112 protein-coding genes, 1 tRNA gene and 1 pseudogene (2 of these 114 cut by a window edge) are annotated in these 111,020 nt (G+C 74.6%); 58 read left to right on the forward strand and 56 right to left on the reverse strand.

Annotated elements, in window-relative coordinates:
* On the reverse strand, positions 1–361 hold the beginning of the coding sequence (locus tag KDL28_RS09355; RefSeq protein ID WP_252437149.1) for an aldose 1-epimerase family protein. 533 nt of this gene lie to the left of the window's left edge; 361 of the gene's 894 nt are visible here — the first part of the coding sequence; its start codon is at positions 359–361; its stop codon lies off the left edge, out of view.
* A gap of 135 nt (positions 362–496) precedes the next feature.
* Between KDL28_RS09355 and surE the strand changes: the two genes are divergently transcribed.
* Complete coding sequence (gene surE, locus KDL28_RS09360) at positions 497–1,279, forward strand: 5'/3'-nucleotidase SurE (protein WP_252437013.1); 783 nt, start codon at positions 497–499, stop codon at positions 1,277–1,279.
* A gap of 70 nt (positions 1,280–1,349) precedes the next feature.
* Here the strand turns inward: surE and KDL28_RS09365 are convergent, their stop codons facing one another.
* From KDL28_RS09365 to KDL28_RS09385, 5 genes are all read right to left on the reverse strand, one after another.
* Complete coding sequence (locus tag KDL28_RS09365; RefSeq protein ID WP_252437014.1) at positions 1,350–1,739, reverse strand: hypothetical protein; 390 nt, start codon at positions 1,737–1,739, stop codon at positions 1,350–1,352.
* A 102-nt stretch (positions 1,740–1,841) separates the two neighbouring features.
* Positions 1,842–2,990 carry an acyl-CoA dehydrogenase family protein gene (locus tag KDL28_RS09370; RefSeq protein WP_252437015.1) on the reverse strand — a complete coding sequence of 383 codons (1,149 nt, stop codon included), beginning with the start codon at positions 2,988–2,990 and terminating at the stop codon, positions 1,842–1,844.
* Between the two features lie 2 nt (positions 2,991–2,992).
* Positions 2,993–4,972 carry an acetyl/propionyl/methylcrotonyl-CoA carboxylase subunit alpha gene (locus KDL28_RS09375; RefSeq protein ID WP_252437016.1) on the reverse strand — a complete coding sequence of 660 codons (1,980 nt, stop codon included), beginning with the start codon at positions 4,970–4,972 and terminating at the stop codon, positions 2,993–2,995.
* Positions 4,973–5,089: 117 nt separating this feature from the next.
* The gene (locus KDL28_RS09380) at positions 5,090–6,631 is read right to left on the reverse strand and encodes a carboxyl transferase domain-containing protein (RefSeq protein ID WP_252437017.1); all 1,542 of its coding nucleotides are present in this window, start codon (positions 6,629–6,631) and stop codon (positions 5,090–5,092) included.
* An 80-nt stretch (positions 6,632–6,711) separates the two neighbouring features.
* Entirely contained in the window at positions 6,712–7,815 is a 1,104-nt protein-coding gene (locus KDL28_RS09385; protein ID WP_252437018.1) for a HAMP domain-containing protein, read from the reverse strand.
* A 90-nt stretch (positions 7,816–7,905) separates the two neighbouring features.
* Here KDL28_RS09385 and KDL28_RS09390 point away from each other — a divergent pair, with 90 nt between their 5' ends.
* From KDL28_RS09390 to KDL28_RS09420, 7 genes are all read left to right on the forward strand, one after another.
* Positions 7,906–8,493 (forward strand): SACE_7040 family transcriptional regulator, encoded by a 588-nt coding sequence (locus KDL28_RS09390; RefSeq protein ID WP_252437019.1) that lies wholly within the window; start codon positions 7,906–7,908, stop codon positions 8,491–8,493.
* 124 nt (positions 8,494–8,617) lie between these two features.
* Positions 8,618–11,398 (forward strand): phosphoenolpyruvate carboxylase, encoded by a 2,781-nt coding sequence (ppc, locus tag KDL28_RS09395; protein ID WP_252437020.1) that lies wholly within the window; start codon positions 8,618–8,620, stop codon positions 11,396–11,398.
* A gap of 129 nt (positions 11,399–11,527) precedes the next feature.
* Positions 11,528–12,355, forward strand: a complete 828-nt coding sequence (locus KDL28_RS41405; RefSeq protein WP_252437021.1) for a toll/interleukin-1 receptor domain-containing protein — start codon at positions 11,528–11,530, stop codon at positions 12,353–12,355.
* 281 nt (positions 12,356–12,636) lie between these two features.
* Entirely contained in the window at positions 12,637–13,398 is a 762-nt protein-coding gene (locus KDL28_RS09405; protein ID WP_252437022.1) for a LamB/YcsF family protein, read from the forward strand.
* Positions 13,395–14,000, forward strand: coding sequence for a 5-oxoprolinase subunit B family protein (locus KDL28_RS09410; protein ID WP_252437023.1), 606 nt, complete (start codon positions 13,395–13,397; stop codon positions 13,998–14,000). The genes KDL28_RS09405 and KDL28_RS09410 overlap by 4 nt, the downstream gene beginning before the upstream one ends.
* Positions 13,997–14,890 (forward strand): 5-oxoprolinase subunit C family protein, encoded by an 894-nt coding sequence (locus KDL28_RS09415; RefSeq protein WP_252437024.1) that lies wholly within the window; start codon positions 13,997–13,999, stop codon positions 14,888–14,890. Before KDL28_RS09410 ends, KDL28_RS09415 begins: the two co-directional genes overlap by 4 nt.
* A 14-nt stretch (positions 14,891–14,904) precedes the next feature.
* Positions 14,905–15,675, forward strand: coding sequence for a putative hydro-lyase (locus KDL28_RS09420; protein ID WP_372496937.1), 771 nt, complete (start codon positions 14,905–14,907; stop codon positions 15,673–15,675).
* Between the two features lie 49 nt (positions 15,676–15,724).
* Here the strand turns inward: KDL28_RS09420 and KDL28_RS09425 are convergent, their stop codons facing one another.
* Positions 15,725–16,666: a DMT family transporter gene (locus KDL28_RS09425; protein ID WP_252437026.1), complete on the reverse strand. Its 942-nt coding sequence runs from the start codon at positions 16,664–16,666 to the stop codon at positions 15,725–15,727.
* A gap of 409 nt (positions 16,667–17,075) precedes the next feature.
* Positions 17,076–18,008 carry a TetR/AcrR family transcriptional regulator C-terminal domain-containing protein gene (locus KDL28_RS09430; RefSeq protein WP_252437027.1) on the reverse strand — a complete coding sequence of 311 codons (933 nt, stop codon included), beginning with the start codon at positions 18,006–18,008 and terminating at the stop codon, positions 17,076–17,078.
* A gap of 166 nt (positions 18,009–18,174) precedes the next feature.
* Between KDL28_RS09430 and KDL28_RS09435 the strand changes: the two genes are divergently transcribed.
* The gene (locus KDL28_RS09435) at positions 18,175–19,419 is read left to right on the forward strand and encodes an FAD-dependent monooxygenase (protein ID WP_252437028.1); all 1,245 of its coding nucleotides are present in this window, start codon (positions 18,175–18,177) and stop codon (positions 19,417–19,419) included.
* Between the two features lie 94 nt (positions 19,420–19,513).
* On the opposite strand, the gene map is transcribed toward KDL28_RS09435, so the two are convergent.
* Positions 19,514–20,335 (reverse strand): type I methionyl aminopeptidase, encoded by an 822-nt coding sequence (gene map / locus KDL28_RS09440; protein WP_252437029.1) that lies wholly within the window; start codon positions 20,333–20,335, stop codon positions 19,514–19,516.
* A 32-nt stretch (positions 20,336–20,367) separates the two neighbouring features.
* Between map and KDL28_RS09445 the strand changes: the two genes are divergently transcribed.
* Positions 20,368–20,640, forward strand: a complete 273-nt coding sequence (locus tag KDL28_RS09445) for a helix-turn-helix domain-containing protein (protein ID WP_252437030.1) — start codon at positions 20,368–20,370, stop codon at positions 20,638–20,640.
* 419 nt (positions 20,641–21,059) lie between these two features.
* Here the strand turns inward: KDL28_RS09445 and KDL28_RS09450 are convergent, their stop codons facing one another.
* Together KDL28_RS09450 and KDL28_RS09455 are read right to left on the reverse strand one after the other, a co-directional pair.
* Entirely contained in the window at positions 21,060–22,220 is a 1,161-nt protein-coding gene (locus KDL28_RS09450; protein ID WP_252437031.1) for a pyridoxal phosphate-dependent aminotransferase, read from the reverse strand.
* A gap of 148 nt (positions 22,221–22,368) precedes the next feature.
* Complete coding sequence (locus tag KDL28_RS09455) at positions 22,369–23,331, reverse strand: hypothetical protein (RefSeq protein ID WP_252437032.1); 963 nt, start codon at positions 23,329–23,331, stop codon at positions 22,369–22,371.
* Between the two features lie 89 nt (positions 23,332–23,420).
* Here KDL28_RS09455 and KDL28_RS09460 point away from each other — a divergent pair, with 89 nt between their 5' ends.
* A complete protein-coding gene (locus KDL28_RS09460; RefSeq protein ID WP_252437033.1) occupies positions 23,421–24,644 on the forward strand; it encodes a Bcr/CflA family efflux MFS transporter in 1,224 nt (407 codons plus the stop codon).
* 161 nt (positions 24,645–24,805) lie between these two features.
* On the forward strand, positions 24,806–26,743 hold the full coding sequence (locus tag KDL28_RS09465) for a TPM domain-containing protein (RefSeq protein ID WP_252437034.1): 1,938 nt from the start codon (positions 24,806–24,808) through the stop codon (positions 26,741–26,743).
* A gap of 199 nt (positions 26,744–26,942) precedes the next feature.
* Here the strand turns inward: KDL28_RS09465 and KDL28_RS09470 are convergent, their stop codons facing one another.
* Positions 26,943–27,722: a helix-turn-helix domain-containing protein gene (locus KDL28_RS09470; protein ID WP_252437035.1), complete on the reverse strand. Its 780-nt coding sequence runs from the start codon at positions 27,720–27,722 to the stop codon at positions 26,943–26,945.
* 131 nt (positions 27,723–27,853) lie between these two features.
* Here KDL28_RS09470 and KDL28_RS09475 point away from each other — a divergent pair, with 131 nt between their 5' ends.
* The 3 genes from KDL28_RS09475 (at position 27,854) to KDL28_RS09485 (ending at position 30,061) form a co-directional block, all read left to right on the forward strand.
* Positions 27,854–28,225 carry a nuclear transport factor 2 family protein gene (locus tag KDL28_RS09475; RefSeq protein ID WP_252437036.1) on the forward strand — a complete coding sequence of 124 codons (372 nt, stop codon included), beginning with the start codon at positions 27,854–27,856 and terminating at the stop codon, positions 28,223–28,225.
* Between the two features lie 103 nt (positions 28,226–28,328).
* Entirely contained in the window at positions 28,329–28,772 is a 444-nt protein-coding gene (locus KDL28_RS09480; protein ID WP_252437037.1) for a MarR family winged helix-turn-helix transcriptional regulator, read from the forward strand.
* Entirely contained in the window at positions 28,769–30,061 is a 1,293-nt protein-coding gene (locus KDL28_RS09485) for an MFS transporter (RefSeq protein WP_252437038.1), read from the forward strand. Before KDL28_RS09480 ends, KDL28_RS09485 begins: the two co-directional genes overlap by 4 nt.
* Positions 30,062–30,133: 72 nt before the next feature.
* Here KDL28_RS09485 and KDL28_RS09490 read toward each other — a convergent pair whose 3' ends face one another.
* Positions 30,134–31,126, reverse strand: a complete 993-nt coding sequence (locus KDL28_RS09490; protein ID WP_252437039.1) for a Gfo/Idh/MocA family protein — start codon at positions 31,124–31,126, stop codon at positions 30,134–30,136.
* A gap of 189 nt (positions 31,127–31,315) precedes the next feature.
* On the opposite strand from KDL28_RS09490, the gene KDL28_RS09495 reads away from it, so the two are divergent.
* Positions 31,316–31,546 (forward strand): hypothetical protein, encoded by a 231-nt coding sequence (locus tag KDL28_RS09495; RefSeq protein WP_252437040.1) that lies wholly within the window; start codon positions 31,316–31,318, stop codon positions 31,544–31,546.
* Positions 31,547–31,552: 6 nt separating this feature from the next.
* Here KDL28_RS09495 and KDL28_RS09500 read toward each other — a convergent pair whose 3' ends face one another.
* The 4 genes from KDL28_RS09500 to KDL28_RS09515 form a co-directional block, all read right to left on the reverse strand.
* A complete protein-coding gene (locus tag KDL28_RS09500) occupies positions 31,553–32,896 on the reverse strand; it encodes a hypothetical protein (protein WP_252437041.1) in 1,344 nt (447 codons plus the stop codon).
* Positions 32,893–34,176, reverse strand: coding sequence for a hypothetical protein (locus KDL28_RS09505; RefSeq protein ID WP_252437042.1), 1,284 nt, complete (start codon positions 34,174–34,176; stop codon positions 32,893–32,895). Before KDL28_RS09505 ends, KDL28_RS09500 begins: the two co-directional genes overlap by 4 nt.
* 198 nt (positions 34,177–34,374) lie before the next feature.
* Complete coding sequence (gene ligD / locus KDL28_RS09510) at positions 34,375–35,349, reverse strand: non-homologous end-joining DNA ligase (RefSeq protein ID WP_252437043.1); 975 nt, start codon at positions 35,347–35,349, stop codon at positions 34,375–34,377.
* Between the two features lie 80 nt (positions 35,350–35,429).
* Complete coding sequence (locus tag KDL28_RS09515; protein ID WP_252437044.1) at positions 35,430–36,335, reverse strand: hypothetical protein; 906 nt, start codon at positions 36,333–36,335, stop codon at positions 35,430–35,432.
* A 464-nt stretch (positions 36,336–36,799) separates the two neighbouring features.
* On the opposite strand from KDL28_RS09515, the gene KDL28_RS09520 reads away from it, so the two are divergent.
* Positions 36,800–37,945, forward strand: coding sequence for a glycosyltransferase family 4 protein (locus tag KDL28_RS09520; protein WP_252437045.1), 1,146 nt, complete (start codon positions 36,800–36,802; stop codon positions 37,943–37,945).
* Here KDL28_RS09520 and KDL28_RS09525 read toward each other — a convergent pair.
* Complete coding sequence (locus KDL28_RS09525; RefSeq protein WP_252437046.1) at positions 37,906–38,760, reverse strand: phytanoyl-CoA dioxygenase family protein; 855 nt, start codon at positions 38,758–38,760, stop codon at positions 37,906–37,908. The two genes, KDL28_RS09520 and KDL28_RS09525, sit on opposite strands and share 40 nt — an antisense overlap.
* A gap of 157 nt (positions 38,761–38,917) precedes the next feature.
* Here KDL28_RS09525 and KDL28_RS41410 point away from each other — a divergent pair, with 157 nt between their 5' ends.
* A complete protein-coding gene (locus KDL28_RS41410; protein WP_252437047.1) occupies positions 38,918–39,685 on the forward strand; it encodes a glycoside hydrolase family 16 protein in 768 nt (255 codons plus the stop codon).
* Positions 39,686–39,688: 3 nt separating this feature from the next.
* Here the strand turns inward: KDL28_RS41410 and KDL28_RS09535 are convergent, their stop codons facing one another.
* Positions 39,689–40,834, reverse strand: coding sequence for an epoxide hydrolase family protein (locus tag KDL28_RS09535; protein ID WP_252437048.1), 1,146 nt, complete (start codon positions 40,832–40,834; stop codon positions 39,689–39,691).
* A gap of 91 nt (positions 40,835–40,925) precedes the next feature.
* Between KDL28_RS09535 and KDL28_RS09540 the strand changes: the two genes are divergently transcribed.
* Positions 40,926–41,558 (forward strand): TetR/AcrR family transcriptional regulator, encoded by a 633-nt coding sequence (locus KDL28_RS09540; protein ID WP_252437049.1) that lies wholly within the window; start codon positions 40,926–40,928, stop codon positions 41,556–41,558.
* Positions 41,559–41,756: 198 nt separating this feature from the next.
* A complete protein-coding gene (locus tag KDL28_RS09545; RefSeq protein WP_252437050.1) occupies positions 41,757–43,958 on the forward strand; it encodes a glycoside hydrolase family 15 protein in 2,202 nt (733 codons plus the stop codon).
* A gap of 15 nt (positions 43,959–43,973) precedes the next feature.
* On the opposite strand, the gene KDL28_RS09550 is transcribed toward KDL28_RS09545, so the two are convergent.
* Positions 43,974–45,212, reverse strand: a complete 1,239-nt coding sequence (locus KDL28_RS09550) for an RNA polymerase sigma factor (RefSeq protein WP_256501171.1) — start codon at positions 45,210–45,212, stop codon at positions 43,974–43,976.
* Positions 45,209–45,601, reverse strand: a complete 393-nt coding sequence (locus tag KDL28_RS09555) for a YciI family protein (protein WP_252437151.1) — start codon at positions 45,599–45,601, stop codon at positions 45,209–45,211. The genes KDL28_RS09550 and KDL28_RS09555 overlap by 4 nt, the downstream gene beginning before the upstream one ends.
* A gap of 431 nt (positions 45,602–46,032) precedes the next feature.
* On the opposite strand from KDL28_RS09555, the gene KDL28_RS09560 reads away from it, so the two are divergent.
* Positions 46,033–46,392, forward strand: a complete 360-nt coding sequence (locus KDL28_RS09560) for a hypothetical protein (RefSeq protein ID WP_252437051.1) — start codon at positions 46,033–46,035, stop codon at positions 46,390–46,392.
* On the opposite strand, the gene fdhD is transcribed toward KDL28_RS09560, so the two are convergent.
* The 3 genes from fdhD to KDL28_RS09575 are packed head-to-tail and all read right to left on the reverse strand — an operon-like array spanning position 46,389 to position 47,686.
* On the reverse strand, positions 46,389–47,234 hold the full coding sequence (fdhD, locus tag KDL28_RS09565; RefSeq protein ID WP_252437052.1) for a formate dehydrogenase accessory sulfurtransferase FdhD: 846 nt from the start codon (positions 47,232–47,234) through the stop codon (positions 46,389–46,391). The genes KDL28_RS09560 and fdhD overlap by 4 nt on opposite strands.
* Positions 47,222–47,476 carry a hypothetical protein gene (locus tag KDL28_RS09570; RefSeq protein WP_252437053.1) on the reverse strand — a complete coding sequence of 85 codons (255 nt, stop codon included), beginning with the start codon at positions 47,474–47,476 and terminating at the stop codon, positions 47,222–47,224. The genes fdhD and KDL28_RS09570 overlap by 13 nt, the downstream gene beginning before the upstream one ends.
* A gap of 15 nt (positions 47,477–47,491) precedes the next feature.
* A complete protein-coding gene (locus KDL28_RS09575) occupies positions 47,492–47,686 on the reverse strand; it encodes a hypothetical protein (RefSeq protein ID WP_252437054.1) in 195 nt (64 codons plus the stop codon).
* 186 nt (positions 47,687–47,872) lie between these two features.
* Between KDL28_RS09575 and KDL28_RS09580 the strand changes: the two genes are divergently transcribed.
* Positions 47,873–49,021: a C45 family autoproteolytic acyltransferase/hydrolase gene (locus tag KDL28_RS09580; RefSeq protein ID WP_252437055.1), complete on the forward strand. Its 1,149-nt coding sequence runs from the start codon at positions 47,873–47,875 to the stop codon at positions 49,019–49,021.
* Here KDL28_RS09580 and KDL28_RS09585 read toward each other — a convergent pair.
* Entirely contained in the window at positions 48,979–49,605 is a 627-nt protein-coding gene (locus tag KDL28_RS09585) for a methyltransferase family protein (RefSeq protein ID WP_252437056.1), read from the reverse strand. The genes KDL28_RS09580 and KDL28_RS09585 overlap by 43 nt on opposite strands.
* On the opposite strand from KDL28_RS09585, the gene KDL28_RS09590 reads away from it, so the two are divergent.
* Positions 49,604–50,260, forward strand: coding sequence for a TetR/AcrR family transcriptional regulator (locus KDL28_RS09590; protein WP_252437057.1), 657 nt, complete (start codon positions 49,604–49,606; stop codon positions 50,258–50,260). The genes KDL28_RS09585 and KDL28_RS09590 overlap by 2 nt on opposite strands.
* 9 nt (positions 50,261–50,269) lie before the next feature.
* A complete protein-coding gene (locus KDL28_RS09595) occupies positions 50,270–51,019 on the forward strand; it encodes an FkbM family methyltransferase (protein ID WP_252437058.1) in 750 nt (249 codons plus the stop codon).
* Here the strand turns inward: KDL28_RS09595 and KDL28_RS09600 are convergent.
* A complete protein-coding gene (locus KDL28_RS09600) occupies positions 51,009–51,494 on the reverse strand; it encodes a hypothetical protein (protein ID WP_252437059.1) in 486 nt (161 codons plus the stop codon). The two genes, KDL28_RS09595 and KDL28_RS09600, sit on opposite strands and share 11 nt — an antisense overlap.
* Before the next feature lie 101 nt (positions 51,495–51,595).
* Here KDL28_RS09600 and KDL28_RS09605 point away from each other — a divergent pair, with 101 nt between their 5' ends.
* The 5 genes from KDL28_RS09605 to KDL28_RS09625 all read left to right on the forward strand — a co-directional run bounded on the left by KDL28_RS09605 (position 51,596) and on the right by KDL28_RS09625 (position 55,575).
* The gene (locus KDL28_RS09605; RefSeq protein ID WP_252437060.1) at positions 51,596–52,288 is read left to right on the forward strand and encodes a response regulator transcription factor; all 693 of its coding nucleotides are present in this window, start codon (positions 51,596–51,598) and stop codon (positions 52,286–52,288) included.
* On the forward strand, positions 52,288–53,577 hold the full coding sequence (locus tag KDL28_RS09610) for a sensor histidine kinase (protein ID WP_252437061.1): 1,290 nt from the start codon (positions 52,288–52,290) through the stop codon (positions 53,575–53,577). The genes KDL28_RS09605 and KDL28_RS09610 overlap by 1 nt, the downstream gene beginning before the upstream one ends.
* 87 nt (positions 53,578–53,664) lie before the next feature.
* Complete coding sequence (locus KDL28_RS09615; RefSeq protein WP_252437062.1) at positions 53,665–54,303, forward strand: PepSY domain-containing protein; 639 nt, start codon at positions 53,665–53,667, stop codon at positions 54,301–54,303.
* Between the two features lie 194 nt (positions 54,304–54,497).
* Positions 54,498–55,211 carry a M24 family metallopeptidase gene (locus KDL28_RS09620; protein ID WP_252437063.1) on the forward strand — a complete coding sequence of 238 codons (714 nt, stop codon included), beginning with the start codon at positions 54,498–54,500 and terminating at the stop codon, positions 55,209–55,211.
* 31 nt (positions 55,212–55,242) lie between these two features.
* Positions 55,243–55,575, forward strand: coding sequence for a histidine phosphatase family protein (locus KDL28_RS09625; RefSeq protein ID WP_252437064.1), 333 nt, complete (start codon positions 55,243–55,245; stop codon positions 55,573–55,575).
* A 13-nt stretch (positions 55,576–55,588) separates the two neighbouring features.
* Here KDL28_RS09625 and KDL28_RS09630 read toward each other — a convergent pair whose 3' ends face one another.
* Positions 55,589–56,182 carry an LURP-one-related family protein gene (locus KDL28_RS09630; protein ID WP_252437065.1) on the reverse strand — a complete coding sequence of 198 codons (594 nt, stop codon included), beginning with the start codon at positions 56,180–56,182 and terminating at the stop codon, positions 55,589–55,591.
* Between the two features lie 132 nt (positions 56,183–56,314).
* Between KDL28_RS09630 and KDL28_RS09635 the strand changes: the two genes are divergently transcribed.
* On the forward strand, positions 56,315–56,674 hold the full coding sequence (locus KDL28_RS09635; RefSeq protein WP_252437066.1) for a hypothetical protein: 360 nt from the start codon (positions 56,315–56,317) through the stop codon (positions 56,672–56,674).
* 30 nt (positions 56,675–56,704) lie between these two features.
* Here KDL28_RS09635 and KDL28_RS09640 read toward each other — a convergent pair whose 3' ends face one another.
* Positions 56,705–57,913 carry an RtcB family protein gene (locus KDL28_RS09640; RefSeq protein WP_372496929.1) on the reverse strand — a complete coding sequence of 403 codons (1,209 nt, stop codon included), beginning with the start codon at positions 57,911–57,913 and terminating at the stop codon, positions 56,705–56,707.
* Between the two features lie 132 nt (positions 57,914–58,045).
* Here KDL28_RS09640 and KDL28_RS09645 point away from each other — a divergent pair, with 132 nt between their 5' ends.
* The 3 genes from KDL28_RS09645 to KDL28_RS09655 all read left to right on the forward strand — a co-directional run bounded on the left by KDL28_RS09645 (position 58,046) and on the right by KDL28_RS09655 (position 59,238).
* Positions 58,046–58,327: an ArsR/SmtB family transcription factor gene (locus KDL28_RS09645; protein ID WP_252437067.1), complete on the forward strand. Its 282-nt coding sequence runs from the start codon at positions 58,046–58,048 to the stop codon at positions 58,325–58,327.
* 10 nt (positions 58,328–58,337) lie between these two features.
* Entirely contained in the window at positions 58,338–58,727 is a 390-nt protein-coding gene (locus KDL28_RS09650; protein WP_308215975.1) for a VOC family protein, read from the forward strand.
* Between the two features lie 193 nt (positions 58,728–58,920).
* Positions 58,921–59,238 carry a hypothetical protein gene (locus KDL28_RS09655; RefSeq protein ID WP_372496938.1) on the forward strand — a complete coding sequence of 106 codons (318 nt, stop codon included), beginning with the start codon at positions 58,921–58,923 and terminating at the stop codon, positions 59,236–59,238.
* A gap of 21 nt (positions 59,239–59,259) precedes the next feature.
* Here KDL28_RS09655 and KDL28_RS09660 read toward each other — a convergent pair whose 3' ends face one another.
* Positions 59,260–59,688, reverse strand: a complete 429-nt coding sequence (locus tag KDL28_RS09660) for an SRPBCC family protein (RefSeq protein WP_252437068.1) — start codon at positions 59,686–59,688, stop codon at positions 59,260–59,262.
* Positions 59,689–60,051: 363 nt separating this feature from the next.
* Here KDL28_RS09660 and KDL28_RS09665 point away from each other — a divergent pair, with 363 nt between their 5' ends.
* The 3 genes from KDL28_RS09665 (at position 60,052) to KDL28_RS09675 (ending at position 62,193) form a co-directional block, all read left to right on the forward strand.
* On the forward strand, positions 60,052–60,894 hold the full coding sequence (locus tag KDL28_RS09665) for a nitroreductase/quinone reductase family protein (protein WP_252437069.1): 843 nt from the start codon (positions 60,052–60,054) through the stop codon (positions 60,892–60,894).
* A 66-nt stretch (positions 60,895–60,960) separates the two neighbouring features.
* A complete protein-coding gene (locus tag KDL28_RS41415) occupies positions 60,961–61,692 on the forward strand; it encodes an SUKH-4 family immunity protein (protein WP_252437070.1) in 732 nt (243 codons plus the stop codon).
* A 39-nt stretch (positions 61,693–61,731) separates the two neighbouring features.
* Entirely contained in the window at positions 61,732–62,193 is a 462-nt protein-coding gene (locus tag KDL28_RS09675; protein ID WP_252437071.1) for a VOC family protein, read from the forward strand.
* Positions 62,194–62,196: 3 nt separating this feature from the next.
* Here the strand turns inward: KDL28_RS09675 and KDL28_RS09680 are convergent, their stop codons facing one another.
* Complete coding sequence (locus KDL28_RS09680; RefSeq protein ID WP_252437072.1) at positions 62,197–63,153, reverse strand: asparaginase; 957 nt, start codon at positions 63,151–63,153, stop codon at positions 62,197–62,199.
* Between the two features lie 156 nt (positions 63,154–63,309).
* Here KDL28_RS09680 and KDL28_RS09685 point away from each other — a divergent pair, with 156 nt between their 5' ends.
* The 6 genes from KDL28_RS09685 (at position 63,310) to KDL28_RS09710 (ending at position 71,414) form a co-directional block, all read left to right on the forward strand.
* Complete coding sequence (locus tag KDL28_RS09685; protein WP_252437073.1) at positions 63,310–64,161, forward strand: SGNH/GDSL hydrolase family protein; 852 nt, start codon at positions 63,310–63,312, stop codon at positions 64,159–64,161.
* Positions 64,162–64,283: 122 nt separating this feature from the next.
* Positions 64,284–66,875 (forward strand): Z1 domain-containing protein, encoded by a 2,592-nt coding sequence (locus tag KDL28_RS41420; RefSeq protein WP_252437074.1) that lies wholly within the window; start codon positions 64,284–64,286, stop codon positions 66,873–66,875.
* Positions 66,872–67,864, forward strand: coding sequence for a PD-(D/E)XK motif protein (locus tag KDL28_RS09695; protein ID WP_252437075.1), 993 nt, complete (start codon positions 66,872–66,874; stop codon positions 67,862–67,864). The genes KDL28_RS41420 and KDL28_RS09695 overlap by 4 nt, the downstream gene beginning before the upstream one ends.
* Complete coding sequence (locus tag KDL28_RS09700; RefSeq protein WP_252437076.1) at positions 67,861–69,735, forward strand: hypothetical protein; 1,875 nt, start codon at positions 67,861–67,863, stop codon at positions 69,733–69,735. Before KDL28_RS09695 ends, KDL28_RS09700 begins: the two co-directional genes overlap by 4 nt.
* Positions 69,732–70,628, forward strand: coding sequence for a hypothetical protein (locus KDL28_RS09705; protein WP_252437077.1), 897 nt, complete (start codon positions 69,732–69,734; stop codon positions 70,626–70,628). The genes KDL28_RS09700 and KDL28_RS09705 overlap by 4 nt, the downstream gene beginning before the upstream one ends.
* 174 nt (positions 70,629–70,802) lie before the next feature.
* Positions 70,803–71,414 carry a DUF6339 family protein gene (locus KDL28_RS09710; RefSeq protein ID WP_252437078.1) on the forward strand — a complete coding sequence of 204 codons (612 nt, stop codon included), beginning with the start codon at positions 70,803–70,805 and terminating at the stop codon, positions 71,412–71,414.
* Positions 71,415–71,437: 23 nt separating this feature from the next.
* On the opposite strand, the gene KDL28_RS09715 is transcribed toward KDL28_RS09710, so the two are convergent.
* Positions 71,438–72,307: an NgoMIV family type II restriction endonuclease gene (locus KDL28_RS09715; RefSeq protein ID WP_252437079.1), complete on the reverse strand. Its 870-nt coding sequence runs from the start codon at positions 72,305–72,307 to the stop codon at positions 71,438–71,440.
* Between the two features lie 194 nt (positions 72,308–72,501).
* Positions 72,502–72,957, reverse strand: coding sequence for a very short patch repair endonuclease (locus KDL28_RS09720; RefSeq protein ID WP_372496931.1), 456 nt, complete (start codon positions 72,955–72,957; stop codon positions 72,502–72,504).
* Positions 72,958–73,039: 82 nt separating this feature from the next.
* On the opposite strand from KDL28_RS09720, the gene KDL28_RS09725 reads away from it, so the two are divergent.
* Positions 73,040–74,167, forward strand: coding sequence for a DNA cytosine methyltransferase (locus KDL28_RS09725; RefSeq protein ID WP_252437080.1), 1,128 nt, complete (start codon positions 73,040–73,042; stop codon positions 74,165–74,167).
* A 76-nt stretch (positions 74,168–74,243) separates the two neighbouring features.
* Here KDL28_RS09725 and KDL28_RS09730 read toward each other — a convergent pair whose 3' ends face one another.
* The 6 genes and pseudogenes from KDL28_RS09730 to KDL28_RS09750 form a co-directional block, all read right to left on the reverse strand.
* The gene (locus KDL28_RS09730) at positions 74,244–74,693 is read right to left on the reverse strand and encodes a nitroreductase family deazaflavin-dependent oxidoreductase (protein ID WP_252437081.1); all 450 of its coding nucleotides are present in this window, start codon (positions 74,691–74,693) and stop codon (positions 74,244–74,246) included.
* Between the two features lie 111 nt (positions 74,694–74,804).
* Positions 74,805–75,770, reverse strand: a complete 966-nt coding sequence (locus KDL28_RS09735; RefSeq protein ID WP_252437082.1) for an RNA polymerase subunit sigma-70 — start codon at positions 75,768–75,770, stop codon at positions 74,805–74,807.
* 10 nt (positions 75,771–75,780) lie between these two features.
* On the reverse strand, positions 75,781–75,969 hold the full coding sequence (locus KDL28_RS41425; protein ID WP_308215976.1) for a hypothetical protein: 189 nt from the start codon (positions 75,967–75,969) through the stop codon (positions 75,781–75,783).
* A pseudogene (locus tag KDL28_RS42095) lies at positions 75,923–76,450 on the reverse strand (maleylpyruvate isomerase family mycothiol-dependent enzyme); the annotation flags it as partial. The gene KDL28_RS41425 and the pseudogene KDL28_RS42095, both read right to left, overlap by 47 nt.
* Before the next feature lie 75 nt (positions 76,451–76,525).
* Positions 76,526–77,446 (reverse strand): RNA polymerase sigma-70 factor, encoded by a 921-nt coding sequence (locus KDL28_RS09745; protein WP_252437083.1) that lies wholly within the window; start codon positions 77,444–77,446, stop codon positions 76,526–76,528.
* A gap of 4 nt (positions 77,447–77,450) precedes the next feature.
* Entirely contained in the window at positions 77,451–78,674 is a 1,224-nt protein-coding gene (locus tag KDL28_RS09750) for an NAD(P)/FAD-dependent oxidoreductase (protein ID WP_252437084.1), read from the reverse strand.
* A 119-nt stretch (positions 78,675–78,793) separates the two neighbouring features.
* On the opposite strand from KDL28_RS09750, the gene KDL28_RS09755 reads away from it, so the two are divergent.
* Positions 78,794–80,194, forward strand: coding sequence for an Nramp family divalent metal transporter (locus tag KDL28_RS09755; RefSeq protein WP_252437085.1), 1,401 nt, complete (start codon positions 78,794–78,796; stop codon positions 80,192–80,194).
* Positions 80,195–80,214: 20 nt separating this feature from the next.
* On the opposite strand, the gene KDL28_RS09760 is transcribed toward KDL28_RS09755, so the two are convergent.
* The 3 genes from KDL28_RS09760 to KDL28_RS09770 form a co-directional block, all read right to left on the reverse strand.
* Positions 80,215–80,619, reverse strand: coding sequence for a DUF6223 family protein (locus KDL28_RS09760; RefSeq protein ID WP_252437086.1), 405 nt, complete (start codon positions 80,617–80,619; stop codon positions 80,215–80,217).
* Positions 80,620–80,675: 56 nt separating this feature from the next.
* Positions 80,676–81,362 carry a DUF998 domain-containing protein gene (locus KDL28_RS09765; RefSeq protein ID WP_252437087.1) on the reverse strand — a complete coding sequence of 229 codons (687 nt, stop codon included), beginning with the start codon at positions 81,360–81,362 and terminating at the stop codon, positions 80,676–80,678.
* Positions 81,363–81,565: 203 nt separating this feature from the next.
* Positions 81,566–82,210, reverse strand: a complete 645-nt coding sequence (locus KDL28_RS09770; RefSeq protein WP_252437088.1) for a TetR/AcrR family transcriptional regulator — start codon at positions 82,208–82,210, stop codon at positions 81,566–81,568.
* 87 nt (positions 82,211–82,297) lie between these two features.
* Between KDL28_RS09770 and KDL28_RS09775 the strand changes: the two genes are divergently transcribed.
* Positions 82,298–83,776 carry an MFS transporter gene (locus KDL28_RS09775; protein WP_252437089.1) on the forward strand — a complete coding sequence of 493 codons (1,479 nt, stop codon included), beginning with the start codon at positions 82,298–82,300 and terminating at the stop codon, positions 83,774–83,776.
* A 21-nt stretch (positions 83,777–83,797) separates the two neighbouring features.
* Here the strand turns inward: KDL28_RS09775 and KDL28_RS09780 are convergent, their stop codons facing one another.
* Both KDL28_RS09780 and KDL28_RS09785 read right to left on the reverse strand, forming a co-directional pair.
* Positions 83,798–84,130 (reverse strand): YkvA family protein, encoded by a 333-nt coding sequence (locus tag KDL28_RS09780; protein ID WP_252437090.1) that lies wholly within the window; start codon positions 84,128–84,130, stop codon positions 83,798–83,800.
* 57 nt (positions 84,131–84,187) lie between these two features.
* The gene (locus KDL28_RS09785) at positions 84,188–85,162 is read right to left on the reverse strand and encodes a helix-turn-helix transcriptional regulator (RefSeq protein ID WP_252437091.1); all 975 of its coding nucleotides are present in this window, start codon (positions 85,160–85,162) and stop codon (positions 84,188–84,190) included.
* A 78-nt stretch (positions 85,163–85,240) separates the two neighbouring features.
* Here KDL28_RS09785 and KDL28_RS09790 point away from each other — a divergent pair, with 78 nt between their 5' ends.
* The 3 genes from KDL28_RS09790 (at position 85,241) to KDL28_RS09800 (ending at position 87,032) form a co-directional block, all read left to right on the forward strand.
* Positions 85,241–85,579: a YybH family protein gene (locus tag KDL28_RS09790; RefSeq protein WP_308215981.1), complete on the forward strand. Its 339-nt coding sequence runs from the start codon at positions 85,241–85,243 to the stop codon at positions 85,577–85,579.
* Positions 85,580–85,596: 17 nt separating this feature from the next.
* Positions 85,597–86,082: a DUF488 domain-containing protein gene (locus KDL28_RS09795; protein ID WP_252437093.1), complete on the forward strand. Its 486-nt coding sequence runs from the start codon at positions 85,597–85,599 to the stop codon at positions 86,080–86,082.
* Between the two features lie 125 nt (positions 86,083–86,207).
* On the forward strand, positions 86,208–87,032 hold the full coding sequence (locus KDL28_RS09800; RefSeq protein ID WP_252437094.1) for an alpha/beta fold hydrolase: 825 nt from the start codon (positions 86,208–86,210) through the stop codon (positions 87,030–87,032).
* Between the two features lie 143 nt (positions 87,033–87,175).
* Here KDL28_RS09800 and KDL28_RS09805 read toward each other — a convergent pair whose 3' ends face one another.
* The 5 genes from KDL28_RS09805 to KDL28_RS09825 all read right to left on the reverse strand — a co-directional run bounded on the left by KDL28_RS09805 (position 87,176) and on the right by KDL28_RS09825 (position 92,955).
* Positions 87,176–88,111 (reverse strand): endonuclease/exonuclease/phosphatase family protein, encoded by a 936-nt coding sequence (locus tag KDL28_RS09805; protein WP_252437095.1) that lies wholly within the window; start codon positions 88,109–88,111, stop codon positions 87,176–87,178.
* 410 nt (positions 88,112–88,521) lie between these two features.
* The gene (locus tag KDL28_RS09810; RefSeq protein WP_308215977.1) at positions 88,522–90,147 is read right to left on the reverse strand and encodes a multidrug effflux MFS transporter; all 1,626 of its coding nucleotides are present in this window, start codon (positions 90,145–90,147) and stop codon (positions 88,522–88,524) included.
* A 272-nt stretch (positions 90,148–90,419) separates the two neighbouring features.
* Positions 90,420–91,640: a tryptophan synthase subunit beta gene (gene trpB / locus KDL28_RS09815; RefSeq protein ID WP_252437097.1), complete on the reverse strand. Its 1,221-nt coding sequence runs from the start codon at positions 91,638–91,640 to the stop codon at positions 90,420–90,422.
* A gap of 107 nt (positions 91,641–91,747) precedes the next feature.
* Positions 91,748–92,539 (reverse strand): helix-turn-helix domain-containing protein, encoded by a 792-nt coding sequence (locus KDL28_RS09820; protein ID WP_252437098.1) that lies wholly within the window; start codon positions 92,537–92,539, stop codon positions 91,748–91,750.
* Between the two features lie 339 nt (positions 92,540–92,878).
* Positions 92,879–92,955: transfer RNA gene (locus KDL28_RS09825), tRNA-Thr, on the reverse strand.
* 121 nt (positions 92,956–93,076) lie between these two features.
* Between KDL28_RS09825 and KDL28_RS09830 the strand changes: the two genes are divergently transcribed.
* Both KDL28_RS09830 and KDL28_RS09835 read left to right on the forward strand, forming a co-directional pair.
* Entirely contained in the window at positions 93,077–93,418 is a 342-nt protein-coding gene (locus KDL28_RS09830; protein ID WP_252437099.1) for a hypothetical protein, read from the forward strand.
* A 55-nt stretch (positions 93,419–93,473) separates the two neighbouring features.
* Positions 93,474–94,187: a class I SAM-dependent methyltransferase gene (locus tag KDL28_RS09835; protein ID WP_252437100.1), complete on the forward strand. Its 714-nt coding sequence runs from the start codon at positions 93,474–93,476 to the stop codon at positions 94,185–94,187.
* A gap of 10 nt (positions 94,188–94,197) precedes the next feature.
* On the opposite strand, the gene KDL28_RS09840 is transcribed toward KDL28_RS09835, so the two are convergent.
* The 5 genes from KDL28_RS09840 to KDL28_RS09860 form a co-directional block, all read right to left on the reverse strand.
* The gene (locus tag KDL28_RS09840) at positions 94,198–94,560 is read right to left on the reverse strand and encodes a WHG domain-containing protein (protein ID WP_252437101.1); all 363 of its coding nucleotides are present in this window, start codon (positions 94,558–94,560) and stop codon (positions 94,198–94,200) included.
* 104 nt (positions 94,561–94,664) lie between these two features.
* Positions 94,665–95,825 carry a DNA polymerase III subunit delta' gene (locus KDL28_RS09845; protein ID WP_252437102.1) on the reverse strand — a complete coding sequence of 387 codons (1,161 nt, stop codon included), beginning with the start codon at positions 95,823–95,825 and terminating at the stop codon, positions 94,665–94,667.
* Entirely contained in the window at positions 95,822–97,828 is a 2,007-nt protein-coding gene (locus KDL28_RS09850; protein ID WP_252437103.1) for a bifunctional MFS transporter/dTMP kinase, read from the reverse strand. The genes KDL28_RS09845 and KDL28_RS09850 overlap by 4 nt, the downstream gene beginning before the upstream one ends.
* 251 nt (positions 97,829–98,079) lie before the next feature.
* The gene (locus KDL28_RS09855) at positions 98,080–99,009 is read right to left on the reverse strand and encodes a hypothetical protein (RefSeq protein WP_252437104.1); all 930 of its coding nucleotides are present in this window, start codon (positions 99,007–99,009) and stop codon (positions 98,080–98,082) included.
* 89 nt (positions 99,010–99,098) lie between these two features.
* A complete protein-coding gene (locus tag KDL28_RS09860) occupies positions 99,099–101,549 on the reverse strand; it encodes a penicillin-binding protein (RefSeq protein ID WP_308215978.1) in 2,451 nt (816 codons plus the stop codon).
* A 185-nt stretch (positions 101,550–101,734) separates the two neighbouring features.
* Here KDL28_RS09860 and KDL28_RS09865 point away from each other — a divergent pair, with 185 nt between their 5' ends.
* Positions 101,735–102,040, forward strand: a complete 306-nt coding sequence (locus KDL28_RS09865) for a WhiB family transcriptional regulator (protein WP_252437105.1) — start codon at positions 101,735–101,737, stop codon at positions 102,038–102,040.
* Between the two features lie 10 nt (positions 102,041–102,050).
* On the opposite strand, the gene bagB is transcribed toward KDL28_RS09865, so the two are convergent.
* Both bagB and bagA read right to left on the reverse strand, forming a co-directional pair.
* Positions 102,051–103,211, reverse strand: coding sequence for an ATPase BagB (gene bagB, locus KDL28_RS09870; protein ID WP_252437106.1), 1,161 nt, complete (start codon positions 103,209–103,211; stop codon positions 102,051–102,053).
* The gene (bagA, locus tag KDL28_RS09875) at positions 103,208–104,239 is read right to left on the reverse strand and encodes an ATPase BagA (RefSeq protein ID WP_252437158.1); all 1,032 of its coding nucleotides are present in this window, start codon (positions 104,237–104,239) and stop codon (positions 103,208–103,210) included. Before bagA ends, bagB begins: the two co-directional genes overlap by 4 nt.
* 69 nt (positions 104,240–104,308) lie before the next feature.
* On the opposite strand from bagA, the gene sp36 reads away from it, so the two are divergent.
* From sp36 to KDL28_RS09910, 7 genes are read left to right on the forward strand one after another with little or no spacing between them, the layout of a single operon-like run.
* On the forward strand, positions 104,309–104,482 hold the full coding sequence (sp36, locus tag KDL28_RS09880) for a Sp36 family protein (protein WP_252437107.1): 174 nt from the start codon (positions 104,309–104,311) through the stop codon (positions 104,480–104,482).
* Positions 104,482–104,946, forward strand: coding sequence for a RidA family protein (locus KDL28_RS09885; RefSeq protein WP_252437108.1), 465 nt, complete (start codon positions 104,482–104,484; stop codon positions 104,944–104,946). The genes sp36 and KDL28_RS09885 overlap by 1 nt, the downstream gene beginning before the upstream one ends.
* The gene (locus tag KDL28_RS09890; RefSeq protein WP_252437109.1) at positions 104,943–105,539 is read left to right on the forward strand and encodes a hypothetical protein; all 597 of its coding nucleotides are present in this window, start codon (positions 104,943–104,945) and stop codon (positions 105,537–105,539) included. Before KDL28_RS09885 ends, KDL28_RS09890 begins: the two co-directional genes overlap by 4 nt.
* An 18-nt stretch (positions 105,540–105,557) precedes the next feature.
* Positions 105,558–107,963, forward strand: a complete 2,406-nt coding sequence (locus tag KDL28_RS09895; RefSeq protein ID WP_252437110.1) for a hypothetical protein — start codon at positions 105,558–105,560, stop codon at positions 107,961–107,963.
* Positions 107,964–108,019: 56 nt separating this feature from the next.
* Positions 108,020–108,853, forward strand: a complete 834-nt coding sequence (locus KDL28_RS09900) for an NUDIX hydrolase (RefSeq protein ID WP_252437111.1) — start codon at positions 108,020–108,022, stop codon at positions 108,851–108,853.
* Positions 108,850–109,638, forward strand: coding sequence for an MBL fold metallo-hydrolase (locus KDL28_RS09905; protein WP_252437112.1), 789 nt, complete (start codon positions 108,850–108,852; stop codon positions 109,636–109,638). The genes KDL28_RS09900 and KDL28_RS09905 overlap by 4 nt, the downstream gene beginning before the upstream one ends.
* 43 nt (positions 109,639–109,681) lie before the next feature.
* Complete coding sequence (locus KDL28_RS09910) at positions 109,682–110,284, forward strand: MBL fold metallo-hydrolase (protein WP_252437113.1); 603 nt, start codon at positions 109,682–109,684, stop codon at positions 110,282–110,284.
* 15 nt (positions 110,285–110,299) lie between these two features.
* Here the strand turns inward: KDL28_RS09910 and KDL28_RS09915 are convergent, their stop codons facing one another.
* Positions 110,300–111,020, reverse strand: the 3' portion of a protein-coding gene (locus KDL28_RS09915; protein ID WP_252437114.1) for an MFS transporter. It continues 518 nt past the right edge of the window; 721 of the gene's 1,239 nt are visible here — the last part of the coding sequence; its start codon lies beyond the right edge, outside the window — the gene reads right to left on this strand; it ends in the stop codon at positions 110,300–110,302.

Raw genomic sequence — 111,020 nt, forward strand, 5'->3', positions numbered from 1 at the left:
GCGGCACCGGCCAGCCGGGCTGCACCGTCACGATGGCGCCGAGCGTGATCGAGCCCTCGGTGCGCTCACGGATCTCGTAGACGGTGTGGCGGAGCAGGCCGTGGATGGCGTTGCCGCCGGCGGGCTCGGTCAGCGCGAGCTGCTGGGGCTCGCCCCGCCAGGTCCAGCGGCCCTTCGCCACCCGGTTGGGCCACGGCACCAGGATCGTGCCCGCGCCGCGGGGCGGGCGGCGGTCCTCGGCGAACGTCTCGACGTAGGGCCGGCCGCCGGAGGAGAAGGCGCGCAGCCCGGCGCCGACCTGGGTGAGCACGGCTCGCGCCGGGCCGGCGGAGATCTCGAGCTGCTGGCCGGTCGGGAGCATCGGTGTCACCACGCCCGGCAGCCTAGGACGCCGCCCCGTGCCGCGTCGGTCGAGACCCGCCCGGCGCGGCACGTCGTCGGGTGAGCGTCGTCGCGTGGACGCCGAACGGCCACCGGGCTCGCTTACCGTGGCGGGGTGGCTTCCTCCCGCAGGCTCCGGGCCCTGATCACCAACGACGACGGAATCGACTCGCCGGGGCTGTGGACCCTGGCCGCCGGGGCCCGCGCGGCCGGGCTGGACGTCGTGGTCGCCGCACCGCACGTCGACTCCAGCGGGGTGGGCGCCTCGGTGTGGTCGGTGCGCGACGGCGGGCGCACCCGGCTGCACGCCAGGGAGCTCCCCGAGCTGGTCGGCGTGCCGGCGTTCGCGGTGGAGGGCCACCCGGCGTTCATCGTGCACTCCGCCGGGCGGGGGTGGCTCGACCCCCAGCCCGACCTGGTGCTCTCCGGGGTCAACTACGGCGCCAACACCGGCCACTCGGTCCTGCACTCGGGCACGGTGGGGGCGGCGCTGGCCGGGTCGCTGCACGGGTGGCGGGGGCTGGCGGTGTCGCTGGACAGCGGCCCGCAGATCCCGGACGTCGCGCACTGGGAGGCGGTGCACGCGGTGCTGCCGCAGGTCGTCGACCTGCTGCTGGGCTCGGTCGAGGGCACGGTGCTGTCGCTGAACGTGCCCAACCGACCGGCCGCGGAGCTGGGCGAGCTGCGGGAGGCGCGGCTGGCCCGGTTCGGTTCGGTGCAGATCCGGGTCGACCGCAAGAGCGGCGACGACGGCGACGCCCTGCACGCCACCTACGTGGAGAACAGCTCCCCCGAACCGGGCACCGACATCGCCCTGCTCGCCGAGGGCCACCCCACGCTCACCCGGCTGGTCTCGGTCGGCGAGCTGCCCGGCGTCCTGAACCCCGTCCCCGCCTAACCGTCGAGAACGAAGTTGTCGTCAGTTTGGACCGGTCCAAACGACGACAGCTTCGTTCTCGACGGGGGGGTCAGTGCTCGTCGGCGCCCGTGAGCTCCAGCTCCAGGCGGTCGGCCACGTCGACCACGACCCGGAAGGCGCGCTCGAAGCCGGTCAGCTCGGTGTCGCCGAGCGGGATGGAGTGCCGGAACAGGGCCAGGCCCTTCTCGTCGATGACCCCGCCGACGACCGACTCCCCGGCCCGTTGCAGCAGCGCGACCAGGTCGATCTCGGCGGTGCGCCCGACCGGGGAGGTGATCTGCGCCCACGGGTGGCCGTCCTCGCCGGTCACCAGCCGGACCGCGACGATCTGGCTGCGCTCGCCGACGGTCGGCAGGTTGAACCACAGCTCGCCGTCGGCCGACTTCATGATCTCGTAGCGGACCCGCACGAAGACACCCAGGTCGTCCCAGCTGGCCACGATGTCGCCCTCCGTCTCGTCGTTCGCCGGGAGCAGCCTGCGTCTCGCCGTCGGCCGGACGGTACCGCTCCCACCCCGACGTGGGGCAACCGCGGGCGATCCTCAGCCGAGGCCGAGCTGGCGGGCGATCAGCATCCGCTGCACCTCCGAGGTGCCCTCGCCGATCTCCAGGATCTTGGCGTCGCGGTAGAACCGCCCGACCGGGTACTCGTTCATGAAGCCGTAGCCGCCGAAGACCTGGGTGGCGTCGCGGGCGTTGTCCATCGCCGCGTTGGAGGCCACCAGCTTGGCGATCGCCGCCTCCTTCTTGAACGGCTCGCCGCGCAGCATCTTCGACGCCGCCGCGTAGTAGGCCAGCCGGGCGGTGTGCGCCCGCACCTCCATGTCGGCGATCTTGAACTGGATGGCCTGGTAGCTGCCGATGGCGTTGCCGAACGCGTGCCGCTCGTGGGCGTAGCGCACCGACTCGTCGACGCAGCCCTGGGCCAGCCCGACCGACAGCGCGGCGATCGCGACCCGGCCCTCGTCGAGGATGGACAGGAACTGGGCGTATCCGCGGCCGAGCTCGCCCACCAGGTTCGCGGCCGGCACCCGGACGTCGTCGAAGAACAGCTCCCGGGTGTCCGACGCGCTCCACCCGACCTTCGAGTACTTCTCCGAGACCGTGAACCCCGGCGTGCCGGCCGGGACCAGGATCGCCGAGATCTCCTTGCGGCCGTTCGAGGTGCCCGTGACCGCCGTGACGGTCACCAGGCTGGTGATGTCGGTGCCGGAGTTGGTGATGAACGCCTTCGAGCCGTTGACCACCCACTCGTCGCCGTCCGGGGTGGCGGTGGTGCGGGTGGCGCCCGCGTCGGAGCCGCCGCCGGACTCGGTGAGCCCGAACGCGCCCAGCCGCTCGCCCGCGGCCAGCGCGGGCAGCCACTCGCGCTTCTGCTCCTCGGTGCCGAACCGGTAGATCGGCATCGCGCCCAGCGACACCCCGGCCTCCAGGGTGATCGCCACCGACGAGTCGACCCTGGCCAGCTCCTCCAGGGCCAGGCAGAGGGCGAAGTAGTCGCCGCCCATGCCGCCGTACTCCTCGGAGATGGGCAGCCCGAACAGGCCCATCGCGCCCATCTTCGCGACCAGGTCGTACGGGAACTCGCCGCGCTCGTAGAGCTCGCCGATGACCGGCGCGACCTCCTTGCGCGCGAACTCCTCGACGGTCGCCCGCAGGGCCGCGTGCTCCTCGCTCAGGGTCAGGTCCATGGTCACTCCTCTCCCGCTGCGGGCTCGACGACCGCCAGCACCTCGTCCTTCGCGACGGTCGCGCCGACGGCCGCGGTCACCTCGCGGACCGTCCCGTCGACCGGGGCGGTGAGCACGTGCTCCATCTTCATCGCCTCCACCACGACCAGCCGGTCGCCCGCCGCGACCACCTGCCCCGCGACCACCTCCACGACGGTGACGGTGCCGGGCATCGGTGAGCGCACCGGCCCGCCCGCGCCCTGCTCGGCAGCGGCCGCCGCCTCCAGCGGAGGGCGCTCGCGCACGGCCCACGCCGCGCCGTCGCGACCGAGCCAGAGCACCTCGCCGTCGCGGGCGACCGTGTAGGCGCGGGTGAGGCCGTCGACGGTGACGGTGAGCCGGTCGCCCGACAGCGCGCCCGAGCACCGCCGCTCCGGCCCGTCGCCGACCCGGCAGGCCGCGTCGGCGGCCCGCCCGCGCACCCGCACGGCCACCGGCTCGCGCCCCGCCACCGCCATCTGCCAGCTCACCCAGGCCGGCTCGCCGACCCGCCAGCCACCCGGCACGTCGAACGGGTCGACCACCGCCCCGGTGGGCTCCAGCTCCAGCAGGGCGTGCACGGCCGCGGCGACCAGCACGTCGTCCGAGGGGCCCGCGGCGGTCCAGTCGTCGACCCGGCGGCCGACCAGACCGGTGTCGAGCCGCCCGGCCCGCACGTCCGGGTCGGCCAGCAGCGCGCGCAGGAAGGCGATGTTGGTGCCGACGCCGAGCAGGACGGTCTCGCGCAGCGCCGCGTCCAGCCTGCCCAGCGCGTCGGCGCGGTCGTGCCCCCAGGCGACGACCTTGGCCAGCATCGGGTCGTAGTCGCTGCCGACGACGGTGCCGGTCTCGACGCCGGAGTCGACGCGCACCCCGGCCGGGGTGCGCAGGGCGAGGATGCGCCCGCCGGTGGGCAGGAAGCCGGCCGCCGGGTCCTCGGCGTACACGCGGGCCTCGACGGCGTGCCCGCGGGCCCGCACGTTCAGCGGCCACGGCCGCACCTCGCCCGCCGCCACGCGCAGCTGCGCCTCGACCAGGTCGATGTCGTGGACCTCCTCGGTCACCGGGTGCTCGACCTGCAGCCGGGTGTTCATCTCCAGGAAGTAGAACTGGTCGGGCCGGTCGGCCCCGACGATGAACTCGACGGTCCCGGCCCCGGTGTAGCCCACGGCGCGGGCGGCCTCGACCGCGGCCGCGCCCATCCGCTCCCGCTGCTCGACGGTCAGCAGCGCCGACGGCGCCTCCTCGACGATCTTCTGGTGCCTGCGCTGCAGGCTGCACTCGCGCTCGCCGAGGTGGATGACGTTGCCGTGGGTGTCGGCCAGCACCTGCACCTCGATGTGGCGCGGGGTGGTGATGAGGCGCTCGACCAGCAGCGTGTCGTCGCCGAAGGAGGCGCGGGCCTCCCGGCGGGCCGAGGTGATGGCCTCGGCCAGCCCGGCGGCGTCGTGCACCTCGCGCATGCCCTTGCCGCCGCCGCCCGCGGAGGGCTTGAGCAGCACCGGGTAGCCGACCTGCTCGACGGCCAGCGCCAGCTCCTGGTCGGAGAGCCCGGCGCCGTCCGAGCCGGGCACGACCGGCACCCCGGCCTTGGCCACGGTGGCCTTCGCCGCGATCTTGTCGCCCATCGCCTCGATGGCCGCGGTCGGCGGCCCGACGAACACGACGCCCGCCTCCGCGCAGGCCGCGGCGAACGCGGTGTTCTCCGACAGGAACCCGTAGCCGGGGTGGACGGCCTGGGCCCCGGTGGCGCGCGCCGCCTCGACGATCCGCTCGATCGACAGGTAGCTCTGCGCGGCCGGGGGCGGCCCGATCCGCACGGCCAGGTCGGCCGCCGCGACGTGCGGGGCCCCCGCGTCGGCGTCGGAGTACACGGCGACGCTGCGGATCCCCATCCGCCGCAGCGTCCGGATCACCCGCACCGCGATCTCGCCGCGGTTGGCGACCAGCACGGTCTCAAACATGCGTCGTCCCCCTCTCCCCCGTGTCAGGAAAGCCACCATCAGGACGTGTGGCGTCCTGATGGTGGCTTTCCTGACATTCGGAGCGGGCGGGCAGCGGGGGGTTCAGCAGCACGGCGATCACATCCGGAAGACGCCGAAGGCCGGGTCGGCCAGCGGGGCGTTGGCGGCGGCGGAGAGGGACAGGCCCAGCACCGTGCGGGTGTCGGCGGGGTCGATGACGCCGTCGTCCCAGAGGCGGGCGGTGGAGTAGTACGGGTGGCCCTGGGTCTCGTACTGGGCGCGGATGGCGTCCGGATCGGCGCCGGAGCCGACCGTGGAGAGCACGGTGGCGGCCTGCTCGCCGCCCATCACCGAGATCCGCGCGTTCGGCCACATGAACAGGAACCGCGGCGAGTACGCCCGCCCGCACATCGAGTAGTTCCCGGCGCCGAACGAGCCGCCGATGATGACCGTCAGCTTCGGGACCCGGGTGGAGGCCACGGCGGTGACCATCTTGGCGCCGTTCTTGGCGATCCCGCCGGCCTCGTACTCGCGCCCGACCATGAACCCGGAGATGTTCTGCAGGAACACCAGCGGGATGGCGCGCTGGTCGCACAGCTCGATGAAGTGGGCGCCCTTGAGCGCCGACTCGGAGAACAGGATGCCGTTGTTGGCCACGATCCCGACCGGGTGGCCGTGGATGCGGGCGAACGCGGTGACCAGCGTCGTGCCGTACTCGGACTTGAACTCCTGGAACCGCGACCCGTCGACGACCCGGCGGATCACCTCGCGCACGTCGTAGGGGGTGCGGGAGTCGGTCGGGACGACGTCGTAGACCGAGGCCGGGTCCTCCAGCGGCGCCTCGGTGGGCGCGACGTCCCAGGGCCGCGGCGCGCGCGGGCCCAGCGTGGCGACGATGCCGCGGATGATCCGCAGGGCGTGCGCGTCGTCGGTGGCGAGGTGGTCGGTGACGCCGGAGACCCGCGAGTGCAGCTCGCCGCCGCCCAGTTCCTCGGCCGTGACGACCTCGCCGGTGGCCGCCTTCACCAGCGGCGGGCCGCCCAGGAAGATCGTGCCCTGGTCGCGGACGATGACCGCCTCGTCGCTCATCGCCGGCACGTAGGCCCCACCCGCCGTGCACGAGCCCATGACCGCGGCGATCTGCGGGATGCCCCGCCCGGACATCTGCGCCTGGTTGTAGAAGATGCGGCCGAAGTGCTCGCGGTCGGGGAAGACGCTGTCCTGCTCGGGGAGGTAGGCGCCGCCGGAGTCGACCAGGTAGATGCAGGGCAGCCGGTTGTGCAGGGCCACCTCCTGCGCGCGCAGGTGCTTCTTGACCGTCATCGGGTAGTAGGTGCCGCCCTTGACGGTGGCGTCGTTGGCCACGACCACGCACTCGCGCCCGGCGACCCGGCCGACCCCCGTGATCATCCCGGCGCCCGGGGCGTCGCCGCCGTAGAGGCCGTGCGCGGCCAGCGGCGACAGCTCCAGGAACGGCGACGACGGGTCGACCAGGGAGTCGACGCGGTCGCGCGGGAGCAGCTTGCCCCGCTCGACGTGGCGGGTGCGGGCCCGCTCGGGGCCGCCGAGCCGGGCGGCGGCGAGCTTGTCCCGCAGGTCGGCGACGAGCTCCCGGTGGGCGGCGGCGTGGCCGGTCGCGGTGGGGCTGGTGGTCGTCACGCCCGACTCCCTCGGTTAGCGGTCGTTAACCACGTTAGCGACCATTAACCGGAGGCGCCATGGGCCACCCCGGGGAAGGGTCAGCGGGACTGACCGCGGGTGGGGGTGCCGCGCGGGTCGGTGGGGACGTGCCCGCCGCGGCGGTCGGGGCCCCCACCGCGCGGCCCGCCCTGCTGGTTCGGCGGGTTCGGCTGGTTCTGCTGCCCCGGACCGGGGGGCGGCAGGTTGGGATCGATCGGCTTGATGACGCCGGTGGTCGGGCCGGGCGGGCCCTGCGGGTGGAACCGCTGCCGCGGACCGGTGGTCTCGCTCGGGCGCACGATCGGGATCCCGCGCGGCGCGGTGACCGGGTCCTCGCGGGCGTCCTCGTCGCGGACGGGGCGGACGTCCTGCGGGCCGCGGGGCAGCGGGTTGATCACCGTGGTGGCCTCGCCGGTGTCCGACTGGTCCGGCTGGCCGTGGACCGGCTGGTTCGGCTTGCCCTGCGGCCCCTGCTGGCCCGGGGCGGCGGCGCGCGGGCGGACCGCGGGCATGCCGCCGGACGCCGTGGTGGAGACGGGCGCGGTGTGGTGCTCCGGGCCGTGGCCGGTGTCGTCGCGGCGCAGCTGCGGAGCCGTCCCGGACAGCAGCGCGTCGACGACCTTGCCGAGCCGGTCGACCTCGCTGCGCAGCGCGCCCGCGGCGGACCGGTCGAGCTGGCCGCGCTGGATCTGGTCGAGCCCGTTGCCCAGCGCGGAGAGCGGGGCGCGCAGCTCGTGGCCGGTCGCGGCGAGGCGGTGCTGCACGGCGCGGGCCTCCTCGAGCCTGCCCAGCAGCGCGTTCATCGTCTCGGCCAGCCGGGCCACCTCGTCCTGGCCCGCGGGCTCCGGCAGCGGCCGGTCGGGGTCGACCGCCGAGGCGGCCCGCGCCCGCAGCGACTCCACCGCGCCGAGCGGCTGCCCGGCGAACAGGTAGAACACCAGGCCGGAGACCACGATGAGGACCGGGACCGCGATCAGCACGTCGAACACCAGCGTGTCCGACACCGCCTGCTGGGCCGTCTCGTCGAGCCGGTCCTCGAGGGACGTGCCCACCAGGAAGATCAGTCCGACGCCCGAGAGCACCAGGACGACCGCCATCACCACTGCAGCGGTGAGCGCCGCTGTGACGCGCGCGCCGATCCGTGCACCGAGCCCGCCCACCATGGCAAGAGCGTAACGACAAGGCGCGCGACCCTGAATACCGCGCGGACGTCAGTCGGTTAGGAACCGTTAACCCCGCGCTACGCTGCGACGATGGCCACCGCCGGGGCCGCCGGCCCGAGCCGGCGCCAGCAGATCCTCACCGTGGCCGCGCAGCTGTTCGCCCGGCGCGGCTTCCACGGGGTCAGCATCGCCGACCTGGGGGCCGCCGTGGGGATCAGCGGACCGGCCCTCTACCGGCACTTCCCGGGCAAGGAGGCGCTGCTCACCGAGCTGTTGGTGGGCATAAGCGAGCACCTGCTGGCCGGCGGTCGGGGGATCGCGGCCGGCTCGGGCGACCCGTCCGAGGTGCTCGCCGCGCTGGTCCGCTTCCACGCCGACTTCGCGCTGCGCGAGCCGGAGCTGATCGTGGTGCAGGACCGCGACCTGGCCAGCCTGCCCCCCGCCGAGCAGCACCGGGTGCGCCAGCTGCAGCGCACGTACGTCGAGATCTGGGTGAGGACGCTGCGCCGGGTGCACCCCGCCCTCGCCGCCGAGGCGGCCCGCACGGCGGCGCACGGCGCGTTCGGGCTGCTCAACTCCACCCCGCACGCGGGCTCGCGCGAGCCGGAGGTCGCCGCGCTGCTCGGCCGGATGGCGCTCGCCGCGCTGACCGGCCTCACCCCGACCGCAGCGGGCTGACCCGCCGGTACGGGTGACGGGCCGCGCGCCGGTCTTGGCGGACGTGAACGATTCAGGGACCATCGTGGGCGAACTGTCGTTCCCACCGGCGCGGGCGGCCCCACCGCACCGCCGGGAGGCGCACGTGAGCATCCAGGACCCCGCCGTCGACGCCGCGCCCGACCTGCTGGCGCCCGACTCGCTCGCCGCGCACGCCGGCGTGGTCTCCGAACGGACCCACGAGGCCCTGCGCGCCGACATCCGCAGGCTCTCCACGATGCTCGGCCAGACGCTGGCCCACCACGGCGGTCCGGAGCTGCTGGAGCTGGTCGAGCAGGTCCGCGTGCTGTCGCGGGCGGCCGTGCGGTCCGGGGACGACGCCGGGATCACCGCCCTGCTGCGCGGCCTGGACGCGGGCGCGGCGGTCTCGCTGACCAGGGCGTTCTCCCAGTACTTCCAGCTGGCCAACATCGCAGAGCAGCGGCACCGGGCGCGCGAGCTGGCCGCGTCACGCCCGGAGGGGCGCGGCAGGCTGCACCGGCTCATGCAGCGCCTCGCGGTCACGGCCGACCGCGCCGAGGTGCAGGACGCGCTGAGCCGCACCGAGCTGCGTCCGGTATTCACCGCGCACCCCACCGAGTCGTCGCGGCAGTCGGTGCTGGCGATCCTGCGCCGGGTGGCCGACGCCCTCGACCGCGGCGCGCCCGACGAGTCGCTGGCCGCGCTGGTCGACCTGCTCTGGCAGACCGACGAGCTGCGCCCGGGCAGGCCGACGGTGGCCGACGAGGCCAGGGCGATCGGCTGGTACATGGAGCAGCTGGGCGGCCACGCCGTGCCCGACCTGCTCGGCGAGTTCGAGCGGGAGGTGCGGGCGGCCGGGTTCGACGTGCCGGACGGGCCCAGCCCGCTGGTGCTGGGCTGCTGGGTCGGCGGCGACCGCGACGGCAACCCCAACGTCACCCCGGCGGTCACCCGCGAGGTGCTGGAGCTGTACTCGGACCGGGCCGTGCGCATCCAGGAGGGGCTGGTCGAGGAGCTGATCAGCGAGCTGTCGCTGTCGACGCGGGTGATCGGGGTGTCCGAGGAGCTGCGCTCGTCGCTGGCCCGGGACCGGCGCGCGCTGCCCGACGTGCACGACCGGTTCATCCGGCTCAACGCCCACGAGCCCTACCGGTTGAAGCTGTCCTACGTGCTGGCCCGGCTGGCCAACACCCGCACGCGGCTGCGGGAGCGCACCGCCCACGTGCCCGGGCACGACTACCTCGGCCCGCACGGCTACATCGCCGACCTGGCCCTGCTCGACCGCTCGCTGCGCGCGCACCTCGGCGGCCGGATCGCCGACGGCACCCTGGCCAGGGCGCTGCGCAGCGCCCGGGCGATCGGGCTGCACCTGGCCGAGCTGGACGTGCGCGAGCACAGCGCGCGCCACCACGCCGCGCTCGGGGCCGTCTACGACGCGCTCGGCGAGCTGGACAGGCCCTACGCCGAGCTGACCAGGGCCGAGCGCACCGCGCTGCTGGCCGCCGAGCTGGACAGCGGCCGCCCGCTGGTCCGGCGCCACTACGGGCTGCCCGACGGCGCCGCCGACGTGCTGGCGATCTTCGACATGCTGCACGACGTCCAGCACGAGTTCGGCCGCGAGGTCGCGCAGACCTACATCGTGTCGATGTGCCAGGGCGTGGACGACCTGCTGGCGGTGACGGTGCTGGCCCGCGAGGCGTTCATGGTGGAGCTGCGCAACGACCCGCGCAGCTCGGTCGACCTGGTGCCGCTGTTCGAGACGGTCGAGGAGCTGAGCCAGGCCGGTCCCCTGCTCGACGAGCTGCTGTCCGTGCCCGGCTACCGCCAGCAGGTGCGCAACCGCGGCGACCTGCAGGAGGTCATGCTCGGCTACTCCGACTCCAACAAGGGCGCCGGGATCACCACCTCCCAGTGGGAGATCCACCGCGCGCAGCGCCAGCTGCGCGACATCGCGGCCAAGCACGGCGTGCGGCTGCGGCTGTTCCACGGCCGGGGCGGATCGGTGGGGCGCGGCGGCGGCCCGTCGGCGGAGGCGGTGGCCTCGGCGCCGTTCGGCACCGTGGACGCCACCATGAAGACCACCGAGCAGGGCGAGGTGGTCTCGGACAAGTACTCGCTGCCCGCGCTGGCCCACGACAACCTGGAGATCATGCTGTCGGCGGTGCTGGAGGCGACGCTGCTGCACCAGTCCTCGCGCTGGGACGGCGCCACCCTCGACCGCTGGGACGAGGCGATGACCGTGGTGTCCGACGCCGCCCGGGCCGCCTACCGCGGGCTGGTCGAGCAGCCGGGGCTGGCGGAGTTCTTCGCCGCCGCGACCCCGGTCGACGAACTGGGCGAGCTCAACTTCGGCTCGCGGCCGTCACGGCGCCCCGGCGCGGGCACCCCCACCCTGGAGGACCTGCGGGCCATCCCGTGGGTGTTCGGCTGGACGCAGACCCGGATGGTGGTGCCCGGCTGGTACGGCCTGGGCAGCGGGCTGCTCGCGGCCCGCGAGGCGGGCTACGGCGAGGTGCTCGACGAGATGCGCCGCTGGGCGTTCTTCACGAACCTGCTGGGCAACGTGGAGATGACGCTGGCCAAGACCGACCTGCGGATCGCCGGGTTCTACGTGGCCGAGCTGGTCGATCCGGCGCTGCACCCGGTCTTCGACGACATCACCGCCGAGCACGCCCGCACCCTGCGCGAGGTGCTGCGGCTGACCGGCAGCCCCACGCTGCTGGCCCGGCACCCGGTGCTGCGCAACACGCTGGCGGTGCGCGCGTCGTACCTGGAGCCGTTGCACCACCTGCAGGTCGAGCTGCTGGCCCGGCGGCGGCGCACGTCCGACCCCGACCCGGAGCTGCGCCGGGCGCTGTCGCTGACGGTGAACGGGATCGCGGCGGGGCTGCGCAACACGGGCTGAGCGGTATACCAGCGGAATCGAATACGTCTTCGAGAGCGCCTTGTCGGCGGCCCGATAATCGCGGGGCGGAAAACGTCGGCCGGTGCCGCCGTCTACCATCGCCCACTCCGGACAGGAGTGGGAGGCACCGTGCGCGATGACCTCGATCCGGCGGCGATCACGACGCCGGCGCAGTTCTCGGCCGCACTCCGCGACCTCGCCGCGGGCCGTTTCAATTGCGGACGCAAGATTCCACTCCGCACCATCCGCGCGCGCATCCGGGTGTTGCACGTCGTCGACCGCATCCTGCGCGACTGCGGCACTCCGGAGACCTGGCCGTTCGCTCCGCTGCCCGTCCTGCCGCCCAGCCGCATCGAGATCGAGGAGTGGCTCGCGGACAGCCGGGCCCTACCCGACCCGGTCTCGCTCGGTCGGCTGCTGGCGGCGTGCCTCGTGCCCGCGGCGCTCATCCAGCAGTGGCAGGACGCGCTGCACCGGGTCGAGAACTCCACCGCTGGTCAGGGCATGGTCCCGGGCCTCGGACCGGCACTGCGCCCGGTCGCGTCATTGACGTTCCTGTCGCACAGCTCGGCGGACAAGCCCGCCGTGCACACGCTCTACGACCGCCTCACCGCCGACGGCGTCCGCTGCTGGCTGGACGAGCAGGACCTCCTCCCCGGCCAGGACTGGGAATCGGAGATCATGCGCGCTCTCGACGACGCCGAGCGCGTGCTCGTCTGCCTGTCGCGCACGTCGCTCGCCGGCGCCGGATTCATGCGCCGCGAGGTCGAATTCGCCCTCGACCGCGCGATGGACCGGCGACCGGGAACCATCTACCTGATACCGGTGCGACTGGAACCGTGCGACATCCCCCGAGAACTGAAGCACCTGCATCACGTCGACCTGTTCACGCCGATCGGGTACACCCGGCTGGTCCACGCGATCCGGCACGGCTTCCCGGTCACCGGCCGCTGGTGACCTGACGGCGATCCGTCGATCGAGTCCCATCCCGTCGGTCGGGGCCACACGCAGCGCGCCGACCACATCCGGGGGCGCGTCACACGCCGGCGAGGACAGCTCCGGACCGGCCGAATCCACCCATTGTTCAACAACCCCTTTGCTCCACGTGCAACCTGACGTACCGTACGGAGTGGCAGTGGTCCAGGTCATGGATCGGGAGGGCAGCGGCATGTGGAGCGCGCCGGACGTCGGACCGTCTCACGGCGGTGTCCCGTCGACGACTCTGTGACCCTGTGACCATGGACCTCAACTCCGATCTCGGCGAGTCGTTCGGCCGGTGGGTGCTCGGCGACGACGAGGCGATGCTCGAACTCGTGACCTCGGCGAACGTCGCCTGCGGCTTCCACGCGGGCGACCCGTCGACGTTGCGGCGCACCTGCGCCTCGGCCGCCCGCTGGGGGGTGGCGGTCGGGGCGCAGGTGGGGTACCGCGACCTGGCCGGCTTCGGGCGGCGGTTCATCGACGTGGCGCCGGCCGAGCTGGCCGCCGACGTGATCTACCAGATCGGCGCGCTCGACGGGATGTGCCGGGTCGCGGGCACGTCCGTGCGGTACGTCAAGCCGCACGGCGCGCTCTACAACACCGCGGTGCACCACACCGCGCAGGCCCAGGCCGTGGTCGACGCCGTCCGCGACTACGACAAGTCGCTGCCGGTGCTGGGACTGCCCGGCTCGGAGCTGCTGCGGCTGGCCGAGGCGGCGGGGCTGCGGACCGTGCGGGAGTTCTTCGTCGACCGCGGCTACACCCCGCAGGGCACCCTCGTGCCGCGCAGCGAGCCCGGCGCCCTGCTGGAGGACCCCGACGAGGTGGCCGAGCGGGTGCTGCGGATGGTGAGCGCGGGCTCGGTGGTCGCGGTGGACGGCAGTGCGGTCGAGGTGCGCGCCGAGTCGGCCTGCGTGCACGGCGACTCCCCCGGCGCGGTGGCCATGGCCCGCGCGGTGCGCGACCGGCTGGAGGCGGCGGGGGTGGCGCTGCGGCCGTTCGTCGGTGGGCCTTCGTGAACGTGCTGCCCTGCGGCGACGCCGCCCTGCTCGTGGACGTCGACGACCTGCGCGAGGTGCTGGCGCTGGCCGATGCGCTGCGCGCGGACGCCCCGCCGGGGGTGCTGGACGTCGTGCCGGCCGCGCGGACCGTGCTGCTGACCGTCGCCCCCGGCACCGACCTGGCCGCGGTCCGCCGGGCGGTGCTGGAGCTGCGGGTCGAGCCCGGCGCGGCACCCCCGGACGGCGAGGTGGTGGAGATCCCCGTGCACTACGACGGCCCCGACCTCGACGAGGTCGGCGAGCTGACCGGCCTCGGCCGCGACGGCGTCGTCGAGGCGCACACCGGGCGGCCGTGGCGGGTGGCGTTCGGCGGGTTCGCCCCCGGCTTCGCCTACCTGGTCGACGGCGACCCGCGGCTGGACGTGGCCCGCCGCAGCGAGCCGCGGACCACCGTCCCGGCCGGCTCGGTCGGGCTGGCCGGCGAGTTCTCCGGCGTGTACCCGCGGGCGTCGCCGGGCGGTTGGCAGCTGATCGGGCGCACCGGTGCGACCCTGTGGAGCATGGACACCGGCGCCCTGCTGCAGCCCGGCGGCCGCGTGCGGTTCGTGGAGGCGCGATGAGCGCGGGGAGGGCAGGCGGGCGGGCCGTGGAGGTGCTGGCCGTCGGCCCGCTGGCCCTGGTCGAGGACCTGGGCCGGCCCGGTCTGGCGGCCACCGGCGTCGGCCGCTCCGGGGCCGCCGACCGCGCCGCGCTGCGGCTGGCCAACCGGCTCGTCGCCAACCCGGAGGGCGCCGCCGGCATCGAGGTCACCTTCGGCGGGCTCGCCGTGCGGGCCACCGCCCGCCACACGGTCGCGCTGGCCGGCGCGGCCGCCCCCGCCGACGTCGACGGCACGCCGGTCGGCCACCACTGCCTGGTCCACCTGCGCCCCGGCCAGGTGCTGCGGCTCGGCGTCCCGCCCACCGGCCTGCGCAGCTACCTGGCCGTGCGCGGCGGCATCTCGGTCGACCCGGTGCTCGGCTCGCGCAGCACCGACGTGCTCGGCGAGCTCGGGCCGCCGCGGCTGGAGGTCGGGCAGGTGCTGCCGGTCGGACCCGAGCCCGACGACCTGCCGCTGATCGACGTGGCCCCGGTGGCCGACCCCCCGGGCGGACCGGTCACCCTGCGCGCCGTCGCCGGGCCGCGCGCCGACCGCGTCGCCGACCTGTCCGTGCTCGCCGCCACCACCTGGACGGCGTCCAGCCGCAGCGACCGGGTCGGCATGCGGCTGGAGGGCGGCAGGCTGGACTGGGCGCACGGCGGCGAGATCCCCAGCGAGGGCATGGTCCGCGGCGCCGTGCAGGTGCCCTCCGGCGGCGAGCCGGTCGTGTTCCTGGCCGACCACCCGATCACCGGCGGCTACCCGGTCGCCGCCGTCGTGGTGGACGCCGACGTCGACCGGGCCGCGCAGGTCCGGCCCGGGCAGACCGTGCGCTTCCGGCTCGTCGACCCACCGTGGAGGGACCGTTGATGACCGTCACCGAGCTGATCCCCGAGCAGGCCCGCGACCGGTTCGCCCGCGGCCTGGTCACCCCGACGGCGGGCTGGTGCCCCGGCTGGGCCCAGGCCAACCTCATCGCCGTCCCGCGCGCTCTGGCCTGGGACTTCCTGCTGTTCACCCAGCGCAACCCGAAGCCGTGCCCGGTGCTGGACGTGCTGGAGGCCGGGGCCACCGGGGGCCCGCTCCTCGACGGCGACATCCGCACCGACCTGCCGCTGTACCGCGTCTACGTCGACGGCGAGCTCGCCGAGGAGACCACGGACGTGACCGGCTGGTGGCGCGGCGACCTCGTCGGGTTCCTGATCGGATGCAGCTTCACCTTCGAGCGGGCGCTGGTGGCGGCGGGCGTGCCCGTCCGGCACGTCGACCAGGGCGTCAACGTGCCGATGTACCGCACGACGCGGCGCTGCCGGTCCGCCGGGTCGGTGGGCGGACCGCTGGTGGTGTCGATGCGCCCGGTGCCGGGCGCGCTGGTCGAGACGGCGGTGCGGGTGACCGCGGCCTACCCGGCGGTGCACGGCGCCCCCGTGCACGTCGGCGACCCCGCGGAGCTGGGCATCGCCGACCTCGACCAGCCCGACTACGGCGACGCCGTGCGGTTCGAGCCGGGCGACGTCCCGGTGTTCTGGGCGTGCGGGGTGACCCCGCAGGCCGCGGTGGTCGAGTCGCGCCCGCCGCTGGCGATCGCGCACGCGCCCGGCCACATGCTGATCACCGACGCGCGCGACGAGGACTACCGGATCCGCACCGCGTAGCCGGCGGGCTCGTGCCCGGCGGCCGGCCCGGGCCGCAGGGTGATCGGCACTAGCGCCGGCGGGACAGGCCCACCCCGACCAGGCAGACCGCGCCGCCGACCACCGCCAGCACCGGCGGCAGCTCGCCGAGCAGCACCGCCGACATCACGATGGTGATCGGCGGCACCAGGTACGTGGTGACGCCGAGCCGCCCGGCGTCCATCCGGGCCAGGGCGTAGGCCCAGGTGCTGAAGGCCAGCGCGGTGGGGACGGCCCCGAGGTAGAGCACGCCGAGCGTGGCGGCGGCCGGGGCGGCGGCCAGCTCGCCGACGAGCTGCGGGGTGAACGGCAGGCTGCACACCGCGCCGACCGCGCAGGCCAGGAACGTGACCTGCAGGCCGGGCAGCCTGCGCAGCACCGGCTTCTGGGCGATCACGCCGATGGCGTAGGTGACCGCGGCGAGCACGCACAGCAGCACTCCGAGCAGGTCGGTCTGCTCGGAGTCGGCGGTGGCCGCGCCGACCAGCACCGCCCCGCCGAACGCGACCAGCGCGCCGATCACCAGCCAGCGCGGGAAGCCCTCGCCGAGCAGCAGGCCGGCGAACAGCGCGATGAGGACCGGGCCGATGTTGACCAGCATGGCCGTGGTGCCGGCGTCGACGGTCTGTTCGGCCCAGGCCAGCGCCACGTTGTAGATCCCGAACCAGGCGACACCGCACAGCACGATCAGCGCCCACTCGCGGCGCGTCGGCGCCACCCAACGGCGGCTGACGAGCACCCCGGCGCCGAGCGCGAGCACCCCCACCAGCAGCCGGCCCTCGGTCAGCGGGCCCGGGCCGTAGGACTGCGCCGCCGCGCGGATGACCACGAACGCCGACGCCCAGGCGAGCACGGTGATCGCGACGGCGACGACCGCGACCCAGCGCCGACCGCCGTCGGCCGCGACGGGCGGGGGCGGTGGGGTGGCCGGCTCGGCGGGGATGGCGGACAGGGCGTCGGACGGTTGGCTCACGCGACAACGCTAGCCCCGGCAGCTGGCGGAAATCACCCGCTTTTCCCCGGCCTCGGACGCGTTCCTGCGAGGAAACAACGGCAGGCAGGAGAGCTCGGGGTAGGGGTTCGGTTGGGGTGATCACCAGTTGGGGTACACGAGCCGCGCTGGTGCGGTTGAGGTACCCATCACGGCGATCACACCCTCTGCCGCGTCCTCGCAGAGGCGGTGTGGTCTGCGCAGGTTCCCCGGACCCTGCGCAGACCACGGTGCCTCTGCGAAGAGCCGCTCAACCGGACGAACGCCCCTCTACGGAAGTCCCTGCAATCAGAGGCGCACGCCGCGCATGCGCCGCCGGAGGCGAACGACGCCCACCCCACCGAACCGAACCCCTCGGAAGGCGTCCCGAGGAGCCACCCCGACGCGGGCGTCACCCCCCGGTACCGAGCCAGGCCACGAACCCGTCCAGCAACCGCGCCAGCCCGAACTCGAACAGCGAGTTCAGGTCCATGTCGATCTCCGCATCCTCGCCGACGGCGGTCAGCATCGGGAAGCCGCCCGCGGCGAGCACCGCGTCGAACGCCGGCTGGGTGGCGCGCATCCACTGGTCGGCGGTCAGCCCGGTGTCCTGCTCGGCGCGGGCCTCGGACTCCAGGTTGATCGCGCAACCGCGGACGTAGCCGGCCACCGTGACCGCGGCGTGCAGCATCGTGGTCTGGTCGAGGCCGTGGCCGGCGAAGGCGCGCAGCAGGGCCTCCGTGTGCAGCATGCCGTGCGGGGCGTTCTGCGGGCGGCTCATCGACATCAGGCCCGGCGACCAGGGGTGGCGCCGGTAGCAGGCCCACTGGGTGCGCGCCAGCAGCTCCACCCGGACCCGCCAGCTCGCCCCGGGGGGCGGGATCGGCGGCGGGGACTCGGCGAACACCGCGTCGAGCATCAGCACCAGCAGCTCCTCCTTGCCGCGCACCCTCGGGTACAGCGACATGGTGGCCACGCCGAGCTCGGCGGCGATCCGGCGCATCGACAGCCCGCCGAGCCCGTCCTCGTCGGCCATGGCCACGGCCACCGCCACCACCTGCTCGGTGCGCAGGTCCCGCGGGTCGGGGTGCGCCGGTGCGGCCGAGCGGCGGCGAGGGGTCCGGTCTGGGCGGTCGACGACCATCGTGCCGACGCCGGGCACCGCGCGGACCAGGCCGTCCTCGCGCAGGTCGGCGAGCACCCTGGTGGCGGTGGCCAGTGCGACGCCGTGCTCGGCGGCGATGCGCCGGGCCGAGGGGACGAGCTGCCCGGCGGCCAGTTCGCCCGCCGAGATCCGGGTGCGCAGGTCGTCGGCGATCTGCCGGTAGCGGGGGACGTCGGGCATCGGGGCCTCCGTACTAGTACGCCTGCCGGGGTGCGCTGCGCCGACGCTGCCGTACTAGTACACCCGACCGGTGGTTGCACCTTCTTGCTGGCGTTCCCTCGGTGTTCTCGTCCACTGTACGTCGTACGGCAAGCACGCCGGACACGACGAGCAGCAGGGGGACCCGATGTCGGGCAAGACGGTTCTGATCAGCGGCGGGGGCATCGCCGGGCCGGCGGTGGCGTACTGGCTGCAGCGGTTCGGGTTCGTCCCGACCGTGGTGGAGCGCGCGGCGGCGCCCCGGCCCGGCGGGCACGCGGTCGACCTGCGGGGCGCCTCGCCCGGCGTGGTCGAGCGGATGGGCCTGCTGGACGAGGTCCGCGGGCGGTCCCTGCACGAGCGCGGGATGGCCTTCGTGGACGCCGACGGGCGCCACCGCGCCGAGATCCCGGTCGAGGCGTTCGGCGGCCGGGGCGGGGTCGCCGAGATCGAGATCCTGCGCGGCGACCTGGCGGAGGTCCTCGTCGACGCCACCGGCGACGGCGTGGAGTACCGCTACGGCGACCACATCACCGCGCTCGACCAGGACGCCGACGGCGTGCGGGCGCGCTTCGCCTCCGCCGTCGAGGAACGCTACGACCTCGTCATCGGGGCGGACGGGGCGCACTCGCGGGTCCGGGCGCTGGCCTTCGGGCCGGAGGAGCGGTTCGCGCACCCGCTCGGCGCCTGCACCGCGCACTACACGATCCCCGCCGAGCGCGCGGTCGCCGACGGCCTGGACCTGGGCGAGTGGTTCTCGGTGCACAGCGCGCCCGGCAGGCGCATGGTCGCCACCCGGCCCGACCGCGACGGCGGGATCAAGGCGATGTTCATGATCGGCTCGTCGGGCGCGGACGACGCGCTGCTGCGCGACCCGGTCGCCCAGCGCGCGCTGCTGCGCGAGCGGTTCGCCGACGTCGGCTGGCAGGCGCGGGCGATGCTGGCCGCGATGGACGGCGCCGACGACTTCTACTTCGACTCCTACGCGCAGGTGCGGATGCCCACCTGGTCGAACGGTCGCGTGGTGCTGCTCGGCGACGCCGCCTACTGCCCGTCCCCGATCACCGGGCAGGGCACGAACCTCGCGCTCGTCGGGGCGTACGTGCTAGCCGGGGAGCTGGCCCTGGCCGGGGACGACGTGGCCGCCGGGGCGGCGGCCTACGAGCGGGCGCTGCGCGAGTACGTGCAGCGCAACCACAAGCTGCCGCCCGGCGGGCTGTCGGCCATGCTGCCCGGCTCGCGGTTCGCCATCCGCATGGGCTACGCCTTCAACCGCCTGATGACCAGCCGGTTCGTCGAACCGCTCGCCACCAGGCTGATGCTCGGCGATGACGACGGCTTCACCCCGCGCGACTACCCCGCCGACCTGGCCAGCCCGACGCGCTGCGCGTGACCGGCGGCCCGGACCGCCGCGCACACCTCGCGGCGACCACGCACACCGCCCGGCATGTGCGCGGTGACCAGCGGATGTGCGCCGACGGCCGGGCTCAGCGCAGCGCGCCCGCGGTCTGCGCGGCCGCGACCGCGAGCCGGCCGGAGGGACGTCCGGCGGTGAGCACCCGCGGGCCCGACTCGGTGACCGCGATGGTGTGCTCGGTGTGCGCGGCGCGCGAGCCGTCGACCGTGCGCAGCGTCCAGCCGTCGCGGTCGTGGTAGTAGCCGTCGCGGCCGCCCGCGGTCAGCATCGGCTCGATGGCGATCACCAGCCCGGGGCGCAGCCGCAGCCCGCGGCCGGGCTTGCCCTCGTTGGGCACGTGCGGGTCCTCGTGCATCTCCCGGCCGACGCCGTGCCCGCCGTGGTCGGCCAGCAGCCCGTAGCCGCCCGCCCGCCCGACCACCCCGATGGCGTGCGCGATGTCGCCCATCTTCGCCCCCGGCACGGCGGCGGCCACGCCGGCGGACAGCGCCCGCTCGCAGGTGTCGATCAGGGCCTGGTCGGCGGGGTCGGCGGCGCCGACGACCGCGCTGAAGGCCGCGTCGGCGCACCAGCCGTCGAGGTGGACGGCGAGGTCGACGCTGAGGAGGTCCCCGTCGCGCAGGGCGTAGTCGTCGGGGATGGCGTGCACGACGGCGTCGTTGACGCTGGCGCAGATCACGCCCGGGTAGGGCACCGGGGCGAAGCGCGGGTGGTAGTCCAGGAAGCTGGGGCGGGCGCCGGTGGCGGCGATCAGGTCGGCGGCCAGGGCGTCCAGCTCGCGCAGCGTGACGCCGGGGGCCGCGTGCTCGTCGACGGCGGTGAGCACCGAACCGACCACGGCGCCCGCCGCGGTCACCGCGTCGATCTCGCCCGCGGACTTCAACTCGATCATGGGTATTACTATACCGGTATTAGTATCGGGTCATGGTCCGCGAGCCCCTCACCCCCGCCGACCGCGAGCGCGGGGAGCGGCTCGGCAGGCTGCTGCGCGAGGCCAGGGCCGAGCGCAGCCTCGGCGACGTGGCCGGCGCGGCCGGAGTCTCCGCCGAGACCCTGCGCAAGATAGAGACCGGCCGCATCCCCACCCCGACGTTCTTCACCGTGTCCGCGCTGGCCGGGGCGCTGGGCCTGTCGCTGGACACGATCGCCGACGCCTCCGAACCGGAGGCCGGGCGGCGCCCCGCTGCGGCCGGCTGACCGCTCCGCTAACCGCAGGTCGCGGGCCGCCCCGAAGGCCACCAGCGCCCCGCCGGACGTCGTCGGCGGCCAGGTGCCCGGTCCCGCGGACGGCGCGGACCGCCGCCTCCGGGTCGGGCGCCCGCCTCCTCCACCACCCCGGCCCGGGCCACCCCGACCAGCAGCGCAGAGCGTCGACCAGCACGTCGTCCGGGCCCGGACGTCCGGTCACCGGGCGGCCCCGACCGCGCCCCACCACGCGCTCATCCGAGCCACCCCCCGAGCGTCCGGCGCACGCACCGGGCCACCGGCCCGGCACGACTGACCGGAGCAGTACGCCGGACCTCGCTTCACCGGCGCTCCAAGGGGGAGAACGGCATCCGGCGCGACCGGCACCCGGCGACGGCGGGACGGTCGACAGCGCGCCGTCCGGGCGGCCCTCAGGCGTCGACGGCCGCGCCCAGCCGGGAGAGCCGGGCCGCGGCCTCGGCCAGCACCTCGTCGCGCTTGCAGAACGCGAACCGCACCAGCGTGCGACCCAGATCGGGATCGGCGCAGAACACCGACACCGGCACGGCGGCCACCCCGACGCGCTCGGGCAGGCTCCAGGCCAGCTCGGCGCCGTCGGCGAAGCCCAGCGGGGTGACGTCGGTGATCACGAAGTAGGTGCCCGACGGGCGGAACACCGTCAGCCCGGCCGCCTCCAGCCCGGCGCACAGCAGGTCGCGCTTGCGCTGCAGGTCGGCCGAGAGGCCGGCGTAGAAGTCGTCGGGCAGCGCCAGCGCGGTGGCGATCGCCGGCTGGAACGGCGCCCCGCTGACGTAGGTGAGGAACTGCTTGGCCGCCCGCACCGCGGCCACCAGCTCGACCGGCCCGTGCACCCAGCCGACCTTCCAGCCGGTCACCGAGAACGTCTTGCCCGCCGAGGAGATGGTCAGCGTGCGCTCGGCCATGCCGGGCAGGGTGGCCATCGGCAGGTGCTCGCGGCCGTCGAAGACCATGTGCTCGTAGACCTCGTCGGTCACCACCACGGCGCCGTGCTCGGCGGCCAGCTCGCCGATCAGGGTCAGCTGCTCGCGGGTGAGCACCGTGCCCGTGGGGTTGTGCGGGGTGTTGACCAGCACCACCTTCGTCCGCGCCGAGAACGCGGCGCGCAGCTCGTCCGGGTCGAACCCGAACGTCGGCGGGCGCAGCTTGACCGGGCGCAGCACCGCGCTGGCCAGCGCCACGGTGGCGGCGTAGGAGTCGTAGTAGGGCTCGAACGTGACGACCTCGTCGCCCGGGTCGCAGAACGCGAGCACCGCCGCCGCGATCGCCTCGGTGGCCCCGGTGGTGACCAGCACGGCGTCCGGGTCGACGTCGAGGCCGTAGAAGCGGCGCTGGTGCTCGGCGACCGCGGTGCGCAGCTCGGGGATGCCGGGGCCGGGCGGGTACTGGTTGATCCCGGCGGCGATGTTGGCCGCCGCGTCGGCGAGCAGCGACGGCGGGCCGTCGGTGTCCGGGAAGCCCTGCCCGAGGTTGATCGCCCCGGTGCGCAGGGCCAGCGCGGACATCTCGGCGAAGATCGTCGACGTGAACGGGTGCATCCGGTCGACCAGCATGGGCTCACCGTACGGCCCGGCGGCGGGGTCCGCGGACGCTACGAGGTGCGCCAGAACCTGTTCCGCCGCTCGGTGGTGAACCCGTCGCCGCTCGCGATCCGGACCGCCACCCCTGAGTTCACCCCGAGCAGCACGACCGGGCCCACCGCTACCCCTGCCGGAACCGGTGCAGCTGCTCGGCCGGGAGCCCGCCCCCGAAGAGGAGCCCGAAGCTGAGCCGGTCGCGCCGGTCGTGGTAGAGCCGCGCCGGCTCTGGTCCGACCGGCTCGTAGCAGGAGAGCCGCCTGCCGTCGTCCGCCCCGTCCTCGTCGGCCCAGCCGCCGATCCACTGCGTCCCCGGTTCGATCCCGTCGGGGGCGGCCGGGGCGACCGGAGCCGGTTCAACGCCGCGACGTCGGCGGCCAGCCCGAAGGCGGCCCGCACGCCGTCGGGAACGGCAGGAGACCAGCTCGACGGTGCCCGGGTACTGCGGCGCGGGCGGGACCGCGGTGCACTCGACGCCGTCGCGCCCGGCCCCGCCGTCGGTCAGGACGACCGCGGCCGGCTGCCACAGCTGGGGCGAGGCGAACGCCTCCCCGGGCTGCGACGGGCGCGCCACACCGGTGAACCGCCGCTGGTCGTGGAGGGCGACGACCGCGGCCATCGGCAGCTCCCCGGAGCGGACCGCCGCGCTGACCGGGCGCGGGCTCTCGGTGTCCCAGTACAGGTGCGAGACGCCGTCGACCGTCTGGTCCATGGCGAAGGCCGCGCCGGCCTCGGTCACGCCGCCCGATCGGGCCGAGTCCGGGGCGGGGGCCGGCGCCGCGGCCCGCGCCGCGCGCAGCCGCAGCACCGTGTCGAAGGAGGTCAGCTCCCGGGTGAGGGTCGCGGCCCCGGCGGGCACCTCGCAGCCCACCCGCTCGGTCTGCCCCGGCGACGGCGACGGCGGCAGCGGGGCGCAGCGCAGGGCCCCGGCCAGCAGGTCGGCGCCCAGTGCGCGGTAGCGCTGGGCGACCTGGTCGACGGCGAACACGTCCGGGCCGGGTGCCGCCGAGGGGCGGGTGGCCCACACTGCCGCCGCCGCGCCCGGCAGCACGACCAGCGCCGCCGCCACGACCAGCCGCCCCGCCACGCGGGTGACCCCCGTTACACGGCGGGGGGAGCGGGAACAGTACCGGCGGGTCGGGGCTTGAGTGATCGGTGACGTCCACCCCAGATCGCGTGGAGACGACCGCGCCGGAAACCCCCCGCCTGCGGCTCGTGCTGATCCTGGGCGCGCTGATCGCGCTGGGACCGCTGACCATCGACATGTACCTCCCGGCACTGCCGATCATCACCGACGAGCTGGCCACCACCTCGGCCACCGTCCAGCTCACCCTCACCGGCACCCTGCTGGGGCTGGGCCTGGGCCAGCTGGTGATCGGACCGCTGGCCGACGCGCTCGGGCGCAAGCGCCCGCTGCTGGCCGGCACCGCCCTGCACGTGCTGGCCTCGGTGCTGTGCCTGGTCGCGCCGAACATCGCCGTCCTGGGCACCGCCCGCCTGCTGCAGGGGCTGGGCGCCGCGGCCGGCGCGGTCATCGCCATGGCGATCGTGCGCGACCTCTACACCGGCCGTCCGGCGGCCACCCTGCTGTCCCGGCTCATCCTGGTGATGGGCGCGGCGCCGGTGATCGCCCCGTCGCTGGGCAGCTGGATGCTGTCGTTCACCTCGTGGCGCGGCGTGTTCGCGGCGCTGGCCCTCTACGCCCTGGTGCTGATGCCGGTGGCCGCGCGGCTGCTGCCCGAGACGCTGCCCGTCGAGCGCCGGCAGGCCCCCAGCGTGCGCGGCACGCTCCGCACCTACGGCAGGCTCTTCCACGACCGCACGTTCGTCGGGCTGGCCCTGGTGGCCGGGCTGACGATGTCGGGGATGTTCGGCTACATCTCCGGGGCGTCGTTCGTCTTCCAGGAGGAGTTCGGGCTCAGCCAGCAGCAGTTCGCGCTGGCCTTCAGCAGCGGCGCGATCTGGCTGATCGGCGCTACCCAGCTCAACCCGGTCGTGCTGCGCCGCTTCGAGCCGCGCCAGATCCTGTCCGCCGCCGTCGCCACGGGCGCCGTGGCGGCCGCGCTCATGCTGGCGCTCGCCGTCGCCGGGGCCGGCCTGCTCGGCGTGCTGCTCCCGCTGTGGCTGGCGCTGTTCGCGGCCGGGTTCGCGCTGCCGAACGCACCCGTGGTGGCGCTCGCCCGCCACGGCGAGACGGCCGGCACGGCGGCCGCGTTGCTCGGCGCGATGCAGTTCGGCATCGGGGCGATCGTCTCCCCGATGGTCGGCGTGCTCGGCAACGACAGCGTCGCCATGGCCGCGGTGATCGCCGGTGGGCTCGGCCTGGCGCTCATCGTGCTGGTCGCGGTGGTGCGGCCGTGGCGGCTGACCGACGCCGAGCCCGTTCCCTCGCTCGTCTGAGCCACCCCGCCCCAGGTTCAGGAAGGCCACGATGCCGCCCTCTGCGGGCGGCATCGTGGCTTTCCTGAACCACGGCCGGGAGGCGACCCGAACGGGTCGGTCCGGGCAGATCGCGGCGGCCGCGCCATGATGGCCGTGTTCCCCGATCAGCGGAGGTCGTCGTGCGCAAGTTGTCGCTCCTCGGCGCGGTGCTGGCCGTCCTGGCCGTGACCGGCGCCGGAACGGCGCCCGCCGAGCCGCCCTTCCGGCTCGCCGACCGCGTCACCGACCGCGCCGGGGTGCTCGACCCGACGGCCACCGCGCAGGTCCGCGAGGCCACCGCCCGGCTCGCCGAACGCCGCGGCTACGACCTGTTCGTGGTGTTCGTCGACAGCTTCGACGGCCTCGACGGCCAGGAGTGGGCCGACGACGCCGCCGAGCGCTCCCAGCTCGGGGTGGAGGACGTGCTGTTCGCGGTGGCCGTCGACGACCGCGCCTACGGGCTGTCGGTGGCCGACGACTTCCCGGAGTCCGAGACCCGCGTCGACGACGTCCGCAGCCAGGACGTCGAGCCCCGGCTGCGGGAGGACGACTGGGCGGGCGCGGCGGTGGCGCTGGCCGAGGGCCTGGGCACCGGCGGCGGCGTGCCGGTCGGGGTGCTGGCCATCGGCGGCGCAGCGCTCGTCGGCGGCGGGGCCTACCTCGTGGCCAGGCGCAGGCGCGCGGCCCGGGAGAAGCCGACCACCGCGCCGGTCGCGCCGGGCCCGGCGCCGGACGCCCCGCCCGACGAGTTCCCCGGGGTCAGCACCGCCGACCTGGCCTACCGGGCCAGCGCCGCGCTGATCGCCATCGACGAGGCGGTGCGCACCTCCGAGCAGGAGCTCGCGGCCGCGAAGGGGCACTTCGGCGAGGAGGCGGTCGCCGGGTTCACCGCGGCGCTGGAGCAGTCCCGGGCGGACATGCTGGCCGCGTTCGAGGTCCGCCAGCGCCTCGACGACGACGAGCCGGAGGACGAGCCCACCCAGCGCGCGATGTACGGCGAGATCCTGCGCGCCTGCACCCGCGCCGACGAGCGCCTCGACGCCCAGGTGGAGGCGTTCGACCAACTCCGCGACCTGGAGGCGAAGGCACCCGAGTACGTCGCCGGGCTGGCCGAGCGACTGGCCGCGGTCACCGCCGACCTCCCCCGCGCCGAGGCGGCCTGGACGGCGCTGCGCGCCCGCTACGCCGACGCCGCCACCGCCCCGGTCGCCGGCAACCTCGACCGGGCCCGCGCCCTGCTCATCGCGGCCGAGACCGAGGTCGCGCAGGCCCGCGCCGAGCTGACCGGCGCCGGACCGACCGTCGCCGTCGTGTCCGGGCGGGCCGCCGAGGACGCCATCACCCAGGCCCGCACCCTGCTCGACGGCATCCCGCGGCGCGACGCCGAACTGACCGAGGCGACCGCGCAGGTCCCGGCCGCGGCCGCCGAGCTCGACCAGGACCTCGCCGAGGCGAGGGCGATGGGTCCCGACCTGGCCCCCGCCGCCGCCCGCGCCGAGGCGGCCGCGGCCACCGCCCGCAGCGCGGTGGACGGCGACCGCCCCGACCCCATCACCGCACTGCGCCTGCTCGACGAGGCAGGCGCCGCCCTCGACCAGGCGCTGGCCGAGGCCAAGGCCGACCGCGACCGCGACCGGCACGCCGCCGCCGCGCTGGAGCAGGCCCGGCTGACCGCCCGCTCCGCCGTCTCGGCCGCCGAGGACTTCATCGCCACCCGCCGCGGCGCCGTCGGCAGCCGGGCCCGCACCCGCCTGAGCGAGGCGCAGCGCCACCTCGCCCTGGCCGGCGGCGGCGACCCCGTCGCCGCCCTCGCCGAGGCCCAGCGCGCCGACTCCCTCGCCCAGGAGGCCCTGCGCCTCGCCCGCGACGACGTCGCAGGCTGGCGGGAGCCCGGCCCGACCGTCGGCGGTGGGCTCGCCGCCGACCTGGGCAGCCTCGTGCTGGGCGGCATCCTCTCCGGCGCCGTGCGCGGCGCCGGCCGGCCCGGCCGGTCGGGCGGGAGCCGCGGCGGCTTCTCCCCGGGCAGCTTCGGCGGCTCGGGCACCCGCGGCCGCCGCGGCGGTGGCGGCCGCTTCTGACGCGCACCCCGCACGCTCCGATCCCGCACCCTCCATCCGCTCCGCCTCCGGCGACCGGCCCGGAGGTTCAGGAAGGCCTCCTTCACGAACTCCGGAGTTCAGGAAGGTGGCCTTCCTGTCCCCTCAGGGCCTGAAGGTGGCCTTCCTGACCCTGCCGGGCTGCGCGGGGTGGGAGGGACGGGTCGGGCCGAGACGGGGGTCAGGGTGCGCGGAGGAGGGCGGCGCGGGTCGCGGCGTCCGCCGGGTAGAACGCCTCCAGCGCCAGCTCGTCGACCGTCACGTCGCGCGGCGTCCCGAACACCGTGGTCGTGGACAGGAACGACAGCACCGTCCCGTCGTGGCGCAGCCGCATCGGCACCACCACACCGCCGCCGCCCACCCCGCTCTGCTCGCCGCCGGGGTAGCCGCGCAGCTCGGCCAGCAGGTCGGCGAGCCCGGGGTCGCCGGTGGTGGCGGCCTGCCGGGCGAGGCGGGCGAGGAGGTGGGAGCGCCACTCCGGGAGGTTGACGATCCGCGGGGCCAGCCCGTCGGGGTGCAGGCTCAGCCGCAGGACGTTGACGGGGGGCTCGACGAGCTCGGCGGTGACCCCGGCCAGCAGGGGCTGGATGCCGGCGTTCGCCTCGACCAGCTCCCACGCCCGGTCCACCACCACCGCCGGGAACGGCTCGTGCGCGGCCAGCACCGCGCGCAGCGCCTCCAGGACCGGGCCGAGCGGGAGCGAGTCGAGGCTGGACTCGCTGAACGCCGGCGCGAACCCGCCGGCCAGCAGCAGGGTGTTGCGCTCGCGCAGCGGCACGTCCATCGACTCGGCCAGGCGCAGGATCATCTGCGCGGTGGGGCGGGAGCGGCCGGTCTCCAGCCAGCTGAGGTGGCGGGTGGAGACGTCGGCGATGGTGGCCAGGTCGAGCTGGGAGAGGTGGCGGCGCAGCCGCCAGTCGCGCAGCAGGTCGCCGACGGTGCGGGTCGGGGCGCTGGTCATGGGACCAGGCTAGTCCGCGAGGTAGCCGGAGCCATGACGTCCGACGTCATCGACCGGCCGCGGCGCCGGCGGCAGGGTCGTCCTCGTCAACGGCGGGCACCCGGCCCGCCCTGCCGAGAGGACGAGCACCCATGAGCGTCGACACCGCCATCGCCGGCACCGTCTCCGAGTACCTGCGGGCCTGGAACGTCACCGACCCGGCCGAGCGGGTGGAGCTGCTCTCCCGGGTCGCGACCGATGACGTCCGCTACGTCGACCCGCTGGCCGACGTCACCGGCCCGGCGGCGCTGAGCGCGCTGATCGGGCAGGCCCAGGCGCAGTTCGCGGGGATGCCGCTGACCCTGCACGGCACCCCGGACGCCCACCACGACGTGGTGCGCTTCTCCTGGGCGATCGCCCCGGAGGGCGCGGAGCCGATCGTGATCGGCACCGACTCGGTCCTGCTGGCGCCCGACGGCCGGTTCGCGCTGGTCACCGGCTACCTGGACAGGGTCCCGGGCTGACCCGCGCCGGCCCCGCCGCGGCCCTCCCGCTCCGTCCGCCGGAGCGGGAGGGCCGCGGTGTATATTTGCTTGCTGATAGGCAACTAGTTGGGCGGTGATCGCGGTGGACGGCACGTTCGACGCCGACGACCTCGCCCGCCTGCGCATCGCCCTCGCCCGCATCGCCCGCGCGCTCGACCGGCAGACCCGCGGCGCCGAACTCACCCGGACGCAGGCCTCCGCGCTGGCCACGATCGCCCGCCTCGGACCGCTCCGGATCAGCGAGCTCGCCGAGATCGAGGGGGTCAACCCCACGATGCTGTCCCGGATCGTCGGCAAGCTCGAGGACGGCGGGCTGCTGCGCCGCAGCCAGGACCCCGACGACGGCCGCGCGGCCCGCGTCGAGGCCACCGCGGCGGGCGCCGCGGAGGCGGCCCGGCTGCGCACCGAGCGCACCGAGCTGCTGGCCCGCCACCTGGCGTCGCTGCCGCCGGACGAGGCCGGCCGGCTGCTCATCGCGCTACCCGCACTGGAGTCGCTCGCCCACCACCTCAAGGGCACGACATGACCGAGGAGATCCCCACGACCGGCTCGCTCACCACCCTGCGGCGGCAGATGTTCGCCGCGCTCGCCACCCCGAACTACCGCAGCTACTTCATCGGCAACACCATCTCGATGACCGGCACCTGGATGCAGATCGTCGCCCAGGGCTGGCTGGTCCTGCAGCTCACCGGGTCGGCGACCGCGCTCGGCGTGGTCACCGCCCTGCAGACGCTGCCGACGCTCCTGCTCGGCCCCTACGGCGGGGTCGTCGCCGACCGGCTCGACAAGCGCAAGCTGCTGATCGCCACGAAGTCGGCGATGGGCGCGATCGCGCTCGTCCTCGGCGTGCTCACGACCACCGGGACCATCCAGCTCTGGCAGGTCTACGCGATGGCCGTCGTCCTCGGCCTGGCCAGCTGCTTCGAGAGCCCGGCCCGCCAGGCGTTCGTGCTGGAGATGGTCGGGCCCACCCACCTGCGCAACGCGGTCAGCCTGAACTCGGTGCTGGTCAACGCGGCGCGGGCGGTCGGCCCTGCGGTGGCCGGCATCGTGATCGCGGTGGGCGGACTGGGCGTGTGCTACCTGGTCAACGCGGTCAGCTTCGTCGCGGTGGTGGTGATGCTGATGCGCCTGGACGTCGCGGCGCTGCACCCGTCGACGCCGGCCAAGCGCGCCCCCGGCCAGCTGCGGGAGGGCTTCCGGTACGTGCGCTCCGAGCCGGGGCTGCTGGTCCCGCTGCTGATGATGGGCCTGGTCGGCTGCCTGACCTACGAGTTCCAGGTGGTGCTGCCGATCGTGGCCAGCGAGACCTTCGCCGGCGACTCGACGACCTACGGCTTCCTGACCGCGGCCATGGGCGCGGGCGCGGTGGTCGGCGGGCTCGCGGTGGCCGCCCGCGGCGGCACCGGGATGCGGTCGCTGGTGTGGCTGTCGCTCGCCTACGGGGTGACGATGACGCTGGTCGCGGTGTCCCCGACGCTGCCCGTGGCGCTGGCCGCGATGGTGCTGGTCGGGGTGACCAGCGTGGCGTTCATGTCCATCGGCAACAGCACCCTGCAGCTGGCCAGCGCCCCGCACATGCGCGGGCGCGTGATGGCGCTGTGGACGGTGGCGTTCCTGGGCTCCACGCCCATCGGCGGCCCCGTCGCCGGCTGGGTCAGCCAGGAGTTCGGCGGGCGGGCCGGGCTGGCCCTCGGCGCGGTGGCCTGTTTCGTGGCCGCCGGGATGGGCCTGCTGGCGATGCGCCGCCGCCCGGCGACCCCCGCCGCCGTCCTCGCCGCCCCTCCGCACACCGCCACCCCCGAAGCCGCCTGACCGTCGAGAACGAACCTGTCGTCGGTTGGACCGGTCCACAATGGCGACGACTTCGTTCTCGACGGGAGGGGGTCAGAGGGTGGCGGGGCCTTCGTGGACGGTCATGCCGAGGCGGTCGGCGACCTGGCCCATCACGTCCTGCACCGCCACCGTGTCGGCGAGCGGCATGACGGCGCTCTGCGGGCGGCCGGCGGCCACGCACTCGGTGACCTCGATCAGCTGGTGGCTGTAGCCGGCGCCGAGCGGGGGACGGGTGATCGTCTCGGGCTCGTGGCCGGTGCGGTGCAGCACGATCGTGTCCGGGTGGTGGAAGCGGGGCAGCACGTCGATCCAGCCCGCGGTGCCGAACACCCGGGCCTGGCCGGGGGTCGCGCACCGCAGCGAGGCGAACAGGGTGGCGCTGCGGCCGTCGGCGTAGCCGAGCTGCACGGCCTCCTCGACGTCGACGCCGGTGGCGGCCAGCGAACCGGTGACCGCGACGGTGTCCGGGTCGCCGAGCACCATCTGGGCGAACGAGATCGGGTAGACGCCCACGTCGAACAGGGCGCCCCCGCCGATCTCCGGGTTGTAGAAGCGGTCGGCCGGATCGACCGGCGGCCGCACGCCCAGGTCGGCGGCGACCGAGCGCACCTCGCCGATCGCGCCGTCCGCGATCAGCTCGCGCATCCGCACCACGGCCGGCTGGAACCGCGTCCACATGCCCTCCATGGCGAAGGTGCCGGTGCTCGCGGCGACCTCGGCGATCTCCCGGGTGGCCGCGGGGGTGACCGTGAACGCCTTCTCAACCAGGACCGCCTTGCCCGCGCGGAGCGCGGCCAGGGTGACCGCGCGGTGCTGCGGGTGCGGGGTGGCGACGTAGACGGCGTCGACCTCGGGGTCGGCGACGAGGTCGGCGTAGGACGCGTGCACGCGGGCGATCCCGTGCCGGTCCGCGAACGCGGTGCCGCGCTCGGCCGACCGCGAGGCGACGGCCACCAGCTCCGCCCCGGGGACGTGGACGAAGTCCGGCACGACCTTGGACGCGATCCGACCGGGCCCGACGACGGCCCACCGCACGGTGCTCATGTTTGCCATCCTCACCCGCCGGGCATCTGTGCACAGCTGTGGATGGTGTTGTGGACAACTCGAACGGCCGTTCGAATAGGCCGTCTCGGCGGCTCTGTGTCACTCTCCGTTGTTGACCATCACCCATCCGTGCCGACTCATCACTCGAACGTTGAGCCTCTTCGAGCGGCCCTCAAGCGAAGATCGGTTATGCCTGCCGTACACGGCCGCCCCGAGCAGCACTCCGGCGCGCCGTCCAGACCACTCGCCGACGCGCTGATCGCGGCCATTCCCGCCCAGCGCGACCGCCCCACGCACGAACAGGTGATGCGCGACGACCGCCTGGTCGAGGCGCTGCGCTCGGGCGAAGCGCTCGACGCCGACGACCCCGTCATCCGCGGCCTCGCGCGCTGGCGCGCCTCGATCGTCGAGGGCACCTGAGGTCGCTCACCGCTGCAGCCCGCGCGAGACGAAGAACTCCCTCAGCTCGGCCTGGCCGAGGTCGGGGTGGTAGAGCAGCCCCAGGCAGAGCGTCTCCCGCCGGTCGTAGTAGAGGTAGGAGTCGCCGTCGGCGGCCAGCACGTACTCGATGAGCTGGGTCTGCTCCGCGCCGGTGTCGTCGACGTCGCTCCACGAGCCCGTCCGCACCGTGCCCGGCACGGTGTACTCCGGGAAGGCGCTCGAGACCCGGAAGGCCGTCAGCGCCCGGCCGTCGGCGACGCGGGCGAAGTCGGCCAGCACGCCGTTCGGGAACGTGCACGACACCTGCTCGACCGTCCCCGCGAAGTACTCCTCCCGCGCGGTCGGAGCGCACTCGCCCCCGCCGTCGGCGACGACGACGGCGGCGAGCTCCCACAGCGCCGCTGAGCCGAACGCCGGACCCGGCTGCTCGGGCCGGGGCAGCGCTGCGAACCGCCGCTCGTCGTGGAAGGCGAGCACCTCGGCCAGCGGCCGCGACGCCGACACCGTGGCGCTCATCGGGCGCGGCGACTCGACGTCCCAGTACACCGTCGAGCGACCCTCCGCCGTCTCGTCCATCACGAACGCCGCACCGGCCTCGACGGCGTCGGCCGAGCGGGCCGAGCCCCGGGTCGCGGCGAGCACCTCGTCGCGGTGCCCGCGCAGCCGGTTCGGCGAGTCGTAACCGACCAGCTCCACGGCCAGCCCGCCGAAGTCGCAGCGCACGCGCTCGGTCTCGCCCGGCTCCGGGGCCAGCGGGGCGCACCGCAGCACCCCGCGGACCAGGTCGGCGCCCAGCGCCCGGAAGCGCAGCGCTACCTGGTCGGGCGCCGAGGGATCGGCGGCGGCGGGCGACGCGGCCGGTCTCCCCACGACCACCGCTACCGCCGTCACGACGAGCAGGACGGCACCCAGCACGAGCGCGAGCCGGCGGCGCCGGGGCGGACCGGTCGCGGGTGCGGGCCGGGTGGGCGTGCCGTCCCAGGTGATCCGCGGCCCGGCCCGGCCACCGCGATCCGCCGGGGGCGCGGCGGGGGCGCCGATGGGGTGCAGCGCCGCGGCGAAGGCGGCGCACGCCGCGCGGACGTCGTCGACGGGCAGGTCCGCGCGGGAGCCGACCGCCTCCACCGCTGCGCCGAGCTCGCCACCCGAGCCGCGCAGCTCGTCGGCGGCGCCGGCGGCGGCCACCGCCACCAGCGCGTCGACCTCGCCGGCCGGCAGGTCGGCGTCGAGGTGGCGCAGGGCGGAGCGCAGGGCGACGGGGTCGCCCAGCGCCGACCCGCCGTAGCGCCGGACGACCTCGCGCAGGGCCGCCGCGGCCGCGGCGCTCACCCCGGCGGCGCGGCCCAGAAGGACCGCAGGTCGTCCAGGTCGCGGGCGGGGTCGACGGCGACGATGAAGCCGCTGCTGGCCGTGGAGTCCTGGTCGAAGTACAGCCGCGGGATCGACCCGTCCGCGTCGATGTAGCGCACGCGCACGCCCTCGCCCCGCTCGGCGCTGTCGGCCGGGATCCCCGTCTTGGCCCCGGGTGGCTCGGCCCGGTACTTCCAGCGCAGCGACCGCACGCTGCCCGGGACCGCGTAGGGGCCCTCCAGGAAACTCCTGCGCAGGTCGTGCAGCAGGTCGACGGTCAGCATCCGGCTGAACAGCGCGGCGTAGCCGTTGCCCAGGTCGCAGCTGACGCTCTCCTGCTGGTTGACCACCGGTTCCTCGCCGAGGCAGACCGCGCCCGGCCCACCGATGTAGGGCTCGGCCAGCGCCAGCAGGCCGGGGTCGACGAACGCGTCGCGCGGGTCCGCCGGGGCACCGGCCAGTGGCGCGGAGTCCTTGTCCCCGACCGGTGCGGCCGAGGGGGACGGCGCCGGAGCCGTGGTGGCGGTCGCCGGCGCCGGCGGTGCGGCCGCCGGGGCCGGTCGTGGCTCGGCCGTCGAGGTGAGGGTCGCGAAGAGCGCGCCGCCCGCGGCCACCGCGAGCACGACCAGCAGTGCCACCAGGCCGGTCCCGATCCGACGGGCGGGCGCGGGTCGCGCGGACCCGCGGTCGAGCTCGGCGGTCGGCGGCGCGCCTGGTGGTGGTTCCGCCGGCGCGGCAGCGGCGTCGGCGGCCAGGGGCGCCCCGGCGGCCGCGCTCGGCGGGCCGGCCGACCCGGGGGGTGGTGGCTCCGCGCCCCCGTCGAGCGCCGACCCGGTCGCCGCCCCGGCGAGAACCGCACGGGCCCCCTCGCCGACGTCGCGCGTATCGCCGGTCGGCGCGGCGCCGGGGACGGGCGGTGGGCCGCCGGCGTCCGCCCAGTCGCGCGGCAGCAGGCCCAGGGCCGCACCCAGCTGCGCGCACGCCCACCTGGCCGGCGACGGCCCCACCGGTTCGATGTCGGGGGCGGCCACCGCCACCGCCGCGTCCAGCGCGTCCGCGGGCTCGGCGTCGCGGGCGAGCGCCTCGCGCATCCGGTCGACCGCGCCGCTCGCGGCCGCCCGGACCAGCGCGTCGACGACCGCCTCGTCGGGCGGGTCGGTCGCCGCCCGCAGGGCCGCGGCCAGCGCGACCGGGTCGGTGATCGCCGCGCGGCCGAAGCGGTCGACCGCTGCGTCCAACGCGGTCAGGACGGAGCCCATCGCGTCCTCTCCCTGGCCCGATCCGGGTGGCCCGCGGGGCTGTCCGCGAGGCCGTCGACGGGACCGAGTAGGCCGGGGCTCGCTTCACGACCGCTTTAGCACCCGGTCCCCCGATCGGGGAACGCTACCGGGCGGGCAAGGCCCGCATCGACGGCCGGACGGGGCAGCCGGGTACGGCCGTGCGCCTGCCGGAACCGGTCAGGGGAGCGCGGGCAGCTGGGCCTCGGCCGGCTCCCGGTCGGGGCGCAGACCGCGCCAGACGGCGTGGCGCAGCCGGCCGTCGTGGGTCATCGAGCGGTAGACGACCTCGCCCACCAGCAGCGGCTGCGCCCACCGCGCCCGGCGCGCGTACTCGGCGGGGACGTCCTCGTCGAACGGGCTGCGCGGGCGCTCGATCGGGCGCAGCCGGTCGAGCAGGTCGTGCAGCACGGCGTCGGTGAAGCCGGTGCCGACGTGGCCGAGGAAGCGCAGCGCCCCGCCGTCGTCGTACGCGCCCAGCAGCAGCGCGCCCAGCGTCGACGCCCGCCGCCCCCCGCCCGGCGTCCAGCCGCCGACCACGATCTCCTGGGTGGTCATCAGCGCGGTCTTGATCCAGGTCGTCGAGCGGCGGCCGGGCTCGTAGCGGGAGCGCCGCCGCTTGGCCACGATCCCCTCCAGCCGGTGCGCGCGGGCGACCTCCAGCAGCTGCCCGCCGGTGACATCGGCGAACGACGGCGGAACCGCGACCCCCGGCGCGGTGTCCAGGCCCAGCTCCAGCAGCTGCGCGCGGCGGGTGTCGTGGGGCTCGCGGACGAGGGAGGTCCCGTCGACCTCCAGCAGGTCGAAGACGTAGAGCTGCACCGGCACGGCCGCCTGCAGCTCGGGGCCCGGCGAGCGCACGTGCATGCGGTGCTGCAGCAGGCCGAAGTCGGGCCGCCCGCCCGGGTCCAGCGCCACCAGCTCGCCGTCGAGCAGCAGGCGCCGTCCACCGCCCAGCCCGATGCCGGCCAGCTCGGGGTACCCCAGGGTCACGTCGTTGCCGTTGCGGCTGGTCAGCTGGATGCGCTCACCCGCGGTCCCGATGATCGCGCGGACGCCGTCCCACTTGAACTCGAACGCCCAGCCCGAACCGGCGGGCGGCTCCCCCGCGGTGGCCATCATCGGGCGCACCGGCGCGGGCAGCTCGGCGGTCATGGCGACACCGTCCCCCACGAGGGGCCGTTCGCGCACCTGGTCCGGCGGGTGAACCCGTTCCGCCACCCCTCCGGGGATGGTCAGATGCTGTCCGCGACCGCCCGCGCGACGTCGATCAGCCTCGCCTTGGCGTCGACGATGTCGCCGATCGGGCCGACGACCCCTCTGGCGTCGTCGGCCGCGGCGGCACCGTTGTTCGCACCGGCACCGTTGTTCGCACCCGCACCGGCACCGGCACCGTCGGCGACGGCCTGCACCGCCGCGGCGATGTCGTCGTCGACCGCGCCGTCGCCGTCGGTGTCGGCCGCGGCGATCGCGTCGTCGTCGGCGGCGGCGTCGATCTGGCCGTCGCCGTCCTGGTCGGCGTCGACCACGCCGTCGCCGTCGGCGTCCGCGGCGTCGGCCAGCGCGGCCTGCGCCTGGTCGACCTGGTTCTGGGCCTGGTTGTTCTGGTTCTGGGCCTGGTTGTTCTGGTTCTGGTTGTTGTTCTGGTTCTGGTTGTTCCGCCCGCCCGCGACCGGCGGGGCCGCGCCGCCCGCGCCCGCCGGGTCGGACACGGCGGGGACCAGCGTGACCGCGAAGTACGAGTCGGCCTTGCGCCCGCCCAGCACGGTGATCGACGTGCCGTCGCGGAAGAAGGCCTCGTCGCCGACCCCGTCGACCGGGACCGAGTCCTTGAACAGCCGGTCGCGCTCGGACTCGAACCGACCGGTATCGTCGGGCTGGACGTTGATCTGGTAGGTGAACTGCCCGCCGATCGTGAACGAGCAGGTGTTGGCCGAGCCGACGATCTGGGTGCGCTGGTCGCCTGCGAGGTCGGCCACGGTGGCCTGGGACAGGAACCGGCACGGCTCCGGGCGGTCGCCCACCTGCGCCGCGGCCTGCGGCGCGGTGACCGGCGCGGCCTGGATCACCGGCACGGCGCAACCGGTCAGGGCGCCGGTCAGCGCCGCGAGCAGCGTCCCGGTCGCGGTGCGGGCGATCACCGATCGGGCCGGCGCACCACCACGTGCCCAGCGAGCAGGCATCATCGTGAACTCCTGTCCTCGTGGTCGCGGACCCGGCGCGGGGGAGCATCCGGCGGCCCTGTGTGCGGGGAGCGAGGGCGCCGGCCGGGACTGTCGCGATCGGCGCCCATAGTGCTCGCGCACGACGTCCGTCGCCAACTCCGGTGGCTCGTGGCGGGCGACGTGACGGTGAGCTGACAGCCGCGTTCGCCCAACGGTTGGACGCCGCCCCACGATCAGGTCGTGATCACCCGATGCGGCGTTCGCGCCCCGTGAGCAGCCGCCCGTCGCGCGCAGGGGGGGTCGCGGCGGCCGCTCGTCGACGATCACGAGTGTCCCGGCGCAGCCCGTGGCGGAACCCCGCCACGGGTGTTGGCCGCGATGTCCCCTCGGCGTCAGGACGCCGTCAGGGGCGCGTCGGGTGGCCCGGGCACGGTGCGCCGGTGCGGGTCGCCATCGTCTCCGAGTCCTTCCTCCCCGTGGTCAACGGCGTGACGAACTCCGTGCTGCGGGTGATCGAGCACCTCACCGCGGGCGGGCACGAGGTGCTGGTCGTCGCGCCGGGCGTCGACGGTCCCGACTCCTGCGCCGGGGCGAGGGTGGTACGCATCCCCGCGGTCGACCTGCCGGTCGTCGCGTCGATGCCGATCGGCGTGCCGAGCCGGCGCGTGCTGACCGAGCTGCGCGCGTTCGCCCCCGACGTCGTGCACCTGGCCGCGCCGTTCGTCGTCGGCCACCGCGGGCTGGCCGCCGCCCGCCGGCTGGGGATCCCCACCGTGGCCGTCTACCAGACCGACGTCGCCGGCTTCGCCTCCTCCTACGGCCTGGGGCTGACCGCGCGGGCGGCCTGGCGCTGGACGTGCCGGCTGCACCGCCAGGCCGACCGCACGCTGAGCCCGTCGAGCTGGGCGACGGCGCAGCTGCGGGCGCGCGGCGTCCCGCGGGTGCACCAGTGGGGCCGCGGCGTGGACACCCGGCGCTTCACCCCGTCGCGGTGCGACCCCGCGCTGCGCGCCGAGCTGTCGCCGGGTGGCGAGCTGCTGGTCGGCTACGTGGGCCGGCTGGCCCCGGAGAAGCAGGTGGAGCGGCTGGCCGCGGTGCACGACGTGCCCGGCGTCCGGTTGGTGGTGGTCGGCGACGGGCCGAGCGCCCCCCGGCTGCGCGCGGCCCTGCCCGGGGCGGCCTTCCTGGGCTTCCGCGAGGGCGACGAGCTGGCCCGCATCTACGCCTCGCTGGACGTGTTCGTGCACACCGGGCCGTCGGAGACGTTCTGCCAGGCCGTCCAGGAGGCGCTGGCCTCCGGGCTGCCCGTGGTCGCCCCGGACGCCGGCGGCCCGCGCGACCTGGTGCTCCCGGGCCGGACCGGGTTCCTGGTGCCCCCGCGGCCCGAGGGCGCGGACGCGGCCGCGGTGGCCGCGGCGGACGCCGAGCTGCGCGGGGCCGTGCTGGCGCTGACCGACCCCGTGCTGCGCGCGCGCCTCGCCGCGGCCGCCCGGCCGTCGGTGCTGCGGCGCACCTGGTCGACGGTGTGCGACGAGCTGGTGGCGCACTACTGCGAGGTCATCGGCGCCTCCGCGGCGGCCGCCTGACCCCACTGCTCGGCCGCCGCCGCGGCGACGGCGCCGAGCTCCTCGAGCCGGGCGTACCAGTGCGGCGGGCAGCCCTCGCGCAGGCCGGGGCCGTACCAGGGGTAGTGGGTGGGGTCGTAGTCCAGCCGCATCCCGGCGACGAACTGGCTGGCCAGGCAGTTCCGCACGGCCAGCTCCTCCTCCGGGCACTGCGGGTCGAGCACGAAGCCCGCCGACCACTGGTGGCGGTTGCGCCCGCCGACGCTGGCGTGCCAGATGTGCTCGTCGAACACGATGACGTCGCCGGGCCGGGAGGCGATGGCGTGGGCCGGGACGGCGGCCGTCGCGGCCTGCCAGGTGTCGCCGCGGAACACCCCGCCCTGCAGCAGGTCGCGCACCACCCGCTCGTCGAGCCGGTGGGAACCGGGCAGCACGCGCAGCGCGCCGGTGCCCTCGTCGACCTCCTCGAGGTAGGCGACGGCCTTGGCGCCGGGCACCGCGTGGCCGGTGTCGGTGTGCCAGCCGGCCATGTCGAACAGCAGGTTGTGCTGGACGACCGCCGGCAGCAGCGGCACGCCGGTCAGCTCCTCAAGCACCGGCGCGAACCGGCGGACCAGCGCGGCGCTGACCGGGGTGCGCTCGCCGGTGGCCGGGACGTAGTGGCCGGCCATGCCGCCCCCGCCGTCGTCGACGAGGTGGTTCTCACCGGTGGCGTCGCGGATGGCGCGGTCGGACTCGCGGGTGAGTGCGTCGAGCTCGGCGGGCGCCAGCGCGCCGCGCAGCACGACGAAGCCGAACGCCCGGTAGTGGGCGCGCGGGGAGAACAGATCGGACACGGGCTTCCTCCGTCCGGTGGTGGGTGGATGGGCGATCACCACCACCTGGAGGAGCTCGGGCCCGGCATCAATCTCGGCGCATACCGGCACGCTAGACCCGCCCGACGCCCCGTTCCACCCCGTTCCCCCGGGGTGCCCGACCATTAGCATCCGGGACGTGACCAGGACCGAGCTCGACGAGGAGTTCCACGCCGACGGGCTCGACCCGCAGATCTGGGTCCCCTACTACCTGCCGCACTGGAGCTCGCGCGCGGAGTCCGCGGCCAACCTGCGCGTGCACGACGCCCAGCTGCACCTGTCCATCCCCGCCGAGCACCCGCTCTGGTGCCCCGACCGGCACCCCGAGCCGCTGCGGGTGTCGTGCATCCAGTCGGGCAACTGGTCCGGACCGGTGGGCAGCACGCGGGGCCCGCAGCCGTTCGCCGAGGGGCTCACGGTGCGCGAGGAGCAGCCGGCGCAGTGGGGCTACACGCCCCACTACGGGCACGTCGAGGTGCGGATGCGGGCGGTCGTGCCGGCGCGGTCGATGTTCGCGTTCTGGCTGGCGGGCCTCGAGGACGTGCCGGGGCGGGCCGGGGAGATCTGCGTCGTCGAGGTGTTCGGCGACGCGGTGCGGGCCGGCTCGGCCGACGTCGGCACCGGCATCAAGCAGCTCGGCGACCCCGACCTGGTCCAGGAGTTCGCCGCCGAGCCGCTGCCCATCGACACCACCGCGTTCCACACCTACGCGGTGGACTGGCGGCCCGACGGGGTGACCTTCACCGTCGACGACGAGGTCGTGCGCACGAGCGCGCAGAGCCCGGACTACCCGATGCAGCTGATGCTGGGCCTGTTCGACTTCCCGGCGAAGGCCGATCCGGACGGGGCCGAGGTGCCGGTGCCCGAGCTGTTCGTCTCGCACGTCCGCGGCCGGCCGCTGGGGTAGCCCTCAGCCCGCGGGCAGCAGCCCGACGAAGGCCCGCAGGTCGACCAGCCACGTGTCGGTGTGCTGGTGGGCGGCGTAGTGGTCGCGCGGGTCGCGGCTGTCGGGGTCGGGCGCGACCATGTCGTAGGCGTTCCAGCTGACGATCCGCGAGTGGTCGCGCTCGGCGAAGCGGCGCACCGAGTGGAAGTCGCCGCCGAACATCGCCAGCCCGAGCGGCACGGTCGTCGGCCCGGTGGGCGGCTCGTCGGCGTGGGCCGCCTCGTAGTAGAAGCGGATCGAGGAGCTCGCCGTGCCGGTGAACCAGTAGGTCGCGATGTTCGACAGCACGAAGTCGGGGTCCTCGTCGGCGGCGAACAGCTGGGCGTTCCAGGCCAGCAGCCCGAGCGGCGAGTCGGCCAGCGCGTAGGCCAGCGTCTGCGGCTGCTGGCTGGACAGCACGTTGAACGCCGACTTCGTGTCCTGGAACCACTGCATCCGGGCCAGCCCGGCGTAGTCCTCCGGGGTGAGGCCCTCGAACTCGGCCGGGTCGCCGCTGGGGAACGAGTAGACCTGCGCGACGTGCACCCCGAGCACGCCGTCGGGGTCGATCCGGCCCATCTGCGGGGAGATCATCGACCCGGTGTCGCTGCCGGCGGCCAGGTAGCGGTCGTACCCGAGCCGGTGCATCAGCTCGACCCAGGCCCGCGCGGTGCGGTCGACGCCCCAGCCGGGCGTCGTCGTGGGGCCGGAGAAGCCGACGCCGGGCAGCGAGGGGATCACGACGTGGAAGGCGGGCTGGTCGGCGGCCGGTGCCGTGAGCGGCTCGACGACGCCGAGGAACTCGAACACCGAGCCCGGCCAGCCGTGCGTGAGGACCAGCGGGGTGGCGTCCTGGCGGGCCGACCGGACGTGCAGGAAGTGGATGCGCTCGCCGTCGATCTCGGTGGTGAACTGCGGGAACGCGTTGATCCGCGCCTCCACGGCGCGCCAGTCGAACTTCTCCAGCCAGTGCGCCGCCAGCGCCTCGACCTGGTCGGCCGGCACGCCGTAGCGGTCGCCGGTGCCCGGCAGCACGCTCGGTCGGATCGCGCGGCGGAGCCGGTCGGCCAGGTCGTCGAGCGCCGCCTGCGGGACGTCGACGCGGAAGGGGGTGATCTCGGTGCCGGTCATGGCTCCCTCTCGTCGCGGAACGGAACGCTTCATTCCGTTACTGGGAACACTAGCAGAGCGGAACGATCCGTTCCACTGTTAAGATGGCGACATGCCGACACCGCCGCCGCCCGCCCTCTCCGGGCGCCGCGGCCAGGCCGCCCGCAACGACGGCGCGATCCTCGACGCCGCCCGGGAGGTCTTCCTGACCGACCCGAAGGCGCCCATCGCGGCCGTGGCCGAGCGCGCCGGCGTCGGGATCAGCGCGCTCTACCGGCGCTACCCCGGCAAGGAGGACCTGTTGCGCACCCTCTGCCACGACGGGCTGCGCCGCTACCTCACCGAGGCCGAGGCCGCACTGGCCGAACCCGACCCCGCCGCTGCGCTGCGCGGGTTCCTGGAGCGGGTCGTCGTCGCCGACCTGCACGCGCTGACCGTCAACCTGGCCGGCACCTTCACCCCCACACCGCAGATGGACGCCGACGCCGTCCGCGCCGCCGAGCTGAGCACCGCACTGTTCGAGCGCGCCCGACCGGCCCTGCGCGAAGGCCTCGTCGTCGACGACCTCACCCTCGTGCTGGAGGGCTGCTCCGCCGTGCGCATGCCGACGCCGGCGCGCACCCGGGAGATCCGGTTGCGCTACGTCGAGGTGCTGTTCACCGGCCTCACCACCGACCCCGGCCGCCCCCTCCCCGGCCCGCCGCCCGACGCCCGCGAACTCAGCTGGCGCTGGCTCGACACCTGACGCGCGCCGACTCCGGAAGTTCAGGAAGGCCACCTTCAGGTCCCCACAGGACAGGAAGGCCACCTTCCTGAACCCAGCAGGTCAGGAAGGTGGCCTTCCTGAACCCGGCGCGGAGCCCGGGCATCGGCGGGTGGTGTTTGTGGACGTCACCCGACGGGGAAGTCGACGTGGACCGCTGACCGCCAACGGAGGCCGCCGATGCCCGCCGCCCGGTTCACCGCCCTCGTCGCCGGGTCGGCGACCGCGGCCGTCCTGCTGATCACCCCGCAGGCCGCCGCCCAGCCCGCGCCCGGTCCGGCGCCCGGCGCCCCGGGCGCCCCGGCCACGTGGACCGACGCCGACAAGCACGGTTTCGGCACGTCCCGGACGCGGGAGAGCGAGGTCTGGTTCACGCTGCGGCCGGGCCAGCTGTCCGAGGTCTACTACCCCGACCTGAGCACCCCGGCGCTGCGCGACCTGGAGTTCGTGGTCACCGACGGCACCGCCGCCGAGCACACCGCGGCCACCGCGGGCGCGACGAACGCCCCGGACGCCCGCGTCCCCGCCTACGAGCAGACCGACAGGTCGGCCACCGGCGGCTGGGAGCTGACCCGCCGCTACGTCACCGACCCCGCCCGCAGCACCGTGCTCGTCGACGTGGCGCTGACCTCGCTGGACGGTCGGCCGTACCGGGTCTACGCGATCGCCGACCCGGGGCTGTCCAACGGCGGCAACGACGACCGGGCGGCCGTCGTCGGGCCCGATCTGGTGGCCTCCGACGACCGCGCCGCGCTGGCGCTGTCCGCCGACGTCCCGCTGGCCGAGGCCACGGTCGGCCACCTGGGCACCAGCGACGCCCGCACCGACCTGCTCGCCGACGGCGCGCTGGGCGCGACGTACGCGCAGGCCGGGCCGGGCAACGTGGTGCTCGGCGCCCGGCTCGACGGCGTCACCGGCGTGGACGGCGCCCGCAGCGCCCGGCTCGCGCTGGGCTTCGGCGCGGACGCCGCCGCCGCGACGGCCGCGGCCCGCGACAGCCTGGCCGCCGGGTTCGACGCGGCGGCCGACGCGTACGCCCGGGGCTGGCTGGACTACCTGGCCGGCCTGGACGACCTGCCGGACAGCGCGGCGGACATCGCCGACGAGTACTGGGCGTCGGTCGTGGTCAACGCGGCCTCGGAGGACAAGCGCAACCCGGGCGCGTTCATCGCCTCACCGAGCATGCCGTGGGTGTGGGGCCAGGAGGTGCCCGACCTGTCGTCGCCGTCGGAGGGCTACCACCTGGTCTGGTCGCGCGACCTCTACCAGCACGCCACCGCCCTGCTGGCGGCGGGCGACCGGGACGCCGCGGGCCGGGCCCTGGACTTCATCCTGCAGCGCCAGCAGCGCCCGGACGGCTCCGTCCCGCAGAACTCCGACGTGTACGGCACCCAGGCCTGGGACGACCTGCAGCTCGACGAGGTGGCGCTGCCGCTCGTGCTGGCCTGGCAGCTCGACCGCACCGACGCCGCCACCTTCGAGCGCGTGCGCCGCGGCGCGGAGTTCCTGCTCGGCTACGCGGGCGACCACCCTGCGCCGTGGTCGTCGCAGGAGCGGTGGGAGAACCAGAGCGGCTACTCGCCGGCCACCATCGGCGCCCAGATCGCCGGTCTGGTGTGCGCCGCCGACCTCGCCCGCCGCGTCGGCGACCCCGCCGCGGCCGACCGCTGGCTGGCCACCGCCCGCGACTGGGCCGCGAGGCTGGACTCCTGGACGGTGACCACCACCGGTCCGCTCTCCCCCGAGCCCTACTACCTGCGGCTGAGCAAGGACGGCGACCCGAACGCCCCCACCGCGTACAACGTCGGTGATGGTGGCGCCACGCTCGACCAGCGGGCCGTCGTCGACCCGAGCTTCCTGGAGCTGGTCCGGTTGGGCATCAAGCCCGCCGACGACCCGGTGGTCGTCAACACCGTCGCGGTCGTCGACCGGGAGCTGGGCGTGGACACCCCGAACGGGCAGTTCTGGCACCGCTTCACCGACGACGGCTACGGCGAGGACGCCGAGGGCGGCCCGTGGCGCGTCACCGAGCCGGACACCCAGGCGACGGCCGGCCGCGCCTGGCCCATCTTCGCCGGGGAGCGCGGCGAGTACGAGCTGCTGTCGGGCACCGGCGACCCGGCCGCCCGCCTGCGCGCGATCGCGGCCACCGCCAACGACGGCCACATGATCGCCGAACAGGTCTGGGACGACGCCCCGCCCTCCGGCGAGCCGGGTGCCGCCCCCGGCACCGGCACGCGGTCGGCCACCCCACTGACCTGGTCGCACGCCCAACTCATCCGGCTGGCCCGGTCGATCGACGCCGGCGCCCCCGTCGAGCGGCCGGCCGCGGTGGTGTGCGAGTTCCTCCCCGACGAGTGCCCCGACCGCGAGGGCCCCTGACCGGCCCCGTGGGGGTCAGGGGAGGTTCGCGGCGCGGGCGTGCAGGTGGCGCTGCACGGGCAGGCTGGTGGCGCGGTCGGCGGCCGCGAGGTAGGCGGCGCGCGCCGCGGCGGGCTCGCCTGCCCGCTCCAGCAGGTGCGCGCGCACGGAGTGCACCCGGTGGTCGTCGGCCAGCCGGGGGTCCGCGGCCACCCCCGCCAGGAGGTCGAGACCGGCCGGCGGGCCGTGCACCATGGCCACCGCGACGGCGTGGTTGAGCGCCACCACCGGGTTGTCCGAGAGCTGCAGCAGCAGCTCGTAGAGCGCGACGATCTGCGGCCAGTCGGTCTCCTCGACGGTGGGTGCCTCGTCGTGCACCGCGGCGATGGCGGCTTGCAGCTGGTAGGCGCCGGTCTCGCCGCGTCCGAGGTGCTCGGTCAGCAGCGCGACGCCCTCGACGATCTGCCCGGTGTCCCAGCGCGAGCGGTCCTGCTCGGCCATCGGGACGAGGGCGCCGTCGGGGGCGGTGCGGGCGTCGCGGCGGGCGTCGGTGAGCAGCATCAGCGCCAGCAGGCCTGCCGCCTCGCCGTCGCCGGGCAGCAGCCGGTGCACCAGCCGGGCCAGCCGGATCGCCTCGGCGGCCAGCTCGCCGCGCTGCAGGTTGGGGCCCGCGGTGGCCGCGTAGCCCTCGGTGAAGACCAGGTAGAGCACGTGCAGCACGGCGTCGAGCCGCTCGGCGCGCTCCGCCGCCGGGGGCAGCCCGAAGGGGATGCCGCTGTCCTTGATGCTGCGCTTGGCCCGGGTGATCCGGCGGGTCATGGTGGCCTCGGGCACCAGGAACGCCCGGGCGATCTCCGCGGTCCCCAGGCCGCCGACGGCGCGCAGGGTGAGCGCGATCTGCGAGGCGGGCGACAGCGCCGGGTGGCAGCACAGGAACAGCAGGACGAGCGTGTCGTCGGTCGGGGCGGCGTGGTCGGCGCCGGGCGCCACCCGCCGCTGCGGCGGCGTCGCCGCGGCCACCGCGTCCTCGCGCCTGCGGCGGGCCTGCTCGCTGCGCAGCAGGTCGGTGAGCCTGCGGGCGGCCACGGTGATCAGCCACGCCTTCGGGTCGGCGGGCACGCCGTCGACCGGCCAGCGGGTGGCCGCGGCCAGCAGGGCCTCCTGGGTGGCGTCCTCGGCGTGGTCGAAGTGCCCGAAGCGGCGCACGACGGCCCCGAGGACCTGCGGCGCCAACCGGCGCAGCAGGCCCTCGGTCGCCTCCGGACCGCTGCTCAGAGCGAGAGCTCCTCGACGGAGTCCACGATCGGCCGGACGTCGACGTACTCACCCTCCGCGGCCGGGTTGACCAACCCGGCCGCGATCTCGACGGCCCGGTCGATGCCCACCACGTCGACCACGGTGTAGCCGACGAGGACCTCCTGGGTCTCCGGGTACGGCCCGTCGGTGACGACCGGCGCCCCGCCCTTGAGCCGCACGCGCCGCGCGTGCACGGGTGCGGTGAGGCCCTGCGCGTCGACCAGCTCGCCCGAGTCGACCAGCGCCTGGTGGTAGCGCCCCATGTGCTCGTGCATGGCGGCGAGGTCCTCCGGCGACATCGGGGGCTTGTCGCCGGGCCTGCCGGCCATCGCGTCGTAGTCCTGCTGCGAGCCGTACAGCATGATCATGTACTTCACGTCCGCGTCCTCCTCGTGCGGCGCCGCTCGGCGCCCGCACCGGGGACGTCGGAGCCGCGGCGGCGCACCGGACACCGCCCGACGAGGATTCCGCGCCCGGCGGGCGGACCGCCACCCCGCCCGGCGCACCGGCCACTCCTGGGCGATGCGCTCGACGGCCGCGACGGCCGCGCCCGCGTGGCGGTCACCGGCCGGTGGCCGGCGGCGGCCAGCGCGGCGGCCAGCCCGGTGCAGGGGCCGACGTCACCCCGCGTGCCGACGGCGACGAGGACGACCCGCATACCCGCGGAACGTACCGACCGGCGTCCGTGCCAGGGCACCGGGCGGGCGGGAGGTCAACCGGTTGCCCGTCAAGTTGGCGGATCCCGGCCATCCGGGCGCCGCGTCGAGACCGGCCCGGCGCGCCTTCCGTGAACGGGGGTATGGGCGATGAACGACGGGCGCGGACCGCTGCAGCGCCGTACGCCGGACCCCCGCACGATCGGGCCTACCCGCGACCGCCGCAGGTCCAGCGGCGACCACCGCACGCCCAGGCCGCCCACCTGCGACCGCCGTCGCGGCCCCGCCGGCGGCTGGTGCCCACCCTGGTCACCGCGTTCTCGCTGGCCCTCGCCCCGGCCATCGCCGGGCTGGTGCTGGTGCTGTTCCCCGCCGCGCCCGACGGCCGGGCGCCGGAGAAGCCGCTGATCCAGGTGGTGCCGCGGCCCGCGGTGGCCGGCACCGGCACGGCCGTCCCGCTCGCCCCGCTGCCCGACTCCCCCGCCACGCCGGCACCGCGCTAGCGGGCGCCCGCCCGGTCCGGCGCCGGGACCCGCTGGACCCCGGTGTAGAGGTTCATCGCGCCGCCGCGGATGAAGCCGACCAGCGTCAGCCCGGACTCCTCGGCCAGCTCGACGGCCAGCGACGACGGTGCCGACACCGCCGCCAGCACCGGCACCCCGGCCATCACCGCCTTCTGCACCAGCTCGAACGACGCCCGCCCGGACACCACGAGCACGGTCCCGGCGGCCGGCACCCGGTCCTGCAGCAGCGCCCAGCCGAGCACCTTGTCGACGGCGTTGTGCCGCCCCACGTCCTCCCGGACCACCAGCGGGGTGCCCTCCGGGGTGAACAGCCCGGCCGCGTGCAGCCCGCCGGTGCGGTCGAACACCCGCTGGCGCGTCCGCAGCAGGTCCGGCAGCCCGGCCAGCGTCGCGGACGCCACCCGCACCGGGTCGGGCGCCGGGGAGTACCGGGTGCGCAGCTTCACCGCGTCCAGCGACGCCTTCCCGCACACCCCGCACGACGAGGTCGTGTAGAAGTTGCGCTCCACCCCGACGTCCGGCGGCGGCACGTGCGGCGCGAGGCCGACGTCCAGGACGTTGTAGGTGTTGCGGCCGTCCTCGTCGAGCGAGCCGCAGTAGCGGGCGTCCAGGACGTCGCCGCGGCCGCCGATGACGCCCTCGGAGAGCAGGAAGCCGTGTGCCAGCTCGACGTCGTGGCCGGGCGTGCGCATGGTCACCGCCAGCGCCTTCCCGCCGACGCGCAGCTCCAGCGGTTCCTCCACGGCCAGCACGTCCGGGCGCGACACCCGGCCGTCGGCGGTGACCCGCACGATCGGCCGGTGCGAGGTCAGGCGACCCACGGGCCACCCCCGAGCTCGGGCAGCAGGTGCACGGTGGAGCCCTCTCCTCCCGGATCGACGACGGCCGGCCGGTCGGCCGGCGCGGCACCCCGCAGCATGGCCGGTCCGCCGTGCCCGACGGGCTCGGCCACGCCCTCGCGGACGCGGACCGGCACGATCCGGTGCTCCGACGGGTGCGGGTCGAGACCGCGGGCCGGGACGGCCGGCAGCAGGGCGAACTCGGCGTGGTCGGTGGCCCGCATGCTGCGCACGATCTCCTAGGGCGCCGGGCCGCGCACGGCGTGGCCGTCCGTGGCCGAGCAGTCCGCGGTCGGCAGCGCGACCGCGGCGACCAGCGGGGCGCCCAGCACCGCACCCGCCGCCCCGGCCAGGGCCACCGGGCGGACCAGGAGCGGGACCGCGGCCCGGTGCGCGCGGCGGCGGGCCTCGTCCCAGCGCACCGGATCGGTCATCGGCCCATCATCCGGCCCGTCACCGCGCGGCGCCGGACCGGAGCGGCCCGGCCGCGGCGACGGCCGGTGGTGGAACCGCGCGGCCATCTCGTCGGCCTGCTCAGGGGTCGTCCCGCCGGGCGGCGGGGCACCCGCGGTGCGAGTCTGGTCGGGGACGACCGACGGCGACGGCACGGAGGACGGCTGATGACCCTCGCGACCCACGTCTCGACCGCCACCGACCCGCGCGCCCGCGGCCGCGAGCTGGGCGAGGCCCACCGCGACGCCGTCCGCGCGACGGCCGCGACCTACCTGGAGCTCTTCGCCGCCCACGGCGCCGACGAGGCGCGGGTGCGGGGCTGGGCCGAGCGGGCGCTCGACGCGACGGCGGGCTGGGCGCCCGCCGCGGCCGCCGAGATCGAGGGCATCGCCGCCGGGAGCGGTCTGCCGCTGTGGCGGGTCGCCGCGCTCACCGCGCGCACGGAGATCCTCGCCGCCGCCGACGTCACCGGCCACGGCGAGTGCTCCACCGCGGTCGTGCTGCCCGGCGACGGCACCGCCCCGCGCACGGTGCAGACCTGGGACTGGCACGACGTGCTGCGCGGCGCGATGCTCGGCCGGACGCTGCGGCCGGCCCCGGGGCGATGGGTGTGCACGTTCACCGAGGCCGGCGTGATCGGCAAGATCGGCGTCTCGAGCGCCGGGCTCGGGCTGCACTTCAACGCCCTGAAGCACGCGTCCGACACCCCCGACATCGGCGTCCCCGTCCACGTGGTCGCCCGCCGGATCCTCGACGAGGCCGACACCGTCGCCGACGCGGTCGCGCTGGCCCGCTCGGCCCGGCTGTCGGCGTCCACCGTGGTCACGGTCGTGACCCGCGGCGAGGCCCGCTGCCTGGAGCTGAGCCCGGCCGGGGTCGGCGAGGTCGCCCCGGACGCCACCGGCTTCCTGGCGCACACCAACCACTTCCTCGACCCGCGGCTCGTCGACGGCGAGCGCGCCGACGCCGACTCCACGACGTGGCGGCGGCTGGCCTGGCTACGCGCCCACCGCGACGCCCTGGCCGCACCCGACCCGACCGCCCGGGCCCGCGCGCTCCACGCGCACGCAGCGGACGGGGCCGCCGTCTGCGCGCACCCCGACCTCGCGCTCGCGCCGCACGAGCGCTGGGAGAGCCTGGCCACGGTCGCGATCGACGTCGTCGACCGCAGCCTGCACGTCGCCGTGGGCGGCCCGTGCACGGTCGGTCCCGACTCCTGGCAGGTCCTGCGCGCCGCCGCCCCGGTCCCGGTGCACCGACCCACCGCGACCGGTCAGCGCAGCCGGGGCAGGAACCGCCCGGTGCGGGCGCGGTAGTCGGCGTAGGCGGGCCCGTGCGCGCGGGCCAGGTAGGGCTCCTCGATCACCCGCACCTGGATCTGCACCGCGACGACCAGGCACACCAGCGCCAGCACCGCCACCACCGTCGGCACCAGCAGCACCACGCCGACCAGCACCGCCGCCATGCCGGTGAAGATCGGGTTGCGCACCCGGCGGAACGGCCCGGCCTCGACCAGCGCCGTGCGCTCCGACTCGTCCACCCCGATCCGCCACGACGCGCCCATCGCGTTCTGCGCGAGCACGGTGACCGCCAGGCCGGCGACGGCGACGAGCACCCCGAGCGCCGCGGTCGCCACCCGCACCAGCCCGGGCGGGGCCGCGAGCACCCCGGTCAGCGCCAGCACCGGCGCCGCGGTGGCCAGCAGCAGCGCCAGCACGAACAGCACCCCGCCCCACCACGGCAGCGAGCCGGGCCGGCCGGAGACGCCGCGGAAGCCGGTCGAGCCCGTCGCGCGCCGGTGCCGCCAGGTCCGCACGCCGAACGCCAGCACCAGGCCGACCGCGTGGACCACGAGCGCGATCGTGGCCGCGAGTCGGGCATCCAAGTACGTTTCCCCCATGCGCCCAGCCTCCGACCAGCGGCGGAGCCGGACAACTCGCGTCCCGGGGGGTCCCGCCGGGCGCCGGCGCACCCCCTCCCAGCAGCGCTCCCGCGACACGGTCGAGGTCCTGCTGGAGGGGGCTGCTCAGGTTTTCGACCGCGAGGGCGCCGCCGCGACCACCAACCGCATCGCCGAACGCGCCGGCGTCTCGATCGGGACGCTCTACCAGTACTTCCCGGACAAGACCGGCATGCTGCAGGCGCTGGCCGAGCGGCACGTCCGGCGCGGCATCGACCGGGTCGAGGCGCTCGCCGCCGAACTGGACGCGCGCCGCCCCGCCTGGGACGAGACCGCCCGGGCCATCGCCGCGGCGGCCGTCGCCGAGCACACCGACCGGCCCCGCCTGCACGAGCTGATGCACAGGGCCGCGCCGCTCACCCCGGCCGGCTCGGCGCTGCTGGCCGACCTGCACACCCGGACGATCGCGCTGATCGCCGGCCAGCTCGTGCGGTGCGGGCGCGGCGGCGCGGACCCCGCGCGGACGGCGGCGCTGGTCGTGCACGCCGCCGACGCCCAGCTGCACCGCGTCCTGCTGCGCGACGCCGACCCGGCCGCCGAGCTCGTCCGCACCGCCGACGCACTGACCGCGATCACCGGGGAGCGGCCGGGATAGCCTGTCCGGGTGAGCGGTCGGGCGAGGGCATGGGGGATGGCGCGGTCGCTGGGCATGTACTACGGCGTGCCGTTCCGGGCCGGGCGGATGCGCCGGTTCTACTCCCACGTCGTCGAGCCCGGCTCGCTGGCCTTCGACGTGGGGGCGCACGCGGGCAACCGGGTCCGGGCCTGGCGCAAGCTGGGCGCCCGGGTGGTCGCCGTCGAGCCGCAGCCCGACTTCGTCCGGCTGCTCGGCCTGCTCTACGGCCGCGACCCGGGCGTCACGATCGTGCCCGCGGCGCTGGGCCGCACGCCGGGCGAGGCGTCACTGATGATCAGTGAGCGCACGCCGACGGTGACCACGATGTCGTCGGCGTTCCTCGACGACGTCCGCGAGGACCCCGGCTTCTCCTGGGTGCGCTGGTCGGAGGGCACGAGCGTCGAGGTGCGGACGATCCAGTCGCTGATCGAGGAGCACGGCGAGCCGGGGTTCGTGAAGGTCGACGTCGAGGGCTACGAGGCCGAGGTGCTGGGCGGGCTGACCACGCCCGTGCGGGCGCTGTCGTTCGAGTACCTGCCGGCCACCCGCGCCGTCGCCGACGAGTGCCTCGACCGGATCGGCGAGCTCGGCCGCTACCGCTTCAACCGGGCCACCGGGGAGCAGCACCGGCTGGTCGAGCGCCGCTGGCTCGACGCCGAGGGCATGCGCCGGGTGCTGGCCGACCTGCCGCCCGACGCCCCCTCCGGCGACGTGTACGCCGTGCGCGTCAGTTCCTGACCTGGGCCTGCGGCTCGTCGCCGGAGCAGGACAGCCGCAGCTCGATCCGGCGGCCGCCGGCCTCGAACCGGACCCGGCCGCGGTCCTCCTCGGCCTCGTCGTGGATGCGCCAGCCCTGCGCGGGCGAGGCGGTGACGATGTCGACGCCGCCGTCCACGCAGCGGGCCACGACGGTTCCCCCGTCGGTGGGGAACGCCGTCGGCGCCGGGGGCTGCGCTGTGGAGGGCGCTGTGGACGACCCTGTGGAGGTCCCTGTGGACGTCCCTGGGGATGGCGCCGTCGTCGGGACCGGGCCTGCGGGGGCACCGGCCGCGGCCAGCCTGCCCTCGACGTCCGCCGGGCTGAGGACCTGCTGGTCGGCGCCCACGATGCTCACCCCGATGGCGCTGACCGCGGCCAGGCCCGTCCCGGTGGCCACGACCACGGCCCCGAGCCAGGCCAGGACCCCGGTGACGGTGCGGGCGGTGGGAGGCACCCGGCCAGCATGCCCGGCCGTCCCCTAAGGCGCGGCTAACGCAGCGGTAGGGGCGCGCTGCGATCCCCGCGGGGGCGGGTGCGGTGGCCTACCGTTCGCGCGTGGCCCAGGTGCTCCTCGTCGAGGACGACCCGATGATCCGCGCCGCCCTGATGCGCGGGCTCGGCGAGCGCGGCCACGCCGTCGCGTCCGCGCCGACCGCGCTGACCGGCCTCGGGCAGGCCGTCGCCGACCGGCCCGACCTGGTGGTGCTCGACCTGGGCCTGCCCGACATGGACGGCACCACCATGCTGCGGATGCTGCGCGGGGCCAGCCGCGTCCCGGTCATCGTGGCCACCGCCCGCGACGACGAGGCCGAGATCGTCGCGGTGCTGGACGCGGGCGCGGACGACTACCTGGTCAAGCCGTTCAGCGCGGCCCAGCTCGACGCCCGCATCCGGGCCGTGCTGCGCCGCGGCGCCGTCACCGACGCCGACCCGGCGGTGGTCGTGGGCGGGCTGCGGATCGACCCGCGGGCCCAGCGCGCCCACCTCGACGGGGTCGAGCTCGAGCTGAGCCCGCGCGAGTTCGCGCTGCTGCACTACCTGGCGGCGCGGGCGGATCGGGTGGTGAGCAAGCGCGAGCTGCTCACCGAGGTCTGGCAGCTGCCCTACGGCGGCGCCGACAAGACCGTCGACGTGCACCTGTCGTGGCTGCGCCGCAAGCTCGGCGAGACCGCGCAGGAGCCGCGCTACCTGCACGCCGTGCGCGGGGTCGGGGTCCGGGTGTCGGCCCCGGACGGGGACGCCCGGTAGTGCGCAGGCGGCTGCTGGTCCTCGTCGCGGCGACGACGACGATCGTCCTGGTGGCGTTCCTGGTGCCGCTGGCGCTGCTGCTGCGCACCGTGGCCGCGGAGCGCGCCACCCAGTCGGCCACCGGGGAGGCCCAGGCCCTCATCACCCTGGTGGCCACCACCGACCGCGCCCAGCTCGACGCCGCGGTCGTGCAGGTCGACGCCACCTCACCGGCGGACATCAGCGTCCTGCTGCCCGACGGCACCGTGCTCGGCTCGCCCGCCACCCGCACCCCGCTGGTCGAGCTGGCCGCACGGGGCTTCAGCGCGACCGGCGACGTCGACGGCGGCCGGGAGGTCGTGGTCGCCGTGGCCAGCGGCACCGGCACCCGCGCGGTGGCCAGGGCGTTCATCCCCGACGAGCAGCTCGGGGCCGGGGTCGCACAGTCCTGGCTACTGCTGGCCGGGCTGGCCGTCGGGCTGCTGACGATCAGCCTGGTGGTGGCCGACCGGCTGGGCCGCAGGCTGGTGCGGGCCACGACGGAGCTGGCCGCGGTCTCGCACCGGCTCGCCGGCGGCGACCTGGCGGCCAGGGCCGCGACCGACGGCCCCGGCGAGCTCGGCGTGGTCGCCGGCGCGCTCAACGGGCTGGCCGGGCGGATCGTGGAGCTGCTGCGCGAGGAGCGCGAGACCGTCGCCGACCTGGCCCACCGCGTGCGCACCCCGCTGACCGCGCTGCGGCTGGAGGCCGAGGCGCTGGCCGACCCGGACGAGGCCGCCCGCGTCGGCGCCGGCGTCGACGGCGTGCAGCGGGCCGTCACCCGGGCCATCGAGCAGGCCCGCCGCCGCGGCTCCGGGCCCGGCCCGGAGTCCGCGGCCTGCGACGCGGCCGTCGCCGTCCGGGAGCGCACCGCGTTCTGGTCCGTGCTGGCCGAGGACACCGACCGGGAGGTGGCCGTGCGGGTGGCCGACGGACCGCTGCCGGTCGGCATCGGCCGGGCCGACCTGGACGCCGCCGTCGACGCGCTGCTGGGCAACGTCTTCGCGCACACCCCCGACGGCACCGCCCTGGAGGTCGCGCTGGTGCCCGCGGGGGGCGGCGGCGCCGTGCTGACGGTCGGCGACGCCGGCCCCGGCCTGCCCTCCGGCCCCGCCCCGCGCCGCGGGGCCAGCGGCGCGGGCTCGTCCGGGCTGGGCATGGACATCGCCCGGCGGGCCGCCGAGCGGGCGGGCGGGCGGCTGGAGCTGGGGCGCTCGCCGCTCGGGGGGCTGCAGGTCGTGCTGCACCTGGGCCCTCCCCGGCGGCCATAGCCGGTCCTTAGGGGTCGTGCAGCGCGCGGATAGCCGGCCGTCGACGAGCGTGGATCCCGTCCGCGACAGACCGGAGAGGACCCCACCGTGAGCATCCGAGACTTCGCCACCACCGCCGGGATCGCCGCCGCCACCCTGATCGCGGCGGGCGGCGTCGCCTTCGCCCTCGGCACGACCGACGTGCCCACCATGATCACCCAGCCGGCCTCGGTCACCACCGACGCCGCGGCCCCGACCACGACGAGCTCGCCACCCACCACCTCCGATCCCAGCCGGACCGCCGTGCCCGTCGAGGAGGCCAGGGTGATCGCGGTCGCCGAGGTCGGCGGCGGGGAGGTCACGAAGATCGAGAACGAGATCGAGCACGGCAGGCTGGAGTGGAAGGTCGAGGTCGTCCGCGACGGTGTCGCGCACGACGTGCGGGTGGACGCCGAGTCGGGCGCCGTCACCCGCCACGACACCGACGGCTCGCCGAGCACCGCGACCAGCGCGCCGAGCGCCCCGCCCGTCACGGTCGTGCCCGCCCCGGGCGCCGCCGCCCCGGCCCCGCCGACCGTCGACGACCACCGCCGCAACCGCGGCGGCGACGACCGGCGCGGTGACGACCACGGCGGCCGCCACGGCGGCGACGACCGGGACGACGACCGGGACGACGACCGCAGAGGGCACGGCCGCGGTGGGGACGACGACCGGGACGACGACCACGGCGGCCGCGGCCGCGGCTGATCGCTGCGCCCTCACGACACCCCGTCCCTCGGGTCGCCCGCCGCCCCGGTGACCGCCCGCGGGATGACAGGAAAGCCACGTTCAGGACCGAATCCGTCCGGAACGTGGCTTTCCTGTCACCGGGGCCGGGCGAGCAGGGGTGGGCGGACCCGCGTGGGCGATCTAGCCTCGGGGCGAGCGCTCCGGGAGGGGACATGACGGGAACCGCACCCACCACCGCCGACGAGGACGCCCGCGCCCGCAGCCTGGTCGAGGCCGAGGAGAAGGCGGTCGCGCTGTTCGACGAGGTCGTCGCGCGCGGGCTGATCGCCCCGGGGGCGGCCGAGTCGGCGGTCAGCCGGCAGGTGCGCGACCTGGGTGCCGAGCTGTTCGGCACCGACCGGCACTGGCACAAGCGGATCGTCCGGTCCGGGCCGAACACGCTGGAGCCGTACCGGGAGAACCCGCCGGACCGGCACATCGAGGCCGACGACATCGTCTTCCTCGACCTCGGCCCGATCTTCAGCGAGTGGGAGGCCGACTTCGGCCGCACCTACGTCCTGGGCGACGACCCGGTCAAGCAGCGCCTGCGCGACGACCTGGAGCCGATCTGGCTGGCCGGGCGCGAGCACTTCGAGGCCCACCCCGACATCAGCGGAGCCGAGCTGTACGCGCACGTCGTGGGCCTGGCCGCGGCGGCGGGCTGGGAGTTCGGCGGCGCGCACAGCGGGCACCTGGTCGGCGAGTTCCCGCACGAGTGGATCGACGGCGAGCGCATCGAGAGCTACATCGCCCCCGGCAGCGACCACCCGATGCGCCGCACCGACGCGGCCGGTCGGCGGGCGCACTGGATCCTGGAGGTCCACCTGGTCGACCGGGAGCGGCGGATCGGCGGATTCTTCGAGCAGCTGCTCAGCGTCCGGCGCTGACCGCCGCCGCGGCTCTGCCACGATGCGCGGCATGCCGATCACCGAGCTGCACCTGCTCGGCCAGGCACACCGGGGGTGGTTCGAGTCCTGGGAGCGCGACCTGCCGGCCGCGCTGACCGACGGGCCGCGCCAGGCGGCCCGGGCCGTCGAAGGGCTCTCCGCCGTCGGCGACAGCGACCGGTTCCTGCTGCTGGTCACGCACGGGAACCCGATCCGCTGGTTCGCCGCGGCCGCGCTGGGCGCGCCGGCGCACGCGTGGCTGTCCCTGCAGGACGACAACGCGGCGCTCACCGTGCTGCGCTACCGCGGCGACCGCGGCCCCGTGCTGGTCCGCTACAACGACGCCGGCCACCTCCCCGTGTGACCGGCGGGGTCGGTCAGCGGCTCTGCAGCGCGTCCAGCGCGACGGCCATCGAGGCGGCGACCCGGAAGTCCAGCCGCGGGTCGGAGACCGTGATGAGGTAGCGGTCGCGGAGGGACTTGATCCGCTCGCTGGTCATCACGTGGTTGCCGGTCTGCTGGTCGTAGAAGTCGAAGTGGAAGACGAACGGCACCCAGATGTCGCCGAGGTAGGGGATGAGGTCCCAGACGCGGCGCAGGATGGCGATCCCGGGGCGGCGCTCCTGGCCCACGGCGTGCAGGCCGCCGGGGCCCTGCAGCTCCCAGGTGGAGCGCAGCAGGCTCTTGCCGAACTGCTTCTTGAAGTAGCCGAGCGGGCGGCCGTGCTCGTCGTAGACGTCGTGCTCGGCGTGCACGTCCAGGCGCTGGCGGGCGCGGAAGGAGAAGACCTGGCGGGTCATCGACTCGTCGGCGAAGAACCGGACCTCTTCTTTGATCTTCATCCGCTTCTGCTGGGCGAACGCCAGCAGCGGGCCTTCGCTGCCGTCGGGGTTCGCGCCGAGCACCTGGTAGCGGTTGACCATCACGGTGATCTTCTGGCGGACGTAGAAGCGGTTGGCGGGCGTCGTCACAGGCGCTGACTCTGGCACGACCCGCGACCGGCCGGCAGACCGGTTCTCGCCGAAAGCCCCAGCGCCGCGGGCGTCTCACGGCGAAAGCGGCATTCCGGGCTAGGGTGGCGCATTCGAGTTCCGGGAGGCACTGTGCGACGCGCCTACGCCCACCGCGCCGCCGTCGAACTCGACCCGGCCGGCGACGACCGCGCCCCCGGCGCCGCGGTCACCGCCGAGCTGTGCGGGCACTGGGAGCACGAGCCGCCGTGCCCCGTCGCGGCGCACCACACCCGCGCCGAGCGCCGCGGCGACGTCGTCGACCTGCGCGTGCTGTTCGCCGCCGAGCCCGAGCGGGAGGCCGAGGTCCGCACCCGCATCGAGCTGGCCCTGCGCGCGGGCGCGCTGACCGGCCCGGGCGGCGCGACCACCCGGTGGCGGCTGCGCGAGGTCGGGCCGGCCGTCGTCGCCGACGCGGAGGCCGACCACGCCGAGCGGCTCACCCGGTCGTAGTCGGCCCACCGCCGCTGTCCGGGCCCGCCCTCAGCCCTTCACGCACAGGATCGTGCGCAGCCGGGCGACCACGTCGACCAGGTCGTCCTGCTGGGCCATCACCGCGTCCAGGTCCTTGTAGGCGCCCGGGATCTCGTCGACGACCCCGCTGTCCTTGCGGCACTCCACGCCCTCGGTCTGGGCCTGCAGGTCGGCGACCGAGAACAGCTTGCGCGCCGCGTTGCGCGACATCTTCCGCCCGGCACCGTGGCTCGCCGACCGGTACGCGGCGTCGTTCTCCTTGCCGCGCACGATGTACGAGCCGGTGCCCATCGACCCCGGGATGATGCCCATCCGCCCGCCGGCCGTGGAGATCGCGCCCTTGCGGGTGACGATCAGGTCGAGGCCGTCGTAGGTCTCCTCCGAGACGTAGTTGTGGTGGCAGGAGATCTCCTCGCCGTACGCCACGTCCCGGCCCAGCGCCTTGGCCAGCGCCGCCTTGGCCAGCTCCATCATCACCCGGCGGTTGAGCCGCGCGTACTCCTGCGCCCAGTACAGGTCGTTGCGGTACGCGACCATCTCCGGCGTGCCGTTGAGGAACACGGCGAGGTCGCGGTCGGGCAGGTCCGCGTTGTGCGGCAGCCCCTTGGCCGCCTCGATGTGCAGGTCGGCCAGGACCTTGCCGATGTTGCGCGACCCGGAGTGCAGCATCAGCCACGCGCGGTCGTCGCCGTCCAGGCAGACCTCGACGAAGTGGTTGCCGCCGCCCAGGGTGCCCAGCTGCTGGTGCGCCCGGGTGCGCAGCTTGCCCGCCGTGGTCCAGGACGCGCGGTCGATCGCGTCGAGGGTGTCGAACCGGCCCCAGAACGCCGTCCAGTCGGTCTCCGCGCGCATGCCGATGCGGTCGAGGTCGGCGCCGTGCTGGTGCAGGCCCCGCCCGACCGGCAGGTCGCGCTCGATCTGCGCGCGCACGGCGGCCAGCGAGTCGGGCAGGTCGGACGCGGTGAGCCCGGTGCGCACCGCGCTCATGCCGCAGCCGAGGTCGACGCCGACAGCGCCCGGCGACACCGCGTCGCGCATCGCGATCACCGAGCCGACGGTGGCGCCGTAGCCCTGGTGGCAGTCGGGCATGACGGCGACGCCGTGGGTCCACGGCAGGTCGGCGCAGTTGCGCAGCTGGCGCATCGCGCCGCCCTCGGTCTCGGCGGGGTCCAGCCACATGCGGATCGGCGCGGCGGAGTCGGTCAGGGTGGTGTGCACGGCGCCTCCTTCGGCTGCCCGTCGGTACGGTCCCGAGTCTGATCCACAGCCGCCCGGCTGTCCTCCGCATTCCACCGTTCCCCGTCGGTCGGCGCCTTGACAGGCAAGTGGTTACTTGCATATAAATCACCCGTGGACGCCGCGGAGCTGTTCAAGGCACTCAGTGACCCGACGCGGCGCACGATCCTCGACGAGCTCCAGCGGTCCGACGGCCAGACGCTCTTCGAGATCTGCGGTCGCCTGATCATGAAGCACGGCCTGAGCTCGTCCCGGCAGGCCATCTCCCAGCACCTCGCGGTGCTGGAGGAGGCCGGTCTGGTCACCACCCGGCGCGAGGGCCGGTACAAGTTCCACCACCTCGACACGAGCCCACTGCGCTCGATCGTCGAGCGGTGGCCCATCAACGACGACTGACGGAGTGACCGTGCTGCGCATCAACATCACCAGCGTGTTCGTGGACGACCAGGCCAAGGCCGAGGCCTTCTACACCGACGTGCTCGGGTTCGTGAAGAAGAACGACATCCCGACCGGTGCGGCCCGCTGGCTCACCGTCGTCTCCCCCGCCGACCCCGACGGCGTCGAGCTGCTGCTGGAGCCCGACGGCCACCCGGCGGCGGGCCCGTTCAAGAAGGCCCTGGTCGCCGACGGCATCCCGTTCACCCAGTTCGCGGTGGAGGACGTGCACACCGAGGCCGAGCGCCTGAAGGCAGCGGGCGTCGTGTTCACCCAGGAGCCCACCGACCTCGGCCCCGTGGTCACCGCGGTCTTCGACGACACCTGCGGCAACCTGATCCAGATCGCCGCCATGAAGTGACCGCTCCGGAGAAGATCCGCTCGAAGACCGCGGGGCCGGCCCGGATGCGCTCGGTGATCCCGGCCGCCGCGGCCGGCGTGGGGACGGCCGCGAACCACGGGCGGCCGCGGTGCCGCGCCAGGTGAGGTGGTCGTAGGTCCGGCATGCCGCGCGTAGGGTCGACCACGTGCGATCCGGACGAGCGGTGCAGCAGGTGGTCGGGTGCTTCAACGCGGGGGTGACCGGCCTGGCGGGCTCCCGCCTCCTCGGACCGGTGGTCCGCAGGCGCATCACCACCGCCACCTACACCGGGCGCCGCTCGGGCAGGACGTTCCACACGCCCGTCGGCTACCGGCGCACCGGCGACGTCGTCACGATCGGGGTGCAGATGCCCGACCGGAAGAACTGGTGGCGCAACTTCACCGGCGACGGCGCCCCGCTCACGCTGGAGCTCGACGGCACCGACCGCACCGGCCACGCCGTCGCCCGGCGCGACGGACGCCGGGTCACCGTCACCGTCGACCTGGGCTGACCGCCCCGGCGGCGACCACGTCTACCCCGCCTCCAGCGCCGCCTTGATGCGGTTCAGGTCGCCCTTCGCCGTGCGCTGCATGATCGCCCGCAGCGGCGCGAACACCCGGGCCAGCAGACCCCTCGGCATGAGCTCGATGCGCATGGTCAGCCGCGACGACCCGGAGGGGCCCTCGGCGACCGTGCCGATCAGCCGGAACGGCAGCGACGCCTCGGTGGCGGTCGTCGTCCAGGTCGTCGGCCGGGCGAACTCGACCACCTCCATCGTCGCCTTCCCCAGCCCCGAGTAGGACCCGACGAACCGGCTGCCCCGCCCGACCGGCCCGTCCGAGACCAGCTCGATGGTCTTCACCGCCGGGTTCCAGTCGACCTCGGTGCGCATGTCGCTGCAGTAGTCGAAGACGGCCTCCACCGGCCGCGCGATGTCGATCGAGTTCTCGACGACGTGCATGCCCACCTCCGGTTGTCGCCCGCGGCCGCGCCGGCATCCGGTACGCCGCCGCGCCCGTCCGCGCGGGAAAGCCGTCGGGAAACGGTCGTTTGCCACGGACACCGCCGCCGAAGTACGGTATCCCCCGTGACTGCCGGGTCGGCCTTGGGCCACGAGCGAGAGAGTCACCCGGCCGCCGAGTGACGGCCGGGCGGGCCCGCGGCCCGCCGTTCCACCCTTTTCCCGCGCCATAGCGCTCCTTGGCCGTTCGACGGCCTCCTGCACCCTTCCCACCTGCGACGCCGCACGCCGTCATGCCCCCAGCCATGCCCGAGAACCGCCGTTGTCCCGGCGGGGCTTCAGCCTGCCCGAAAAAGGAGAGAAATGGATTTCAACCAACCCGTCATCGACGAGTTCCGCGCCAATGCGGGGGTCGTCGGCGGCATGTTCGAAGGAGCCCGACTGCTGCTGCTCACCACCACCGGCGCCCGCACCGGGAACGAGCACACGGTTCCGCTGGGCTACCTGCCCGACCGCGACGGCCGGGTCCTGGTCATCGGGTCCGCAGGCGGCTCGCCGCGGCACCCCGCCTGGTTCCACAACCTGGTGGCCGACCCCCGCGTCCACGTCGAGGCGGGCGTGTTCCGCTACCCGGCCGACGCCGTCGTGCTGACCGGTGCGGAGCGGGAGCAGACCTTCGCCCGCGTCGTCGAGGACGATCCCGCCTGGGGCGACTACCAGGAGAAGGCCGGCCGCCTGCTGCCGGTGGTCGCGCTCGTCGAGGTGCCCGTCGGCCCGCCCGACATCGCCGCCCCGTCGCCGGGTGCGGCGCTGCGGCTGGTGCACGACGGCTTCCGCCGCGAGCTGGCCCTGGTCCGCGCGGAGGTCGCCCGCTCCGGTCCCGGCCTCGGCGCCCAGCTGCGGATCAACTGCCTGGCGCTGTGCGACGGCCTGGGCGTCCACCACCGCAACGAGGACGCGGCGATGTTCCCGGCGCTGGCCAGGATGCGCCCCGACCTCACCGACGCCGTCGAGCGGCTGGCCGACGAGCACGCGCGGATCGCCGCGCTGCTCGACGAGCTCCGGGCCGTGCTCGCGGAGCCGGACCGGGACCGGGCGGCCCTGCTGGCCGACATCGACCGGCTCACCGGCGAGGTGGAGGCCCACCTGGACTACGAGGAGCAGCAGCTGGTCCCCGTCCTGGACGGGATGGCCGCCGGCGGCTGAGCCCGGTCATGACCGGACCGAACCGGTGGGTACCGTCACGGCTCCAGGACCACTGCAGGAGCGAACGTGATCGACCGGGAGCAGGCGACGAGCATCGCCGCCAGCTGGGCCGCGCCGCGCGGCGGCGTCGAGGTGGAGATCGGGTTGCGGGAGTTCGACCAGGGCTGGGTGGCCTGGCCGAAGCCCGCCCAGGTCGGCCTCGGCGCCGCCCGCGTGGTGATCGACAAGGAGACCGGCGAGCTGTCCCAGTGGCCGTCGATCCCGGTCAGCACGATCATCGCCCAGTACCCCGACCGGCTGGCCGCCCAGCTGCGCTTCCCGCCGATGGCGCTGCGCTCGCTGCACCGGGCCGGCTGGAAGTCCGGCCGCCGCGTCCCCGGCGCCGTCGACGCGTGGATGGCCGCGCACACCGACGACCTGCGGCTCGTCCCGTTCTCGGCGACGGCCCGCCAGGTGCTCGAGGAGTTCGGCGGCCTGACCCTCGACCAGCTCGACGAGTCGGGCACGCCGCTGCCCGGGCACCGCAGCCTGCTGTTCCCGCACCCGGCCTGCGGCCCGCTGACCCGCGCCTACCTGGGCTTCACCGAGGAGACCGGCATCCCACTGTTCCCCGTCGGCACCCACGGGGAGGGCCCGTCGGAGGTGGCGGTCGCCCCGGACGGGCGGACGTTCCTGTTCCACCCGACCGGCGAGTACCACCTCGGCGACACCTTCGACGAAGCCCTCATCACCCTGACCACCGACCGCCCCGCCCTGCCCCTGGACCCCGAAGGCTCGGTCGACCTCCACCGTCGATAGCGGACCGGAGCTGTCCGCGAGCCGTGCCAGGGTGACCCCATGAGCCGCCACATCCAGGTCACCTTCGACGTCCACGACCCGCGCGCCCTGTCGTCCTTCTGGGCCGAGGTCCTCGGCTACGTCCACCCCGGCCCACCCGGCGTCGACCTCCCCGCGGGCGCCGACCCCCTGGCCGCGTGGGACGAGTTCCTCGCCCGCCTCGGCGTCCCCGGGGACCAGCGCAACACCAGGTCGGCCATCGAGGACCCCGACGGCCACGGCCCCCGCGTGTTCTTCCAGCAGGTGCCCGAGGACAAGGTCGTCAAGAACCGCGTCCACCTCGACGTCCGCGCCGCCCCCGGCCTTCAGGGCGACGAGCGGATGGCGGCGCTGGAGGCCGAGTGCGACCGGCTCGTCGCGCTGGGGGCGAAGCGGCTGCACCGGGACGAGCCGGCACCCCCGATGAGCCAGGGCTTCATCGTGATGGCCGACCCGGAGGGCAACGAGTTCTGCCTGGACTGACGATCAGGGATCCGGTCGGTCGAACGGTGCGGCCGTCACCTCACCGACGGGCTCGCCGTGCCCGAGCACCGCTACGTGCGCCAGGTCGTCGGCGATCTCCTCGACCCCCAACCGGCGCAGCAGCGCGACCATCACGGGCTGCCGCGCCCGCGCCGCGCCATCGGCGATCTTGAGCGCCGCCGCCCGGCCGTCGGGCAGTGCGGCGGCGTAGACGCCCTCGGCGCCGTCCTTCGCGATGAGGCCCTGGACGGCGCGGATCAGCGCGGTCACGTCGCGTCCGGTGCCGCCGAGGTACTCGGGGTGCTCGCGGATCGCGGCGGCGACGCGGGCCTCCGGGGTGCCGGGCTCGGCGCGGGCGAGGGTCGCGAAGGCGCGGGCCAACCCGTCCAGGGTCGTGCCGAAGGCCGGGGCGCCGCAGCCGTCGACGGCCACGACGTCGACGGGTTCCCCGGTCAGCTCGGCGATCGTCTCGCGGACGAGCCGCTGGAGGGGATGGGCCGGGTCGAGGTAGGAGTCCAGCGGCCAGTCGTTGGCCGCGCACGTCGCCAGCATGGCGGCGTGCTTGCCGGAGCAGTTCTGCGCCATCGGGACGGCGGCGCGGCCTGCGCACTGCCAGCGCAGCCGCTCCCCGGGCTCGATGGGCAGGTCCGGGGTGTTGCGCAGGTCCTGTTCGGACAGCCCGGCGGCGCGCAGGATCGCCGCGACACCCTCGACGTGGAAGGGCTCGCCGGAGTGGCTGGCCGCGGCCAGCGCCAGCTGCGGGCCGGGCAGGTCCACGCCGGCGCGCAGCATCGCCAGCAGCTGCACGGGCTTCAGCGACGAGCGCGGCAGCACGACCGCCGACGGGTCGCCCACCCGCACGGCGGCCGACCCGGAGGCGTCGAGGGCCACCGCGGCGCCGTGGTGCACGCACTCCAGGAAGCCCGAGCGCGTGACGTGGGCGAGCGGGGCGACGGTCATGACCCGGATGCTAGGCAGCCGTCGACGCCGCCGCGGGTGAGCGGCGTAACACCCCCTCCGACCGGGGCGAGTGGTCCGGTGAGCTCACGGCGTTCCCTTCGCGCCGGGGAAACGCATGCGGCGGCCCGACCGCCACCGACGCCGCAGGAGTGCCCGATGCCGCGACCCACCGCCCGGCGCACGGCGGCCGCCGCCCTCCTGCTCGTGCTGACCGGGTGCTCCGCCCAGCCGGTCGCCGGCACCCCCTACGCGGTCGGGGGCACCCCGTCGACGGACGCCGTCACCGCCGCGCCCACGGCGCTGGCGCCGGGCCCGGTCACCGTCATCGCCCTCGGCGACAGCCTCACCGCCGGCGACGGCGACGACAGCGGCCTGGGCTTCGCCGGCCGGCTCGTCGAGACCATCGCCGCCCGCCCCGGCCGCGAGGGCTCCTCGCTGGTCGACCTCGGCCAGTCGGGCTGGGACAGCACCGCCATGGTCGACGGCCAGGAGGGTTCTCCGGCGCCACTGGCCCAAGCCGTCGACGCCGCCAGGGCGGCAGCCCCGGCCGCGGTGCTGGCCACGGTGCTGATCGGCTCGAACGACCTCTGGTACGCCTACAGCGGGGCCGAGAACCCGACCCCGCGCGCCGACGAGGACGCCGTCGTCGCCACCTACCGCGCGAACCTCGACCGCACGGTGCGGGAGCTGCGGGCCGCCGGGGCGGTCGTGGTCGTCGGGCTGCCCGACGACCAGTCGGTGCGCCCCATCTCCGTCGACATCGCCCGCCTCAACGAACAGCTCCCCGACGTCACCGAGGAGGAGGTCGGGAAGATGTCGGCGCTCTCCGAGGAGCTCGGCGCGGTGGTGGAGGAGGTCGCGGACACCTACGACGTCCCCACCGTGGACACGAACGACCCGTTCTGGTCCGATCCGTCGCGGATGGCCGACGACGGCATCCACCCCAACGCCGACGGCTACGCGCAGATGGCGACGGCGTGGGCGGAGGCCGTCGACCCGCTGCTCTGAACCTCCTTTCACCCCTCGAGACCGGTCGGCGCGTCGGTATCGAACGAGTGGGTCAGGCGCGCAGCGCTCCGGAGGTCTGGTTAGCCTCCGGAGGATCCGGACAAAGGCCGTAGGGAGATCAGGTGGCTGACGGCGTGACCGACGCGCAGGTCGAGAGGGCTTACAAGGTCTTCCTCAAGTATTCCGACGTCAGTTCACCACAGGAGGCGGTCAAGGATCTCGAAGCGATCGGAATGGCGCCGGAGCTCATCCGGCGGGTCCGCGCGAAGCACGAGGCGGAGACCGTTCGGATCCGCAATCTCGACGAGCCGCCATCCGTGTGGATCGACGGGCGGATCACCTGGTACACCGGTCCGGACATGACCAAGGATCGCAACTGGCCGGCGATCGTGAAGTCCATGCAGAGGAAGGGCTTCGGGGACGCCAACATCGAGTCGGTCGATGCATCCTCCACGAAGATCCTGGCGCTCCTCGACCACCCGAAGCAGGATGGGTTCCGGACCCGCGGCCTGGTCGTCGGCTTCGTCCAGTCCGGGAAGACGACCAACTTCACCGCTGTAATGGCGAAGGCCGCCGACCGCGGCTACAAGCTCTTCATCGTCCTGTCCGGAATCCACAACACCTTGCGGCGACAGACGCAGGTCCGGCTCGGCGATGATCTGGTGCACGCGAACCCGGCGCAGTGGCACGAGGTGACGACCGAGAATCGGGACTTCATCCCGCCGGGTGGGAACTCGAAGGCGTACTTCGCCTCGAAGGGCCAGCATCTCCTGCTCGTCGTCAAGAAGAACGCCGTCGTCCTGCGCAAGCTCCGCGACTGGCTCGACTCGGCGGGCGAGTACCTCGCCAAGACCCCGACATTGATCATCGACGATGAGGCCGATCAGTCGACCGTCGCCACGTCGAAGATCAACCCGCTGCTGTTCGACGTCCTCGACAAGTTCCCCAAGGTCGGCTACATCGGCTACACGGCGACGCCGTTCGCGAACCTGCTGATCAACCCGGGCGACGAGAAGGACTTCTACCCCAGGGACTTCATCGTCAACCTGCCTCAGCCGACGGGGTACCACGGCACGGAGGTGCTGTTCGGCCGGGAGTTGCTGCCGGGTGAGGACGCCTCGGCCCTCGAGGGCGGCTTCGACATGATCCGGACGGTCCCGGACTCCGAGGTCGACGAGCTGAAGCCGCGGACCAAGAAGGACGCACCCGGCTTCTACCCGGGGATGACGCACTCACTCCGCCGGTCGGTCGAGTGGTTCTGGCTCGCCACCGCCGCCAGACGCGTTCGCGGTGGCGGCAACCCGCATTCGACGATGCTCATCCACACGACCACGGACACGACAGTGCACGAGCGGTTCAAGGATCCGCTGCTCGATCTGCGCTCCCGCATGCTGCGCGGCCTCGCCCAGGACGACGCGCCGCTGTCGAAGCGCCTGCGCGAGACCTGGGAGAAGGAGACCGGGCGCGTCCCCGCGGCCGACCTCGGCGAGACGCCGGTGCCGTTCGACGCCTTGCTGGCCGAGCTTCCCGGCGTCGTGCGCGAGACCAAGATCGTGATCGACAACTACCGCAGCACGGACCGTCTCGACTACGAGTCCGGCCCGGTCACCGCGATCGCGGTGGGTGGCAACACCCTCTCCCGCGGCCTGACCCTCGAAGGTCTCATCTCAAGCCTCTTCGTCCGTGCGGTGTCGGCCTACGACACCCTGCTGCAGATGGGTCGCTGGTTCGGATACCGCAACCACTACGGCGACCTGCCGCGCATCTGGATGACGAACGAGCTGAAGGAGTGGTTCAGCCACCTGGCGACCGTCGAGGCCGAGATGCGCCAGGACATCAACCGCTACATGAACCCGTCGGTGACGCCACTGAACTTCGCCGTCCGGCTCCGGACACACCCGAAGATGAGCATCACGGCCAAAGCCAAGATGACGAGTGCCGTACGGGCGACCGCAGCCTACGGCGGCCAGCTCGTCGAGTCCCGGTTCTTCGACGTCACCGCAGCCGGCGCCGAGCGGCTCGTCGACAACGCCGCGGCTGCGCGCGGGCTCGTCGCCGACTCGGCGAAGTACGGGATCCGGACCGGATCGAACGGTGAGTCCGCGCTGTTCACCCACGTCCCGCACGAGTACGTCCTGCGGTTCTTGTCGGAGTACGCGTTCCACGAGCGGTCGTCGGACGGCGACGGCGCACGGATGGCCGAGTACATCCGGCGCCGGGTCCGCGCCGGGTCCCTGGGCCGATGGAGTGTCGGCGTCGTCGGCAACTCGCTGGCGACCGCCGACACCAAGCGGTGCGACCTGGGGAGTGGCATCGACATTCGGATGGTGCGACGCTCACGACTCGACTACGACGGCGACGGCGAGTTCGACGGCGTGGCGGACATCAAGACCCTCACCAGCCGTCGGGACGAGGCGCTCGATCTCGACACGGACCGCGCGAACTCGATGAGCCGTGAGGACCTCCTCGTGCTGCGCGCCGACCAGCGCCCGACCGAGGGACTCCTCCTGCTGTACCCCATCGAGCCGATGTCCGACACCGGCACGAAACGCCGTGTCCCCCTCGACGCTCCCACCGACGACGTGGTGATGGGCGTGGCGCTGGTCTTCCCGGACCCCGAGGACGAGGACTCCGACGTCGAGTACATGAGCGCGGACCTCTCCAAGGTCGTCGTCGAGGAGGAAGACCTCTCGATCCTGGAACAGGACTCGTGAGTCCGAGCGGCGCCCGGTTGGAGGAGCTGTGGGCCGAAGCCGCCGCCGAGCCCGCCGTCAGCTTGTTCCGGACAGCGCCGTGCGGGACCGACACGTCGCAGGGTCCGGTCCTCGTCGCCGTTCACAAGGACGGCTCACGGAACCTCCTCATCCCGATCGATGCCAAGCACACGCTCCGGGAAGACGTCGACGGCAACGCCGTCACGTTGCGCCGACGGGTACTGGAAGACGCGACCAGCCGCCGCACATACGCCGTTCTGGCGCTCGTCGACGGCCGCCTCGCCGATCTGTTCACCGCGCTCTGCGTCGAGGTCGTCACACGGATCGCGGCGAAGCCGGATCGCGCCGTCACCGCACTCCGCCAGACACTGGCGGACTGGCGGTCCCTGCTCTCCGGCTCCCGGCGCACGCTCGGTCCGTCCGAGCTCGCGGGGCTGTTCGGTGAGCTGGAGCTGTTGCGCACCATGGTCGCGCTGGACAACGGGGCCGTGTCGTTCTGGACCGGCCCCTCGGGCACCGCCCAGGACTTCCACCGGGGGAAGCTGTCCCTGGAGGCAAAGGCGACGGTCTCACCGGAGTCCCGCACGATCCGCGTCCACGGCGCGGGGCAGCTCGCCGTCGCCGAGTCGGGGCGCCTGCTCCTGGTCTGGTTCCGGCTCGGTGCGGGTGGTGGCCGCTCAGTGCCGGACCTGATCGACGAGATCATGGCCGCGACGGACGACGAGGCGAGCTTCCTCGCCGCCCTCCGCGAGGCCGGCTACCTCCCGACCGACCGCGAGCTCTACTCCCGCAGGCTCTTCGAGGTCGACGAGCGGCGGGTGTTCGAGATCGGCCCCGGATTCCCCCGCGTCACCGCCGCCGGGCTGATCGGCGACGCCACCCTGGCCGGCGTGGATCGGATCCACTACGACGTGGACCTCGACAGCGCTCCGGCCGCCGCGACGCGCGTCGACCTCGACCCGGCCCGGGCGTTCCTGGAGCTGTCGTGACGACGCCGCGCTGGTGGTCGCAGCCCTTCCCCCCGACCGGAACCATCGCGTCGGAGGGCATCCGCAACCAGCTCGGCCGCCCGCCCGTGGATCCGCTGACGATCTTCGTCCGGGAGACGGCGCAGAACTCGTGGGACGCGCGCCTCCCCGGCGCGCCGACCACATACCGCCTCGAGCTCACGACCGTCGCACCGTCGCACCGCCCGAACTGGGAACGGCTGCTCGCCCCGCCGGCGAGCACCGACCGTCATCTCGGCGTCGGCAAGCTCGTGAGGACCCCGAACCTCCGCCTGCTGTCGGTGGTCGACCGCGGCACGAAGGGACTCGGCGGGCCGACACGGGCCGATGAACTGGCGGTCGACCGGCGTGACTGGATCTCCTTCGTGCTCAACGTGGGCGAGAAGCGCGACACGCACCAAGGCGGTGGGACGTTCGGCTACGGCAAGGCGGTGCTCTACCGCCTGTCCCGGGTCGGGACGATCCTGGTCTATACCCGCACGGAAGAACCCGGGGCCGGGCTCCGCTCACGACTCATCGGTATCGCGCTGCGCGAATCCTTCGACGGTCGTGAGCACCCCGGTGGCGAGTCGAAGCCCTTCACCGGCCGCCACTGGTGGGGCGATGTGCGAGACGACCACGTCGAGCCCCTCCTGGGCGCGGAGGCGGACCAGGTGGCCGCGAACCTGGGGCTGCGGCCGTTCGCCGACGGTGAATCGGGGACGACCCTGATCGTGCTCGATCCCGATTTCGACGGCTTCGACGACGACTCCGAGGTAGCCGCGCACCTCGCGAACACGATCAGCTGGCAGCTCTGGCCGATCATGTTGCCCGAGCGCGGCGACGACCGGCTCCGCGCGGAGGTCGTGGCGGCCGGCGTGGAGTTCCCCGTCCCCGATCCCGCGGCGACGTACCCGCTGGAGATGTTCGTCGCCGCGTACCGCAAGCAGCGGGACGGCGACGGGATGGTGCTCGAGTGCGGGAACCCGCGGAGGCAGCTCGGCCGCTTCGGGCTCCAGGAGGAATGGGTCGTCCCGATGCCACGCGATTCGGCGACACTCGCCGCCGACTGCGCGGGTGTGAGCGGCGACCCCCACCACATCTGCCTGATGCGCTCACCCGAACTGGTCGTCCGGTACCTCCCGGAGATCGAGACCGGGTCACCCAACCGTGCCTACGCGGGCGTGTTCCGCGCGATGGACGACCTGGACGACGTCTACGCCGCGGCTGAGCCCCCCACGCACGACCACTGGGTGCACGAGCAGCTGTCAGGGCATGAGAAGACGTTCATCCGCACGACGTTCAAGCGGATCAAGGAGCAGCTCACGGGCTACAAGAAGACGGTCACGGCCTCGGTACGCGGCGAGAGCATCGCGCTCGGAGCGGCGAGCACGTTCCTCGGCGGCATCGTCGCGGCCGCGTTCGCCCGTCCCGAAGCGACCTCTCGCGGCTCCTCGCGCTCCGCGGGCGGCAGCGGGTCCGAAACGGACGGCACGGACGTGCGAGGAGACGGCACGCGCTCATCACCAGCTCCCCGCGACCGCGTTCGCGTGCGCGACCTGGCCGTTCCGGCGATCGAGGAGCGCGACGGTCGCGTGGTCCTCGTCCAGCGCTTCTCGGTGACGGGTCCGAGCCCGGTGCGGTTGCAGGCCCGCCTGTCGATCGGCCTGGGCGAGCGGGCGACCGAGGGCGAAGCCCCTGTCGGTGCCGCCCGACCGCAGGTCATCACCTGGTCCACGTCGTCAGGCGAACGCACCACCGAGACGTGCGTCGTGGACAGCCCATCGGAGGTGGATCTCATCGTGCTCCCCGTCCCCGACACCATCACCGACATCTCCGTGACCGGGACCCCTGCCGACGGGGACGCCCGATGAGTCGCGCCTACCCGTTCCGCAGACCACCGGACGACGTGGTCACCGCGGGGCCGTGGCTGCGGGTCGACGCGGGCGACACCGGCGAGCTTCCGTCGGATCTCCCGGACTGGGACTACGAGACCGTGCTGCCGCTCAGACGGCCGATCAGCATCGACGGTCTGCGCGCTCGTCGGGAGTGCGGCCTCAGGGATGACGCACAACTGGTCCTCTCCGTGATCTGGGCGTCCAGCAGTTCGTCGCTGCGCGGCCGGGCCTGGCAGTTCCCGGTCCCGCCCGCCGACGCGGCCGAGTACCGCATCGCCTTCGACCTCCCGGGCGGGGAACTCGGCGGTCGGCTCGACCTGGAGACGGTGCTCACCCTGCGGTCCCCGGGAACCGCCTCCGGCTCGGCCGCCGCTCCCTCACGTCCCGGCAGCGTGCTGTGGCGTGACACGCGTTCGGTGATGCTCCAGGTCGACGCGGTGCTCTTCCCGTTGGCCGTGGTCGACTTCGAGCACCTGCCGTACCCCACCGGCGCGGCCTGGCACCTGGAGCTCGGCCACGACCTGGAGGCTCAGGCCCTCGGCTCCGTGCTGCTGCTCGTCAACCAACGTCGAGAGATCGTCACCGACGCCCTCGCGGCCGCCGCGGATCCGGCGGACGCCGATCGCCGGGTCCTATCGGCCGTGCGCACCGACGTCATCCGCTCGCTCATCGAGCGAGCCGTCGTCGACGACGAGTTCGACGACGAGTTCGAGTACCCCACCGGCTCCGTCGGAGCACTTTTCGCGTCGGTATTGAAGACGACGTTCCCCGATCGGCCGTTGGAGGCCGTCCGGCGCGAGCGAGATCACGATCCTGCGCTTCTCAGCACGCGGGTCCAGAGTGCGACCGACCTCCTGGCCGGTCCATGAGCATCCTCTACCCCCGGCTGCTCGAGGCCGCAGCACGCGACATGCACCGTCGCTACTCGTCCCTTCCGATCGACGAGCTCCGCGAGCGGCACGCGTTCAGCCACCCATCCGCCGTCTTCGCCGCCACCGGCGGCCACCGGGTCCCGCGCGAGCACCTGGAGGACCTGCGCCGACGTGTCGTCGAGGTCGCCGAGCAAATCCGGGTTCCCGGGGGGCGGACGCCGACGCGACCACGCCGATTTCGACCTCGAGGTCGCCCGGCTGCTCCACGAACGGGCCGGGCTGGTCGCGGCGGAGGCCGGAGTTCGCCCCATCTGGGCTTTCCTGGCCCTCGTCGTCCTGCCCGACGTGTCGTACTGGCGTTACCGCGATCCGCCCGACGAACGGATCCTCGCCTCCGACATCACCAGACACGTCTGGGGCCGTCTGTGGTGGCGCGCCCACCTGCTGGCGGTTCCCGACGAAACCGACGCCTACCGTCTGCTCGGCCGGTTCAACGAGTCCGACTTCGACCAGATCTACGCCAGACGGGCCCTGCTCGGCGGTAGTCGTGCCCTTGTCCGCACGCTTGCCGAGATATGGCCGACGCTGGACAAGGGCGGATTCCCGGACCGCCAGGTGCTGCGCGACGTCGTCAAGCGTCTCCTGCGCACCGCGGCGGTGGTCGAGTTCGACGCCCTCGGCGACGCCGAGTTGCGCGATCAGATCCGCCAGGAGGCGTTCCTGTCGGTCTCGGCCCTCCGTGAGGAGGGTCGCCGAGCAGAAGGTGGGGCGGCTCGAACCTGACGTCGACGCCCGTGAGCGTGAGCTCAGACGGCGAGGTCGAGCGGGAGGTCGGCGATGTCCTTGAGCCGGTTACCGGAGATCATCGTGTCCAGTAGCTCTGCGGTGTCTCCGCCACCGTCGGCGTGGACGGCGTCGATGAGCTCGGGCAGGGCGAAGTGGTAAACGCAGTCGATGTCGCCGGTGCCCAGGGCGAGGGAGGAGATCCGAGCCGGTGTCGGCTCGCCCGTGACCACGGCGATGTGCGGCAGGCGGCCCTTGCGGTTCCGGATGAGGTTCAGCGCTTCGCTGCGAGCGTTCTGGGCACGATCGCTGCGCAACGTCCACTTGCACGAGACGACCGCGTGCAGGAGGGGATGCGGCTGGCCGGAGGCGCGCAGCGACGCCCTCGTCGCCACGGTGTCATCCACCAGCGGTCGACGGATGTTGATCTCGTGGTCGGTGACGGGAGCGCGGGAGACGACGACATCAGGGGCGATGGCGTAGCCGGTGCCCAAGATCGAGCGCAAGGACGGGTTGCTCTCGATCGCCTCGTTGAGCTCGACCAGGTGGGCGTACTGCTCGTAGCGTGCGACTCCGGCGGACTGGCCACGACCGCCGACCTTGCTGATGCTCCAGGCACCGGGGCGCAGGTGATCGAGGGTCGGGAACGTCGCGCGGAGGAAGTCGCAGCAGGCCTGTTCGAACTGCCCGCCCGAGGTCTGGCCGGCCAGGCGCTCTGCGACCGTCTCGGACTTCAACGCCTTCGCGATGTGCAGTGCGTAGGACTTGCTGGCCTTGCTTCCGCTATCGGCGTTGCTGGCGACCCCGGCGTCGTTCACGGTGAGGACCCCACCGTTGAGCAGAGCGGCGTGGAAGTTCGACCGCTCCTGGGCGAACAGCGCTTCGGGCTCCACCACGACTCCTGACCGACGCACCGACCGTCCAGCCCACCGAGCCGATGGACGGCGAGCAGTCTCGCAGAGGTCGGGATCACGTCCCGTCAGGTGGGGGCCGTGAGTCCGGCCTCGTCGGTCGGACCGACCCGACCGGAGCAGGGAGTCGTTCGGTACGAACCCCAACCCGACCGGTGGCGAACCCGTCGCAGTGCTCACGTCCCGCCGGGGCGAGGACCCACGGCTCGGGCACGGACGACGGATTCGACCTGCTTGGCCGAGGTGTGGGGATCGTCGTGCTCCCAGACGCGGACGACGGTCCAGCCGGCGTCGTGGAGGCGCTGGTCGGTGTCGCGGTCACGGCGACGGTTGGTCTCGACCTTGGTGGCCCAGAACTCGGAGTTGGTGACGGCGACCGTGTGGTGCTCGGGGCAGCCGTGCCAGAAGCAGCCGTCGAGGAAGACGGCGACCTTCGCCTTGGTGAAGACGAGGTCGGCGGTGCGGCGCACCTGCTTCAAGGGGCGGGTGTTGACGCGGTAGCGCAGCCCGAGCGCGTGGACCGCGCGGCGGAGGGCCAGCTCGGGCCCGGTGTCCCGGCCGCGGTTGGAGCGCATGCTGGCCCGTACCCCGGGTGAGGACGCCCAGGACCCGTTCGGCTGTGCTGCAGGCACGTCGGGCGAGTGTAGAGACCGGCCGACCTGCGGCTCGGCCGGCCCGCGGAGGTTTGTCGGCCCCGCCGTTTAGCATCGCTCCATGACCGACCCGCTGACCTTGATCGACTTGTTCTCCGGGTGCGGCGGGATGACGGCGGGTTTCACCCGTCAGCGATTCAAACCGGTGTTCGCGGTCGAGCACAACCTGCACGCAGCGGCCACCTACGCCGCGAACTTCGGCGACCACATGCACTGGGGCGACATCGCCGACGTCACCGACGACCAGATCCCCGACGCCGACGTGGTCATCGGGGGCCCGCCCTGCCAAGGCTTCTCCAACCTCGGCAGCCGCGACGTCGACGACCCGCGCAACAAGCTGTGGAAGCAGTACCTGCGGTTCGTCCAGGTCGCTCGCCCGCAGGTGTTCGTGATCGAGAACGTCGAGCGGTTCCGGAGGAGCTCGGAGTTCCAGCTCCTGCTCGACGAGGCCGACGGCGGCATGCTCGCGGACTACGAGCTCACCCACGGCCTGCTGCTGGCCGCCGACTACGGCGTCGCGCAGCGCAGGCCCCGCACCATCGTCATCGGCTCCCGGATCGGGCGGATCGCATTGCCCGAGCCGACCCACTCCAAGCTTCCGATGATGGAGCGCGCCCCGTGGCGCACGGTGCGTGAACGGATCGGCGGCCTGCCCGGCAAGGTCGGCACCACCGAGCTCCCCGAGTCGTGGACGACGTTCAAAGATCGACGGGTGCCCGGGGTGTTCAAGGGACGGGACCTGCACTTCGGGCGCAATCCCCGAGAGCTGTCCCTGCAGCGCTACGACTGCATCCCTCCGGGGGGCGGCCGGTTCGACCTGCCCGACGAGCTCCTACCGCGGTGCTGGCGGGAGAAGAAGACCGGTACCACCGACGTCATGGGTCGCATGCGCTGGGACCACCCCTCCCTGACGATCCGCACCGAGTTCTTCAAGCCCGAGAAGGGCCAGTACCTGCACCCGCAGTGGGACGCGGAGCACCCCGAGCGTCGGGTCAACCGAGTCATCACCCACCTCGAGGCCGCGCTGCTGCAGGACTTCCCCGAGACCTTCCTCTGGTGCGGATCGAAGATCGAGATCGCCAAGCAGATCGGCAACGCCGTCCCCGTCGGCCTGGCCGAGGCGATCGCGGTGCACCTGCGCAAGCACATCGACCGCCGTGGCACCGGCGCCTCTGACACCGCGGCCTGAGGACGACCGGGACGACGGGCGGCCGGCGCAGGTCAGTCTCCGCTGACCTCGTCCGGAGCGCGCGGCGCCGGCAGCGTCACTCGGCCTCCACCCGGAACACCGGGCAGATGCCGGCCACGGCCTCCAGCGCGTCGGGGGTCGTGTCGGTGACGACGCCCGCGTCGAGCATCATCTGCACGCCGTCGGGGGTCGTGGCCGGCCACTCCCGCAGCACGGGCTTCGCCTCGGCGGGGTCGAGCTCGACCAGCCGGACCCGTTCGACCACGTCGCCGACGGTGAGCGTGCCCCGGCCGGCGGCGCGGACGTTGCGGATCCAGTCGGCGCCGGGGAAGCCGCCCAGCACGAAGCGCTGCCCGTCGCGCTCCAGGACGGTGAGGGGGGTGTGGCGGGGGGTGCCGGTGCGCCGGCCGGGGACGGTGAGCACGGGCAGGTCGAACCCGAGCGTGCCGCGGCGCTGCTGGGCCATCAGGTCCTCGTTCATCTCCTTGAGCCCGGCCGGGGGCTTGATGCGGGTCAGGTCCGTCATCGGCTCATCTCCTCGGGGTGGACGTCGCGCTACTCAAACTTGAGCAGCGGGTACCGAGTGTGCCCGAAGGACGAGTGCCTATGCAAACTTGAGTAACCGCGACACTGCGGGTCAGAGCGCGGCGGGCAGGCCGAAGACCGCGAAGTGCCCGGCCCCGAGGAACGACGTCAGCTCGGTGATGCGCCCGTCCCGCACCGCGCACGCGGTGATCGACCACGCCCGGAACGCGCCCTCGCCCGCGTCCCGGTAGAAGGCGACGGCCGGGCGGTTGTTGGCCGTCGTCGCGCGCCAGCGCCACGACCCGCAACTGCCGAGCGGGACCGCCCGGGCGAACTCCGCGACCGGGGCGCGCCCGCGGTACCACTGGGCCAGCGGCGGCATCGACCAGGTGACGTCGCGCGCCAGCAGCGCGACGAGCGCGTCGGCGTCGCCGCGTTCCATGGCGCGGGCGAACGCCGCGACGACGGCCCGGTGCCCGCGGTCCGGGGCCCGGGTCCGGCCCGTCACGCCGGCGTCGAGCGTCGCCCTGGCCCGCTGCACCGCGCTCGTCACCGCGGCGGCGGTCGTCCCGAGCAGGGCCGCGGTCTCGACCGCGGAGTAGCCCAGCACGTCGGCCATCAGCAGGGCGGCGCGCTGGTTGCCCGGCAGGTGCTGCAGGGCGGCCACGAACGCCAGCTCGACGGCCTCCCGCTGCTCGTAGCGCTCGTCGGGGTAGGGGCCGAGCCACGCGACGTCGGTGCGCGGGGCCGCGTCGAGGACGGCGTGCTCGCTGGACGGGCCGAGGTCCGTCGGCAGCGCGCGGCGCTGCCGGCCGCGCGCGGCGTCGAGGCAGCTGTGCGTGGCGACCGCGTACATCCAGGTCCGCACCGAGCTGCGGCCCTCGAACCGGTCCAGGCCCCGCCAGGCCCGCAGCAGCGTCTCCTGCAACGCGTCGTCGGCGTCGTGCACCGAGCCGAGCATGCGGTAGCAGTGGGCGTGCAGCTCCGCCCGCAGCGGCGCGACGAGCCGGGCGAACGCCCCGTCGTCGCCGGCGACGGCCCGGTCGAGGTCCGAACGGTCGAGCGTCGCCTCCCCCACGCGCCCGATCTCAGCACCGATCGCGCAGCAGGTCCACCCCGTCGCCGGTGAGCTCGTCGCAGTACGCCCCGCGCCCGGTCATCGCCATCACCAGCGCGAGGGTGGGCCCGCGGACCTCCGGTCCGTCGCCGGTGCCGAACCCGGAGTCGGTGGCGGTCAGCCGCAGCCCGGCGATGCGGCCCTTGGCCAGGACGACCATGTCGGTCGAGGCGTGGTGCTGGGCGAGCAGCGCGAGCGCCTCGATCCGGGGGCTCGCGGTGCAGGCCCAGCGGGCGGCGGATGTCCGCGGAGTGCACGACGACCTCGGAGAGCATGTCGGTGGCCGAGCCGCGGCGCCCCAGCGGTGTCGTCGTGCGGTCGACCGCGGCCCGGAACCGCGCCAGCGTCTCGGCCGGGGAGTCACCCAGCTGCTCCCGGAGCCGGGCGAGCAGCTGCTCGTCGAAGTCGAACCGGGCCCGCAGCACCCCGGCGAACCAGCGCGGGAACGTCAGCGTCGCCCCCGCCGTGAGGTGCGCGAGCACCTCGCGGACCGAGAGCTCCGTGCACAGCGAGGTGGTGGCCCACTGCGCGTCGGTCAGGTGGGCGAGGTCGGCGGCCAGCGCCGCCCGCTCGGCGTGCACCCACGCCCACGTCCTGCTCTGCGCGGCGTCGACGGTCCGGGAGGTGGTGGGTTCGGTCATCGGGGCTCCTCGGGGATCGGTGCGTCGAGGAGGAGGCGTCCGGGCGGCACCGATCCCATCGGGATGTGACCGGCGTCATGCTCGGGGGCGCCGCCGGGCCAGCGCCTCCGCGCGCAGGCGCCGGGCGTCGGCGACCGGGCCCAGGTGCTCGAGCTTGTCCGGGTTGATCACCGCGCGGATCGTCTGGATCCGCCCGTCGAGGATGTCCAGGGCCATGATCGCGAGGATCCGGCCGTCCCCGTCCTGCAGGACCGCGCCCGGCTGGTGGTTCACCTCGCGCGGGAGCACCTCGACGATGCCGCTCAGCAGCGGGGCGAACGCGCCGATCAGCCGGGCCACGTTCGCGGCCCCGACCACCGGCCTGGCCAGCGCGGGACCCTTGTCCCCGCCGTCGGCGAGCGTCTGCACGTCGGGCGCGAGCAGCTCGGTGAGCCCGTCGAGGTCGCCCTCCCGGAAGGCGTCGAAGAACCGGGCGGCGAGCTCCTCCCGCTCCCGGCGGTCGGCCTCGAACCGCGGCCTGCCCTCCTGCATGTGCCGCCGCGCCCGCACCGCGAGCTGGCGGCACGCCGCCTCCGAGCGCCGCACCGCCGTGGCGATCTCCGGGTAGTCGAACCCGAACACCTCCCGCAGCACGAAGACCGCCCGCTCCAGCGGGCTCAGCCGCTCCAGCAGCAGCAGCGCCGCCATCGACACCGAGTCGGCCAGCTCCGCCGACCGCTCAGGGTCGCCGTACGGGTCGTTCAGCAGCGGCTCGGGGAACCACGGTCCGACGTAGGCCTCCCGCCGGACGCGGGCCGAGCGCAGCACGTCGATCGAGATCCGGGTGACCACGGCCGAGAGGAACGACTTGACCGACGCCGGCTCGGTCGCCGACGACTCGTAGCGCAGCCAGGTCTCCTGGACGGCGTCCTCCGCCTCGCTGACGCTGCCCAGGATCCGGTACGCGATCGCGAACAGCAGCGGGCGCAGGGCGGTGAACTCCTCGGTGCGGGTCACGCCGTCAGCCTGCCGTGGACGGCGCGCCCCGCAGGGCCACCCGCTCGGAGTGCGGCCAGCGGATCGCTCCCGGCAGGCGCCGTTCGACGCCGATCGAGGACGGGACCCCCCGCGTCTGGACCCACTTGGCCGCCACCGCGGCGCGCCCGGTCCACGCCCATCCCCGCGCCACGTCGTTGCGGTCGGTGCGCTGCAGCACGGCCCGGCGGCTGCCCAGGCTGACGCAGCGCGCGACGAACCCGAGGTCGAAGGCGGCGACGCCGTCGGGCCCCAGGCCGAGCGCCTCGGCGCGCAGCACGTCGGCCGCCTGCGCGGCCGAGGGCAGCGCGGCCTGGCAGGACATGCTGTAGCGGTCGCCACCCGGGCCGGGCACGTGCCCTGCGTCGCCCACGGCCAGCACGGCCGGGTGCGAGACCGACCGCAGCGCACCGTCGGTGAGCACCGCGCCCCGGTCGTCGACGGCGATCCCGGACTCGCGGGCCAGCGGCGGCGCCGCGAACCCGCCGCACCAGACGGTCAGCTCGGAGGGCACCTCGTCGCCCCCGTCGAGCAGCAGCCGGTCGGCCTCCACGGCCCGCACCCGCGTCCGCCCGATGGTCTGCACGCCCAGCTGCGCCAGCGAGTCGAGCACGTGCTCTCCCGCCCGCGGGCTGAACCACCCCCCGACCTCCCCCGCCGTCACCAGCCGCACCCGCACGTCCGGTCGGGTCTCGGCCAGCTCGGCGACCGTCTCCAGCCCGGTGAACCCCCCGCCGACGACGGCGACCTCCGCCCCCTCCCGCAGGGCGGCGAACGCGGGCCGCAACCGGTGCGCCGACGCCAGGTCGCCCACGGCGTGCGCGTGCTCCCCGCCCGGGACCGGCACCGGCTCGGTGATGCTCCCGGTGGCGAGGACGACCCGGTCGAACGGGACGTCGCGCCGGCCGTCGGGCCCGGAGACGACGGCCCGCCCGGCGTCGGGGTCGAGCTCGGTCACCGCCCCCTCGACGAACGTGACGCCCGCACCCAGCATGTCCCGCAGACCCGGCGCGGCGACCCGCTGCCCGACGGCGACGTGGTGCAGGCGCAGCCGGTTGACGAAGGTCGGCCGCGGGTTCACCACGGTGACGTCGACGCGACCACGGGACCGGCCGGCCAAGCGGACGGCGGCGGTGGTACCGGCGAAGCCGGCCCCGATGACCAGGACCCGCATCCGGCCCTGCGGTGCGGTGCTCTGCGATGCGCTCATGCCCACGGGACGAGGTGGTGCTCCCGGCTGTGACATCGCCACCGGTGCCAGGGCGTTGACGTCGCGGGGTGACGGGCACCACGATCGGACCGCCCTGATGGTGATCCGGGAGGACGACGATGTCCGACAGCACCGAGCGGTCCACCGCGGTCGACCCGTACACGCTCACCGCCGACGGCATCAAGGAACCCCCCGTCGGGTGGCGGGCCAGCGCGCGCTACTTCGGCCCCGGGCTGATCCTCAGCGCGTCGATCGTCGGCTCCGGCGAGCTGATCGCCACCACCGCGCTCGGCGCCCAGGCCGGGTTCGTGCTGCTCTGGCTGGTCATCGTCAGCACCCTGGTGAAGGTGGCCGTCCAGATCGAGCTGGCGCGCTGGACCATCGCGACCGGGGAGCCCGCGCTCACCGGCTACAACAGGGTCCCCCCGCGGATCGGCGGGATCGGCTGGGTCAACGTGCTGTGGGCGGTCCTGGCGCTGTCGAAGCTGCTGCAGCTCGGCGGGATCATCGGCGGCACGGCGGTGGCGTTCAGCGTCCTGCTGCCCTTCGGCGGCGACCCGCTCGCCTTCACCTCGCTGCTGATCTGGACCTCGATCGTCGCCGTCGGCAGCATCGCGCTGCTGTACTCCAACAGCTACACGCTCATCGAACGCGGCGCCGCGGCGCTGGTGGTCGTCTTCACCGCCGTCACCGTGCTCATCGCGCTGGGCCTGCCGCTCACGCCGTTCGCCTACGGGATCGACGACCTCGGCAGCGGCCTGACCTTCCTCATCCCCGTCGGCGCCCTGGGCGCGGCGCTGGCGATGTTCGGCATCACCGGCGTCGGCGCCGACGAGATCACCTTCTACACGTACTGGTGCGTGGAGAAGGGGTACGCGCGCTGGGCGGGCCCGAACGACGGCAGCGAGGAGTGGGTCCGCCGGGCCAACGGCTGGATCCGCGTGATGTACAAGGACGCGATCGTGTCCTGGGTGATCTACACCTTCGGGACGCTGGCGTTCTACCTGATGGGCGCGGCGGTGCTGCAGCCCCAGGGCCTGGTCCCCCAGGGCAACACGCTGATCACCACGCTGTCCCGGATGTACACCGACACCGTCGGCGAGTGGGCGAGCGTCATCTTCCTGCTCGGCGCGATCGCGGTGCTCGGTTCCACGATGTGGGCGGCGATCCCCAGCTGGTCGCGGATGTACACGAACCTGCTCGCCACGTTCGGGGTGCTCGACTGGCACGACCCGGTCGCCCGGCTGCGCTGGATCCGGGTCTTCACGGTGGCGCTGCCCCTCCTGTGGGGTGTCCTCTACCTGACCATCCAGTCCCCGGTGATCATGGTGCAGATCGCCGGGGTGATGACGGGGATCTTCCTGGTCGCGGTGGTGTGGGCGGTGTACTGGCTGCGGCGCCACGAGACCGACCCGCGGTTGCACGGGAGCCGCGCGTTCGCGATCTGCCTCGCAGTGAGCAGCGCGGCGATCGCGTTGCTGGGCCTGTACTCGCTGGCGGACGTCACCGGGATCATCTGACCGGCGACGCCGCCGGCCGGTCAGCCGGCCGGTTCGGTGCGGCGGGAGCGGGTCAGGGCCAGCCGGCCGAGGACCGCGCCGACCAGCCCGAGCACCAGGGCCAGGGCGCCGCCGGCCACCCCGTTGCCCGTGCCGAGGCCACCGTCGGCGACCGCCAGGTTCACCGCGCCGTTGACCGCGCCGGTCAGCCCGGCCACCAGGGCCACGACGGCCCCTCTCCGGCCGCCGTCGCCGGTGCCGCGGCGGGAGCGGGCCAGTGCCCGCCCGCCGACGACCACGCCGACCAGCGCGACCAGCGCGGCCGCGCTGGCCCAGATCCGCGCGGGGGTCCCGATGAAGGTGCCCAGGCCCTGGTTCGCGCATTCGGCGGGCGACGTGCAGATCTGCTCGACCGCCGGTGCGGCGAGCGCGAACAGGACGGACATGGCGTGCTCCTTCTTCCTCGGTCCGGACGTGCACGGGTACTCGCTCCACCGCCGGCTCAGCCCACCGGCGCCGTGGACGCCGGGACACCGCCTCGGCGTGCCGACTCCCGTCGGTACAGCGGCACGGCCAGCGCGGTCACCCAGATCCACGGCAGCCCGAGGAAGATCACCGCGAGGGCGTAGGGATAGCCGCCCACGGCGGAGTTGACGGCCGTCAGGACCGCGAACACGATCGGGACGGCGGCACCGTAGAGGCCGTGGAACCAGGCCCACCCCCGGCGCCCGGCGGCGGCGAAGTGCCACGCGATCAGCACGCTCGTCGCGATGAGGAGGACGGTGCTGGCCCCCCGCGAGGCGTTCTGGACAGCCCCTTGCCAGGTGCCCCCCACCACCTCCGCCGCGCCGGGCGGGAAGCCGGCCGCCGGGTCCGCGGTGAGCGCGCCGCCGACGGCGTACGCCACGCCGAAGAGCCCGAGCAACCGCGGCCCCCACACCGCGCCCCGGCCCGGCCGCAGCACCTGCGCGACCCCGAGCGCGAACAGCACCGTGAGCACCCCGACCAGCAGCATGTTCGACCGGTGGATCCAGCCCAGGTCGCCGGCGGTCAGCGCGGTGAAGCGGTGCCGGGCCAGGTCGAACCCGTCGCGGGTGAGCGCCTGGGCCATCGCCACCGCCACGTACACCGGACCGGCCACGGCGCCGCAGACCAGCAGCGCCCGCGTCGGCAACGTCCGTCTCGCCATCGTGTCCCCTTCGATCGCCTCGTGGCGACGATCCTGGTGGCGGGGGCGGGTCGGCGCGTCGGACGGCGGAGGTGTCTTCGCCCTGGTCCGCCGGGGGTACGGTCAGCCGCCCGCGGTAGGCGTCCTCATCCGTCCGCGGTAGCCCGCTGCCGAGCGGTCCACCTCCGGACCGACGCCCGCGGTCGTGCTCGCGTGGCGCCCGGTCAGCCCGACCCGGCCGCGCCACGCACCCCGACCGCGGGCAGCAGCACCCCGTCGATCAGGGAGAGCAGGAACTCCCGGTCGACCGGCAGGTGCAGCATCAGGACCCGGTAGGCGACCATCGAGGGCACGATCAACGCGATGGTGTCGAGGTCGGCGACGGGCGCGATCTCGCCGCGATCGACCGCGCGCTGCAGGAGCAGGCGGTTGATCCGGGCACGCGGCTCCATGATCGCGGCGTGCGCGACCTGGGCGAGCTCGGGCTCCTTGGCCAGCAGGGACACGATCCCGGCCATCACCCTGGTCTTCTTCGCGCTGTCCTCGATGGAGTGCGGCTTGATCATCGCGACGAGGTCGCCGCGGAGGGTGCCGGTGTCGGGCAGCGCGGCCGGATCGGCGTCGCGCTCCTTCATGCAGCTCACGGCGTCGAGCACGAGGTCGCTCTTGGACGTCCAGCGCCGGTAGAGCGTGGCCTTCCCGGCCTTGGCGCGCGCGGCGACCATGTCGACGGTCATCCCGTCGAAGCCGACCTCGGCCAGCACGTCGACGGCGGCCTCGAGGATCTCCGCGTCGCGGCTGTGGTCGCGCTTGCGCCCCAGCTTGGCGGGGACCGCCGCCACGGGCGCGGAGGAGCCGAGTTGCGTCATCGCGGCCCTCCCAGTCTCTCGGGCTCGATCCTAACTCATGGAACCTGTCAGTTTCGGAACTCCTTAGTTCCGTATATGGTGGCGTCCGTGCCACAGACCTCCGCCCCACCACCCGCCCGCCGCTGGCTGGCCCTCGCCACCGTCGGGCTCGCCCAGCTCATGATCGTTCTCGACGCCACGGTCGTGAACATCGCGCTGCCCGCCGCCCAGGCCGACCTGGGCTTCTCCGTCGGCGACCGGCAGTGGATCATCACGGCCTACTCGCTGGCGTTCGGCAGCCTGCTACTGCTCGGCGGCCGCCTCTCGGACCTGATGGGCCGCAGGCGGACCTTCGTCATCGGGCTGGTCGGCTTCGCCGCCGCGTCCGCGCTGGGTGGCGCGGCCACGAGCTTCGGCATGCTGGTCGGGGCCCGGGCCCTGCAGGGGGCGTTCGGCGCGTTGCTCGCGCCGACCGCGCTGGCCCTGCTGACCACGACGTTCACCGTGTCGAAGGAGCGCGCCCGCGCGTTCGGCGTCTTCGGCGCCATCGCCGGCGCGGGCGGCGCGATCGGGCTGCTGCTCGGGGGCGTGCTCACCCAGACGCTCGACTGGCGCTGGAACCTCTACATCAACGTCGTGATCGCCGCGATCGCCGTCGTCGGCACGGTGATGTTCGTCGACGACGCGGTGCGCACCGGCCCGCGTCCCCGCCTCGACGTGCCCGGCACGGCACTCGTCTCCGCAGCGCTGTTCCTGCTGGTCTACGGCTTCTCGAACATCGAGTCGGAGGGCTGGGGCTCGCCGCTGAGCTGGGGTGCGCTCGCCACCGCCTGCGTGCTGCTGGTCGGATTCGTCGTGCGGCAGCGGCGGGCCCGCCACCCGCTGCTGCCGCTGGCGATCCTGCTCGACCGCAACCGCGGCGCCGCCTACGCGTCGATCCTGATCGCCGGCTCCGGGATGTTCGGGGTCTTCCTGTTCGTGACCTTCTACCTGCAGACCACGCTGGGGTTCACCCCGATCCAGACCGGCCTGTCGTTCCTGCCGATGGTGGCGATGCTCGTGCTGGCCGCCCAGATCGGCACGAACCTCGCGCTCCCGCGCCTCGGCCCGAAGGTGATGGTCCCGACGGGCATGGCCTTGGCGACGGTCGGCATGCTCTACCTGACCCGGCTCGGCGTCGACAGCACCTACACCGCCGACGTGCTGCCCGCGCTGGCACTCGTCGGGCTGGGCATGGGCACGATCATGCCCGCATCCATGCAGACGGCCACGCTGGGCGTGGAGCCCGCCTTCGCGGGTGTGGCGTCGGCTCTGGTGAACACGGCGCAGCAGGTGGGCGGGTCGATCGGCACAGCGGTGCTCAACACCCTGGCGGCCACCGCCGCGACGGCCTACCTGGCCTCGCACGTCCCCGCCACGGACGCGGTGCTCGCCCAGGCCGCGGTCCACAGCTACGCCACCGCCTACTGGTGGGGCGCGGGGTTCTTCGCCGTCGGCGGGGTGCTCGCCGCGCTGCTCTTCCGCAGGAGGGTCACCGAGGAGCCCACCGTCCCCGCCGCCGGCGTGGCCGAACCGGCCATCGCCTGACGCCGCACCCCCCGAGCGCGATCAGGACGGGTCGGGATCGCGCCGGGGGGTCCGCCGGCCCAGCCTGCTCACGTCCACCCCGCCGTCGGCGAGGATGCGGCGGGCCTTCACCAGCTTGTAGACGAACAGCGCCACCGCGGCGATGACGCCGGCGTCGTCGACCAGCCCCAGCGGGCCGAGGACCATCTCCGGCGCGATGTCGATGGGCGAGATCAGGTACAGCGCAGCACCGCCCATGGCGATCAGGCCGCGCGGCGGGATGCGGTAGCGCCACATCACGTACCCGATCACCAGGACGACGAGCAGTGCGAGCACGCCGACGATCAGCAGGGTGGTGCGCAACCAGTCGGGCATGGCTCCAGTCTGCTGGTGCGGCCACCACACCGCATGACGGCCGGGTGACGTCGACCCTCAGGACGGCCCCGCGTAGCGGGTGGCGACCGCGGCGGCGCGATCGCGCAGGGACGTGCGCAACCACTCCGGGGCCAGCGCCTCCGCGTTCGTGGCCAGCTGCCACAGCGCCCACTCGGCGTGCCGCTGATCCTGGAAGGTCACCTCCAGCCGCAGCCGGCCGTCGACGTCGGCTTCTTCGGCGTGCACGGCCAGGGCCGCGCCCACCAGGTCCTCGCGCCGCGCCGGGTCCACCCGCACCAGCACGGTGACCTGGTCGCCGCCGGTCCGGAACCGCGTGCTGCGCTCCTGCCAGACCCGGTCCAGGTCGACACGGTCCGGTCGTTGCGCGGGTTCGTCGAGCTCCTCGGCGGCCAGGACCCTGGCCAGCCGGTAGGTGCGGTCCGCGCCGGCCCTGGTGGCCAGCAGGTAGCCCTGGTCGCGCACGGTGACCAGGCCGATCGGGTCCACCGTGCGCCACGTCGGGGCCTGGTCCGCGGCCGCGTAGTGGATGCGCAGCTTGTGCCCGGCGAACACCGCCCGCCGGATCTCGGCCACCACCGTGGTGGGCACCTCCTCGGCGACCAGCCGGCGCGAGAGGAGATCGGTCTCCGGGTCGATGAGCAGGCGCTGGACCGCCCCGGCCGCGGTGACCCGGTAGCTCTCGGGCAGCGCGTCGACCACCTTGCGCATGGCCGAGGCGAGCGCCGAACCGAGGCCGAACGCCTGCGCGCCGCGCCGCGATCCGGCGACCAGCAGGGCGAGCGCCTCGTCGTGGTTCAGCCCGGTGAGCTCGGTCTGGAACCCGGGCAGCAGCGCGAACCCGCCGAGCCTGCCGCGTTCGGCGTAGACCGGGACGCCGGCCGCGGACAGCGCCTCGATGTCGCGCATGACGGTGCGGGTGGACACCTCGAGCTCGCGGGCCAGCGCCGCCGCGGACAACCGACCGTGCCGGCGCAGCAGCAGCACCAGCGACACCAACCGGTCGGCGCGCACCCGGGGAACTCTACCGGGATATATGACACAGGGTGTCTTACTTGGTCGGGGAGGCTCACCGGCATGACGAACCACGCAGTGGCCACTGAGCCGAACGACCTGGGCAGGTACTTCATCGAGCGCGCCGACGCGGGCGACGTCGACGGGCTGGTGGCGTTGTACGAGCCGGACGCCGTGCTGGCGTTCCCGCCGGGCAACCTCGCGACCGGGCACGCCGAGATCCGCGAGGTCTACGAGCAGTTCGTCGCGGCCGCGCCCGTGCTCGCGCCGGGCAGGCAGCACCCGGCGCTGGTCAGCGGCGACCTGGCGCTCACCGCGTCCACCCTGACGACCGGCGAGCTGACCGTCGAGGTCGCCCGCCGCCAGCCCGACGGGTCGTGGCTGTGGGCCGTGGACCAGCCGGCACTCGTGCCGTAGCGGGAGCGGGTGCGGCGATGAGGCGCATCGCGACGATCGGCGTCTACGGCTTCACGGCCGGGACCTTCGTCGACGCGCTCACCGGCGGGGGCGTGGGGCTGCTGCTCGACCTCCGCCAGCGCCGCGGCGTCCGGGGTCCCGATTACGCCTGGGCGAACTCGGCGCGGCTCCAGCAGGCGCTCGCCGCGGCGGGCGTGGCCTACCGGCACGTGAAGGAACTGGCGCCGACGACCGAGCTGCGCAGGCTCCAGTACCGCGAGGACGACCGCCGGGGCGTGGGCAGGCGCGACCGCGTCGCGCTGGCGCCCGAGTACGCCGAGCGCTACACCCGCGAGATCCTCGACCCGTTCGACCTGGGCGCGCTGGTGGCCGAGCTCCCCAGCCGGTCGGCGACGGCGCTCTTCTGCGTCGAGCGCGACCCGGAGGCGTGCCACCGCTCCCTCGTCGCCGCGCGCGTGCACGCCGAGTACGGCCTGCCGGTGACGGATCTCCGCCCCGGCTGAGCGACCCGATCGGCCTGCCGACCGGGCGGTGACGATCGGCACCCGCGGTCGGGGCATCACCGCGGTCGGCGGGCCGGTTGGGGTGAGCAACGAGCGCCGGCTCGCCGAACCGACGGAGGCACCGCATGGGCACGATCACCACGACGGACGGCACGGAGATCTTCTACAAGGACTGGGGCAGCGGCCGGCCGATCGTGTTCAGCCACGGCTGGCCGCTGTCGTCGGACGACTGGGACGCCCAGCTGATGTTCTTCCTGCAGCACGGGTACCGGGTCGTCGCCCACGACCGGCGCGGGCACGGTCGGTCCACGCAGACCGCCGATGGCCACGACATGGACCACTACGCAGACGACCTGGCCGCGCTCACCGCCCACCTCGACCTGCACGACGCCGTCCACGTCGGGCACTCCACCGGCGGCGGCGAGGTCGTGCGCTACATCGCCCGGCACGGCGAGAGCCGGGTGGCCCGCGCGGTGCTGATCAGCGCCGTGCCGCCGCTCATGGTGCAGACCGCGGCCAACCCCGGCGGGCTGCCCAAGCAGGTGTTCGACGACATCCAGACCCAGGTGGCGACGAACCGCTCCAGCTTCTACCGGGACCTGCCCTCCACCGCGTTCTACGGCTTCAACCGGCCCGGCGTCGAACCGAACGAGGCCATCATCCAGAACTGGTGGCGCCAGGGGATGATGGGCGGGGCGAAGGCGCACTACGACGGCGTGGTCGCGTTCTCGCAGACCGACTTCACCGGGGACCTGAAGAAGATCACGGTTCCGGTGCTGGTCATGCACGGCGACGACGACCAGGTCGTCCCGTACGCCGATTCCGCGCCGCTGTCGGCGGAGCTCGTGCAGAACGGCACGCTCAAGACCTACACCGGCTTCCCGCACGGCATGCCGACCACCCAGGCCGAGACGATCAACTCCGACCTGCTGGCCTGGCTGCGGGCCTGATCGCGCCGCCGGAGCGGGCCCTCGGGTGACGGCCCGCCCCGACGGGCGCGGCGGGGTGGCTCGGCCGGTCCTCAGGTCAGCGCGACGCCACGTCGTCCCCGCGCGATCGTCGTTCCCTCACCTCGTGACCGCCACACCGGCGGTCATGCCGGCAGGCGGAGCCGGGCGATCACCGCCCGGTGGTCGCTGCCGGTGATCTCCCGCATCGCGAAGTGCTCGGCGACGATCGGATCCGTGGCGAACACGTGGTCGATCTGCGGACCCACCCAGTCGGGCAGCCAGGACGGCCACGACGGGACGAGCCCCTGGCCGCGCTGGTCGGCCGCGTTCGAGCAGCCCCGCGTCGCCGATCGCAGCAACGAGTAGTCGAGCGTCGCGTTGAAGTCGCCCGCGACGACGGCCGGGCCGCCCCCTCCGCACCACCGGGGCACCTGCTGCAGGTCCGCCCGCCACTGCCACACATCGCCGTACCGCGGCGCGACGGAGTGGTAGGCCACGAACCGCAACGGCCCCAACCCGCCGCCCTCGACCTGCACCGCGGGGAACGGCATCCCCCTGATCCTCGTGCTGCGGACCTCACCGAGGTGCGCCGCCACCGCGACCGTGACCCCGTTGACGTCGTCGTCCCCGGCCGGACCCACCTCAGTGATCAACCGGTACCCGGCCGGCTCGACCAGCGGCGCCAGCCGCGACCGGAACGACTCCCCCGCCTCGACCAGCGCGACGACGTCCGGCCGCTCCTCCCGCAGCAGCGCGGCGACCTCGTCCACGGCTGCCGCGCCGTTGAACGTGTTGAACGCGACGACCGTGATCGAGCGCCCGCCGTCGGGCACCGCCGTCGGCACGAACCGCGGAACCACCAGCACCGCGCCGACGACGACCACCACCGCCAGGACGACCACCGTCGGCCACAGGACCCGTGGGCGCCGGGCGGCGAGGACCCCGAGGACCAGCAGGACCACCGACAACGGCAGCAGGAGGTAGGGACGCAGCCACACCAGCTGGGCGAACGGCGTCCGGTGATCCAACCCGAACAGGTCGGGCAGCACCAGCACCACCGCCGCGACTCCCACGACCACCGCAACAGCGAATCGGGCCACGCCACGTCGACGAGTCGACCGGCCGGGCCGATCGCCCTCCGCCGGCCCGCCGACGGTCCCCCCGGGCAGAACGTTCACCGGCAGGAGTCTGCCGACATCGATGTGCCGACCCGGTCAACAAACACCGTCCCCACCTGGCGCATCGCCGGCTCGGCACCGCGACGGGGCGACCGGCAGGCGTCGTTGCGCCACGTCGGGCGGTCCCGCCGTCGTCCTGACCCGCGAATGGATCTTCTGGAGCCCCGGCTACTTCCGCGCACCAGTGCGAACCCACGATGACGACCACCGTCGATCCGCGCGGCCCCACCCTGGGACCGCGCCGCCGCCGAGCAACTGGCCGAGCTCGCAGCACCACCGGAAGCCCGGTCGACCACGGCGGTGGATCCGGGTCAGCGACCGGGGTTCGTGTCGACCGCGCTGAGGCGGTCGGTCTCCTCCAGGGCGAGTCGGGCCCGGCGGGCGCGCTCGGCGATCCACAGCCATCGCTGCTCCACGTCGAGGTCGGGCTCCGACGAAGGGGCGTTCGTCGGTGGCCGGCCGAGGCGGGCCTCCACCCTCCGGGGGTCGAGGGGATGGCGCCACTGCGTCGGTCTCGCGGGGGGATCGGCGTCCTCCTCCCACGGGGAAGCCGCGACGGGAGGTCGGCTCGCAGCGGCCGGCCCGGTCTCGGTGACCGGTGGATGGGAGGGGAGCCGCGTGTCCCAGGGGCCCACCGCTGGTCGGTCGGCCGGTGAGCCGCCGGTCCGATGGGCCGGAGCGGAGTCCGGTTCCCGGGGCGCGACCAGCGTGTCCGGTTCGGACGGGACGGGCTCGTCCGCCCGCCTCCTGCGTGCGTCCGACCTGGCGACGACGCAGATCAGGACGGTGACGGTGGTGGTGGCGAGCGTCGTCATCCCCAGTACCTGCGGCGAGACGCCGGCCAGCGCGGACGCCACCGGGGGGATGAGGGCGGCGAACCCGTAGTACGACAGCCCGACCAGGGCCGAAGCGCTGCCGGCCCGATGTCCCTGGTGTTGCAGGGCCAACGCCGTGGCGTTCGGCGCGATCAGGCCGGTGCAGCTGACCAGGATGAACAGCGGTCCGAGCACGATGACCACCGAGTCCGACAGCATAACTCCCGCGACCAGCAGCCCGGCCGCGACGCAGGCGAGCCCGGCACCGGTGGCCAGCAGCCTCAGCGGTCCGACGCGCGGAGCGAGGGCCGCGCTGAGCAGTGACAGCACGACGACGCCGGTGGCGTTGCCCGCCGACAGGACGGAGAAGGCCTGCGGGCTCAGTCCGTAGGACTGCTGGAAGACGAAGCTGGCCATCGCCATGTAGGTGAACATCGCGCTGATCCCGAACCCCAGCGCCGAGGTCGGTACCAGGAACGAGCGATCCCGGAGCAGGCCGCCGAGGGTCCGCAGGACCTCCCCGCCCGTGACCGCCGACCTCCGGTGCGGGGGCAGCGTCTCGCCCTGCGCGAGGGCGATCACCAGGAGCACGAAGCCGATCACGGCGAGCAGCACGAAGACCCCGCGCCACGTGGTGAACCGCAGCGCCTGTCCGGCCAGCACCGGGCCGGCCACGGCCGCGGATGCGGTGACGAGCATGAGCTGCGAGTAGACGCCGGCGAGGGCGGGTCCGCTGTAGAGGTCACGGGCCATCGACCGGGCGATCACGACACCGGCGCCGCCACCGAGGCCCCCCAGCAGGCGCAGCACGAGCAGCACCTCGATGGTCGGTGCCACCGCGGACAGCCCGGACGTCAGCATGAACATCGCCACGCCCGCGATGAGCAGCCTCCGCCTGCCGTACCGGTCGGTGAGCGGGCCCGTCACCAGCTGGCCCACCCCCAGACCGATCATGCAGGCGGACAGGGAGAGCTGGGCGACGGGCAGCGGCGTCTGGAGGCCCGCCGCGACGGCGGGCAAGCCCGGGAGGTAGAAGTCCAACGACAACGGCCCGAAGGTCGATAGACCTCCCAGAGCGAGTATCCGGCCCCGGCCGGCCCTGCTCGAGATCGTTGCGTGCACCGCTACTTCTTAGGGGTTAGCGTTCGCAACTGTCGTCGACCGTACGGACGATCTTCGGCTTGCTCGCGTCGGCCAACGGTCGACGACTGCGGCGACCGGTGCCCGCGCCGCTCGCGGACCTGCCGCACCCCGCGAGCTGCTCGGCGACTCCTCGGGGGCCTCCGGGTAGGCCGCGCCCTACGTCCTCGTGGACTGCTGAAGCCGCACACGACCCTGCCCACGGGGTCCTACCACTGGCGAGGACCAGGTGCCGGCTTCGCGTACGGGACGCTTCAGGAGGCAGCCGGGTCAGCGCCGTACTTCGCGAGGACGAAGTCGACGTCCTTGTCGCCTCGTCCCGAGAGGTTCACCAGTATTCGCTCCGACGACGGCCGGTGGGCGGCCAGGCGGATGGCGAACGCGAGAGCGTGCGAACTCTCGAGTGCCGGGATGATGCCCTCCGACCGCGAGGTGCGGAAGAAGGCGCCGACGGCCTCGTCGTCGGAGACCGTGTCGACGTGGATCCGGCCCGATTCCTGCAACATCGCGATCTCCGGACCGATGCCGGGGTAGACCAGCCCCGAAGCCACCGAGGAGACCGGGGCGGTCGCACCGTCGTCCTCCTGCAGAACGACGGTCCGGGCACCGTGCAGCGTTCCGGAGCGCCCGAACGTCAGCGTGGCCGCGTGCTGCCCGCTGGCCCCGAGGGGTTCGACCGCGTACAGGGCCACATCGGTGTCGTCCACGAAGCCGGAGTACAGACCCATGGCGTTCGAGCCGCCGGCGACGCACGCGACGACATGATCGGGCAGGGCGCCGTCCGTGATCGAGAGGAACTGCTCGCGGGCTTCCCGTCCGACGACCGACTGGAAGTCCCGCACGATCTGCGGGAAGGGATGTGGCCCGATCGCCGATCCGATCGCGTAAAGCGCGTGCGCATGCTGCTCGACATACGCGTGGAACGCCGATTCGCTGGCCTCCGTGAGTGCAGACTGCCCAGCCACCACCGGCACGACCTGCGCGCCGAGGAGTCGCATGCGCCCGACGTTCGAACTCATCTTGTCGGCGTCGGTCGCACCGATGTGGACTTCGCATTCGAGGCCGAAGTACGCCGCAGCGCTGGCCAGCGCGACCCCGTGTTGCCCGGCCCCGGTTTCGGCGATCAGCTTCCGCTTCCCCATCGCCCTGGCCAGCAGCGCGAAACCGACACAGTGGTTGATCTTGTGCGCGCCCGTGTGGTTGAGATCCTCGCGTTTGACGTAGATGTGTGCGCCGCCGACCCGCTTCGAGATGTTGGCCAGGTGGTGCACGGGGGTGGGCCGGCCCTGCAGTCCGATGCGGACGGCGGCGAGCTCGCGCTGCAGCTCCGGTGACGCCCGCAGGTCCCGGTAACCGGCGGCCAGCTCGTCGAGCGCCGCCCGCATCTCCGGCGGGTAGTGGTTGCCACCGAACTCGCCGAAGTACCCGTCGGCGTCCGGGTACCGCTGGTCATGACTGGGCCCCAGGTGCGGCATCGCGATCAACCCCTTTCAGTCGGATGCCGACCGTAGGCACAGGTACCGGGCAGGGTCTTGAACAGGATTTGCGTCGAGCACGCCTCCCCGGACCGGGCGGAGTCACGTCACGCAGAGCCTCGTTCCCCGTCCGGCCCGGGACCGACGCTGCGGGCCAACGCTCCTGGCGGCACGCCGTAGACCTTCTTGAACTCGCGGGTGAGGTGCGGCTGATCGCAGAACTCGAGCATCTGCGCCACCTCGCTCAGTTCGAGGCCGGCGCAGATGAGGTCCCGGGCCTTCGCAACCCGAACCTGTCGAGCATACGTTTGCGGAGCGACGCCGGTTGCGCTCGTGAAGGCCCTGACGAGATGGCTCGCGTGGACCCCGATCTCGCGCGCGAGATCCTCCGTGCGGATGGCGCGCATGCAGTTCTCCTCTATGAGCAAGCGGGCCGCGCGAGCCACCGACCCGTCCGCCGGTGGCGCCGGTTCGACCGAGGACACGCACGTCCGCAGGAGCGTCTGGAGGCACGCCTCGATCGAGGCATCGTCCGCACCGGGTGTGGACAACACCTCGATCAGGTCTCGTGACTCGACCCTCTGCGACACCACGTGCGTCCGGATCGTGGGGACGCCGCCACGATGCTCCGCGGAGATGCAGTCGCGGATGAACTCCCTGGACGGATAGAGGATCTCGTACTCCGTCGCCTCGTGGGTGCTCCGGCCCGAGTGCACTTCGAAGGGGTTGAAGATGAACACGTCACCGGCATGAACGGTCCCGCTCCACCGCCGCGATCGTATCTCTGCTGCCCCGCTCCTGAGCGCGACCACCGAGTAGGTGCCATGCAGATGCAGATCGAAGCTGGAAGCCGCGGCTCGCGCTCGCAGGAGGTCCGAACGCGCCAGGGCGAACGTCATCGAATCGACCCGGGTCACGGCAGCGCGACCTCCGCTCGTGGGCGAGGGACCGACGACGTGCGGGTGCGCGGTGACCCGTGCACCGCGGGTACGGGCGGACCAGCACCGGTCATCGCCTCACCGCCGGGCAGTCGGGATGCTCGGGCAGCGGGCACCGGGGCCGGAAGCCGACTCAGCGGTGGCAGCCGTGGTCGACAGCACGAGGACGAGTGTGCCGCACGCCAGTCGTGCGGCGCCCGGTCTGCCACCTCGCCGTCACGCTCGTCCTGACCTCCGGAGGGGTCGAGTCGGCTCAGCGGGTCTCGCCGCGGAGGTAGGTCCGCTGGCCAGGTGGAACAGTGGAGCCGCCTTGGGGAGTCGAACCCCAGACCTACGCATTACGAGTGCGTCGCTCTAACCGACTGAGCTAAGGCGGCAGTTGCAGGCGCCAGTGTAGCGACCCGCCTCGGGCCCGCTCCGCACCCCGTCCCGGCACCCGCTAGTGGGGACTCGTCCGGCTCACCGCGACACCCGGGCACCGCGGAGCGAGGGTCCAGCATGCGGGTCAGGGACGAGCACGGGCTCGGTGCCGCCCTGCTGCACGTCCCGCTGTTCGTCGCCGTAGGCATCCTGTACGCCGTGCGCGCGCCGCTCGCCCTGGTCGGCTACCTGGTGTCGGTGCTGGCCTCGGTGGTCGCGGTGTGGATCGGGCTGCGGTCCACCCCGGTGACCGGCTACCTGCTGTTCACCCTGGTCGCGCTGACGTCGATCCCGCGCGGCACCGGCCGGCGCGTGCTGGGCGCGCTCGCCGCGGTCGCCGCCGTGCAGCTGGTGATGGCGTGGGCGTGGCCCCCGATCAGCCCCCAGTTCGCGAGCCGGCTCGCCGCGATCCTGCCGTGAGCGGCATCGCGAGCCGGGGCGTCGTCGTCGCCGGTAGCGGCTACAGTCGGCCCGCATGGACGCCCCCGCCCCGGCCCGGCCCATCGACCTGGCGTACGTCCGCGACCTCTACCGCGAGCACGCCGACGACCTGGCCGCCGTGGGCAAGGCGCAACGCGAGTTCGCCGAGTCCGGCCGCGGGGCGATGACCCCGCAGCTCGACGACCTCGAAGCGGAGATCACCTACCTGCTGCTGCGGGCCACCCGGCCGGCGGCGGTCGTCGAGATCGGCACGTTCCACGGCTGGTCGACGTCGTGGATCCTCAGCGCGCTGCGCGACACCGGCTCCGGGCACCTGTTCAGCTTCGACATCGTCGACAACGCGCTGCGCAACGTGCCGCGCGACCTGGCCGAGGGCCGCTGGACGTTCGTCCGCGGCGACGTCCGGCAGAACCTGGACCAGGTCCCGGCCGACACGGGCTACCTGTTCGTCGACGCCGCGCACAGCGCCCGGTTCGCCCGCTGGTACCTCGCCGAGCTGTTCCCGCGCGTGCCGGAGGGCGTCCCGACGAGCGTGCACGACGTCTTCCACTACCGGTTCCCGCTGCCCTTCCACGAGGGCAAGGTGGTGCTGGGCTGGCTGGCCGAGCGGGGCACCCCGTACTTCACGCCGGCCAGGGCCCGGGCGCGGGCCGTCTACGACGAGCTCACCGCGCTGCGCGAGGAGCTGGGGCTGGCCCCGGTGCGCGGGCCGGGCGACAACCCGATGATCTTCTTCCGGAAGCCGTGAGCCGGGGCGGTCAGGCCGGGCGCGGTCCCCGGGCGAACTGCGCGACCGCGGTCTCCACGAGATCGTCGAGCAGGTCCGGGGCGACCATGTCGCTGTTGATGAACGTGGCGATGCCCTGCATCGTCGCGAACAGGACGGTGCCCACCCGCTCCGGGTCGCCCGCGACGAGCTCCCCCGCCGCCTGCCCCTCGGCGACCAGGTCCTGCATCAGCGTGAACGCGGGGACCGCCGCGGCCACCAGCCGCTCGGCGCCCGGGCGGTGCTTGCCGGTGAACATCACCTCCAGCAGCGCCGCGTCCTCGGTGGCGAAGCGGATGTAGGCCGCCACGGTGGCCCGCAGGCGCGGCGCGAAGTCGTCCCCCGCTCCGGCCACCGCCGCGCGCAGCGGAGCTCACCGGCGTCACGTTCCCGCTGGTCGACGCCGTCGGCTGAGGCGGGGTGGCCGGCGAGGTCCACCGGCACACCTCCTGACCACCGCTAACCGCGCTGCAGCACCGTCATCATCGCCTCGACGGCGATCTCCGGCTTGACGTTCTGGTCGAGCGCCGTGCGGCAGGCCAGCACGGCCTCCAGCCTGCGCAGCACCGACTCCGCGGGCCACTCGGTGGCCGCGCGGCGCACCTCGGCCTCGCGGTCGGGGTTGGTCAGCGGCACGTCGGCGCCGCTGCCGACGACCAGCGCATCGCGGAAGAAGCTCGCGAGGTCGACCAGGGCGCGGTCGATGGCGTCGCGCTGGGTGCGGGTGTTGCGCGACTTCTGCCGCCGCTCCAGCTCCCGCTCGGCGGCCCGGGCGCCGCGGGCCGCGGCGGCCACGCCCTTGCCGACGCCGCCCGCGCCCATCGCGACCGCCATCTCCTCGCGCTCGGCGAGGTCGCGCGTCTCGCTCATGGTGGTGGCCTCGGCCTTCGCCGTGCGGACGAGGTCGCCCGCGAAGGAGAACGCATCGCCCAGCCCGCGCATCCGCAGCGGCATGGCGAGCACGGCCTCGCGGTGCTTGCGGACCTCCGGGTCGCGGGCGAGGTGCCGGGCCCGCCCGACGTGCCCACCGGACACCGACGCCGCCCACGCGGCCATGTCGGACGGGACGCCGTCGCGCTCGGTCAGGACCTGGGCGATGGACTCGCCCGACGGCGTGCGCAGCGGCACGACGCGGCACCGGGAGCGGATGGTGATGGGCACGTCGTCGGGGTGGTCCGACGGCGCGCAGAGCAGGAAGACGGTGCGCTCCGGGGGCTCCTCCACCGCCTTGAGCAGGGCGTTGGCCGCGCCCTCGGTGAGCCGGTCGGCGTCGGTGATGATCAGGATCTGGTGCGGGGCGGTGGCCGGGCGACGAGCGGCCAGCTGGACCAGCGCGCGCATCTCCGACACGCTGATCGACAGCCCTTCCGGGACGACCTCGCGCACGTCGGAGTGGGTGCCGCTGAGCACCGTGTGGCAGGCGGTGCAGTGGCCACAGCCGTGATCGGGGCACTGCAGCGCGGCGGCGAACGCGCGCGCGGCCACCGACCGGCCCGACCCGGGCGGGCCGGTGAACAGCCAGGCGTGGGTCATCGCGGTGGGATCGGCCGCGGCCCGGCTCAGCTCCTCGACCGCGTCGGGCTGGCCGACGACCTCGGCCCAGGCGCCCCCGGCGGTCACGGCGCGCCCACCCGGTCGGTGGGCTGGTCGGGCGGCGGGACGGGACCCGCTCCGCCGGTGGCGTCGCGCTCGGGCATGACCGGCAGCAGCACCTCCAGGACCCGGGCGGCGACCTCGTCGGGCTCGCCGTCGGTGTCGACCACGAGGTAGCGGGCGGGCTCGGCGGCGGCCATCCGGGTGAGCAGCCGGCGCACCCGCAGGTGCTCCTCGCCGACGACCCCGCCGGGCGGCGGCATCGCGCCGCTCGGGGGCCGGTCGAGCAGCACCGAGACGTCGGGGCGCAGCCGGTTGGTCGCCCACAGGGCGAGGCTGTCGAGCTCGGCCGGCTCGAGCTCGGAGTGGGCGCGGTCGGCGACCACGCCGAACTCCACCAGGGGACTGGCCAGGAACCGGTCGACCACCACGACCGCCCCTCCTTCCAGCGCGGGGCGGATCACCCGCTCCACCTCGTCCGCGCGGATCGCGGCCGCCGCGAGCATCTTGGCCCGCAGCCCCGACAGCGCCGCCCCCCGGGTGGCGGCGACCCAGCGCTCCCGGTCGCGCTCGCTGCCCTCCGGGACGACGACGGTGTAGCCGGCCGCGCGCAGGCCCTCGGCGAGCCGGGCCGCCTGCTCGGCGGTCTCCTCGGCCGGGCCGCCCTCCACCGCGACCAGCAGGCCGGGACCGGACCGCGGCTCGCCGCGGCGCACGGCGGCGACCAGGTCGCGCAGCATGGGCTCGGTGCTGCGGTCGTCCATCTGGCGGTAGGCGAGGATGCCGACGCAGGCCGCGACCGCCCCACCGGCCAGCATCACCACCCGGGTGCCGTCGATCACCAGGCTGAGGCCCAGCACGTCGACGCTGCGCGCGGCGACCAGCCCGACCAGCAGCGGCACCAGCGCCATCGACCCGAGCAGGGTGAGCCGCACGATCGACTGCACGAACGCCACGATCCGGCCGCGGATCTCGTCGGCGACCTGCGAACCGATGATCGTCAGGCCGGTCAGGAACGCGATGCCGGCGAAGCCGCCGACCAGCATCACCGCCGCGATGGCCACGAACAGGTGCGGCGCCAGCGCGACCAGCACGAGGGCCACGCCCGCGGCCACGATCGCGGCCCCGAACAGCCGGTTGTGCGGCACTCGGCGGGCCATCCGGGGGGCCAGACCCATGCCGATCCCGAGGCCGACGAACACCGAGGCGAACAGGATGCCGTAGGCGGCGTTGCCCCCGCCCAGGTTGGCCGCGTAGAGGGTGGCCGAGCCGATCACCGTGCCGCCGGCGGCGAACGCGCCGATGATGCCCACGACCAGGCCGCGGATGAGCGGGGTGCGCACCACGAACGCGGCCCCGTCGCGGATCATGGTGACGACCCCGGGGGTGGGCGCGCGCTCCCCGCCGGCCCGCCGCCCGGAGATCTCCCGGATGCCGAACCAGACGGTCAGTGCGGTGACCAGGTAGGCGACGCCGCTCAGCACCAGGGTGAACATCACCGTGGGCAGTGCGCCGCCGTCGCCGCCGATCCACGTCCCGGCCCCGGCGAACAGCGTGAACAGCCCGGACGCGGTGACGACGGCGACGCCGTAGGTCATCACCAGCGCCAGCTGGTTGGCCGTCTCGATCTGGTCGGGCCGGCGCAGCAGGTTGGGCACCGACGCGTCCTTGGACGGGATCCAGAACAGCGCGCAGATCTCGATGAGGAAGGTGGCCACGAACAGCCACCACAGCGAGCCGACCAGCGGGATCGACACGAACAGCCCGAAGCGCAGCAGGTCGCAGACGACCATGACGTGGCGCCGGTCGAGCTTGTCGGCCAGCGCCCCGGCCAGCGGCCCGAGCACCAGCGCCGGCAGCAGCTTGGTGGCCACGACTCCGCCGAGCGCGAAGCTCTGCGCCTGGTAGCCCTCGGTGAGCTGGGTGGCCAGCGCGGACAGCGCCAGCAGGCTGAGCCAGTCGCAGGTGGCGGCGACCGAGGTGACCAGCCAGAGCCTGCGGAACGCGGGGATGGCCAGCACGCTGCGCACCCGGTGCGCGGTGGGGGCGCCGAGCGCGGGCGGGGCGGGGCCGACGCCCGGGGTGGCCTCGCCGGGGCGGTCGGCCGGACGGTCGACGGACTCGATCGCCGGTCACCTCCCTCGGCGGGCGCTGCGCCGGTCGGGGGTGGGACCGGCCGGCCCTACTCGCATCGGGGATACCCCGCTGCGGATCAGGCTAGTGGAGCCGTCCCCCCAGGTGGCGCCCGTGGTGCTCAGCGCCGTCTCAGCCGGGTCCGGACTCACCGGTAGACGGGGTGCAGCAACGAGTAGATCAGCTCCAGCAGGATCACCAGGTAGACCACGACGAAGAACACGGCGAACAGCCGCGAGCCCCACCGGCCGCGGGAGCGCCGGGTCAGGCCGGTGATCGACAGGTCGTCGACGACGGTCGGGCGGGGAGGCACCGAGAACCGCGTCGGCGGGCGGACCGCGGGTGGCGGGATCGGCTGCGGGGTCGCGGGCGGCGTCGGGGACGGGACCGGGCGGCGCGGTTCCGGCGCGGACGCGATGACGGCGCGCGGCAGCAGGCGCAGCCGGTCGGTGGCCGCGGCCGGGTCGATCTCGGGGACCTCGGTGACGGGCTCCACCCCGGCGTCGGCGGCGGGCTCGACGGCCGGCTCCTCGACGTCGGCCGCGGTCGCGGCGACCCGCGCCCACGGCGGGGCGAGCACCTCGGGGTCGGCCGGCTGCGGGAGCGACGCCGATGGCCCCGGGTCGGGAGGGTCGCCCGCTCCGGCGGCGGGGATCGGCTCGTCGTGGTCGGGCCGGGGGTCGGGTGCGGCCGCACCGGCCTCCACGTCGACCGGTTCCGGCGCGGGCCTGGCGGGCTCGGAGGCGGTCTCGGCGAGGGGCTCGGCGGAGGGCTCCCCCGGGGGTTCGTCCGGGGACGGGTCGACGGCGTCGGAGGTCGGGGGCGCGCCGGTCAGGCCGCGCGCCGAGACCAGGTCGGCGACCGTCATGCCACCGGGAGCCGACGGCGCCGCGGCGGCCGGATCGGGATGGCGCAGGCTGCCGCCGAGGCGGCTCAGCCAGCCGGTCAGCGCACCCACGACGGGTGCGGACGCGATGCCCGGCCAGGTGCCGGCCGGGGGGCGACCGGCGGAGGCGGCCCCGTCGGGGGACACGCCGGCGTCACCGGCGTGCCCTGATCCGCGGAGACGCTGGGTCATGGCGCCGAATGGTAGGCCGACGCCGGGGCCGGCGCCCGGCCCGACGCGGCCCCGATCCGGCGGTGGACCCGGACAGGGGACGGCGGACCTCAGCCGTCGCCACCGTCGCCACCGTCCCCGCCGTCCCCACCTCCGTCGCCGTCGCCGCCGTCGCCACCGTCTCCGCCATCGCCGCCGTCCCCACCGTCGCCGCCGTCAGCGCCCGGGTCGCCTCCCGCCTCGCCGCCGCCCGGGGCGGGCGGGGGCGGCGGGACCGACCCGCTGCTGATGCTCAGCACGATGGTCTCGCCGGGCAGCGCGGTGCCGCGCGGGCTCTGCCCGACCACGGTGCCCTTGGCCGCCGCGTTGTCGACGGTGCGCGTGGTGACCGCCCAGCCCGCCCCTTCCAGGGTCGAGCGGGCGTCGTTCTGGCCGCGACCGACCACGTCGGGCACCCGGGACTCGGCGCCGCCCTCCAGGTAGCGCGGGTCGGTCGGGGGCAGCGGCAGCACCGGCTGGCCCTCCAGGTAGGCCGTCATGGTGCCGTACCAGGTCTCGGCCGGGGTCTTGCCGCCGAAGATGTTGCCCGACCGGCAGGCGTAGGGAGCGCCGGCGCCGTCGCAGAGCGGCTTCGGGGCGTTGGAGTTGTCGAACGCGATGACCGCCCCCGACGCCTGCGGCACGATCCCCAGGAACGCCGCCGACTTGTGCTGCTGGGTGGTGCCGGTCTTGCCGGCCATCGGGCGGTTCCAGCCGACCTCGCCTGCCGCCCTGGCCGCCGTCCCGCCGGGGAGGTCGTCCTTGCTCATGCCGGTGAGCAGCGTGTTGGCCAGGCCCGGGTCGACGACCTGCTCGCACGGCGCCTCGGTGACCGCCACCGGGTTCCCGGCCGGGTCGGTGATCGACTCGATCGGGCTGGGCGGGCACCACATGCCCTCGCTGGCCAGCGTGGCGCCCACGTTGGCGAGCTCCAGCACGCTGGTCGGGCTCACGCCGAGGGTGAAGGAGGCCTGCTTCTGCGCCTTGGTGACCTCGGCGATGGAACGGTCGGTGTTGCGGCCGGTGTTCGGGTCCTTGAACGGCGTGGTGGCCAACGAGCGCATGCCCAGCCGCACCGCCATGTCCACCACGTCCGGCACGCCGGTGAACTCCATCAGCTTGATGAACGCGGTGTTCGGCGACTGCGCGAGCGCGTCGGTGATGGTCATGCGCTCGGAGTAGTTGCTGGAGTTCTGCACCGGCAGCGGCCGCCCGCCGCCGTCGGTGTAGATCGGCGAGGCGTAGCCCGACGGCGGCACCGTGAGCTGGTAGTTGATGCCCAGCCCCTTCTCCAGGGCGGTGGCCGCGGTGAACACCTTGTAGGTCGAGCCCGCGCCCAGCGGGACCGGCTCGTAGGGCAGCCCGTAGCTGGTCTCCAGCTTCTCGCCGTCCAGGCCGAAGACCCGGCTCGACCCCATCGCCAGCACGCGGTGCTTGTCCTTGCCCGGCTGCACCAGCGACATCACGTCGGCCACGTTGGGCTGGTCCGGCGGGACCTCGGCGTCCAGCGCGGCCTTCATCTTCTGCATCGCGCTCGGGTCGAGCGTGGTCTTGATCGTGTAGCCGCCGCGGTTGATCTGCTCGCTGGAGAACCCGGCGCCGGCCAGGTAGGTCTCCACGTAGCGGCAGAAGAACCCGGCGTCGCCCGCGCCGATGCAGCCGGCCGGCTGGACGTTGAGCGGGCTGAGGATGCCCAGCGGGGAGTCCAGCGCCTCCTGCGCCTGCGCCTCGTCGATCATCTGCTGGTCGCGCATCTGCTGGATGACGACGTTGCGCCGGACCGTCGCCTCCTCCGGGTTGTTCACCGGGTCGGTCGCGCTGGGGTTGCGCACGTTGCCGGCCAGCAGCGCGGCCTGCGGCACGGTGAGCTGGTCGGGGGTGGTGCCGAAGTAGGTGCGCGCCGCCGACGAGATCCCGGAGGCCCCGTTGCCGAACGAGACGATGTTCAGGTAGCGGGTGAGGATCTCCTCCTTGCCGAGCTGCTGCTCGAGCTGGAGGGCGATCTGGGCCTCCTTGAGCTTGCGCGCCGGCGTCTGCTCGGTGGCCTTGAGCCGCTCGGTCTCGGTCTCCGCGGCCACGTAGAGCATGTAGTTCTTGACGTACTGCTGGGTCAGCGTGGAGGCGCCCTGCTGGATGTCGCCGGAGACCTGGTTGGTGACGACCGCCCGGATCGTGCCCTGCCAGTCCACGCCCTGGTGCTGGTAGAAGCGGCGGTCCTCGATGGCGACCATGGCCGCCTTCATCGCCGGGGAGATCTGGTCGGGGCGCACCGCGACGCGGTTCTGGTTGGGCTCGAAGAACCGGGCGATCGGGGTGCCCGCGCTGTCGGTGACGACCGTGGTCTGCGGGAGCGGACCGTCGAGCAGGTCGGTGGAGACGGCCTGCACGCTGTCGCCAGCGTCGCTGGCCACCAGGCCGACGCCCGCCGCGGCCGGGAACACCATCCCGGCCAGCAGCACTCCGGCCAGGACGCACAGCCCGAGGAGCGTCGCGATCGATCGGGGGGCACCTGGGGACCTCACGGATGACCAGCCTACGCGGCGGCCTGTCACCCCTCCGTCAGGTCCGCCCCGCGGGCCCGGTTGAGTATTTTTGCTCGGTTCCTCCTCGCCCGGTCCGCTCCCAGAATCGATCTGTGCCGGTCAGCCGGGGTCCCTGACCCCCGACCCGCGACCGGCCCGGACCAGCGCGAGCGACGGAGGCGACCATGACCGAGCAGTGGAACTGGCGGGGCGCGGCGAAGTGCGGCACGACCGACGCGGAGGACCTCTTCGTCGTCGGCGCCCAGCAGCGCGAGGCGAAGCTGTTCTGCCGCACCTGCCCGGTGCGCACCGAGTGCCTGGCGCACGCCCTCGACGAGGGCATCGAGTTCGGCGTGTGGGGCGGGATGACCGAGCGCGAGCGCCGGGCCCTGCTGCGGCGCCGCCCGGACGTCGACAACTGGATGGACCTGCTGACCGACGCCCGCACGGTGCACTTCCGCCGCGAGACCGCCGACGCGCCCCGGCCGTGACCGGGTCGGCTCAGCGCGCGGGGCGCAGCCGCCCGGCCGCCGCCCGCCCGGTGTCGCCGTCGGCGGCCAGCCGGGCCCCGATCTCGCGCAGCCCGTCCAGGTCGGCGACGGCCCCGGACACCACCGGCACCCTGGTCACCGCCACCTCGCGGTGCGCCCCGGTGAACCGGGTGAGCAACCGCTCCTCCCGCTCGGCCAGGTCGACCCGGTCGGCGTGCAGCCGCAGCACGGCGGCGGCCAGCGGCGCGCCGCGCACGTTCTCCGCCACCCCGCGGGCCCGGGTGGCCGACAGCGGCGCCAGCACCGGGTGGGTCCGGTTGAGCACCAGCCCGGCCAGCGGCATCCCCTCGGCGGAGAGCCGGTCGACGAAGTACGCCGCCTCGCGGAGCGCGTCCGGCTCCGGCGCGGCCACCACCAGGAACGCCGTGCCCGGCGAGCGCAGCAGCGCGTAGGTGGCCTCGGCGCGCTCCCGGAAGCCGCCGAACATCGTGTCGAAGGCCTGCACGAACGCCGAGGCGTCGGCCAGCATCTGGCCGCCCAGGATCGTCGAGACGGCCTTCGCGAACAGCCCGAACCCGGCACTGACGATCTTGCGCAGCCCGCGGCCACCGGCCCGCGCCGGCGCCGAGAGCAGCCGGATCATCCGGCCGTCGAGGAAGTTCGACATCCGCTGCGGGGCGTCGAGGAAGTCCAGCGCCGACCGCGACGGCGGGGTGTCGACCACGATCAGGTCCCACTGCCCGGTGGCGGCCAGCTGGCCCAGCTTCTCCATCGCCATGTACTCCTGCGTCCCGGAGAACGACGAGGAGATCGTCTGGTAGAAGGGGTTGGCCAGGATGGCATCGGCCCGCTCCGGCGTGGAGTGCGTCTGCACCATCTCGTCGAAGGTGCGGCGCATGTCCAGCATCATCGCGTGCAGCTCGCCGCCGGGCGCCGTGGTGACGTCGGCGACGCGACCGGGCTCGTTCTCCAGCGCCTCCAGGCCCAGCGCCTGCGCCAGCCGGCGCGCCGGGTCGATGGTGAGCACCACGGTGCGCCGCCCGCGCTCGGCGGCCCGCACGGCCAGCGCCGCGGACGTGGTGGTCTTGCCGACCCCACCGGATCCGCAGCACACGATCACCCGGGTCCGCGGGTCGTCGATGAGGGCGTCGACGTCCAGGGTCGGGGTCATGCGCCTGCCCCGCTCAGCGCCCGCCCGCCGACGCCCTGCTCGACGAGCGCGGCCGCCAGGTCGTAGAGGGAGCCCAGGTCGACGCCGTCGACCAGCTGCGGCAGCTCCAGGCGGGGGTGCTCGCCCCCCTCGGCCAGCCGGTGCAGCGCCGTGGACTCGGCGTTCACCCGGACGGCGTGCTCCACGGTCTCCGCGACCAGGCCGTCGATGACGTCGGGGGGCAGGTCGACCCCGGCCGAGGACAGCCCGGCCCGGATGCGCTCGGCGTCGACCCGGCCGTTGGCCGCCGCCGCGACCGAGCGGTCGGGCAGCCACTGCGGGCGGACCCGGTTGACGATCAGCGCCCCCGGCCGCAGGTCGGCCGCGACCAGCTCGTCGACGGTCTCCAGGGTCTCGGTCACCGGCAGCTCCTCCAGCAGCGTCACCAGGTGGACCACGGTGAGCGGGGAGTGCAGCACCTGGACGACGCCCTCGGCCTGGCTGTGGATCGGCCCGCTGCGGGCCAGGTCGGCCATGGCCTTGGTGACGTCGAGGAAGCTGACCACCCGTCCGGTGGGGGGTGCGTCGAGCACGACGGCGTCGTAGGCGGGGCGCCCGTCGGGCCCGGTGCGGTTGACGCACTCCTTGACCTTGCCGGTGAGCAGCACGTCGCGCAGGCCGGGGGCCAGCGTGGTGGCGAACTCGATGGCGCCCATCCGGCGCAGCGTCCGCCCGGCCATGCCCAGCCGGTAGAACAGCTCGAAGTACTCCAGCAGGGCCGCCTCGGCGTCCACCGCGAGCGCCCTGACCTCGCCGCCACCCGGGGCGACCGCGATCTTGCGCTCCTCGTAGGGCAGGGGCGGGCTGTCGAACAGCTGGGCGATGCCCTGGCGGCCCTCCACCTCGACGAGCAGGGTGCGCCGGCCGTCCGTGGCCAGGGCCAGCGCCAGCGCCGCGGCGACCGTGGACTTGCCGGTTCCCCCCTTGCCGGTCACGACGTGCAGGCGCGCGGCCGACAACGCCGCTGGCCAACCGATGGGAGTCACGATCCCAGGCTACGGAGCATCGGCCCGACCGGCCGCCCGAGCGGGATGAGGCGCTGGCTACAGTCGCGGCTCATGAGCGCCGGCACAGTCCAGAGGTGGGAGTACCTCACCGCTCCCGTCCTGATCCACAACACCCAGGCGATCCTGAACAACTTCGGCCGGGACGGCTGGGAGCTGGTCCAGGTCACCACGGGCCTCAACCCCGAGCAGCTGGTGGCCTGGTTCAAGCGCCCGGTGCAGGGCTGATGGCCGGCCCGAGCGAGCGCCTGCGCGAGCTGGGCATCACGCTGCCGCAGGTCAGCGCCCCCGCAGGCTCCTACGTGCCGGCCAGGCGCACCGGCGACCTGGTCTTCACCGCCGGGCAGGTCCCGTTCGTCGACGGCAAGCTCGCCGCCTTCGGCAAGGTCGGCGCCGAGATCAGCACCGAGGAGGCGCAGCGGCTGGCCCGCATCTGCGCCCTCAACGCGCTGGCCGCCGTCGACGCCCTGGTCGGCATCGACAACGTCACCGGCGTCGTGAAGGTCGTCGGCTTCGTCGCCTCCGCGCCCGGGTTCACCGACCAGCCCGAGGTGGTCAACGGCGCCTCCGACGTGCTCGCCGAGATCTTCGGCGAGGCCGGGGGGCACGCCCGCTCCGCGGTCGGGGTGGCCGAGCTGCCCCGCGGGGTGCCCGTGGAGGTCGAGCTCGTCGTGGAGGTGGCCGGCCCGTGACCGCCCCGCCGGAGCAGGCGTGCCACGAGCTGCTCGTCCGGCTGGCCGGACGGCTGCCCGACGACCTGCTCTGGCGGATGCGCGACTGGCTGGCCGCGGGCAGCGCCGACGCGCTCGGCGCCACCCTGCCCCGCGAGCTGCTGCGCCACCGCGTCGGACTCACCGACGACGAGCGCGAGCTGCTCGAACGGTCGGTCGGTGCGTGGCACGCCTCCCGGCACCTCCTCGACGCGGTGCTGCCCACCGACCCGTCCGACGAGGTCACGACCGGCTTCCGGACCTCGGACGACGGCCTGGACACGGCCGCGCTGAGCGTGCTGGCCGTCGTCCGCGGCCACCCGGGCTGCGTCGCGCTGCACCAGGCGTGGCGGGTGGGCGGTCGCCGGGAGCAGCGTGTCGTCGCCGTGCTCGGCGGTGAGCGGCCGTGGACGCTCACCGGGACCCTTCAACGCGTCCTGCGGGCCCACGGCGACCGCACACCGTGCGTGGAGGTGCTTCCGTCGCACGGTGAGCTACCGCCCTACCACCGGGCAGTCATCATCGAGTCGAGCAGACTCTGGCGGGCGCCCGTGCCCGTCGGGCACGACGGCTAGTCCGGAGGGGAGGGCCCGGTGGAGACCACGTCCCGGAACGCGACGCACGACCTGCTCCTGGCCCTGGCCGGCCGGGTCGACGACGACCTGCTCGGCTGGGTGCGCGAGCTGGTCGCGGTGGGCGAGGACGCGCACGCCGTGGAGATGCTGACCGCCAGCCTCGCCGCCGACCGGGTGGCCCTGCCGCCCACCGTGCGCGGGCGGCTGGTCGAGCTGGCCCGCGCGGCCCGCATCGAGCTCGACGTCGACGCCGCGCTGCTCCCCGCGGCCGCGGAGGACGCCACCGAGCACCGCTTCGCCGCCGAGGAGTCCCTCGCGGGCCCGGTGGCGACGGTGCTGGTCACCATGCCGGCCCGGCAGCTGGAGGGCTGCCGCGTCCTGCTCACCCACCGGCGCACGGCGGCGGGTTCGGCGCCCGGGCCGCTGCCGCACCCGGTGCTGGTCGTCGAGGTGGAGCCGGGCACCCGCCGCCCCGACATGCTCGCCTACCAGCTCGCCGTCGCGCTGCAGCGCTCCGGCGTCATCTGCTCGGTCGAGGTCCTGACCGTCGGCGACACCGTCCCGGCCTACCACGCCGAGGCGCTGCGCAGCGCCCGCCAGCTCCGGCTCGACCGCCGCCCGCCGGCGCCCGCCGAGGAGCACGCTCCCGAGGAGCGCGCCCCCGAGCCGCGCACCGCCGAGCCGCGCGTGGTCGAGTCGACGGTCGCGGTGCCCGCCCTGCCCACCCGCAAGCGCCGCGGCGAGCAGCGGGAGCCCGACGCCGAGCCCGGCTCCGGCGGCGACCGCGCCGCGCACCGGCTCAACGAGGTCACCCAGCCGATCTCGGCCGCGCCCCCGTTCGGGGCCTCGAACTCCGACACCCCGCTGTTCGACTCGCCGACGCCGACCCCGCCCCGCTCCGAGCGCGACGACCGCGACGACTCGGCCGCCCGCGTCGAGGCCGAGGAGGAGGCGCAGCGCGCCCGGCTGACCGCGGTGCCCACGCTCTTCGACGAGACCCACGCCGACGACGGCGACTTCCGCCCCGAGGAGTTCGGCCGGTCCCGCCGCGCCGCCCACCGCGCCACGCCGCCCGAGTCCGGCGACCCCGAGCCGCGCCCCGCGCCCCGGCCCAAGCCGCGCGTCCTGCCCGCCCCGGTGACCCCGATCAACCGCACCTCGCTGACCGGCCCCACGCCCATCCCGCTGCTGCGCCGCGGCACCAACGGCCGCCCCCCGCTGTCCCCGGTCGACCGCAACGGCCACGACGGCACCGGCGAGGACGACTTCGACCCCCTGCAGGACCCGCTCAGCCGCCCGCTGATGCCGCCGCTGCTGGACCGGACACCCCCGCTCACCGGCCCGATCGGCCTGGTCGGCGCCACCCCCGACGGGCGCCCGTCCGACGACGGCCGGCCCACCGACGAGAGCTGGTCGGGCGATTGGCTGTCCGGCGCGTGGGCGATGCCGTCCGACGGCGCCCCGAACGGCGAGCGCCCCGCCGCGGAGCCGGAGCGGGAGATCTCCCCGCCGCGGCCGATCGGGCGCCGCTCCGCCCGGCACCGCTACCTGCGCACCCCCGACGAGCCCGTCGACACCGGCCCGTCCGGCGACTCGGCCGACGACGCGCCGGCCGAGGTCGACGGGCCGGGCTCGGGCGCCATCCCGCTCCCCGCGGCCGACACCGGCGCCCACCCGGCGCCGCCGCGCTCGGGCGCCATCCCGATGCCCGGGGCCGGCACCGGGTCGCACCCCGCCGCGCCGCCCACCAACGGGGCCATCCCGATCCCCCCGGCCAGCGGCCCGATCCCGATCCCGCTGCCGCCTGCCACCACGGGCGGTATGCCGCAGACCCCGACCCGTCCGGCCATCCCGATGCCGTCCGGGACGAGCCGCGACCAGGAAGCCCGCCCCGACGAGCACCCCCGCCAGCTGCCCGACGAGCGCACCGACGACCGCACCGTCGACATCGAGGTCGACCCGAACCTCGGGCTGCGCCCGGAGTCGCTGGCCCGCCTCGGCGAGGCCGACCTCGACCTGCTGGCCAAGCTGCAGGCCGAGCTGCGCAGCGGGCGCGTCCCCCGCGGCGACGACCGCCCCCCGGAGCCGCCCCCGTACCGCCCCGTCGACGGCACCGGCGCGAACGGCGCCGTCCCCCGCAACGGCGGCCCGCCGGGCGCGGGCACCGCGGCCCACCGCATCGTCCACTCGAACGGCCACGGCCCCGCCAACGGCTCCCGGAGCAACGGCAGCGGCCCCGGCGACCCCGCGGTGAACGGCACCGGCGCCAACGGCGCGGTCACCGGCACCGGCCGCTTCGGCCCCGAGCGCAACGGCTCGAACGGGTCCACCCGGCACGGCTCGCGGCTCAACCCGTTCTCGTCCCGCCGCAAGCGCGGCACCGAGCCCGGGCCCGACGAGGACACCCCGCCCGACGCCGGCTGATCGTCGGCGGGGCTCGGACGTGTACCGATCGCCGCGTCCCGGGTTAATGTCCGACGATGCCCTCCGATCACCCGCCCGAACCCGTGGTCCCGCGTCCCGCCGCCACCGTGATCCTCGTCCGGGACGCGCCGGAGCCCGCGCCCGGCCGCTCGCCGCTGCAGGTCTTCCTGCAGCGCCGGGTCGCCGGGATGGCGTTCGCCGGGGGGATGACGGTGTTCCCCGGCGGCGCGGTGGACCCGACCGACCTGCCCGATCCGGCGGCGTGGAGCGGCCCGGACCCGCGCTGGTTCTCCGAGCGCTTCGGCTGCGACCCGGAGCTGGCCGGCTCGCTGGTGTGCGCGGCCGTGCGGGAGACCTTCGAGGAGTGCGGGGTGCTGCTGGCCGGGCCGGGACACGCCGACGTCACGCTGCTCGGCGCCGGCCGCGCCGACCTCGTGGCGCACCGCCGGACGCTCGGCCAGCTGCTGGCCGAGACCGGGCTGCTGCTGCGCGCGGAGCTGCTGCAGCCGTGGGCGCGGTGGATCACGCCCCCCGTCTCGCCGCGGCGCTACGACACCGCGTTCCTGGTGGCGGTGGTGCCGGAGGGGCAGAGCGCCGACGCGCACACCACCGAGGCCGTGGAGGCCACCTGGTGGCACCCGGACGAGGCGCTGCGGGAGTGGGAGCGGGGCGGGATGCAGCTGATGGCGCCCACGTACCGGACGCTGGAGCAGATCGCCGAGCACCCCACCAGCGCGTCGCTGTTCGCGGCCGCGCCGGACCGGACGATCCGGGCGATCATCCCGCAGGCCCGCCGCGACGGCGGCGACATCGTCCTGGAGGTGGGCGAGCAGCCGGAGGTCCGGATGCCCGCCGCCCGGATGCCGATCGCCGAAGGAGGCCCCCTGTGACCCCGCCGGCCTACGAGGAGCTGCGCAGCGTCACGCCGCTGGCCTCGGTGCTGCTGGAGCGCAACCCGTCGCCGATGACGCTGGAGGGCACCAACACCTGGGTGCTGCGCGCGCCCGGCGAGGAGCACTGCGTCGTCATCGACCCGGGCGAGGACGACCCGGGGCACCTGGAGCGGGTCGCCGCGGCCGGGCCGGTGTCGATCGTGCTGCTGACCCACCGCCACCACGACCACGCCGCGGGCGCCCGCCGGTTCGCCGAGCTGACCGGGGCGCCGGTGCGGGCGCTGGACCCGTCGCTGGTGCTCGGGTCGGAGGCGCTGGGCGACGGCGACGCGATCGCCGCGGCGGGCGTCGAGATGCGGGTGATCAGCACACCGGGGCACACGTCGGATTCGCTGTCGTTCCTGCTCAGCGGGCCCGGTCAGGCGGACTCGGTGCTCACCGGCGACACCATCCTGGGTCGGGGCACCACCGTCATCGCCCACCCGGACGGTGCGCTGGGCCCCTACCTGGACTCGCTGCAGCGGCTGGCCGACCTCCCCCCGGACACCGCCGTGCTGCCCGGGCACGGCCCCGAGCTGCCCGACGCGGCCGAAGCCGCCGCGCACTACCTGGCCCACCGCGAGCAGCGCCTCGACCAGGTCCGGGCGGCGCTGGCCACCCTGGGGCCCGCGGCGTCCGCCCGGGAGGTGGTCGAGGTCGTGTACGTCGACGTCGACCGGACGCTGTGGGGCGCGGCGGAGCTGTCGGTCCGGGCCCAGCTGGACTACCTGCGGGACCGGTAGCCGATACGGTGGCCCGACCCACCCCCGAGCCCCGTGAGGCACCATGACCGGATCGAGCAGCGCCGCCGAGCAGGACCTGGCGCGCACCGCCCGCCTCGACGTCCTCGTGGCGGGCTACGTCCAGCTCCCGCACGTCGCCGGCACCGTGAGCCTGGTCCGCGACGCGGACCGGGTGGTGATCGTCGACCCCGGCATGGTGTCCGACCGGGAGCAGATCCTCGCCCCGCTGCGCGAGCTCGGCGTGCGCCCGGAGGACGTCACCGACATCGTGCTCAGCCACCACCACCTCGACCACAACCTCAACGTCGCGCTGTTCCCGGTGGTCCCGGTGCACGACTTCCAGTCCGTGATCGAGGGCGACGTGTTCACCTCGCGCCCCGCCGACGGCGTGCGCATCTCGCCCGGCATCCGGCTGCTGGCCACACCGGGGCACACCCCGCAGGACCTCACCACGCTCGTCGGCACGCCGGACGACGTGGCCGCGCTGACCCACCTGTGGTGGACCGCCGACGGCCCGGCCGACGACCCGTACTCGGTGGACCGCGACCAGCTGCGGGAGCAGCGCGAGCGGGTGCTGGGCCTGGCCACCCTGGTCGTCCCCGGCCACGGTGCGCCCTTCCGCCCGGACGCGTCCACGCCCCGCTGACCCCCCGGCGGGGACCTAGCCGACGGCCACCGGCTCGGCCTGCGGGGCCAGCGTGTGCCGCCGGGCCCAGAGCACCACCGCGACCACCAGCCCGGCCGCCCCGCCGACCAGGAACGCCGCCGGCGGCCCGACGGCCTCGACGACCGCGCCGCCCGCCGACTGGCCCCCGGCCAGGCCCAGGGTGGCCGCGGTGACGACCCAGCCGAAGCCCTCGGCCGCGGTGCCGGGCGGGGAGGCGAGCTCGACGGCGAGGGAGTGCGCCGTCACCTGCGGGGTGATCAGCGCCCCCGCCGCGACCATGGCCACCACCAGGGCGGCCAGCGAGCCCAGCGGTCCGGTCAGCGACATCGCGGCGACCAGCACGGCGAAGACCCCCAGCAGCACGGGCATGCGCAGGTGCAGGGGCCGCGGCCAGGGCCGCATCGAGTACAGGATGCCGGCCAGCACGGAGGCCACCGACCAGGCCGACAGCAGCACGCCGCCCAGCGCGGCCGAGCCCGCCTCCGCGGTGACGGCGGGCACGCCGACCTCGACGGTGCCGACCACCAGGCCGAAGCCCAGCGAGGCCAGCGCCACGGTGCGCATCCCCGGGCGCGCCAGCGCGCCCAGCAGGCCGAGCGCCGGCCCGTCGCCGGCGATCCGGAGCGGCTCGGTGCGCACGGCCCTGGTCAGCGCGAACCCGACCGAGCCGGCGATCATGACGGCGGCGGCGACCACCACCCCGGTGCCCGGCCAC

The organism is Pseudonocardia humida (genome assembly GCF_023898865.1).
Taxonomy (GTDB): domain Bacteria; phylum Actinomycetota; class Actinomycetes; order Mycobacteriales; family Pseudonocardiaceae; genus Pseudonocardia; species Pseudonocardia humida.

Coding starts and splice junctions, on each gene's coding strand:
- KDL28_RS09430 (WP_252437027.1), bottom strand. CDS start 18,008: ATGCCCGACGTCCCCCGCTACCGGCAGATCGCCGACGACCTGCGCACC.
- KDL28_RS09535 (WP_252437048.1), bottom strand. CDS start 40,834: ATGACCGGCACCGAGATCACCCCCTTCCGCGTCGACGTCCCGCAGGCG.
- KDL28_RS09625 (WP_252437064.1), top strand. CDS start 55,243: ATGCCGATCACCGAGCTGCACCTGCTCGGCCAGGCACACCGGGGGTGG.
- KDL28_RS09800 (WP_252437094.1), top strand. CDS start 86,208: ATGGGCACGATCACCACGACGGACGGCACGGAGATCTTCTACAAGGAC.
- KDL28_RS09390 (WP_252437019.1), top strand. CDS start 7,906: ATGGCCACCGCCGGGGCCGCCGGCCCGAGCCGGCGCCAGCAGATCCTC.
- KDL28_RS09375 (WP_252437016.1), bottom strand. CDS start 4,972: ATGTTTGAGACCGTGCTGGTCGCCAACCGCGGCGAGATCGCGGTGCGG.
- sp36 (WP_252437107.1), top strand. CDS start 104,309: ATGAGCGCCGGCACAGTCCAGAGGTGGGAGTACCTCACCGCTCCCGTC.
- KDL28_RS09545 (WP_252437050.1), top strand. CDS start 41,757: ATGCCCGCCGCCCGGTTCACCGCCCTCGTCGCCGGGTCGGCGACCGCG.
- KDL28_RS09855 (WP_252437104.1), bottom strand. CDS start 99,009: ATGACCCAGCGTCTCCGCGGATCAGGGCACGCCGGTGACGCCGGCGTG.
- KDL28_RS09685 (WP_252437073.1), top strand. CDS start 63,310: ATGCCGCGACCCACCGCCCGGCGCACGGCGGCCGCCGCCCTCCTGCTC.
- map (WP_252437029.1), bottom strand. CDS start 20,335: ATGATCGAGTTGAAGTCCGCGGGCGAGATCGACGCGGTGACCGCGGCG.
- KDL28_RS09540 (WP_252437049.1), top strand. CDS start 40,926: ATGCCGACACCGCCGCCGCCCGCCCTCTCCGGGCGCCGCGGCCAGGCC.
- KDL28_RS09485 (WP_252437038.1), top strand. CDS start 28,769: ATGACCGAGGAGATCCCCACGACCGGCTCGCTCACCACCCTGCGGCGG.
- KDL28_RS09680 (WP_252437072.1), bottom strand. CDS start 63,153: ATGACCGTCGCCCCGCTCGCCCACGTCACGCGCTCGGGCTTCCTGGAG.
- KDL28_RS09750 (WP_252437084.1), bottom strand. CDS start 78,674: ATGAGCGCATCGCAGAGCACCGCACCGCAGGGCCGGATGCGGGTCCTG.
- KDL28_RS09575 (WP_252437054.1), bottom strand. CDS start 47,686: ATGACCGATCCGGTGCGCTGGGACGAGGCCCGCCGCCGCGCGCACCGG.
- KDL28_RS09760 (WP_252437086.1), bottom strand. CDS start 80,619: ATGTCCGTCCTGTTCGCGCTCGCCGCACCGGCGGTCGAGCAGATCTGC.
- bagB (WP_252437106.1), bottom strand. CDS start 103,211: ATGACCCCGACCCTGGACGTCGACGCCCTCATCGACGACCCGCGGACC.
- KDL28_RS09705 (WP_252437077.1), top strand. CDS start 69,732: ATGAGTCGCGCCTACCCGTTCCGCAGACCACCGGACGACGTGGTCACC.
- KDL28_RS09730 (WP_252437081.1), bottom strand. CDS start 74,693: ATGACGGACCTGACCCGCATCAAGCCCCCGGCCGGGCTCAAGGAGATG.
- KDL28_RS09865 (WP_252437105.1), top strand. CDS start 101,735: ATGACCGAGCAGTGGAACTGGCGGGGCGCGGCGAAGTGCGGCACGACC.
- trpB (WP_252437097.1), bottom strand. CDS start 91,640: ATGCCGCACCTGGGGCCCAGTCATGACCAGCGGTACCCGGACGCCGAC.
- KDL28_RS09780 (WP_252437090.1), bottom strand. CDS start 84,130: ATGCCCGACTGGTTGCGCACCACCCTGCTGATCGTCGGCGTGCTCGCA.
- KDL28_RS09900 (WP_252437111.1), top strand. CDS start 108,020: ATGCCCTCCGATCACCCGCCCGAACCCGTGGTCCCGCGTCCCGCCGCC.
- KDL28_RS09495 (WP_252437040.1), top strand. CDS start 31,316: ATGCCTGCCGTACACGGCCGCCCCGAGCAGCACTCCGGCGCGCCGTCC.
- KDL28_RS09910 (WP_252437113.1), top strand. CDS start 109,682: ATGACCGGATCGAGCAGCGCCGCCGAGCAGGACCTGGCGCGCACCGCC.
- KDL28_RS09590 (WP_252437057.1), top strand. CDS start 49,604: ATGCGCCCAGCCTCCGACCAGCGGCGGAGCCGGACAACTCGCGTCCCG.
- KDL28_RS09885 (WP_252437108.1), top strand. CDS start 104,482: ATGGCCGGCCCGAGCGAGCGCCTGCGCGAGCTGGGCATCACGCTGCCG.
- KDL28_RS09435 (WP_252437028.1), top strand. CDS start 18,175: ATGTCGGGCAAGACGGTTCTGATCAGCGGCGGGGGCATCGCCGGGCCG.
- KDL28_RS09570 (WP_252437053.1), bottom strand. CDS start 47,476: ATGCGGGCCACCGACCACGCCGAGTTCGCCCTGCTGCCGGCCGTCCCG.
- KDL28_RS09725 (WP_252437080.1), top strand. CDS start 73,040: ATGACCGACCCGCTGACCTTGATCGACTTGTTCTCCGGGTGCGGCGGG.
- KDL28_RS09660 (WP_252437068.1), bottom strand. CDS start 59,688: ATGCACGTCGTCGAGAACTCGATCGACATCGCGCGGCCGGTGGAGGCC.
- KDL28_RS09795 (WP_252437093.1), top strand. CDS start 85,597: ATGAGGCGCATCGCGACGATCGGCGTCTACGGCTTCACGGCCGGGACC.
- KDL28_RS09470 (WP_252437035.1), bottom strand. CDS start 27,722: ATGACCAGCGCCCCGACCCGCACCGTCGGCGACCTGCTGCGCGACTGG.
- KDL28_RS09385 (WP_252437018.1), bottom strand. CDS start 7,815: ATGGTGGGCGGGCTCGGTGCACGGATCGGCGCGCGCGTCACAGCGGCG.
- KDL28_RS09770 (WP_252437088.1), bottom strand. CDS start 82,210: ATGACGCAACTCGGCTCCTCCGCGCCCGTGGCGGCGGTCCCCGCCAAG.
- KDL28_RS09405 (WP_252437022.1), top strand. CDS start 12,637: ATGGACCTCAACTCCGATCTCGGCGAGTCGTTCGGCCGGTGGGTGCTC.
- KDL28_RS09370 (WP_252437015.1), bottom strand. CDS start 2,990: ATGGACCTGACCCTGAGCGAGGAGCACGCGGCCCTGCGGGCGACCGTC.
- KDL28_RS09580 (WP_252437055.1), top strand. CDS start 47,873: ATGACCCTCGCGACCCACGTCTCGACCGCCACCGACCCGCGCGCCCGC.
- KDL28_RS09450 (WP_252437031.1), bottom strand. CDS start 22,220: ATGCTGGTCGACCGGATGCACCCGTTCACGTCGACGATCTTCGCCGAG.
- KDL28_RS09830 (WP_252437099.1), top strand. CDS start 93,077: ATGCGGGTCAGGGACGAGCACGGGCTCGGTGCCGCCCTGCTGCACGTC.
- KDL28_RS09560 (WP_252437051.1), top strand. CDS start 46,033: ATGGGCGATGAACGACGGGCGCGGACCGCTGCAGCGCCGTACGCCGGA.
- KDL28_RS41425 (WP_308215976.1), bottom strand. CDS start 75,969: ATGGTCGTCCTGGCCAAGGGCCGCATCGCCGGGCTGCGGCTGACCGCC.
- KDL28_RS09675 (WP_252437071.1), top strand. CDS start 61,732: ATGAGCCGCCACATCCAGGTCACCTTCGACGTCCACGACCCGCGCGCC.
- KDL28_RS09585 (WP_252437056.1), bottom strand. CDS start 49,605: ATGGGGGAAACGTACTTGGATGCCCGACTCGCGGCCACGATCGCGCTC.
- KDL28_RS09475 (WP_252437036.1), top strand. CDS start 27,854: ATGAGCGTCGACACCGCCATCGCCGGCACCGTCTCCGAGTACCTGCGG.
- KDL28_RS09665 (WP_252437069.1), top strand. CDS start 60,052: ATGGATTTCAACCAACCCGTCATCGACGAGTTCCGCGCCAATGCGGGG.
- KDL28_RS09490 (WP_252437039.1), bottom strand. CDS start 31,126: ATGAGCACCGTGCGGTGGGCCGTCGTCGGGCCCGGTCGGATCGCGTCC.
- ligD (WP_252437043.1), bottom strand. CDS start 35,349: ATGACCGCCGAGCTGCCCGCGCCGGTGCGCCCGATGATGGCCACCGCG.
- KDL28_RS09820 (WP_252437098.1), bottom strand. CDS start 92,539: ATGACGTTCGCCCTGGCGCGTTCGGACCTCCTGCGAGCGCGAGCCGCG.
- KDL28_RS09505 (WP_252437042.1), bottom strand. CDS start 34,176: ATGGGCTCCGTCCTGACCGCGTTGGACGCAGCGGTCGACCGCTTCGGC.
- KDL28_RS09765 (WP_252437087.1), bottom strand. CDS start 81,362: ATGGCGAGACGGACGTTGCCGACGCGGGCGCTGCTGGTCTGCGGCGCC.
- KDL28_RS09445 (WP_252437030.1), top strand. CDS start 20,368: ATGGTCCGCGAGCCCCTCACCCCCGCCGACCGCGAGCGCGGGGAGCGG.
- KDL28_RS09620 (WP_252437063.1), top strand. CDS start 54,498: ATGACGGGAACCGCACCCACCACCGCCGACGAGGACGCCCGCGCCCGC.
- KDL28_RS09555 (WP_252437151.1), bottom strand. CDS start 45,601: ATGATCATGCTGTACGGCTCGCAGCAGGACTACGACGCGATGGCCGGC.
- KDL28_RS09755 (WP_252437085.1), top strand. CDS start 78,794: ATGTCCGACAGCACCGAGCGGTCCACCGCGGTCGACCCGTACACGCTC.
- KDL28_RS09415 (WP_252437024.1), top strand. CDS start 13,997: ATGAGCGCGGGGAGGGCAGGCGGGCGGGCCGTGGAGGTGCTGGCCGTC.
- KDL28_RS09835 (WP_252437100.1), top strand. CDS start 93,474: ATGGACGCCCCCGCCCCGGCCCGGCCCATCGACCTGGCGTACGTCCGC.